This is a genomic window from Sphingobacterium sp. UBA7038 (assembly GCF_002494055.1).
Lineage (GTDB): Bacteria > Bacteroidota > Bacteroidia > Sphingobacteriales > Sphingobacteriaceae > Sphingobacterium > Sphingobacterium multivorum.
Genome location: NZ_DLAV01000019.1, coordinates 1 through 115,343, shown reverse-complemented (window position 1 = coordinate 115,343; position 115,343 = coordinate 1). Strand labels below are relative to the sequence as shown.

General features: G+C 39.9%; 106 protein-coding genes (1 of these 106 running past the window's edge). 84 read left to right on the top strand and 22 right to left on the bottom strand.

All coding sequences use genetic code 11. From position 1 onward, the window contains the following. The 27 genes from B3H30_RS13115 to B3H30_RS12985 all read left to right on the top strand — a co-directional run. Nucleotides 1-6 carry the 3' end of a replication-associated recombination protein A gene (locus B3H30_RS13115; RefSeq protein WP_286709926.1) on the top strand. It extends 1,275 nt beyond the left edge of the window, so only the last 6 of its 1,281 coding nucleotides appear in the window; the start codon falls outside the window, past its left edge; it ends in the stop codon at nt 4-6. A gap of 191 nt (nt 7-197) precedes the next feature. After that, nucleotides 198-1,706 (top strand): S41 family peptidase, encoded by a 1,509-nt coding sequence (locus tag B3H30_RS13110; RefSeq protein ID WP_286834330.1) that lies wholly within the window; start codon nt 198-200, stop codon nt 1,704-1,706. Between the two features lie 85 nt (nt 1,707-1,791). Next, nucleotides 1,792-2,310 (top strand): 3'-5' exonuclease, encoded by a 519-nt coding sequence (locus B3H30_RS13105; protein ID WP_286834328.1) that lies wholly within the window; start codon nt 1,792-1,794, stop codon nt 2,308-2,310. A 73-nt stretch (nt 2,311-2,383) separates the two neighbouring features. After that, nucleotides 2,384-2,824, top strand: coding sequence for an adenylyltransferase/cytidyltransferase family protein (locus tag B3H30_RS13100; RefSeq protein ID WP_204990895.1), 441 nt, complete (start codon nt 2,384-2,386; stop codon nt 2,822-2,824). An 87-nt stretch (nt 2,825-2,911) separates the two neighbouring features. Further along, nucleotides 2,912-3,340 carry an adenylyltransferase/cytidyltransferase family protein gene (locus tag B3H30_RS13095; RefSeq protein ID WP_112375284.1) on the top strand — a complete coding sequence of 143 codons (429 nt, stop codon included), beginning with the start codon at nt 2,912-2,914 and terminating at the stop codon, nt 3,338-3,340. After that, entirely contained in the window at nt 3,337-4,335 is a 999-nt protein-coding gene (locus tag B3H30_RS13090) for a mannose-1-phosphate guanylyltransferase (RefSeq protein WP_286834325.1), read from the top strand. Before B3H30_RS13095 ends, B3H30_RS13090 begins: the two co-directional genes overlap by 4 nt. A 147-nt stretch (nt 4,336-4,482) precedes the next feature. Then, entirely contained in the window at nt 4,483-7,632 is a 3,150-nt protein-coding gene (locus B3H30_RS13085; protein WP_286834323.1) for a SusC/RagA family TonB-linked outer membrane protein, read from the top strand. A gap of 32 nt (nt 7,633-7,664) precedes the next feature. Beyond that, nucleotides 7,665-9,086, top strand: a complete 1,422-nt coding sequence (locus B3H30_RS13080) for a RagB/SusD family nutrient uptake outer membrane protein (protein WP_070565880.1) — start codon at nt 7,665-7,667, stop codon at nt 9,084-9,086. Between the two features lie 8 nt (nt 9,087-9,094). After that, nucleotides 9,095-10,150, top strand: coding sequence for a cyanophycinase (locus B3H30_RS13075; protein ID WP_286834321.1), 1,056 nt, complete (start codon nt 9,095-9,097; stop codon nt 10,148-10,150). Nucleotides 10,151-10,164: 14 nt separating this feature from the next. Continuing rightward, nucleotides 10,165-11,214 (top strand): isoaspartyl peptidase/L-asparaginase family protein, encoded by a 1,050-nt coding sequence (locus B3H30_RS13070; RefSeq protein WP_286834319.1) that lies wholly within the window; start codon nt 10,165-10,167, stop codon nt 11,212-11,214. 10 nt (nt 11,215-11,224) lie between these two features. Next, the gene (locus B3H30_RS13065; RefSeq protein WP_286834317.1) at nt 11,225-12,058 is read left to right on the top strand and encodes a cyanophycinase; all 834 of its coding nucleotides are present in this window, start codon (nt 11,225-11,227) and stop codon (nt 12,056-12,058) included. A 30-nt stretch (nt 12,059-12,088) separates the two neighbouring features. Then, complete coding sequence (locus tag B3H30_RS13060; RefSeq protein WP_286834314.1) at nt 12,089-13,216, top strand: DUF5050 domain-containing protein; 1,128 nt, start codon at nt 12,089-12,091, stop codon at nt 13,214-13,216. A gap of 75 nt (nt 13,217-13,291) precedes the next feature. Beyond that, nucleotides 13,292-13,810 carry an ArsR family transcriptional regulator gene (locus tag B3H30_RS13055; protein WP_286834311.1) on the top strand — a complete coding sequence of 173 codons (519 nt, stop codon included), beginning with the start codon at nt 13,292-13,294 and terminating at the stop codon, nt 13,808-13,810. 15 nt (nt 13,811-13,825) lie between these two features. After that, the gene (gene rfbB, locus B3H30_RS13050; RefSeq protein WP_286834308.1) at nt 13,826-14,875 is read left to right on the top strand and encodes a dTDP-glucose 4,6-dehydratase; all 1,050 of its coding nucleotides are present in this window, start codon (nt 13,826-13,828) and stop codon (nt 14,873-14,875) included. 8 nt (nt 14,876-14,883) lie between these two features. Then, nucleotides 14,884-15,432 (top strand): dTDP-4-dehydrorhamnose 3,5-epimerase, encoded by a 549-nt coding sequence (gene rfbC, locus B3H30_RS13045; RefSeq protein ID WP_286834306.1) that lies wholly within the window; start codon nt 14,884-14,886, stop codon nt 15,430-15,432. Continuing rightward, nucleotides 15,429-16,277 carry a dTDP-4-dehydrorhamnose reductase gene (gene rfbD / locus B3H30_RS13040; protein WP_286834304.1) on the top strand — a complete coding sequence of 283 codons (849 nt, stop codon included), beginning with the start codon at nt 15,429-15,431 and terminating at the stop codon, nt 16,275-16,277. Before rfbC ends, rfbD begins: the two co-directional genes overlap by 4 nt. Before the next feature lie 13 nt (nt 16,278-16,290). Then, nucleotides 16,291-17,151: a glucose-1-phosphate thymidylyltransferase RfbA gene (rfbA, locus tag B3H30_RS13035; RefSeq protein WP_286834303.1), complete on the top strand. Its 861-nt coding sequence runs from the start codon at nt 16,291-16,293 to the stop codon at nt 17,149-17,151. 13 nt (nt 17,152-17,164) lie between these two features. Then, the gene (locus tag B3H30_RS13030) at nt 17,165-18,724 is read left to right on the top strand and encodes a lipopolysaccharide biosynthesis protein (protein ID WP_286834301.1); all 1,560 of its coding nucleotides are present in this window, start codon (nt 17,165-17,167) and stop codon (nt 18,722-18,724) included. A 1-nt stretch (nt 18,725) separates the two neighbouring features. Further along, nucleotides 18,726-19,940 (top strand): EpsG family protein, encoded by a 1,215-nt coding sequence (locus B3H30_RS13025; RefSeq protein WP_286834299.1) that lies wholly within the window; start codon nt 18,726-18,728, stop codon nt 19,938-19,940. A gap of 3 nt (nt 19,941-19,943) precedes the next feature. Further along, a complete protein-coding gene (locus B3H30_RS13020; RefSeq protein WP_286834297.1) occupies nt 19,944-20,822 on the top strand; it encodes a glycosyltransferase family 2 protein in 879 nt (292 codons plus the stop codon). Continuing rightward, a complete protein-coding gene (locus B3H30_RS13015; RefSeq protein ID WP_286834294.1) occupies nt 20,810-21,859 on the top strand; it encodes a glycosyltransferase family 4 protein in 1,050 nt (349 codons plus the stop codon). Before B3H30_RS13020 ends, B3H30_RS13015 begins: the two co-directional genes overlap by 13 nt. Before the next feature lie 2 nt (nt 21,860-21,861). Then, nucleotides 21,862-22,932 carry a glycosyltransferase gene (locus B3H30_RS13010; protein ID WP_286834291.1) on the top strand — a complete coding sequence of 357 codons (1,071 nt, stop codon included), beginning with the start codon at nt 21,862-21,864 and terminating at the stop codon, nt 22,930-22,932. Nucleotides 22,933-22,944: 12 nt separating this feature from the next. After that, nucleotides 22,945-23,733 (top strand): glycosyltransferase family 2 protein, encoded by a 789-nt coding sequence (locus tag B3H30_RS13005; protein WP_286834288.1) that lies wholly within the window; start codon nt 22,945-22,947, stop codon nt 23,731-23,733. After that, nucleotides 23,734-24,327, top strand: coding sequence for an acetyltransferase (locus B3H30_RS13000; protein ID WP_286834285.1), 594 nt, complete (start codon nt 23,734-23,736; stop codon nt 24,325-24,327). It abuts the gene before it with no gap. Between the two features lie 25 nt (nt 24,328-24,352). Further along, entirely contained in the window at nt 24,353-25,486 is a 1,134-nt protein-coding gene (locus tag B3H30_RS12995) for an NAD-dependent epimerase/dehydratase family protein (RefSeq protein WP_286834282.1), read from the top strand. Between the two features lie 98 nt (nt 25,487-25,584). Next, nucleotides 25,585-26,526 (top strand): hypothetical protein, encoded by a 942-nt coding sequence (locus tag B3H30_RS12990; RefSeq protein ID WP_286834279.1) that lies wholly within the window; start codon nt 25,585-25,587, stop codon nt 26,524-26,526. Between the two features lies 1 nt (nt 26,527). Beyond that, the gene (locus B3H30_RS12985) at nt 26,528-27,421 is read left to right on the top strand and encodes an NAD-dependent epimerase/dehydratase family protein (protein WP_286834277.1); all 894 of its coding nucleotides are present in this window, start codon (nt 26,528-26,530) and stop codon (nt 27,419-27,421) included. A gap of 21 nt (nt 27,422-27,442) precedes the next feature. Here B3H30_RS12985 and B3H30_RS12980 read toward each other — a convergent pair whose 3' ends face one another. Then, nucleotides 27,443-29,257: a DUF4838 domain-containing protein gene (locus B3H30_RS12980; protein WP_286834274.1), complete on the bottom strand. Its 1,815-nt coding sequence runs from the start codon at nt 29,255-29,257 to the stop codon at nt 27,443-27,445. 70 nt (nt 29,258-29,327) lie between these two features. Here B3H30_RS12980 and B3H30_RS12975 point away from each other — a divergent pair, with 70 nt between their 5' ends. After that, a complete protein-coding gene (locus B3H30_RS12975; protein WP_286882768.1) occupies nt 29,328-30,305 on the top strand; it encodes an MraY family glycosyltransferase in 978 nt (325 codons plus the stop codon). A gap of 342 nt (nt 30,306-30,647) precedes the next feature. On the opposite strand, the gene B3H30_RS12970 is transcribed toward B3H30_RS12975, so the two are convergent. Together B3H30_RS12970 and B3H30_RS24870 are read right to left on the bottom strand one after the other, a co-directional pair. Then, on the bottom strand, nt 30,648-31,124 hold the full coding sequence (locus tag B3H30_RS12970) for a transposase (protein ID WP_286834271.1): 477 nt from the start codon (nt 31,122-31,124) through the stop codon (nt 30,648-30,650). Nucleotides 31,125-31,347: 223 nt separating this feature from the next. Continuing rightward, on the bottom strand, nt 31,348-31,530 hold the full coding sequence (locus B3H30_RS24870; RefSeq protein WP_414712761.1) for a DUF4372 domain-containing protein: 183 nt from the start codon (nt 31,528-31,530) through the stop codon (nt 31,348-31,350). Between the two features lie 387 nt (nt 31,531-31,917). Here B3H30_RS24870 and B3H30_RS12965 point away from each other — a divergent pair, with 387 nt between their 5' ends. After that, entirely contained in the window at nt 31,918-33,831 is a 1,914-nt protein-coding gene (locus B3H30_RS12965; protein ID WP_286834268.1) for a polysaccharide biosynthesis protein, read from the top strand. A 5-nt stretch (nt 33,832-33,836) separates the two neighbouring features. Then, on the top strand, nt 33,837-34,262 hold the full coding sequence (locus tag B3H30_RS12960) for a WxcM-like domain-containing protein (RefSeq protein ID WP_286834267.1): 426 nt from the start codon (nt 33,837-33,839) through the stop codon (nt 34,260-34,262). A gap of 278 nt (nt 34,263-34,540) precedes the next feature. On the opposite strand, the gene B3H30_RS12955 is transcribed toward B3H30_RS12960, so the two are convergent. After that, a complete protein-coding gene (locus B3H30_RS12955; protein ID WP_286834266.1) occupies nt 34,541-35,242 on the bottom strand; it encodes a PRC-barrel domain-containing protein in 702 nt (233 codons plus the stop codon). Nucleotides 35,243-35,276: 34 nt separating this feature from the next. After that, on the bottom strand, nt 35,277-35,837 hold the full coding sequence (locus B3H30_RS12950) for an OmpA family protein (RefSeq protein ID WP_286834264.1): 561 nt from the start codon (nt 35,835-35,837) through the stop codon (nt 35,277-35,279). A 218-nt stretch (nt 35,838-36,055) separates the two neighbouring features. On the opposite strand from B3H30_RS12950, the gene B3H30_RS12945 reads away from it, so the two are divergent. The 10 genes from B3H30_RS12945 to B3H30_RS12900 all read left to right on the top strand — a co-directional run bounded on the left by B3H30_RS12945 (nt 36,056) and on the right by B3H30_RS12900 (nt 48,719). Continuing rightward, nucleotides 36,056-36,916, top strand: coding sequence for an ROK family protein (locus tag B3H30_RS12945; RefSeq protein ID WP_286834262.1), 861 nt, complete (start codon nt 36,056-36,058; stop codon nt 36,914-36,916). Next, nucleotides 36,913-38,190, top strand: coding sequence for a sugar porter family MFS transporter (locus B3H30_RS12940; RefSeq protein ID WP_286834259.1), 1,278 nt, complete (start codon nt 36,913-36,915; stop codon nt 38,188-38,190). The genes B3H30_RS12945 and B3H30_RS12940 overlap by 4 nt, the downstream gene beginning before the upstream one ends. A 158-nt stretch (nt 38,191-38,348) precedes the next feature. Then, nucleotides 38,349-39,521 (top strand): glycoside hydrolase family 130 protein, encoded by a 1,173-nt coding sequence (locus B3H30_RS12935; protein ID WP_286834258.1) that lies wholly within the window; start codon nt 38,349-38,351, stop codon nt 39,519-39,521. An 80-nt stretch (nt 39,522-39,601) separates the two neighbouring features. After that, entirely contained in the window at nt 39,602-42,748 is a 3,147-nt protein-coding gene (locus tag B3H30_RS12930; RefSeq protein WP_286834255.1) for a SusC/RagA family TonB-linked outer membrane protein, read from the top strand. Nucleotides 42,749-42,759: 11 nt separating this feature from the next. Further along, on the top strand, nt 42,760-44,658 hold the full coding sequence (locus B3H30_RS12925; RefSeq protein ID WP_286834253.1) for a RagB/SusD family nutrient uptake outer membrane protein: 1,899 nt from the start codon (nt 42,760-42,762) through the stop codon (nt 44,656-44,658). Between the two features lie 27 nt (nt 44,659-44,685). After that, nucleotides 44,686-45,390 (top strand): DUF3823 domain-containing protein, encoded by a 705-nt coding sequence (locus B3H30_RS12920; RefSeq protein WP_201649439.1) that lies wholly within the window; start codon nt 44,686-44,688, stop codon nt 45,388-45,390. 40 nt (nt 45,391-45,430) lie between these two features. Further along, on the top strand, nt 45,431-46,234 hold the full coding sequence (locus B3H30_RS12915) for an endonuclease/exonuclease/phosphatase family protein (RefSeq protein WP_070565931.1): 804 nt from the start codon (nt 45,431-45,433) through the stop codon (nt 46,232-46,234). A 95-nt stretch (nt 46,235-46,329) separates the two neighbouring features. Next, nucleotides 46,330-47,589, top strand: coding sequence for an IPT/TIG domain-containing protein (locus B3H30_RS12910; protein WP_286834250.1), 1,260 nt, complete (start codon nt 46,330-46,332; stop codon nt 47,587-47,589). Between the two features lie 47 nt (nt 47,590-47,636). Next, a complete protein-coding gene (locus B3H30_RS12905; protein WP_286834247.1) occupies nt 47,637-48,461 on the top strand; it encodes an endonuclease/exonuclease/phosphatase family protein in 825 nt (274 codons plus the stop codon). A 42-nt stretch (nt 48,462-48,503) separates the two neighbouring features. Continuing rightward, the gene (locus B3H30_RS12900; protein WP_286834246.1) at nt 48,504-48,719 is read left to right on the top strand and encodes a hypothetical protein; all 216 of its coding nucleotides are present in this window, start codon (nt 48,504-48,506) and stop codon (nt 48,717-48,719) included. A gap of 35 nt (nt 48,720-48,754) precedes the next feature. Here the strand turns inward: B3H30_RS12900 and B3H30_RS12895 are convergent, their stop codons facing one another. Together B3H30_RS12895 and B3H30_RS12890 are read right to left on the bottom strand one after the other, a co-directional pair. After that, nucleotides 48,755-49,804 carry a LacI family DNA-binding transcriptional regulator gene (locus B3H30_RS12895; RefSeq protein ID WP_145328120.1) on the bottom strand — a complete coding sequence of 350 codons (1,050 nt, stop codon included), beginning with the start codon at nt 49,802-49,804 and terminating at the stop codon, nt 48,755-48,757. Between the two features lie 61 nt (nt 49,805-49,865). Next, complete coding sequence (locus tag B3H30_RS12890) at nt 49,866-50,024, bottom strand: hypothetical protein (RefSeq protein WP_158638866.1); 159 nt, start codon at nt 50,022-50,024, stop codon at nt 49,866-49,868. 88 nt (nt 50,025-50,112) lie between these two features. Here B3H30_RS12890 and B3H30_RS12885 point away from each other — a divergent pair, with 88 nt between their 5' ends. After that, the gene (locus B3H30_RS12885) at nt 50,113-51,216 is read left to right on the top strand and encodes a PAS domain-containing sensor histidine kinase (protein WP_145328121.1); all 1,104 of its coding nucleotides are present in this window, start codon (nt 50,113-50,115) and stop codon (nt 51,214-51,216) included. Between the two features lie 200 nt (nt 51,217-51,416). Here the strand turns inward: B3H30_RS12885 and B3H30_RS12880 are convergent, their stop codons facing one another. The 7 genes from B3H30_RS12880 to B3H30_RS12850 all read right to left on the bottom strand — a co-directional run bounded on the left by B3H30_RS12880 (nt 51,417) and on the right by B3H30_RS12850 (nt 61,446). Further along, nucleotides 51,417-52,409: a phosphodiester glycosidase family protein gene (locus B3H30_RS12880; RefSeq protein ID WP_286775341.1), complete on the bottom strand. Its 993-nt coding sequence runs from the start codon at nt 52,407-52,409 to the stop codon at nt 51,417-51,419. A gap of 2 nt (nt 52,410-52,411) precedes the next feature. After that, on the bottom strand, nt 52,412-53,224 hold the full coding sequence (locus B3H30_RS12875; protein WP_286831829.1) for a DUF4397 domain-containing protein: 813 nt from the start codon (nt 53,222-53,224) through the stop codon (nt 52,412-52,414). A gap of 18 nt (nt 53,225-53,242) precedes the next feature. Then, nucleotides 53,243-54,808, bottom strand: coding sequence for a SusD/RagB family nutrient-binding outer membrane lipoprotein (locus B3H30_RS12870; protein ID WP_286834240.1), 1,566 nt, complete (start codon nt 54,806-54,808; stop codon nt 53,243-53,245). A gap of 12 nt (nt 54,809-54,820) precedes the next feature. Then, complete coding sequence (locus B3H30_RS12865; RefSeq protein WP_112375357.1) at nt 54,821-57,904, bottom strand: SusC/RagA family TonB-linked outer membrane protein; 3,084 nt, start codon at nt 57,902-57,904, stop codon at nt 54,821-54,823. 421 nt (nt 57,905-58,325) lie between these two features. Then, on the bottom strand, nt 58,326-58,697 hold the full coding sequence (locus B3H30_RS12860; protein WP_112375358.1) for a response regulator: 372 nt from the start codon (nt 58,695-58,697) through the stop codon (nt 58,326-58,328). A gap of 1 nt (nt 58,698) precedes the next feature. After that, complete coding sequence (locus tag B3H30_RS12855; RefSeq protein ID WP_286834236.1) at nt 58,699-60,939, bottom strand: PAS domain S-box protein; 2,241 nt, start codon at nt 60,937-60,939, stop codon at nt 58,699-58,701. Between the two features lie 87 nt (nt 60,940-61,026). After that, the gene (locus B3H30_RS12850; RefSeq protein ID WP_286834234.1) at nt 61,027-61,446 is read right to left on the bottom strand and encodes a hypothetical protein; all 420 of its coding nucleotides are present in this window, start codon (nt 61,444-61,446) and stop codon (nt 61,027-61,029) included. A gap of 161 nt (nt 61,447-61,607) precedes the next feature. On the opposite strand from B3H30_RS12850, the gene B3H30_RS12845 reads away from it, so the two are divergent. Beyond that, nucleotides 61,608-61,880, top strand: a complete 273-nt coding sequence (locus B3H30_RS12845; RefSeq protein ID WP_239468780.1) for a hypothetical protein — start codon at nt 61,608-61,610, stop codon at nt 61,878-61,880. A 434-nt stretch (nt 61,881-62,314) separates the two neighbouring features. Here the strand turns inward: B3H30_RS12845 and B3H30_RS12840 are convergent, their stop codons facing one another. After that, nucleotides 62,315-62,464: a hypothetical protein gene (locus tag B3H30_RS12840; RefSeq protein ID WP_172462433.1), complete on the bottom strand. Its 150-nt coding sequence runs from the start codon at nt 62,462-62,464 to the stop codon at nt 62,315-62,317. A 393-nt stretch (nt 62,465-62,857) separates the two neighbouring features. On the opposite strand from B3H30_RS12840, the gene B3H30_RS12835 reads away from it, so the two are divergent. Then, nucleotides 62,858-63,790 (top strand): hypothetical protein, encoded by a 933-nt coding sequence (locus B3H30_RS12835; protein ID WP_286834230.1) that lies wholly within the window; start codon nt 62,858-62,860, stop codon nt 63,788-63,790. 611 nt (nt 63,791-64,401) lie between these two features. Here the strand turns inward: B3H30_RS12835 and B3H30_RS12830 are convergent. Continuing rightward, complete coding sequence (locus B3H30_RS12830) at nt 64,402-64,776, bottom strand: hypothetical protein (protein WP_088159892.1); 375 nt, start codon at nt 64,774-64,776, stop codon at nt 64,402-64,404. Nucleotides 64,777-65,650: 874 nt separating this feature from the next. Between B3H30_RS12830 and B3H30_RS12825 the strand changes: the two genes are divergently transcribed. The 4 genes from B3H30_RS12825 to B3H30_RS12810 are packed head-to-tail and all read left to right on the top strand — an operon-like array spanning nt 65,651 to nt 71,227. Further along, nucleotides 65,651-66,028, top strand: a complete 378-nt coding sequence (locus tag B3H30_RS12825; RefSeq protein ID WP_286834228.1) for a hypothetical protein — start codon at nt 65,651-65,653, stop codon at nt 66,026-66,028. A 1-nt stretch (nt 66,029) separates the two neighbouring features. Beyond that, a complete protein-coding gene (locus tag B3H30_RS12820; protein ID WP_286834225.1) occupies nt 66,030-66,656 on the top strand; it encodes a TlpA family protein disulfide reductase in 627 nt (208 codons plus the stop codon). 43 nt (nt 66,657-66,699) lie between these two features. Then, nucleotides 66,700-69,855: a SusC/RagA family TonB-linked outer membrane protein gene (locus tag B3H30_RS12815; protein ID WP_286834223.1), complete on the top strand. Its 3,156-nt coding sequence runs from the start codon at nt 66,700-66,702 to the stop codon at nt 69,853-69,855. A gap of 28 nt (nt 69,856-69,883) precedes the next feature. Beyond that, nucleotides 69,884-71,227 (top strand): RagB/SusD family nutrient uptake outer membrane protein, encoded by a 1,344-nt coding sequence (locus B3H30_RS12810; protein WP_286834220.1) that lies wholly within the window; start codon nt 69,884-69,886, stop codon nt 71,225-71,227. 43 nt (nt 71,228-71,270) lie between these two features. Here B3H30_RS12810 and B3H30_RS12805 read toward each other — a convergent pair whose 3' ends face one another. Beyond that, a complete protein-coding gene (locus B3H30_RS12805) occupies nt 71,271-71,660 on the bottom strand; it encodes a hypothetical protein (RefSeq protein WP_112375368.1) in 390 nt (129 codons plus the stop codon). Between the two features lie 108 nt (nt 71,661-71,768). Further along, nucleotides 71,769-72,392 carry a hypothetical protein gene (locus tag B3H30_RS12800; protein ID WP_146753102.1) on the bottom strand — a complete coding sequence of 208 codons (624 nt, stop codon included), beginning with the start codon at nt 72,390-72,392 and terminating at the stop codon, nt 71,769-71,771. A 191-nt stretch (nt 72,393-72,583) separates the two neighbouring features. Here B3H30_RS12800 and B3H30_RS12795 point away from each other — a divergent pair, with 191 nt between their 5' ends. The 11 genes from B3H30_RS12795 (at nt 72,584) to B3H30_RS12745 (ending at nt 79,650) form a co-directional block, all read left to right on the top strand. Further along, nucleotides 72,584-72,826 (top strand): hypothetical protein, encoded by a 243-nt coding sequence (locus B3H30_RS12795; RefSeq protein WP_112375370.1) that lies wholly within the window; start codon nt 72,584-72,586, stop codon nt 72,824-72,826. A gap of 82 nt (nt 72,827-72,908) precedes the next feature. After that, a complete protein-coding gene (locus tag B3H30_RS12790; RefSeq protein WP_112375371.1) occupies nt 72,909-73,832 on the top strand; it encodes a hypothetical protein in 924 nt (307 codons plus the stop codon). 71 nt (nt 73,833-73,903) lie between these two features. Then, nucleotides 73,904-74,962, top strand: a complete 1,059-nt coding sequence (locus tag B3H30_RS12785) for a histidine kinase (RefSeq protein WP_112375372.1) — start codon at nt 73,904-73,906, stop codon at nt 74,960-74,962. A gap of 27 nt (nt 74,963-74,989) precedes the next feature. Next, nucleotides 74,990-75,742, top strand: coding sequence for a LytR/AlgR family response regulator transcription factor (locus tag B3H30_RS12780; protein ID WP_172462436.1), 753 nt, complete (start codon nt 74,990-74,992; stop codon nt 75,740-75,742). 30 nt (nt 75,743-75,772) lie between these two features. Then, entirely contained in the window at nt 75,773-76,078 is a 306-nt protein-coding gene (locus B3H30_RS12775; protein WP_112375374.1) for a hypothetical protein, read from the top strand. A gap of 427 nt (nt 76,079-76,505) precedes the next feature. Then, complete coding sequence (locus tag B3H30_RS12770; RefSeq protein ID WP_088159904.1) at nt 76,506-77,150, top strand: DUF6266 family protein; 645 nt, start codon at nt 76,506-76,508, stop codon at nt 77,148-77,150. Between the two features lie 59 nt (nt 77,151-77,209). Then, the gene (locus B3H30_RS12765; protein WP_112375375.1) at nt 77,210-77,776 is read left to right on the top strand and encodes a DUF6266 family protein; all 567 of its coding nucleotides are present in this window, start codon (nt 77,210-77,212) and stop codon (nt 77,774-77,776) included. Between the two features lie 28 nt (nt 77,777-77,804). Continuing rightward, a complete protein-coding gene (locus B3H30_RS12760) occupies nt 77,805-78,191 on the top strand; it encodes a hypothetical protein (RefSeq protein WP_204990910.1) in 387 nt (128 codons plus the stop codon). After that, nucleotides 78,110-78,670 (top strand): CHAP domain-containing protein, encoded by a 561-nt coding sequence (locus B3H30_RS12755; protein WP_088159906.1) that lies wholly within the window; start codon nt 78,110-78,112, stop codon nt 78,668-78,670. The genes B3H30_RS12760 and B3H30_RS12755 overlap by 82 nt, the downstream gene beginning before the upstream one ends. A gap of 64 nt (nt 78,671-78,734) precedes the next feature. Further along, nucleotides 78,735-79,142, top strand: coding sequence for a hypothetical protein (locus B3H30_RS12750; RefSeq protein ID WP_286834212.1), 408 nt, complete (start codon nt 78,735-78,737; stop codon nt 79,140-79,142). Between the two features lie 139 nt (nt 79,143-79,281). Beyond that, complete coding sequence (locus B3H30_RS12745; protein ID WP_286834210.1) at nt 79,282-79,650, top strand: Fic/DOC family N-terminal domain-containing protein; 369 nt, start codon at nt 79,282-79,284, stop codon at nt 79,648-79,650. Between the two features lie 175 nt (nt 79,651-79,825). Here the strand turns inward: B3H30_RS12745 and gldL are convergent, their stop codons facing one another. Beyond that, the gene (gene gldL, locus B3H30_RS12740) at nt 79,826-80,416 is read right to left on the bottom strand and encodes a gliding motility protein GldL (protein ID WP_376745400.1); all 591 of its coding nucleotides are present in this window, start codon (nt 80,414-80,416) and stop codon (nt 79,826-79,828) included. 621 nt (nt 80,417-81,037) lie between these two features. On the opposite strand from gldL, the gene B3H30_RS12735 reads away from it, so the two are divergent. Continuing rightward, nucleotides 81,038-82,123: a mechanosensitive ion channel family protein gene (locus tag B3H30_RS12735; RefSeq protein ID WP_286777017.1), complete on the top strand. Its 1,086-nt coding sequence runs from the start codon at nt 81,038-81,040 to the stop codon at nt 82,121-82,123. Between the two features lie 124 nt (nt 82,124-82,247). On the opposite strand, the gene B3H30_RS12730 is transcribed toward B3H30_RS12735, so the two are convergent. After that, nucleotides 82,248-82,589: a HipA N-terminal domain-containing protein gene (locus B3H30_RS12730; RefSeq protein ID WP_112375380.1), complete on the bottom strand. Its 342-nt coding sequence runs from the start codon at nt 82,587-82,589 to the stop codon at nt 82,248-82,250. Between the two features lie 6 nt (nt 82,590-82,595). Next, complete coding sequence (locus tag B3H30_RS12725) at nt 82,596-82,886, bottom strand: helix-turn-helix domain-containing protein (protein ID WP_070570037.1); 291 nt, start codon at nt 82,884-82,886, stop codon at nt 82,596-82,598. A gap of 280 nt (nt 82,887-83,166) precedes the next feature. Here B3H30_RS12725 and B3H30_RS12720 point away from each other — a divergent pair, with 280 nt between their 5' ends. The 8 genes from B3H30_RS12720 (at nt 83,167) to B3H30_RS12685 (ending at nt 92,175) form a co-directional block, all read left to right on the top strand. Beyond that, complete coding sequence (locus B3H30_RS12720; protein ID WP_070570039.1) at nt 83,167-84,237, top strand: endonuclease/exonuclease/phosphatase family protein; 1,071 nt, start codon at nt 83,167-83,169, stop codon at nt 84,235-84,237. 154 nt (nt 84,238-84,391) lie between these two features. Continuing rightward, nucleotides 84,392-84,628, top strand: coding sequence for a hypothetical protein (locus tag B3H30_RS12715; protein WP_088159913.1), 237 nt, complete (start codon nt 84,392-84,394; stop codon nt 84,626-84,628). 333 nt (nt 84,629-84,961) lie between these two features. Next, entirely contained in the window at nt 84,962-85,792 is an 831-nt protein-coding gene (locus B3H30_RS12710; RefSeq protein WP_286775330.1) for a helix-turn-helix domain-containing protein, read from the top strand. Nucleotides 85,793-86,035: 243 nt separating this feature from the next. Next, nucleotides 86,036-86,563: a hypothetical protein gene (locus B3H30_RS12705; RefSeq protein WP_201639818.1), complete on the top strand. Its 528-nt coding sequence runs from the start codon at nt 86,036-86,038 to the stop codon at nt 86,561-86,563. A 220-nt stretch (nt 86,564-86,783) separates the two neighbouring features. Further along, nucleotides 86,784-87,371 carry a hypothetical protein gene (locus B3H30_RS12700; protein ID WP_070570047.1) on the top strand — a complete coding sequence of 196 codons (588 nt, stop codon included), beginning with the start codon at nt 86,784-86,786 and terminating at the stop codon, nt 87,369-87,371. 90 nt (nt 87,372-87,461) lie between these two features. Continuing rightward, entirely contained in the window at nt 87,462-88,277 is an 816-nt protein-coding gene (locus B3H30_RS12695) for a fimbrial biogenesis chaperone (protein ID WP_070570062.1), read from the top strand. After that, the gene (locus B3H30_RS12690) at nt 88,261-89,337 is read left to right on the top strand and encodes a hypothetical protein (RefSeq protein ID WP_159332692.1); all 1,077 of its coding nucleotides are present in this window, start codon (nt 88,261-88,263) and stop codon (nt 89,335-89,337) included. Before B3H30_RS12695 ends, B3H30_RS12690 begins: the two co-directional genes overlap by 17 nt. Before the next feature lie 15 nt (nt 89,338-89,352). Beyond that, nucleotides 89,353-92,175, top strand: a complete 2,823-nt coding sequence (locus tag B3H30_RS12685; RefSeq protein ID WP_286834201.1) for an MSCRAMM family protein — start codon at nt 89,353-89,355, stop codon at nt 92,173-92,175. Nucleotides 92,176-92,692: 517 nt separating this feature from the next. Here the strand turns inward: B3H30_RS12685 and B3H30_RS12680 are convergent. After that, the gene (locus B3H30_RS12680; protein ID WP_112375388.1) at nt 92,693-93,103 is read right to left on the bottom strand and encodes a hypothetical protein; all 411 of its coding nucleotides are present in this window, start codon (nt 93,101-93,103) and stop codon (nt 92,693-92,695) included. Between the two features lie 716 nt (nt 93,104-93,819). On the opposite strand from B3H30_RS12680, the gene B3H30_RS12675 reads away from it, so the two are divergent. The 17 genes from B3H30_RS12675 to B3H30_RS12595 all read left to right on the top strand — a co-directional run bounded on the left by B3H30_RS12675 (nt 93,820) and on the right by B3H30_RS12595 (nt 115,228). Then, on the top strand, nt 93,820-94,563 hold the full coding sequence (locus tag B3H30_RS12675; RefSeq protein WP_286710117.1) for a tyrosine-protein phosphatase: 744 nt from the start codon (nt 93,820-93,822) through the stop codon (nt 94,561-94,563). A 52-nt stretch (nt 94,564-94,615) separates the two neighbouring features. Then, entirely contained in the window at nt 94,616-95,425 is an 810-nt protein-coding gene (locus B3H30_RS12670; RefSeq protein WP_286710116.1) for a polysaccharide biosynthesis/export family protein, read from the top strand. 75 nt (nt 95,426-95,500) lie between these two features. Next, complete coding sequence (locus B3H30_RS12665; RefSeq protein ID WP_286710115.1) at nt 95,501-97,873, top strand: polysaccharide biosynthesis tyrosine autokinase; 2,373 nt, start codon at nt 95,501-95,503, stop codon at nt 97,871-97,873. A gap of 46 nt (nt 97,874-97,919) precedes the next feature. Continuing rightward, the gene (locus B3H30_RS12660; RefSeq protein WP_286710114.1) at nt 97,920-98,870 is read left to right on the top strand and encodes a GDP-L-fucose synthase family protein; all 951 of its coding nucleotides are present in this window, start codon (nt 97,920-97,922) and stop codon (nt 98,868-98,870) included. Nucleotides 98,871-98,926: 56 nt separating this feature from the next. After that, nucleotides 98,927-100,039, top strand: a complete 1,113-nt coding sequence (gene gmd / locus B3H30_RS12655) for a GDP-mannose 4,6-dehydratase (protein WP_286710113.1) — start codon at nt 98,927-98,929, stop codon at nt 100,037-100,039. A 96-nt stretch (nt 100,040-100,135) separates the two neighbouring features. Then, nucleotides 100,136-101,410, top strand: coding sequence for a lipopolysaccharide biosynthesis protein (locus B3H30_RS12650; RefSeq protein ID WP_286710112.1), 1,275 nt, complete (start codon nt 100,136-100,138; stop codon nt 101,408-101,410). A 299-nt stretch (nt 101,411-101,709) separates the two neighbouring features. Next, complete coding sequence (locus tag B3H30_RS12645; RefSeq protein WP_286710111.1) at nt 101,710-102,747, top strand: hypothetical protein; 1,038 nt, start codon at nt 101,710-101,712, stop codon at nt 102,745-102,747. Beyond that, a complete protein-coding gene (locus B3H30_RS12640) occupies nt 102,731-103,768 on the top strand; it encodes a glycosyltransferase family 92 protein (protein ID WP_286710110.1) in 1,038 nt (345 codons plus the stop codon). Before B3H30_RS12645 ends, B3H30_RS12640 begins: the two co-directional genes overlap by 17 nt. Then, the gene (locus B3H30_RS12635; protein WP_286710109.1) at nt 103,761-104,528 is read left to right on the top strand and encodes a glycosyltransferase family 2 protein; all 768 of its coding nucleotides are present in this window, start codon (nt 103,761-103,763) and stop codon (nt 104,526-104,528) included. Before B3H30_RS12640 ends, B3H30_RS12635 begins: the two co-directional genes overlap by 8 nt. A gap of 8 nt (nt 104,529-104,536) precedes the next feature. Continuing rightward, entirely contained in the window at nt 104,537-105,469 is a 933-nt protein-coding gene (locus tag B3H30_RS12630; RefSeq protein WP_286775322.1) for a glycosyltransferase family 2 protein, read from the top strand. Between the two features lie 9 nt (nt 105,470-105,478). Then, nucleotides 105,479-106,600, top strand: coding sequence for a DUF1972 domain-containing protein (locus B3H30_RS12625; protein WP_286710107.1), 1,122 nt, complete (start codon nt 105,479-105,481; stop codon nt 106,598-106,600). A 6-nt stretch (nt 106,601-106,606) separates the two neighbouring features. Beyond that, a complete protein-coding gene (locus B3H30_RS12620; protein ID WP_286710106.1) occupies nt 106,607-107,668 on the top strand; it encodes a glycoside hydrolase family 99-like domain-containing protein in 1,062 nt (353 codons plus the stop codon). Nucleotides 107,669-107,690: 22 nt separating this feature from the next. Further along, entirely contained in the window at nt 107,691-109,241 is a 1,551-nt protein-coding gene (locus B3H30_RS12615) for a capsule assembly Wzi family protein (RefSeq protein WP_286710105.1), read from the top strand. A gap of 516 nt (nt 109,242-109,757) precedes the next feature. Further along, nucleotides 109,758-111,188, top strand: coding sequence for an exopolysaccharide biosynthesis polyprenyl glycosylphosphotransferase (locus tag B3H30_RS12610; RefSeq protein ID WP_286710104.1), 1,431 nt, complete (start codon nt 109,758-109,760; stop codon nt 111,186-111,188). Between the two features lie 71 nt (nt 111,189-111,259). Beyond that, nucleotides 111,260-112,015, top strand: a complete 756-nt coding sequence (locus tag B3H30_RS12605) for a hypothetical protein (RefSeq protein ID WP_286710103.1) — start codon at nt 111,260-111,262, stop codon at nt 112,013-112,015. A 28-nt stretch (nt 112,016-112,043) separates the two neighbouring features. After that, nucleotides 112,044-113,654, top strand: a complete 1,611-nt coding sequence (locus B3H30_RS12600; protein WP_286710102.1) for a hypothetical protein — start codon at nt 112,044-112,046, stop codon at nt 113,652-113,654. A gap of 191 nt (nt 113,655-113,845) precedes the next feature. After that, complete coding sequence (locus tag B3H30_RS12595; protein WP_286710101.1) at nt 113,846-115,228, top strand: nucleotide sugar dehydrogenase; 1,383 nt, start codon at nt 113,846-113,848, stop codon at nt 115,226-115,228. The last annotated feature ends 115 nt before the right edge of the window (nt 115,229-115,343 follow it).

Below are 115,343 nucleotides of genomic sequence, written 5' to 3'. Positions count from 1 at the left end.
TATTAAATCAATATGTTTGAAAAAAAACAGCCTTAGCAGGTATTTTTTAATTTTTTTTAAAACTATCTCGTACCTTTGCTTGTTATCATAACGTTTTTCAATAGGTAGTAAACACGCTGGCACTCCCCATGGTCAGCGTGTTTTTTTATTGCGGATCAACTTAAATTATTTATGTTTGTTTTACAAATGTTTCAACTATGAACTTAGCGCCTTTAAAACAAACAGGACGTCTGGCTATCCTAGCACTGACTGGACTTTTTGTCTTTTCTTGCAAAAAGGATACCCCTAAACCTGAGCCTGAGCCTGAACCCGAACCAGTGAAGCGTACCGAAGCGCAGCTGATCAAGGATGATATCTATAAGTATTATAAGTTATATTCACTTTGGGACAAATCCATTCCTGATTATACCAGTGATCCTTCTCAATTCACCGATAAATATGGCTCAGCAGATTTGGTGCTTGACGCATTGAAGAAGATGACTCCAGCACATGCTTCTTATTCAGGCGGTGTATTGGACCGGTTTTCCTATATGTTGGGGCTAGATGGTTATAATACCGGAACAACGGCTTCGGGCAGGCTTAAAATGGATACGAACGACGGGTATGGCATCTATGTGCAATTGGGAACTGAAGATGGGAAGACAGCACAGCCTATCATCTATTTTGTCGAGGGCGGATCGCCTGCCCAAAAAGCGGGTTTCAGACGGTCTGATTTTATTACAGCTGTCAACGGCGATTCCGACTATTCCATTGCTGTTACCTGTACAGCTACTGGCTGCAGCATTGATGATGCCAGTGCTCGGGACAAGATGATGAACAAACTGAATGCAGCCTTGGACGCGGGTACACTTAAACTGCAGGTTAAACATCAGGACGGGACAACGATGAGCGAAGATCTTACTTACGCCAATGGTTATACGATCAATCCAATTTATAAAGATGAGGTCTACACCTACAATGGCAGTAGTGTTGGTTATTTGGCCCTGTCTTCGTTTGAAGAGATTGGCAGCAGTGCGACCAACAAAAAGAATATGGACGATGCCTTTACGAAGTTTCAAACTGCCGGTATCAAGAGCCTGATTGTTGATCTGCGTTACAATGGAGGAGGTTACGTCGAATCCTCCGTGTATGTTGCCGATAAAATCGCTGGAACCATCGGTGCGGATAAGCGATTGATGTTGACCTATGATGTAAACGATTACATCAAAAATGATGCACAGCTCAGCAAGGAATTTGCAAATACCTATTTCAGTGGGAGCAGTAGTCTCAATCTGACTAAAGTTTACTTTCTTGTGAGCGAAGGTACTGCCTCAGCGGCAGAGATGTTGATCAATGTGCTCAAACCACATCTGACCGTCGAGGTGATCGCTTCGGGTAGCCGAACCTACGGTAAGCCTGTAGGATTTTTTGAAGAAGTGATTCGTAATAAAGTCTCCTTTTGGCCAGTATCCTTTATGCTCCGCAATTCAAAAGGTGTATCTGAGTATTGGGACGGACTTAGTCCCGATAAAAGTAATGTTGATGATTATGTTTTTGTCGACTTTGGTGATAAAAAGGAGACGATGCTGGCTACGGCATTGAATGATGCTTTGCCCGGTATCACAACTAAGGCTGCATTGAATACTGTGAGCAGCAAAAGCCGCAGAAGCATTAGCCAAGGGCTGGTCAATCCCCGTCCCGAGCGCGGCATGTTCAAGAAACGTTAAAACTTTCCTTCTTTGATGTATATAAAGGGTTATAATATTGGATTGTCATTTTTTCTTACCTTTGTTTGATTGAAAGAAGATTGAAATGGAAGTTGATTTAAGTTTTACAGCGATTGATTTTGAGACTGCCACTGCAAATCAAAACTCAGCTTGTGCAATAGGTTTGGTCGTGGTTGAAAAGGGGATTATTGTCGAGGAGTTTTATTCGCTGATCCAGCCACCACAAAACCAATATATGTGGCAAACCACCCGCGTTCATGGGATTAAACCTCGTGATACCGCTCAAGCGCCAACATTTAAGGAGCTTTTTAAAGATATAAAGCCCCTAATTTCCAATCGTATTATGGTTGCTCATAATGAACTTTTTGATCGAAATGTACTTCGTAAGACGATGGGATACTATAACTTGTCTTACGAGAGCTTAGGTTTGTCTAATCTGTGGGAATGTACATTTAAAATTTATCAAAGCAAGGGTTTTAAGCCAGCTCGTCTCAATGCGTGTTGTGACGTGATGGGAATAGCGCTTAATCATCACGAGGCACTTTCTGATGCCAGAGCATGTGCACAGCTTTTTTTGAGACATCGGTTGGAACAAGATAAATAAGTCATTATATTTGATTGCTAGGTTGTTTAGGCATACACTTTGCTGTTTAGCTAACAAACATTATTAATCATACATGATAAATACACCTTTAAAAGAGATTCGGGTCGGCATTACATTCAGTGCATTCGATCTATTACATGCTGGTCATATCAAAATGCTTGAAGATGCCAAGCGCCAATGCGATTATTTGATTTGTGGGTTGCAGACGGACCCTACCTTAGATCGTCCAGAAAAAAATAAACCTGTACAGACCGTCGTGGAACGCTATATCCAACTCAAGGGCTGCAAGTATGTGGACCAGATTGTACCTTATGCAACGGAGCAAGATTTGGAAGATGTTTTGCGTTCTTTTAAGATCGATGTGCGTATTGTTGGGGATGAATATCGGGAGAAAGAATTTACTGGACGTCAATACTGTGAAGAGCAAGGTATCCAACTTTATTTTAATAGTCGGGATCATCGTTTTTCTAGTTCGGGCCTGCGTCGTATTGTTGCAGAAAAGTCTGAACAATAATCAATTTTCAACATTTTATATTGAGGCAAACAGCCGGTTCTTTTAAGAAACCCTGCTGATTTTAACTGACAAATAAGTTTATTTTTAATGAAAATAGGTATTACATTTGGTGTATTTGACTTGTTGCATGCAGGCCATATTATGATGCTCGAAGAAGCAAAGCGGCATTGCGATTATTTGATTGTTGGATTGAATACAGATCCTTCTGATTTTTTTCCTGATAAAGCCAAACCTACGCAGACTATCGTAGAACGCTATATTCAATTGGAAGGCTGTCGTTATGTAGACGAAATTATACCTTATGAAACTGAGCAGGATCTGATTGATATGATCAAAGCCTTGCCAATCAATCTCCGGATTATTGGCGAAGAATATCGTGATAAGGATTTTTCAGGCAAAAAGTACTGTATAGAGGAAGGAATAGATATTTATTATAATAAGCGTACACATCGCTTTTCCAGCGCGCAGCTGCGTAAGGTAGTATTCGAAAAAGAAGCACAAAAAAACATAAAATGAGTAATATTATCCACGTCATTCTAACCGGAGGAGTCGGGAGCCGTCTGTGGCCACTCTCTCGTAAAAGTTATCCTAAGCAGTACTTATCCCTTTTTAAAGACGGTTCTCTTTTTGAAATGACTGTCAAACGAAATCAATCCCTATGCGGGCAGGTTATTGTTGTTGGCAATCGTGACAATCATGACTTAAGTAAGGAAGTGATGCAAACTCAAGGTATTGACTATACGGATATTGTTGAAGCTACTCCACGAAATACGGCTGCCGCTATTGCTTTTGCTGCTTTCGCAGCTCAGCCAGATGATATTTTGATCGTAACGCCTTCAGACCATGTTATAGTCGGTGATAAGGCTTATCAGGACGCTATCGGTGAAGGAATAGAAAAAGCAAATAAAGGCTATATTGTTACTTTTGGTATCAAACCAATACGGCCAGAGACAGGTTATGGCTATATCGAGTACAAAGATGATAAAGTATTGTCGTTTCGCGAAAAGCCCAATCAAGATACTGCTGAGGATTTTATCGAACGCGGAAACTTTTTATGGAACTCTGGGATGTTTTGCTTTCGGGCAGATACGTTCCTTTCCGAATTACAGACTTTTGAGCCAAAGGTTTATGCTACCGCCCTGGCGGCATGGCAGCATCGCCAGGAAGGTGAACTAGATTTAGATCTTTCCAAAGAAATTCCATCCATCTCCGTTGATTACGCCGTTATGGAACGCTCAAAGAAAATTCGAGTAGTGGCGACGGCTTTTGAGTGGTCTGATTTAGGATCCTTTGAATCCATGTATGATTATCTTCAGACTACAGGGCACCCTGTTGATGAAAATGGTAATATGGTCATTGGTACCGATATTTACACTGCATTTGTAGGTCTTAAAAATGCGATTTTAGTCTATACTAAGGACGCTGTTTTGGTGCTCCAGAAGGAAAAATCACAAGATGTTAAAAAAATCTACAATACCTTGGAAAGACACCAATCTAAACTGATTGATTAGTATAATATTCTCTTTTCCCCATCCGAATTAAATTTGGATGAATAATATTATGCTAGAAGCGATTAAAAAGGCTCAAAACTCATCCGAGTTTTGAGCCTTTTTTGATATAAAATACCTATATTTGGTTCTATTATATACTAACCAAATATGTCTTTAAGTTTTTATTGGAAAGAGAGCTGCATAAAACGGCCACCTATTAGAGGTATTATGGAGATTGGCATGACCGCGATACTCCTTTTGAAGATAGCCGATTCGGCAAACGCTACGCAATTAAATCACCATGTTAAACCTAATATCCTATCCATTTCGAGTAAAGCAACTTTTTCAAAAATTTCAGGAACAGTTGTCGATGGTTCGGGTCGTCCGGTTATAGGCGCTTCAGTACGTGTAAAAGGTAGCAATCGGACTGTATCGACCAATGAAGAGGGATTCTTCTCGATTGAAGGGAATAATGGGGAAGAATTAGAGGTATCTCATGTTGCTTTTTTAACGAAAGTGGTTCGTGTGGGATCGGGAATTCAAATGACCATCGTATTGGATGCAAATAGCAATACGATTGGGGAAGTAGTCGTCACTGGATATACGGATTATAAAAAAGGCAAGAGCCCAAGTGCCACAACGCAAGTTAATGCCAAAGATATTAATAACGTTCCGATGAGTACGCTCGATCAAGTGCTGCAAGGTAAGGTGGCAGGAATGAGCGTTATATCGAGTTCGGGACAGCCAGGACAATCGGCCTCGGTGGTCATAAGAGGAGTCGGATCAATCAATGGAACCACTACTCCTTTGTACATTTTGGACGGAGTTCCAATAGAGGCTGGGTATTTTCAGACGATCAATCCCCAAGATATTGAACATGTCAATGTGCTGAAAGACGCTTCTGCCAAATCGCTCTACGGATCCCGAGGTTCTAACGGCGTTATTCTAATTACGACAAAAAAAGGCAAGAAAGGACTTTTAAGTATAAATTATGGCGCCCAATACGGGGTGTCTACTCTTACACAGCCCTCTTTCGAAATGATGGATAGTAGGGAACGTCTTCGTTTCGAAGAAGAGGTAGGCTTGGAGACAGGTAGAAACATTGGTGCAGGCTGGAGTCTTTCGCCTAAAAATCCGGCTTATGGTCTTAAACCGGCATCATGGCAAAAAGATGCCGACCATGCACTAGACAGTCTATCTCATGTAAATACTAATTGGCGCGATATTTTTTTCCAGGATGCCAATTTTATGGAGCAGCAATTAAGCCTCAGCGGAGGAAATGAAAATATCCAGACCTACAATTCCTTGAGTTACTGGACCGAAGATGGTATTGTAAAACAGACAGGCCTGAAGAGATATACGTTACGAAGCAATACAAGCTTTAATTATGGCCGATTTACTGCTGGGGTAAATCTAAGTTTAGGTTATTCTAACTCTCGTTTCACCTATAACGAAGGTGGTACTAGTGTAGGTACGCCGATGGCCTCCGTTTATTATGCATTGCCTTATGAGTATCCCTATACAGCGGATGGGGTTTTTCATGTTGACGAATCCTATCAAACGTTTTATGATACGAGAGAAGGTAGCCGCGGCGTTGATGTGCTTTTCGGTACGTCAGACAAAACTAACCAATTTAAATCGATTTTTGGGTTAAATATGGCCTATGAAATCCTTGATGGTTTGAAGATTAGCACACGGGCAGGAGTAGATTTCAGAAATTCTGAAGATCAGGTTTTTATCAATCCACTATCTTATATTGGTAAAAATCAATCTGGAAAAAAAGGATCTTTTGGCGAAGGTTACCGAAGAAATTATAATCTTGTATCGACCTCGGGGATCACCTATCAAAAAACGATTGGTCCGCATGAGTTTGAAGTATCGGGTTTTTTCGAATACATACAGAATAACGCGCGCTCCTTCAGTTACCGAGGGTATGGTTTGGACGACCGTCTTCCTGAGTCGCCGGCATCCATTACTGTAAGTAGCTCTTTCATACCGCGTTTATCGGGTAGTCGTTACGCAAGTGCCCTCTTGTCTTATATGGGGACAGGCCGTTACAGCTATGATAATAAATATACACTAACAGGTAGTTATCGGTATGATGGTGCTTCATTAGCTTCTGTTCCGCTCAAAAATCGCTGGCATGGCTTTTATTCTTTGGGCGCTGCATGGGATTTGAAGCAAGAGGCCTTTTTACATGATAATGATTTTATCCCTGTATTACGTTTTAGAGCCAGTTACGGCCAGACGGCCAGTCCACTTGGCTCAACCTTCAATCATATGTCGCTCTATGATGTTACTGAAACCTACGGTGGACTTCAAGCCATAAAGCCTTCCAATCTTTCCAATCCAGATTTTGATTGGGAATATGTGGATGAGTTTAACGCTGGGGCAGACTTGACTCTTTTTCGGGGCAAAAGGCTTAATATTACCTTGGATATCTACGATAAGGTGACAAAAAATATGTTTATCAACCAACCTCCTTCAGCTACAGCTGGCGCAGGATCAGGAGAAACAATTCCTTTGAGTACAGGAAAAATGGGTAATAAAGGGATAGAGTTTGCACTGAACGGCGATGTTATAAAAAGTAGAAATTTTACTTGGAATATAGGTTTGAACGGGGCATATAATCAAAATAGAATTTTGCGTGTCAACGATGTACTAGATGAGTTAGCTGAAGGCGATACGCGAATTATCAAGGTGGGACTTCCATACGGTACTTATTATGCGACGCGATGGGCAGGTGTAGATCCTGCTAGTGGGGAAGCGCAGTATTATAATCGGGATGGATCGATCAGCAATGTCTATAATGCAGAAGGACAAGCTGTACCTTTATCCGCTAATTTGTTTCCTAAATTTACGGGCGGTATCACAAGTTCGCTCCGCTGGAAGGATTTTACACTTAGTACACTATTCTCATTTGTAAGCGGTGTAGATAGGTGGAATAATATTGATTTTTACAATGAAAATCAGGCCTATATGACCAGTAATCAGAGTAAACGTATGCTGTACGAACGCTGGAAGAAGCCTGGTGATATCGCCGAATTGCAACGCATTGATATCCCGCGTAATTTTACCTCGAAGGATGTTCAAGATGCATCATTTTTGCGCTTAAGGAATTTGCAGCTAAATTATAATGTGCCGCTTTCCATATTTGGTAAGACTGTCTTTAAGTCGGCTACACTTTTCGTTCAGGGACAAAACCTGCTCACATGGACGACATGGCGTGGTCTTGATCCTGAGAATAATCGACAATATGGTCGATTCGAATATCCTAATGCACGTAAATATACTGCTGGAATCAATGTTAATTTTTAGCAAAGCAGCCTACTTATAAAATTTTGACACTTATGTACATCAAGAATATAATTACTTTAATTGTCATTGCCGGATGTTTTATGCAATCCTGTAATAAGTTGGATTTACCTCCGACAGACAATATCGACGCCAGCAAGGCTTTTCGTAATCTAGAAGATATCAATATGGGGGTATTAGGGGCTTACGCGCCCCTCAATTCATCCCTTATTGAGGCGGTAGCTGTCGTTTCTGACGAGGCCATGTTACCCACTGAAAATACCGTTTCAAATACAGCTTCGCATCGGTGGATCTATGATTCGTCATCTGGTTCAGTTACCACATCATTTTATGATTTTTACATGCCTATTGCCCGTGCCAATCGCGTGTTAGAAGCATTACCCAATATCTCCGTTGTCGCATCAGATCAAAATCTTCGCGATCAATATGCGGGCGAGCTTTATGCGTTGCGGGCTTATTGCCATTTCGAACTTCTTCGTGCCTATGCTTCCTCCTATGATCCCGAAGGGTTGGGGATTCCTTATATGAAAAGATACGAAGTAATATCTCCGGCACGACCAACTGTAAAGAGCAATTTTGAAGATATATTTGCAGATCTTGAACGAGCTAAGGAACTTGTTCCGGCAAGTTTTTCAGACAATAGTCGGATCAGCAAAGTTGCCATCTCTGCCATTCAGGCTCGCGTATCTTTGTATGCTAAGCGCTGGAATGACGCTTTTAATTTTGCATCAGAGGCTATTGCAGGAGAGCCGTTGGCTTCAAAAGCTGATTTTGCCAAAATCTGGAAAGATGAAAGTCAAGCTGAAGTGATTTGGAAATTACCTCGCATCATAGGTGATTCCCGCATAGGAGCAGCATTCTATCGTGAAACAGGCGATATAGTACTGTATGCGCCCTCCTTTAAATTGATTGATCAGTTTGGTACATCGATACAGCGTGCAGAAGACGTTCGCTTTGTTAATTATATTCGTTTCGATGCATCGCGTCCGACAGGTAAATCGCAATATGCTGTGCAAAAATATGAAGGCAATAAATCAGGTAATCGGGGCCTGGCAGATATAAAATTGCTGCGTACAGGTGAAATGTATCTCATACGGGCTGAGGCATCTCTCGAAGTAAGTAATGATGCGGTGGCCTTGTCCGCCGCATCAAAAGATCTTAACGATCTCAGGGCTGCCCGGATTAGTAACTATATTTCCCAGGTTTATACCGACAAGGCGACCTTATTGCAAGCGATTTATAATGAAAGATTTAAAGAATTAGCTTATGAAGGACATCGTTTCTTTGATCTTAAGCGTAGAAATCTTCCTGTTGAGCGTACGAATCAAGATGCTGTCAATACCTCAGGTGCGCTAAAGTTATTGCCTACAGCAGCACAATATTGCTTTCCAATTCCGCTGGACGAAATGAAAGTGAACAAGAATATGAAACAAAATCCAAATTACGGAGATAAATAGAAGACAAGATGAAGAAGACAGGTTATTTGTTGTTCGCAGTGCTACTTTACATTTCTTGTAGCAAAGATAATACGCCGAACCCATTCGATCCGAATGCGCCTAAACCAAAACCGGTAGCCTCGCGTGCGGCTTCTATAGGTATAATTGGCGATACAACAGATGTGAAGACCACAACCAAGAGTGGTATTGTGATTATGGGGGGCGGCACCGACGTGGATGCCGCATTGAAGTGGATGATCGAGCGCTCCGGGGGCGGTAATGTTGTGGTATTGCGATCTACGGGAACGGATGCTTATAACGCTTATATAAAGGCGCTAGGCGCTGTGCAGTCCGTAGAAACCCTAAAAATTGATTCCCGTAAATTGGCGGATGATCCTGCTGTAGCCCATGTAATCCGCAATGCCGAATTGTTATTTATTGCCGGAGGAGATCAAGCCGATTATGTGGGGTATTGGAAAGGAACCAAGGTGATGGCGGCGATCAACTATTTGCTGAACGAGAAGAAAATTCCTGTGGGCGGAACTAGTGCCGGTGCCGCTATTTTAGGTAATTATTATTTTGGTGCCGAGTATGGCGCGTTGGAATCTTCCGAGGCACTTGCCAATCCTTATTCGCCGAAAGTAAATTTAGGTAAAGATGATTTCCTCAAAGTGCCTTTTTTACAGACTTGCATTACCGACCAACATTTTACCCAACGAAACAGAGAAGGACGTAGCACAGTATTTTTGGCGCGTATTATGAAAGATTGGGGAATTGCAGCAAGAGGCATTGCTGTAGATGAGCGTACGGCAGTTTGTGTTGATGAAAATGGTGTAGCAGAAATATTAGGGACTAATAAAGCCTTCTTTTTTAAGGCAGATGCATCCAAAAAACCTGAAATATTAGCATCGAACCAAGCTGTGACGTGGAATCAATCTGGTAAAGCTCTTCAAGTATGGTCTATTTCGGCTGGTACCAGTAGTTCAAAATTCAATATGCTCACTTTTGAACCCCAGGTTACTGCCGGAGCAGAGCCCTTTTGGTGGTCGATTGTAAATGGCGTTTGGAGTCAACGTGCTCGTTAATAAAAGTAATAAAAATGAAAAAATTATTTAAAATTATCATTTTATCGGTGAATGTCCTGTTGCTTTCGTCGTGCAACAGTCATAAGGATGTACAGGATTCGACCAAATATATGCTGGTCATTCATGGCGGAGCCGGTACGATAGAGAAGAAATTTATGACACCCGAGAAAGAGGAGGCTTATACGTTAGCACTCACAGCGGCTTTGCAAAAGGGATATGAGCAGATAAAGGCAGGTAAAACATCTTTGGATGCCGTCGAGGCAGCAATCAATGTATTGGAAGATTGTCCTTTATTCAACGCGGGGAGAGGTGCTGTTTTTACACATGATGGCAAAAATGAGTTGGATGCATCCATTATGGATGGAAAAACCTTGAAAGCAGGTGCTGTGGCGGGTGTGACGACGATCAAAAATCCGATCAATGCGGCCCGTGCGGTAATGGAAAAGTCAGCACACGTGATGATGATAGGCCGTGGCGCTGAATTATTCGCCATGGAAAACGGGTGTGACACCGCATCAGCAGCCTATTTTTTTACGCAGGAGCGCTGGGATCAGCTACAGCGAACCAAACGTGAAGAGGAAACCGGGCGTGCGGCCTATACCGAGTCCGAGATCCGAGCGAACCGTATCGCCGGTATCTCCGAGCTGGATAAAAAATTTGGAACTGTCGGCGCGGTTGCTTTGGACAAAATGGGTAATCTCGCTGCGGGGACTTCAACTGGAGGGATGACCAATAAACGTTATGGACGAGTGGGTGATTCGCCTATTATCGGCGGGGGTACGTATTGCAACAATCAGACTGCGGGAATCTCCTGCACGGGTTGGGGAGAATTTTATATCCGGGAAGTCGCGGCCCACCGGGTGTCATCTTTGATTGAGTTAAAAAAGATGTCAGTAGAGCAGGCCGTGAAGCAGGTCATTGATGAAATCGGAAAAATGGGTGGTGATGGCGGTATCATCAGTTTAGATAAATTAGGGAATGTAGCGATGGAGTTCAATACCTCAGGAATGTATCGAGGTACGGTGGACGAGCATGGGAAAATTTCCGTTCATATATATAAATAACAAGCGCAGGATGATGAAAAAATATATTTTATTGACCACTTTGGTCCTGGCAACAATGATGGCTTTCTGTCAATCTGCCGGTAAACTCTTTATCATAGGTGGTGGAGACCGTTCGGAGGCACTTATGAACGAATTGGTTCAAGCGTCAAATTTGCAACCAACAGATTACATTGTTGTATTACCAATGGCGACCAGTGTGCCCGAAGAGTCCTTTGCCTTCGTGCGAAAGCAACTTTCGCAGCACTGTAGCAATCCTGTTGTCAGTTTCGATTTTACCAAAGAGCAGGCCAATCAGCATCAATCCTGGATAGACTCTGTTAAGTTTGCGAAGTTGATTTATATCACCGGAGGTGACCAGAATAAATTTATGGATATTGTCAGAGGCTCAAGATTATATGAGGCGATGCATCAAGCCTATTCCGGAGGAGCCACGATTTCAGGTACAAGCGCCGGTGCGGCGGTGATGTCGGCGGTAATGATTACAGGTGAGCAGCGGGGAGAAAGAGAGGGAAGTAATTTGAAATCGGTAAAAAGGAATACAGTCGTTACGGCTGAAGGGATGGGATTTTTAAGAAATTCGATTATTGATCAGCATTTTATTATTCGCAGTCGATACAATAGGCTGTTGAGTGTATTGAGCGATCATCCTAAGAAAATGTTAATTGGAATCGACGAATCGACAGCGCTGGTGATTCATAATAATATCGCTCGTGTAGTAGGTGATAGTCAGGTTGTTGTGGTTTCGGATCCCCAAAAGATAAAGGTTTTTTCCAGCGAAAAAGTCGAATTTAAGAAGGCTAAAATAGCATTACTTGGTCCAGGTCAGACATTTAATATAAGATAGTTGTAAACTAAACGACCCTAGAAATAAAAAATGAATTTATTAAAACGAACATTACCGATTCTATTGATCCTGTTGCTGGCAATGATCGGTTGTAAAAGCGATAAGTACAATTTCGATGAACTTTCACCTACTGTAAGAAGCTATTTTACCCTCAATGGGACAGCATTAAATATTAATGAAGCCATTACATTTAGCAACAAATCTGAGCATGCAGAAGTCTACAATTGGGATTTTGGAGATGGTACAAGTTCGACGGAGCAGCGTCCTTCAAAGATCTACACACAACCGGGTGTATACACGATCAAATTGAAGGCAATCGGACCTGGCGGAACAGGTAATTATGCGGTTGATGTTACTATTATCGATCCCAATGCCATTATCGATACCGACAAAGAACTATTTTTTATAGAATATGGAAGCAAATTGCTCCGCAGGCTATCCTTGGTTCCGGGCTCTGCCGCAGAGACTGTCGTAAGTTTGGATGGGAAGCAAGGGCATGGTATGGCATATGATGCTGTCAACGAAAAGATATATTATTGTGACTTTCAGACCAGCAATTCTGGGAAGATCTATCGCATGAACACCGACGGAACAAAGTCCGAATTGTTGTTGACCGGTTTGGGCTCACCTTATGGAGTTGCCCTCAATCTGGCGGACAATAAAATGTATATCGCTGATGGGAATAATATCTCGAGGGCGAATTTGGATGGTAGCAATTACGAAAAGGAATTTATTAAAGTTACGAGTGGAGCAATGCGTGCAGTGGGATTCAATACCAAGACCAAGCTCATTTACTATTACGATGTCAATGCTGAAAATATGCATGTAGCGAAAGCCGACGGCACTGGCTCGGCTATATTTATTCCTGGAGCCTATGGTTATGGCATGTATATCGATGAAGAAAACGAGAAGATCTATTATGACGACCGAAACTCGGGTGGGCTCATGCGTGCTAATTTGGATGGGTCAGGCAAATTTAAGGTGGCTGCATTCTCGGGTAACAGAGGAGGATCTGGTGTAGCTGTTGATACACATGCTAAAAAAGTCTATTGGTCTGAAACAAACAATGGTCTTATTAAACGGGCGAATTTGGATGGTACAGAAATTGAAATGGTACTTTCGGGTGTTAATAATCCCCGTGGTATGTTTATTAAATAAATAATAATAATTTAACATCAGGATTTGTTAATCCCTATCTATATGAGTACTTTTGTTGCTCAATAAAGCTATCCAATGTTAGAAACGCTTATTACTTCTAAGACACGATTGAAGTTGCTGATCAAATTTTTTGTGTCGGCAACAAACAGCGCACATCTACGAGGTTTAGCGGAAGAGTTTCAGGAATCGACCAATGCCATTCGAAAGGAGCTTAATCAACTTTCAGAAGCAGGTTATCTTGAACGTAAAACTGAGAAGAATAAGATCATTTATAGTGCCAATACAGCGCATTCGCTGTTCAAGCCGCTTCAGCATCTTATTCATACGTTTTTAGGGATTGATCAATTGGTTGAACAAGTATTGGATCAGGCAGGTCATATCCGAGAGGTAAGTCTACTAGGCGACTATGCCAAAGGCATTGACAGTGGAACTATTGAGGTACTTATTTTAGGTGATCATATAAATGAGGCATACTTATTGCTGTTAGCGGAGAGAATTGAAAAACATCTCAGTAAAAAGGTGTGTATCTATTTTAATAAAACTTACGACGAACAAAAGATTAAACTTTATTTGAATAACGATTTAATAAATTAAAAGATTTTAAGCTGTATGAATAAAACAATTATCATTACCGGCGGAGCCGGATTTATAGGTTCCCATGTGGTACGTGAGTTTGTTAACAAGTATCCTGAATATCATATCATCAATCTGGACGCCTTGACCTATGCCGGGAATTTAGAAAATTTAACGGATATCGAAGCTAAACCCAATTATCAGTTTATAAAAGCCGATATTACCGATGCCAGTCTGATTTTTGATATTTTCCGTCAGTACCAGCCTGATGGCATTATTCATTTGGCTGCAGAATCTCATGTCGATCGTTCGATTTCCGATCCGACCGCCTTTGTGATGACGAATGTGATTGGCACGGTTAATTTATTAAATGCAGTGAAAGAGATCTGGAAGGATAATTATGAAGGGAAACGTTTTCATCATGTTTCTACCGATGAAGTCTTCGGCGCACTAGGTGCAACAGGATTATTTACGGAAGAGACCAAATACGATCCACATTCGCCTTATTCTGCTTCGAAAGCTTCTTCCGACCATTTTGTACGTGCCTATCACGATACCTATGGTCTACCAATCGTGTTAACCAATTGTTCGAATAACTATGGACCAAATCATTTTCCAGAGAAATTGATCCCCTTGTGTATTCATAATATTTTAAACAATAAACCTTTGCCTATTTATGGTGATGGGAAATATACGCGTGATTGGCTGTTTGTTATTGATCATGCCAAAGCGATCGATTTGGTCTACCATAATGGTCAAAACGGCGGCTCCTATAATGTAGGTGGATTTAACGAATGGCAAAATATAGATTTGGTCAGGGAACTATGTAAGCAAGTTGATGAAAAATTGGGGCGCCCAGTCGGGACTGCTGCTGAGCTTATTACCTTTGTGAAAGATCGACCAGGCCACGATTTACGCTATGCCATTGATGCCAGCAAGATTAACCAGGAATTGGGTTATCAGCCCTCAGTAACCTTTGAGCAGGGGCTTTCCATCACCATCGATTGGTTTTTAAATAATCAGGAATGGCTAGATCGCGTTACTTCAGGCGACTACCAAAATTATTACGCAAATCAATATAATTAATCTATCCGATGAAAGTAACAGAAACAAAATTAAAAGGCTGTTTTATTTTGGAACCGGCCAAATATGGCGATTCAAGAGGGTATTTTATGGAAAGTTTTAATGAGAAAACTTTCAATGAGCTGACGGGTACAAATACCCATTTTGTGCAGGATAATCAGTCCTATTCAACACGTGGTGTTTTGCGAGGGCTACATGCACAGGCAGGTGAACATGCTCAGGCGAAATTGGTACGAGTGCTGCAAGGAGAAGTGATTGATGTTGCGGTGGATGTAAGATCTAATTCGGATACTTTTGGTCAATATGTGGCCGTTAACTTATCGTCGGACAATAACTTACAGTTATTTGTTCCACGTGGATTTTTGCATGGTTTTGTGGTGTTAAGCGAGACGGCGACGTTCTTTTATAAATGTGACAATTTTTATCATAAAGAGTCCGAGTGCGGAGTACATCCTTTGGATACGGATTTGGCTGTAGATTGGCAGATTTCAGTTGGTGAAATGATTCTATCAGAGAAAGATCAATCAGCCCCCACTTTTAAAGAGGTTTTTAGTCTATGAGAATCGTTGTTACAGGGGCCAATGGTCAGCTTGGATCAGAACTGCGAGATCTTCTAGCCGGACAGACGAGTAGAGACTGTTTTTTCTTGGATCGTAAGCAACTGCCTTTAGAGCAAACGCTTATTATACAGGATATCTTGGCACAATATCAACCCGATATTATTATTCATGCCGCAGCCTATACAGCTGTCGATAAGGCTGAATCAGAGCCTGAGTTGGCCGATCGGATTAATCATCTGGCTAGTGAGGAGATCGCACAATATTGTCGTATTCATGGCTCAAAATTGATAGCTATTTCGACAGACTATGTTTTTGATGGGAACTCAGCTGTCGCACTGGCTGAAGATGCGCCAGTTGATCCAGTTAATGTTTATGGGCTCACCAAGCTAAAGGGAGAGCAAGCTATTCAAAAATGGCTTCCAGAGGGTATTATTATTCGCACATCTTGGGTATATTCGACCTATGGCAATAATTTTGTGAAAACCATGTTGCGTTTAATGGGCGAGCGCGAAGAGATTTCTGTTATCAATGATCAGATTGGGTCGCCTACTTATGCAAAAGATTTAGCCGATGCTATCTTGGCTATTATTGACTCAGGTGTATGGGAAGGTGGTATCTATCATTTTAGCAACGAAGGAGAGATTTCATGGTATGACTTTGCTGTTGCAATTCGGGACTTGGAAAGTTTATCTTGTAAAATCAACCCAATTCCGACGACACAATATCCTACACCTGCGCGAAGACCTCATTATTCCTTATTGGATAAATCAAAAATTAAAAATACGTTCAGCATTTCTGTTCCTTCTTGGAAAGACAGTTTGAAAATAATGTTGCAAAAATTATAATAGTTAGTACATTATGAAAGGAATTATATTAGCCGGAGGATCCGGTACACGTTTACATCCATTGACTTTAGCCGTGTCTAAACAGTTGATGCCCGTGTACGACAAACCCATGATCTATTATCCATTGTCGACATTAATGTTGGCAGGAATCAACGAGATCTTAATTATTTCCACGCCACAGGATTTGCCGAATTTTCAAAAATTGTTGGGTGATGGATCGCAAATAGGCTGTAAGTTTTCGTATAAAGAGCAACCCAGTCCAGATGGTTTGGCACAAGCTTTTATTTTGGGTGAAGAGTTTATCGGAGATGACAAAGTAGCCCTTATTTTAGGAGACAATATCTTTTATTCTTCGGGGATGTCTAAGTTATTGCAAGACTCATCAGATCCCGATGGCGGCGTTGTTTTTGCCTATCAGGTTTCCGATCCTGAACGGTATGGTGTGGTTGAGTTTGATCAGGATAATAAAGTTGTTTCTATAGAAGAAAAACCGAAAGAGCCTAAATCCAATTATGCGGTGCCAGGATTGTACTTCTATGACAATGATGTTGTGGAAATTGCAAAAAATATCAAACCTTCTTTACGCGGCGAGTTGGAAATAACAGATATCAATGAAGAGTATTTAAAAAGAGGAAAGTTAAAAGTTGGTGTTTTTAATCGAGGGACAGCTTGGCTGGATACGGGTACAATCAATTCGTTGATGCAGGCAGGGCAGTTTGTGCATGTCATTGAGGAGCGTCAAGGCATGAAAATTGGGGCGATTGAAGAGGTGGCTTATCGCATGGGATATATTGATCAGCAGCAATTGCAGAAGATTGCGGAACCTTTGCGCAAGAGTGGGTATGGAGAGTATTTATTGAAAATTAAAAAATAATTCTAGGCAGTTTATGAAAGGCGAAGCTTCTAGAACATCTAAGAGTCTGAAAAATGCAAGATATGCGATCTTGTTTTATTTTCTTTATCTTTTCTTGCAGTTTTTTTCCAGAAAGGTTTTTTTAGATAAATTAGGGGCAGAATTACTTGGTCTAAATACGACAATAGCAAATATTTTAAGTTTTTTAAATTTAGCGGAATTGGGGGTTGCAGCAGCGGTTTCTTTTAGCTTATATAAACCGTTGCTGGATCGTAATGAAAATGAAATAAACAATATCATGTCCATACAGGGCTGGCTTTATCGAAAAGTAGCCCGAGTTGTTCTTGTTGTAGCATTGTTTTTGCTCCTAGCTATTCCCTTTATATTCCGTAATACGTCTGTTTCGTTGGGAATTATTTATGCAACTTTTCTGATCTCTTTGGCAGGAGTTATTTTCAGTTATCTAGTAAATTATACGCAAATTCTTTTGGTTGCTGACCAGCGGGAATACAAAGTTAATAGTATCACCCAAGGTGCAAGAATTCTCAAGATTATACTACAGATTATAGCGGTTTACTATTTTCAGAATGGTTATATATTATGGCTGACATTGGAATTGATTTTTTCTGTTCTAACAGCCTATTTTTTACATAGGATTGTCTTTAAGACCTATCCTTGGTTAAAGATCCAAGTTGCAGAGGGGAGTTCCTTGAGAGAAAAGTACCCACATATTATCGCTAAGACAAAGCAATTGATCTTCCATCAACTTTCACAGTTCATTTTAAATCAGACCACGCCGATTATTATTTTTAGTATTTTGTCTTTGACTACAGTTGCTATTTATGGTAATTATATGTTAATTGTAAATGGTATTTTGTTGTTTATCAATGCTATGTTTTCGGGAGCACAGGCTGGAATCGGAAATTTGGTAGCTGAAAATAATAAAGGTAAAATTTTAGCTTTTTTTGGAGAATTTGCGGTTTTAAAATATTGGATAGTTTCAGTGATCTGTTTTGTCATGATATTTCAGACGCAAGGTTTTATAGCGTTATGGGTGGGGGAAAAATATGTGTTGCCAATGATAGACTTATATTTATTAGTTGCCTATTTGTTCATTTTAGTAGTCCGGGTGACAGATGGATTTATTTATGCCTATGGTCTGTTTCAGGATGTTTGGGCCCAAATACTGGAAATGTTCTTAAATCTTGGATTATCAACATTTTTGGGTTTTAAATTTGGTCTTACGGGGATTTTGGCTGGAATATTGATAAGTCAATTTTTATTAATGATGTGTTGGAAGCCATATTTTCTTTTTAAATTTGGAATAAGAGAAAGTTTTGCAATTTATTTGAAAAAGATCTTTATATATGTTTTTTGCATTGTGCTATCTTTTTGTTTTAGCCGCTTGTTATATTTCTTTCTACCTTATTTTGACAATGTTAACTATTTTCAATGGGTCAAAAATGCACTATTATTATCGATTGCTTATCTCTTAGTCAGTATATTTGTATTTGCCAGTATCAGCAGTGATTTTCGTAAAGTAATAGTTAGAGTCAAAAATATAGTTTTATCAATAATGCAAAAAAACACGTGATATGTTGAAAAAAAATAGTTTGAAAGCTGCAAACGTTTTGTTGCTATTTATTTTTCTAACAAGTTTATTTGGATCTTTTTTTGGAGGGATACTTTTATTTATCTGCGCTAGTCTTTTATTTAAACGAGTCCCCATATCGTATTTCCTTTTCGTTGTTTTTGTGTTTTCTGTTGTTGCATTCACGCAGTTTACGACGACAACACAGGGCAATTACGATATCTTGCGATATTATATGTACTATAACTTGTTTGCCAATACTACTTTGAATGAATCTTGGTTGTTTATTCTTGATGCCGGGGATCCTTTCTTTCATATTTTGCAGTATGGTATCGCTCGGGTTTTTCCGACTGATCCACGGATGTTCAGTTTTATTTTATCATTTCTAAATGGTGGGCTCATTCTCTATGCGGCTTTAAATTTTAGGATTTATTCGATGAATACAGGAAGTAGAGAACTGGGGCTTGGAAATTTTTCCTTGTTATTTTGGTTTCTAGGTTTCTTTTTATTGATCAGTTTCCCAAATTATACAAATGTGTTGCGTCAGTATTTGGCGATGGTGCTGTTTTTTGTTGCGATTTCCAGAAAAGCAATAAATAAAAGTTCATGGCAATTTTTTGTACTTGCAGCACTAAGTCATTGGAGTATTCTCTTTTATATTCTTGTTTTTTTTCTCTTCATTTGGCTTAAAAACAAAGATCGTATGATTCTTACTATTTCTCCTTTTTTTGGTGTGATTTTACTCGTATTGTTGCCCGTGCTTCCTCTGACATTGAAGATGAAAGAATATCTTCTTGGAGAAGAGATATTAGGAATTGATAAGACCATGTTGTTGATCTGTTTGGTAGTACAAATTTTTTTAGTCTATATTTTAAGGCAAGTAAAGAGTGCAGATAAATATTTGTATATCTTGAGTTTAATGTCGCTCTCTTATGCCTTTCTCTTTTTATTTAATTCAACGATATCTACTCGACATTTCTATTTTTTAGGGATACTTTTGGTAATACTGTTTTTCGTAATCCAGAATAATCAAACGATATTGCTAAAAAATAAGGTAAATAGCTTTCTTTTGATGATGATATTCCTGTTATTCTCCTTTTATAACGTTAAAACGTTACTTTCCGGAAATTTTGAGTATCGGATTTTTAAAGACAGTCAATATATGAATTCGGTGATAGGTATTTTTGATACGGATTTCCCAGCAGAAATGATAAGATAGCTTATGATAACAGTAATTATTCCCTCTTATAACAGAGCACATTTATTGAAACGCACCATTCCAACATATTTACAAGAAGGTGTAAGTAAGGTAATATTGGTAGATGATTGTTCTACTGATGATACAGCTTCGGTAGTTAAGGATATGATGACTCAAATACCTGAATTAGAGTATGTTCGGTTGAGTGAAAATTCCAAGCAGGCCTTTGCAAAAAATGTTGGGATCAAAATGGTTGATACGCCTTGGATATATTTTGGCGATGACGATAGTATTTTATACGATAATTGTATACCAATCCTTTATCAGACTTGTTTAAAGAATCGGGCTGATATCTGTGGTGCTAAAGCTTTGTATATGGATCAAGAGGATGAAAATCTGGAATTCCGTGATGTGGTCAAAAAATATGATAATAATCTACCAAGGGGTAAAAAACTATGCGATTTAGAGCGATTGGAGGCAAATTTTATATATTCAGTAGAAAATCCGCAGGAGGTTCCTTTTGTGCATGCTTCGGCTTTGGTAAACACATCATTAGCAAGAAGTGTCATGTTTGATCCTAGATATTTAGGTAACGGTTATAGAGAGGAAACAGACTTTTTTGTACGTTGCTCTTTTTTGGATGCGAAAATTATGTTCAACTCTGACGCCGTACAAATTAATTTACCTCGAAATGTTTCCTCCGGAGGCTCACATGCTTCAGGTAGATTAGCTTGGTATAAATCGACAATTAAAAACAACCATAGGTTTTTAACGAAGAATTGGAAGCAGATTCAGAATAAATACCAGATCAGAAAACCGAAGCTTATTGTGGAGCTGCAATTTGTCTTTTTTTTGATTGTGGGTGCAATAAACAATATTTCAAAATCATTATGGAAAAGATAAACGGAAAAAAATGTTTTTTGGTATCCTACAATGGGTTGTCCAACTCAGGGGGCGTTGAGAAAGTTTGTTTTTATCTTAATAAGATAATGACAGACAAGGGTTACGACGTTATTGTTGTTGACAAAAATTTGATTGAAAAAACCAAATATGCAAAAATATTTATGGGTATTTTTGGAAAGCTTCACGTCATAGCATTTACTTTTTTTGCATCATTATTTATAAGGAATAATAGAAATAAAGGGGATGTGAAAATTGCTCATGGCTTTAATGCTCCTTTTTTCAAAAACGACTATCTCTTTATTCATGGTACATTGAAAGGATACTGTTTAAAAACTAAGACTAGAATAAGCTGGTCTCATCGCATTCTTTTTCAATTGGAGCGTATCGCTGTAAAAAATGCAGACAAGATACTTGCGGTATCCCAGAATGCTATCGACGAAGTGAAGCAATACTATACAAAGGCCGAAAGGCAATTTTTTGTTGTACATAATGGAGTAGATGACACCACTTTTTTACCTCTAAACGAAAAAAAAGGGAATACTTATATCAATGTGTTATATTGTGGAAGACTTGACGAAGGAAAGGGGCTTCAAAAACTTTTGGAATTGGCGAGGTTGGTTGAGAAAACTGAAAACTTTAAGTTTTCAATAGCTTGTAATAATTCAAATAATGCAGACTTGTTCGACGGCTTACAGAAAACCTTGATTTGTGTCGGTTTAAATCATGAAAATATTAATACCTTTTATAATTCTGGAGATATATTCTTTTTCCCTTCCCATTATGAAGGGTTTGAGATGGTAACATTAGAAGCACTGTCAGCAGGAATCCCGGTATTAGGCAATAATGTTGGAGCTGTTGGTGAACTTAAGAATAATAATGATCCTGGAGTAGACATAATTGATTTTGAAAATATCTTGCAACAAATAAAAACTATGATTGAGACTTACAAAGATAGAAGTACTTTTCTTCACGATTATTATAAAAATAGCTATGGTTTGGATTGTTATATAAATAAATTGAACAAAATAATAGTATAAATATGCCAAAGTTGCTTTATGTGGGTGAAGATATTGCAAGAATTGATTGTGGATCAGATTCAGTAAACAAGCGGAATATCGATATCTTGAAGAATATTTTTGGAGACCAATTTATTCTTACGCCATTAAAAAGGGGGAATTCAGTCAGTGATAAATTGAAGTTCTATATAGGCGGACTTGATTCAACGATTGAACGGCAGGTATTAAAACTATTGGTCAGTGATACTTCAATCCAGTTTGTTTTTATTAGCCAGTCGTTGGTGGGGCGGCTTGCGAAGGCAATAAAGCGGAAGGTCAAAAGGGATATTGTTATTATTTGTTTTTATCATAATATAGAAAAACATTATGCTAAAGAATTTTTAAAAACTTCAGGTTTGAGGCATTATCCCTTCTATATATGGGCTTCTTTTAATGAAAGTAGAGCTGTAAGATATTCCGATATTAACATTGTTTTAAATGAAAGAGATGGCCATGTTTTAGAATCTATTTATCAAAAAAGATACGATTTAATATTACCAGCTGGATACCGTGATCAATTTGAGCAATCTAGGGCATTGACCCATGCATTGGAACAGCCCATTTATCTTTTTGTGGGAACGGCATTTTTTGGTAATTTGGACGGTATAGAGTGGTTTATAGAAAATATATTACCCAATGTTGAAGGCAAATTAATTATAATTGGAAAGGGGATGGACGCTTATAAAGAGAAATATCATCATGAGCGGCTAGAAATATATGGTTTTATGGAAGACTTGTCTACATATTACTATAATGCTTCGTTGGTGATCGCACCGATATTTTCAGGTGGAGGAATGAAAACTAAAACGGCAGAGGCTTTGATGTATGGCAAGACTATTGTTGGTACAAAGGAGGCTTTTGAGGGATATGTGAGGGACGATCGTGCAATGATCGAATGTAATAAGGATAACTTTCTGAAAACGTTGCAACGGCTAGAGAAGAGTAGGATTTTTCCATTAAATGATTATTCTAGGGGTATCTTCGTTAATTATTACAGTAATGAAGCAATTGAATCTGCTTTAAAAGATAAGTTTAAAAATATAGATATAAAGTAATATTTTCAATCGATGTCAATAGATGTTTCAGTAGTCATTCCGATGTATAACTCGGAGGATACAATAGTGCGGGCTTTACAATCTGTTGTACAGCAAACATATCAAGGAAATGTAGAAATAATTGTAGTTAATGATGGGTCTCAAGACAATTCGGAGAATGAAGTAATAGCTTTTAAGCAAGCATATCCTCAGGTGGATTTAAAGTTGATCTCCCAGCCAAATGGAGGAGTATCTAAAGCTAGGAATACTGGATTAAGAAATATTTCAGGTGATTATATAGCTTTATTAGATTCGGATGATGCATGGCTTGAAGATAAACTTATAAAACAAATTAATATAATTAATTCTGATCATTCGATTGATTTTTTAGGAGGCTCATTTCATGGGTTTGGTTTCAAAAATAAGAAAGTGGGTGAGTTGGTTAAAATCAAATTCAAAGATCTATTGTTTAAGAATTATTTCCAACCTTCCACTATTATATTTAAAAAAGAGGTGTTAGATAGGATTGGTTTCTTTGATGAAACGCAAAGATACGCAGAGGAAGGTAATTATTTCATGAGAGTTGCCAATGCATTTAATTGTTTTTTTTTAAATGAAAATGTTATTATTTTCGGAGATGGAAAAGCTGGATTTGGTGAAAGTGGATTAAGTGCCAATTTAAAGGAAATGGAAAAAGGGGAATTAAAAAATCTTAAATTTGCATATAAGCAGGGCTGGATTAATCCTATTCTTTATATTTTTACAATTTGTTTTTCACTTTTAAAATACTTACGAAGAATTTTAATCGTTAAAATGAGATAAATGGATTTTCTAAAAAGGTACTCTGTTTTACAATTGCTTTCTCTAATTTATTGCAAAATAAGAACATTTTTTGTTTTTAAACATGCTCGGATCATTCGTTTCCCAATTGATGTGCGGGGGCGTAAATTTATTACTGTTGAAAGAGGCTTTACCACTGGTGTTGGATGTCGAATTGAAGCTTATCCTGAGACCGATAGTAAATCTTTATTTTTCGGTGAAAATTTTCAAATGAATGACTATGTTCATATAACTGCAATGAATACTGTGAAAATAGGTAAAAATGTTTTAGTGGCTAGCAAGGTTTATATTTCTGACTGTTCACATGGTAGTTATTCAGGAGATGAATTTGATTCATCTCCACAGTCAATACCTCATGAGAGAAAGCTTTTTGCTAAATCAGTAGTTATTGAGGATAATGTTTGGTTAGGTGAATTTGTTTCGGTATTACCGGGTGTCACGATTGGACAAGGTACTATTGTTGGCGCTAATTCTGTGGTTTCAAGGAGTTTGCCTTCAAATGTGATAGCTGTAGGGAGCCCTGCAAAACCAATTAAGAAATATAATTTTGATACTCAGAGGTGGGAAAGAATTTAAATAAATTTAATATTACTAATTACATATGAAAAATATACTTATCACAGGTGGCGCTGGTTTTATCGGTTCTAACCTAGCATTAAAACTCATTGATAAAGGTTATAACATCACAGTTTTAGATAATCTGTCACCTCAGATACATGGAGATAATCCTACTGAAACCTCACCTCTTTATTTGAGTATCAAAGATAAGGTGAAATTTATTCATGGCTCTGTTACTAATCAAGACGACTGGAAGCTGGCTCTGGAGGGACAAGATGCTATTGTCCATTATGCTGCTGAAACTGGTACCGGGCAGTCAATGTATGAAGTGAAAAAATATATTGACGTTAATATTGGTGGAACTGCAATAATGCTTGATTTATTGGTGAATTCAGATCACAATATTAAAAAAGTTGTTGTCGCATCCTCACGGTCTATATATGGGGAGGGAAAGTATATAAGCCCAGAGTTTGGAGATGTATATCCGACACCACGTACCACCGAAGACATGGACAAAGGCGACTTTGAAGTGAAGTACCCTGGCTCTTCAGCATTGGCGTTAGTGGGAACGGACGAAAATTCAAAAATACACCCATCTTCGGTATATGGTATTTCCAAGCAAAATCAGGAGCAGATGGTTCTCACCGTTTGCCCAACTATTGGTATTGCGGCAGTGGCATTTCGCTATCAAAATGTTTATGGCCCCGGCCAATCTTTAAAAAATCCATATACTGGTATTCTTTCTATTTTTTCTACTCAAATAAAAAACGGAAATGGAATTAATATATTTGAGGATGGCAAGGAAACACGTGATTTTGTGTTTATTGATGATGTTGTCGATGCCACAATATTGGGTTTGGAAAAAGAAGCTGCGAATAATCAAGTGTTCAATGTGGGTACAGGAGTGCCTACTGATGTACTTACCGTTGCGAATGAATTAAAACAGAACTATGGTGTTGAAGTGCCAGTAACAGTTTCAGGAAATTACAGGTTGGGAGATATTCGACATAATTTTGCCGATCTCATTAAGATTAAAAGCATGCTGGAATTTGAACCAAAAGTGTCTTTTAAACAAGGCCTCAAACAGTTTACATCATGGGTGAATACGCAACAGGTCCAGGAAGACCAGTATCAGCGTTCGATCGATGAAATGAAAGTCAAGGGATTGTATAAGTAAAAGCTATGGCAGAGTGTGTTCTTGTCAATAAAAGAGTATTGCTGGTCTCGGTAAAGTTTTTTAATTACGAATGTCTGATTAAGAAACAACTTGAGGAAATGGGGGGCATTGTTGATTTATTTGATGAACGCCCATCAAATTCCTTTTTTAGCAAAGCCATTATTCGTATAAAAAAGGAGGTTTATGCCCAAAAGATCAATTCCTATTTTAAAGGAGTAATCGAAAAAATAAAGTCTAATCGATATCATTATTTTTTGCTGATTAAAGGTGAAGCGACACCGCAGTTTTTTATTGATTTTTTGAGAAAAAATAATCCTGATATAAAACTTATATTTTATACATACGATTCTTTCAAAAATAATTCGAATGGACTTGCAATATTGCCAAACTTTGATTATAAATATACTTTTGACAGTGAAGACTCCAAAAAGTATAATATTGGTTTCAGACCGTTATTTTACGCAGAAGACTACAGTGCGCTCTACAAACAAAAAGATGCGATTTTGTATGATCTTGCCTTTATTGGTACAGCGCATTCTGATCGTTATTTAATTGCTGAGACAGCACGATCCTGGTGTCAGAATAATTTTCTTAAAATGTTTACTTTCTATTATTCGCCTAGTAAAACCTTATTTAAGTTTAAAAAGTTGGTAGATAAGAACTTTAGGAATTTTGACTTTAATAAGATTTCGTTTCAAAGTCTCTCGCATAATCAAATTATTGACATTTATAGATCTTCGAAAGTGATATTGGATATTAATCATCCAGGTCAAAATGGGTTGACTATGAGGACTTTCGAAACCCTTGGTAGCGGCAGAAAGCTTATTACAACCAATCCCGATATAAAAAAATATCCATTTTTCGATCCGCAAAATATTTATATCATTGATCGAGATCATGTTGATTTTCAACTAGATTTTTTTAGAAGTGAGTTTAAAGCTATTGACCCGGAGTTATTAAAGAGCATGTCATTGCAGGGGTGGGTGGAAGAAGTCTTTGGTATAAGAAATGTAAACTATTGGAATGATATATTAACGTAGTATGAAAGATATTGCCATACTTGGCAGCTCTGGTTTTATTGGCCAGAACCTGTTGGAAAATATTGAGGGATCCTTTGGCGTTTCATTAAGAAATGATGATTTGCAAGAAAGATTGGGAAGTGCAGAGGTTATTGTCAATCTGGTTGGGAAAGCTCATGATCATAAAGGTGACGCTACAGAGGAAGATTATTTTTATGTAAATTTTGAGTTGACAAAGCAAATTTTTACAGCATTTAATAATTCAAAAGCAAGTGTGTTGATTCACGTGAGCTCAATTGCTGCGGTAGAAGAGTATGAATCAGTTTCTCCGTTGGTGGAGACTGATTCTTGTAATCCATTATCTTGGTATGGAAAATCTAAGTTGATTGCTGAGCAATGGTTATTGGAGCAAGAGCTAAATGAGGGAAAGAAAATCATTATCGTTCGTCCGCCTATGGTTCATGGTGTTGGAGATAAAGGAAGTTTGAGATTGTTATATCGTTTGATATCTAGAGGAATTCCTTATCCACTATCTTCATTTAACAATAGCAGGTCATTTATAGGTATTGATAACTTTATTTTCTTTATAAAAGCGTTTATTGAGCGTAGACATTCAATCGATTCCGGGGTTTATCATATCGCTGATGATGAGTATGTCTCCACTTCGGAAATTATCGCTATCATGAAAGAAGTAACTGGTAAGAGAATTCTGAATTTATCAATACCTCGCTTTTTGGTGAGATTTATTGCAGGTCTGGGTGATCGAATACCAATTCCGCTAAATACAAAAAGATTAAAGAAAATGACGGGTACTTTATTGTTATCGAATGTAAAAGCTAAGTCAGTCTTAGGAATCAGAAAATTACCAACAACCGCGAAAGAAGGTTTATATAAAACAATCAGATCATTTGGGTAGATGATCTGATTGTTCAAAAGATCAGATCAGTCCTTCTTTTACATCCCTAATATAGTCTTTTACAGTTCGTCCCCATTCACTGACGACGTCAATTTCAAGCTCCTTACATAGTGCCTGGAATTCGTTAAGGATGTCCAGTATGTTTTTTTTGTTTCTCTTGAAGTAGCCTACAAACTGCTCAGAATAAACTGAGTTTTTCTTGTTAGCGTACTTTGTTGCCGTTTCAATTTCAACAAATTTTAAACATAATAGTTCCCGCTTGATCCGAAAATAATATTTCGTTCTTCTTGTTTTTGATAATGCAGCGTGGATCAATTTATAATAAGCTTCGAGGTGTTTTATACTAAAAACTTTCGAATTCTCCATATTGGATTGGGGATTCGCATGTTCGATCATTGATCCTGTCGAAGACATTACTTCCCATTTGTGGTCATCAGCTTTCATAGCATTTTCATGTAGTAAATCGATATATTGTTTCATTTCCATCGCACCAGCGCCATAAAAATCCGCGCAAAACCTTGAGATTAATTTATCCAGATCCTGATTGTGATCCCAGAATAATGAAGAATAAACAAACGTTTTTAACTCTTTCATGGAGCACCACTCAACTGCCGTTAATTCCATGAACATTGAGGCTGTACCTTTGCTTTTGAAATATGCTAGATTATCTTTAGCGACATGAAGGGTAGGGAAAGGAAACAATATATACGAATAATTGACACCATAATCCCATATAAATAACCTTTTCGTTGATTTGGTCCAAAGATCTAATTCCCTTCTTAATAAGATAGAACTTTCATCGTTTGCCGTTCTAACTGCTCTGATTTTGTTGTTATTCGTCAATGTGTACATCACCTCAACATTGGATACACACCTTCCTCCTGGAATCTCTTGCGAAGATGAAATAATTGTTTTTGCTGTATGCGGCTTGGAGGTAATATTATAAGCTAGCGTACGTATAATCTTATCTGGAAATTTTAAGGCAATCTTATTTACAAAAGGGAATAGGGTTTCCGATAGGCCGTTACCTCTGTCATGTTTCGGCTTACATAGATTACAGGAGCAATAACCTGAAGAATCTAGAATTCCATCTGGTTGGCTGACATCCCAAATTTTAAAGTTCGGCTCATCTGCAATTCTTTTTCTTAAGTTTGCCACAATAATGTCAAAGACATTATTATTGGATAAACAGGGCATAATATTTTCCCCATATTTTCTTTTTCCGGCGATAAGTGCATAAAATTCAGAATTGCTTTTAAAATATTTGTCGTGTCCCAAAAGCGGTAATATACTGTGTGATGGGTTTCCTGTGTCTTCAAATGTTTTATAGTTTGTTTGTGAGTCATTCCCAAATAGGCTTGCAAGGTTATGGTTGCTATAATCTCTTGAGAAAGATAAACTAGAGTAGACTAGTCTGTATTCAAAATCAGGTTTTTGTAACTCGTTTTTAATGTTGTTGATTAAAAGTATATTTTGTGTAATATACGATATGTCATTCTCCACAGTCATAATTACACCTAAATATTTTTGAATAAAATAAGCTACCCCTAAAACATTCGCCCGGGATTTGCCGGCAATAAAGATTTTCTCATTTTCCCGAAAGATGACAAACGAGTCTTTTGCTACTACCTCATTTTCGAAATTTCTGATTGTTTTTGATCCAATAATCAATTCATGATTTTTCGATTTTTCATTATTGCTAACAATGGGGATAAAAGCGCCAGTAATTCTAAATAAAGAAGTTTTCAATAGTTCTGCTGCTTCCAACTCATATTTGTTTTTTTGATCACTGATTACAATTTGGTAATCAGACCATCCAAATTTTGCGATATCCATTTTAGCAAATTTTTATTTGAAATATACAGATTATCTTTGAATAAAAGTATTACATAAGTGCTATATTTGTATGGTAGATTTTTTTATGATGTATTTTACTGTTGCTATTTTACTATTTGTTCTTGAATTGCTATATTTTCGATTGGCGGATCGATTTAATATCATAGACAAACCAAATGAGAGATCTTCTCATTCAAATGTTACCCTAAGGGGTGGTGGGATCATATTTTATTTTGGGTCAGTGACCTATTTTATATGGTCAGGATTTCAGTATCCATGGTTCTTTTTAGGGTTATCTTTAATGGTTGCGATTTCTTTCTTGGACGATGTATTTACGTTGTCCAACAAAATAAGATTGTTATTTCATTTTTGTTCAGTATTATTAATGGCTTACCAGTTGAATATCTTTTCAATGCCCTGGTATTTTTTACTTGCCGCCTTTATTGTTGTTGTTGGCGTTATTAATGCATACAATTTTATGGATGGGATAAATGGAATAACAGCTTGTTATAGTATCGCAGTGGGCGGATTGTTGCTATTAATTAACAAAAAAGTGCATTTTGTAGAAGATGAATTTCTAATATTCCCTATGTTGGGTGTTGTAGTATTCGCCTTTTTTAACTTTAGGATAACTGCAAAATGTTTCGCCGGTGACGTTGGCTCCGTCGCAATCGCTTATATTCTTTTATTTGCTTTAGGTGCGTTAATAATAAAGACTGGTAGTTTGATGTATATGCTGTTTTTAGTGGTCTATGGAATTGATGCAGTTTGGACCATTGTTCGACGTTTATTGCGGGGAGAAAATATTTTTGCCGCGCATCGTTCGCACCTCTATCAGTATTTGGTCAATGAAGCTGGTTTCAATAAATTATGGGTGTCGTTTTTGTATGCGATTATTCAAATTGTTATTGGCTATGGAGTGATCTGGTGTTCAGAAAAAGCAATCAATATACAGGTCACATTCGCTATAATTTTGTTGACCAGCTTAAGCGGAATTTATTTTATATTGATCGGCTATCTATTAAGGAATTATGCATTACATAAATAATGTACGTATCATATGTGTCCTAAATAAATTTTAGGAGTCGTTTTCTGTGATTACAACGATAGTTTTTTGCTCATTTGAATTTTGAGCCCTACTTTTCATTCCGTGAAGATGTTCAGCTAACCATTTTTTTCTTTGACCGAAGGCCTGACAAATGGATCATCTATCCATTTCCAGATGTTTATTTTCACGAAGATATTCATTCTGATGAATGCCACAAGATTGGAAAGATTCCAATCATATCTGGCCTTCTTTTGGATCTACTTTAACCCAGATTACGCAGTAGATCTTTTCATTTGAAGATCTATAGGGCAATCCCAAAGTCCTCGGAATCATTTTCTAGGTTTATTTGGTTAGTGCAATTTTGAGTTTGAGTGTATCACCTACCTTTTCAAAGTAAGCTCCAATAGCAAAAGTTCTGTAACGTAGTGTTGATAGTGTTTTTTGCGTTTTTTCCTGCAAGACGAATATTCTGAATAGCGACATTAGATCATAGGCTATCATGGAGAATATTAAGGCAGCTTCTGTTGTATAAAATCCGTTCAGGTTAAAGCTCTCTGCTCCAAAATCAGCCTTCAATTCTTTGATTCTGTTTTCTGCATCCCTACGTTGGCTATACATCCGCCATACATCAGTTGCAGCAAATTCATTATTGGTAAAGTATGCAGAATAGCGATAATTTCTGTGGATTTCATCCTCAGGAAATAAACTTAAATTCCTGCCAGGTGCATTGGGTCTATTGGCTATCTTCTGTCGGACGCTTACCAGTCTAGGTTGCTTGTCCCAGGTGATAGCGCTTGTCGCAGATATCAATTCCCTCATCCACCATCAACCAGGGATCTTGCTAGTCGATTAAATGTTGTTCAGGGTGGGTAAACTTTGCAGCAACAATATATTTTAGCGATTTTTGTTCCAAATGTTCAAAAATATCTTTTTGACAAAAGCCACTGTCTAATTGGACTGATGATAAGTTCTATCAGGAAATTAAAAATGTATCATAATTATATCTTAGTTTAGTAAAAAGTTGTCCAGCAAATAGCGAGTATCATATACTGATATCCCGAACTGAATCTGCCGAGGAAAAATGGCAGAATATCATGCTCTCAAGATGCGTCCAACTATTGATCCCTTTACTATGTTTATCACTATTATGTTTAGCCACCAAATCCTTGAATAATTCGCGGTCGATAAACGATAAAATCTGAATAAAAACGTTTAAATTTACCATGGCGGTGTAAGAAAATTTAGCGATTTAAATATAGCAACTTTGCTATATCAAAACATCGCCGCTTTTTTAACGTTTAGAACGCAAGTGATTTCAATTTTAAAATACTCCGATGGAAATGCAGTATGGTCGATAAGTGTGAGAAACGAAATTTTAAAAGGTCGGTTTACGCAAGGTGTTGATCAATTAGTAAGTTGAAAATTTCAGTCCATTAGTATATAGTGTACACATTACAGGCGGACAAGATTACGGTGGGAGGGTATTGAATTAGAATTTTTGTTATATAACGGAAAAACTTTTCGTTTTATTCAGTATTTTTGAAACCGGTCTACGAAATGGATTCATATTGTGTTTTGTAAGAGAAGACCATAATATTTTATAATAGTCTACATGGGTAATGTATGGAAAAAGGGCTTGTCGATTAACAAGCCACGTTGGATCATTTTAGTGTTGGATATGCTCATAGTCGCTATTGCCTTCTTTGCGAGCTATGTGCTGATTTTTAAGCATAGAGGTGGTATTAATATCAATGCAACGCAACAGCAATGTATGTTGGTGTCTGCAATATACCTAATTTGGTTCTGTACGTTGGACACATTTAGGGGCGTGGTTCATAAAACAGGTATACGTGAGCTGCAGCGCATTGTGATGGCTATTGTACTGTCTTATTTTTCTACGGTATTCGTCTCTAAAATATTAGAATGGTCGCAGCCTGACTTTTTAAAAACAATCTTTCCTTTTTCAGATACACAATTGCTTTTTCATGCCTTGATTGCTGGTTTCAGTATGACCTTTAGCCGCGTGCTTTACCGTGCGCTATATCACGAACTGATGTGGGGTAATGAAGACAACCGTATTCCCGTTATCTTGTTTGGTGCAGGAAATATGGGTAATACAGCCTTTCATTTTATCCATACAACATCACGCAACAAATATCGGATCGTAGCTATCATGGATGATAATCCACATCGTATTGGTAACCGTATCCAAGGTTTCAAGATCCACGATATCAGTGAATTGAATGAAGCATTTGTTCAACGGCACGGAAATGCAGCTGAACTTATCGTAGCTATAGATAATAGGGCTCCCGAGCGCCTGAATATGATATTTAAACTGGCAGAACCAATTCCACTTATTGTAAAGATAATTCCTGACACGGCTAAATTACTTGCTGGAGAAGTCGCCACGAGGCAGATACGAAGTCTCCGAATCGAAGATTTGCTTGGGCGTAAAGCGATTGATCTCGATAATCCGACAATTGCATCGGAAATGAAAGACCAAATTGTATTGGTAACTGGTGGCGCGGGTTCTATAGGCAGCGAACTTGTTCGGCAATTGGCACATACCGATCTGTTGAAACTTATTGTTGTAGACCAGGCAGAATCTGCACTTTACGAAATTCAGCAGGAACTTAGCTCCAATGTGAATTTCGCCCGTTTTAGCTTTATTGTTGGGGATATCCGGAATCAGCCTTTTATGGAAACTGTTTTTCAAACATTTTTGCGTACTTATGTTTTTCATGCAGCAGCTTATAAGCATGTGCCGCTCATGGAGGCCAATCCGTATGAATCCATATTGACCAATGTGTGCGGATCGTATGCTTTAGCCAAATTGGCAGATAAGTATGAAGTTTCTAAATTCGTAATGGTTTCCACCGATAAGGCTGTCAACCCAACGAATGTAATGGGAGCCACAAAACGTGTGGCAGAGATAGCCGTATCAACAGTTAATAAATATTCTAAAACTAATTTTATCGTCACACGGTTTGGAAATGTTTTAGGTTCAAATGGATCAGTTATCCCACTTTTTGAAAGACAGATGCTCCATGGAGGTCCGTTGACCATTACAGACCCCAATATTACGCGGTATTTTATGACCATCCCCGAAGCCTGCCAATTGGTGCAGGAAGCAGCAGTGATGGGTAAAGGAGGGGAGATATTTGTATTTGATATGGGCGAACCTGTTAAAATTATGGAACTTGCCAAGCAGATGATCCGCCTAAAAGGATATAATTATCCAGAGGATATTGATATTAAGGTGGTGGGGTTACGACCTGGAGAAAAAATATTTGAGGAACTTTTGGCAAATGGAGAAAATACCGAGAAGACGTATCATGAAAAGATTATGATTGCCAAAGTAAATACCGCTGACTTAGATATGCAGAAAAGTAGAGTTGAATTTCTATGTCAATATGTAGAAGATGCAAATCCTAGTGCAGATAAAATGGAACTTGTAAGATTGATAAAGCTAATTGTGCCCGAATATCGATCGCAGAATTCTGTATTTCAGACATTAGATAAATGAAAAATATGATGAATATAATACAAGGGGGAGTCGCCAAAGACCATAGAGGACAAATAAGATTTGTCAATGATTTTGACATGAGTCTTGTTAAGCGCTTTTATATCATCAAGAATCTAGATACAGAGTTGGTAAGAGGTTGGCGCGCTCATAAGATCGAACAACGCTGGTTTTATGTACTCTCTGGATCATTTTCCGTAGATTTGGTGAAAATTGACAATTGGGAAGTAGCCTCACCAGATCTTCCTGTCGATAATATGATTTTGCCTGCTAGCAATTTGCGTGTGTTACACGTCCCTACAGGCTACGGTACTGCTTTCAAAGCAATGGAACCTGATAGTGAATTGCTCGTATATTCCGACTATGGAATTGAACATGCGGCAAACGATGATCACACGTATCCCTTGGATTACTTTAAAAATAGAAAGCAATAAATGGATATTTAATCTTCTTTCTTTGACTGGAAAGTAATTCCTAAATCTTTCCATATTTGTTGCTGAAGTTTGTTGTATGCACTACAATAATTCAGTTAAGCATAAGTACTTTTTTACTTTCCTATTGTGTTATTTTTTCTTTTTATGCACTACTCATGCACAACAAGATCGCCAATTGCCAACGTAATTAAACACCTATATCTATCGGAAAAAAAAGGTTTTCAAACTGTAAAGAATGAAAACCTTTGGAATGGTAAGATCTTAACCTGATAAATTCTTTAGATTAAATCATTGGGATCACCATCTAAATTTCTATCGTATCTCGCACGTATACGTCGGGCACGCTCGCGCTCCGCAGCAAATTCATCTGCCTTTGATCCCGGGCTATAAAATGTATCTTCATTAAAATGTGGATGTTGATAAAAATCCTGGTCATATACACCAGATCCTACCGTAAATCCGACATCACCTGTCCCCTCATAAATATGGCGAATGGATAATTCAGTATCCGGGTCCAGGTAATTTTCACGGTATGCCGGTAGTCTGGTCAGACGGTCGGCAGTGACCGGTACCACCACGACTTCACCATCATCGGCCGGATTATAGCGATAGTCTGTAGCTGGTTCCACGGGATCGATTTCATCTACCGTTAGTATGCCGCTGCGGTCGATGGGCTCCACGGTACCCGGCTCATCATTACTCGCCTGTATACGCTTCCCGTCATAAAGTGCAGCTACGCCAATGGGCACCAATATCTTTTTGTCGTCTTCAATAGGTAAATCTGCATCTTTCAGGTCAACAATAATATAGCGCACTTGTTGGCTTCGAGGGTCAAAAAGGAGGTCATCTACCTCACCTAGCGATTGTCCGGCCTGATTTTTTACTTTCCAGCCTCTAATATCTGGTTCACCATCAACGATTTCATAATCGCTTCCTCCTAATTCGATCAAATGGTTGTATTTTTTTTCTTCTAATGCCATGTCTTTAAATTTTTGAGTTCAAAACTTTAGGTTTCTATTTATTGCGAAAAACCACGATCTCTACATTTCGGTTTTGATTTTTTCCGCTTGCGCTTGCATTGTCAGCCACAGGAGCATTTTCTCCACGTGAATGTACGCTTATTTTGCTTTGGTCAATTCCACCTTGACTAACCAACCAGTCCTTCACGGCAGTAGCACGTTCCATGCCCAGCTGCTTGTTGTGGGATGCCGTGCCTGTAGAATCAGTATTCCCAAATACGCCTACGTAGGCACCTTGAAAATCTTTATTCAAAGCCGATGAAATTTGTTTAAGTTTCGCTTCGGAACTGCTTTGTATTGCGCTTTGGTCAGTGGCAAATAATATATTTTCGCCAAGCGAGTAAATGGTATAGCCATCACTGGAGCGTACGCGAATATCTTTGTCCGTGATGTTCGGGTCCGAAGATTCAGCACTATTGAAATCTACTGAATTCCAGCTTGGTTCCGTTGTTGCAAGGGTATCCCCGCCCATATCGCCCTGATCCGTTACCATGCCGGTGCTGTCCTTGGTATCAGCGACATCGGATGCACTGTTATTACGATTTACAAAAAACAAGATTATTGCCAATGCAATAAGTGCGAGTAGAAGCCAAAAGTTTTTTATGGCACATACAAAATAGGAGGCTACCGCTAAATTTAAGGGAGGATGTAAGACGGATGGAAGATAAAAATTTAGATTAAAAATTTGATTTTCAAATATAAGTGTTATCTTCGCATTATCTAAGCAAAACCGGTTTTGCTTATTATCATTAATAACCAATTTTAAAAACAAAAATGCCTCATACCGAAAATATAATTTTATGTGTCGATTTAGGTGGTACGCATTGCTCATCAGGCCTTGTGCACGGGAGCCCTGCAGTTGTCATGGACGGATCGTACTTTCGCGGGAATGTAAATAGTAACGCAGAAAGAGTACAGATTTTGTCGGCCATAAAACAAACCATCGATAAGACCCTAAGTTCAACTACGCATTTACCATCCGAAATTTTCATATCTTGCCCTGGCCCATTCGATTACGAAAACGGAATATCCTTAATGGACGGAATGAATAAGTATCAGTCGCTACTAGGCTTTAATCTAAAAACATTTTTTGCGAATATCACAGGAATTGATTTAAGTTCGATCTACTTTTATAACGACGCTGCAGCCTTTTTATTGGGCGAAGTTGTCAATAAAAAAATGGAAAATAGGCGCGTTATAGGCCTGACTTTAGGAACCGGATTGGGTTCTTCGCTTTACGAAAATGGAACAATCGTAGATCTCAATTTAGGATCAGCAGTTTTCAGCAACGGCATTGTAGAAGACTTCATTTCAACCCGAGGGGTCTTAGCTCATTTGACAGAAAAATTTGGGTATATTCCCGTTGATAACATAAAAGACATAGCTGAACGCCCAGATCTGGAAATTTTTAGAAAAGAGGCTTTTGATTTCCTAAGCAACCAACTGATTACTTTCATTAAAGAATATATTTATCCGTTAACGCCAGACACAATTATAATCGGAGGCAGTATTGCCAAGGCCCACAATTATTTTTTTGATAAGCTCCTTTGTACCCTTGATACGGAGCTATCCCTTGCATCATTTGATGAACGCAACTTATTTCTCGGATTAACCCTCAAGACATTTAGTATATGAAACCCATTTGGAAATTTACATTAATCGCATCGTTGGGAGGTTTTTTGTTTGGTTTTGAAACAGCAGTAATATCGGGTGCTGAACAAATCATACAAAAACTCTGGGACTTGGATGCTGTCCGTCATGGACTTACCGTATCGATCTCGCTGATCGGAACCATTATAGGAGCCGTTATCGCCGGACGTATGGCCGATCGTTATGGGCGTAAACCCGTGCTTTATTTCGTTGCAGCTTTATATTTACTCTCAGCATTGGGCTGTGCAGTAGCGTCCATCTGGGAGCTTTTCCTGTTGTTCAGATTATTGGGTGGACTTGCTGTGGGGATCAGCTCTGTTGTTGGACCCGTATATACCTCCGAAATTGCTCCCGCAAAAGATCGCGGTAAACTTACAGGCACTTTTCAGATTATGATCGTGCTGGGAATCTTTACGGCCTATCTGACAAATTTTCTCTTTATGAGCGTAAATTCAGGCGGATGGCGATACATGCTCGGTATCATGGCTGTGCCTGCCCTATTATTTGTACTTCTATTGAATCTCATTCCCGAAAGTCCAAGATGGCTATTGCAGCAGGGACACATTGAAAAAGCGCGTGCAAGTTATCTTCGGCTTGCAACTCCATTTGAAGTGCAGGTCAATCAGCCCCAAACATCTGGTAAGCATGTTAACCTATTCCAAAAACGGTATGCCAAACCTATACTTTTTGCGGTGTTGTTAGCATTCTTCAACCAAATGACCGGAATTAATGCTATTCTATATTACGCACCACGGATCTTCGAAATGGCGGGCTTTAGTGCAGCATTAGCCTACCTTCAGCCTATTTTTATCGGTGGTACCAACTTGCTCTTTACCCTGGTTGGCATGAGCATCATAGATCGTTTTGGGCGAAAAAAACTGCTTTTGACAGGCGCTATTGGTATGTTCTTATTTCTATTATTGGCAGCCTTTGGCCTAAAAGGAGTAAACGCACAATTTTTACTTTTCTATATCATGGGATTTATAGCATCTTTTGCCTTATCACAAGGTGCCGTGATTTGGGTGTTTTTGGCGGAAATTTTCCCGAACGAGGTTCGCGCCCAAGGCTCTTCCTTGGGGAGCACCACCCATTGGCTATTTGCTGCAATAATATCCTGGGTATTTCCAATTATTGTAGAAGGTAGCGTACTCGGAGGATATTATGTGTTTTTATTCTATGCCCTGATGGTTATCGCGTCCTTCGTGTTTATTCTATGTATGCCCGAAACGAAGGGCAAAGTATTGGAAGAAATAACCTAAAGTTCCTATATTAAATAATTATTAAATCCTCATCATAAAGCTATATTGATCTATAAACTTCTTAATTTCGTTTTGCAAAACCGGTTTTCTAAGATAATTATGCGGTTTTGATACTAAAGAAACATTTTCGTAATACCATATATTAAAATAATTGACATATGAAACAAATGATAACGCTATTTAAGCCTCTTTCCATAATTGCGATTGCGGTGACTTTTTGGGGCTGTAGCGCGCAAAGACAGCCGCGCCATCTCGCCCCAGACTGGGTAATGGGCGGTTTCGTTCGTCCAGCAGGGGTAAACCCTGTAATCGAACCGGATAGTACCACCACATTTATGAATCCCATGAATGGGCAACTTGTGCATTGGGAGAATAATGACACCTTCAACCCGGCAGCGGTGGTAAAAGGAGATAGTATCTACGTGCTTTATCGTGCCGAAGATAAGACGGGGATAAAAATTGGTCATCGTACTTCACGTCTAGGGCTTGCTGCGAGTGCTGATGGAACACATTTCAACCGACAAAAAACGCCTGTTTTTTATCCCGGGGCTGATAGCCAGCGTGAGTTTGAATGGCCCGGTGGAACGGAGGATCCGCGTATAGCGGAATCCGAAGATGGCACCTATGTGATGTTCTATACGCAATGGAACCGAAAAGTACCTCGCCTGGGGGTAGCTACCTCAAAGGATCTTAAAAATTGGACAAAATATGGGCCTATTTTTAAAAAATCGAACATCCTGCCTGAGCTCGTCAATAAATCGCATAAATCAGCATCGATTGTCACTAAACTGGAAAATGGTAAGCAGCTAATTACTAAAGTAAATGGTAAGTATTGGATGTACTGGGGCGAGCATGGTGTATATGGCGCAACGTCGGATAATCTGCTTGACTGGGAACCGGTTGTAGATGAGAAAGGTCAACTCAAAGCGTTCATCTCACCTCGAGAGGGATATTTTGATAGCTCTTTAACAGAATGTGGCCCACCGGCCATCCTGACAGATAAAGGAATTCTACTATTATATAATGGTAAAAACCACCCTGAAAAAGGAGATAAGCGATTTAATAAAGGTACTTATTCAGCAGGGCAAGTTCTTTTCGACAGTAAAGATCCGGGTAAAGTATTAGCAAGGATGGACGTGCCTTTCCTAAGACCAATGGAAGCTTTTGAAAAAAGTGGTCAATATGTTGACGGCACAGTGTTTATTGAAGGCCTGGTTTATTTTAAACAGAAATGGTTTCTATACTACGGCTGTGCGGATTCAAAGGTTGGTGTTGCCATTTTTGATCCGCAACATCCTGCTGCACTGGATCCCATCCCTAATGAAAAATAAGGTATAGATGTATAAAGCCAAAGTGATTCGTGTAAGCGTTTTAATAAAGAATTACTAACCAAAAATAAATTTTATAAAAAATGATACAGCGTGATTTAAATGCAGCCTATAAGAGCGCCTTAAAGGCAAGTTTGATAGGGATCGCACTAATGACATCCGCGGCTTATGGTCATGAGCGTTGGGACAGTGATCTTGTCCTCATGGCTATGGCCAAAGCACCCGTCCGGATAACCGGACAAGTAACGGATGCTGCCAATAATCCGATCGCCGGGGTCACTGTGCAAATAAAGCGCACACCGTCCATCGGAACCAGTACGGACGGAACCGGAAAATTTTCCATTACAACAGATCCGAACGAAACACTGCTGCTATCCGCCGCCGGCTATAAGAGCCAAGAAATCCTGCTAGGGGGACGAACAAACTTATCCATTATTCTGCAAGATAGTGTAGCGATGATGGACGAGGTTGTGGTGGTGGGATACGGCGTGCAGAAACGAGCTTCGGTAACAGGTTCAGTTGCATCCATACAGGCTGAAGAGCTGATTAAGGTAAAGACGCCAAACGTAACAAATATGCTTGCTGGTCGATTGCCGGGGATTCGTGCGGTACAGCGCAGCGGTGCCCCCGGAGATGACGGAGCGTCGGTGGATATCCGCGGGTACGGTAGCATGCTCGTTATCGTGGATGGCGTACAGCGAGATTTTGCACAGGTCGATCCGAATGATATCGAATCTATATCAATATTAAAAGATGCTGCTGCCGCGGTATACGGATTTAAAGGTTCCAACGGGGTGCTATTGGTGACCACAAAAAAAGGAAGCAATTCAAAAACTAAAGTGGAGTACAATGGATATTATGGAATCCAGCAGGTGACGCGATATCCACGTATGATGAATGCCTATGAATATGCGTCGCTGTATAATGAAGCGATCTATAACTCTAATCCATACACTGGGGTACCAGCATACAGTCAAGAACAACTCGATAGTTACAAAAATGGAGCGCAGGGGACTGACTGGTGGGACTCCCTCGTGCGTAACAATGCTCCACAGAGCTCACACAATGTCAGCATCTATGGGGGGAATGATAAAGTTAAATATTATAATTCGGTGGGATATGTTGACCAGGGTGGTATTTTGAGGTCAGATGACTGGAACTTCAAAAGGTATAATCTACGCTCCAATATTGATCTGAATGTTACGCCAAATTTTACCGTCGGATTTAAATTGACTGGTCGTTTACAAGATCGTGAAAAACCGTATGGAGGTGACGATCTGTTTACACAGGCACAGATGGCCATCCCTATTTATTCCATTTATGCCAACAATAATCCCAGTTATTGGCAGGCCATTGGAAACATGGCCAACCCTATACATAGCTCTTATATCGAGCATAGTGGATACGAATCGCGCCTGAGAAGAGAGTTTAACGGTTCATTGGATCTAAATTGGAAGCTACCGTGGATAGCTGGACTGTCGTTACGTGCTATGGTCGCTTATGACTATAAGAACAGTGAGTGGAAAACATGGCAAAAGGCATTGAGCGATTACCAGTACAATCAGACGAATGAACACTATACCGAGGTCGCTCTAAGAAAAAAAGCAAGCCTGGAGTCCAAGATGGAAAATCTGTATATGCCAACGCAGCAGTATTCGATCAATTACAACCGTGTATTTGGACAAAAGCATGATGTCAGTGGCTTATTGTTATGGGAGGCCTACCACGACCGTTTGACCGATATATTGGGTTTTAGGGAATCTTCAATCGGGATCATTGACGACATCAGTAAAGGAGACACCGAAAACCAAAATACGAGTGGCAAAAGTGTGGAAACGGCGCATGCAGGTCTGGTAGGAAGGTTTAATTATGCCTATGACCGAAGATATCTACTTGAATTGAATTTCCGTTATGATGGATCTTATAAATTTCAGCGGGACCGCAGGTGGGGATTCTTCCCGGGAGTTTCAGCGGGTTGGCGGATTTCGGAAGAGAAATTTTTCAAAGAAAATTTTGCTCATTTTGATAACGTAAAAATCCGGGGCTCATATGCCAAAGTCGGTGATGAGGGTGATTTTTCGGCATTCCAATACCTCGATGGATATGTCTATGGAGGGAGTTATGTGCTGGGAACTGGAGGCTTGTCTTCTGGGCTGAGAAGCAGTGGGATGGCCAATCCTTGGTTGACATGGTACGAGTCTAATATCATGAATCTAGGGTTTGAGGCTTCCTTTAAAAACGGATTGATCAATACGGAATTCGACTGGTTTAGACGCGAACGCTCTGGCCTTCCTGCGACAAGACAAGGCACTTTCCCGACAACATTCGGCGAATCTATGCCACAGGAAAATTTAAATTCAGATATCAATACCGGTTTTGAATGGACTGTAGGCCATAAAAATAAAATTGGTGATTTTGCCTATAATATATCCGGCAATTTTTCTGTAACACGCATCCGCTATGGCTACGTCGAACGTGCAGCTTCAACCAATATGTATGATAACTGGCGGAACAACAATAATGATAGAAATAAGGATATCCGGTGGGGGAAGACGGTCTTGGGTCAATTTTCCTCGTATGAAGATATTTTAAATTCACCGGTGCAGGATAATAATGGAAATCGATCCCTGCTTCCCGGAGATTTGAAATTCAAAGATGTGAATGGCGACGGCATTATAGATGGGAACGATGTGGAACCAATCGGTCATGGTGCAACACCAAGAATGTATTATGGATTAAATCTCGGCGCGAATTATAAAGGATTTGATATGACCTTATTTTTTCAGGGAGCAGCAGGCCATGATATTTATATAAGTGGCGATATACTTGATCCATTTATCCAACAGGGCCTAGGTAACGGATTTGCATTTATGACCGACCGATGGCACCGGGCAGATCCTGCTGATCCCAATAGTGAATGGATTGCCGGCACAATGCCCGCAGCCCGGGTAACAGGTCAGGTGGACAACCGATCTGATAACTCATGGTCCTTACATAAAGCAGATTATCTACGGTTAAAAACAATGGAAGTAGGGTATTCTCTACCAAAAAAATGGGCCGAGTCCCTAAAGATTGAACGGTGTAGAATCTACTTTAATGCCAATAACCTGTTGACGTTCACGGGGAGTGATGCGTTATTGAAAAATATAGACCCTGAAAGCAATCAAAGTCGATTGCGCTATTATCCACAATTGAAAACATTCAATTTTGGTGTTAATATAGTTTTATAAAATCCTATACTATGAAAATGAAATATTTCAGTCCTCTTCTTCTGAGTTGTGCATTTACACTGAGTTTATATAGTTGTAACGATTACCTAGACCGGGAGCTTACCAGTGTAATTATCACCTCTGATCTCATCTGGGAAAGTCCGCAAGCGATACAGTCCGTGTTAGTCACGATGTATGATGAGGGATTACGATTAGATGAGTTTGACGATTGGTTTACAGGAAAATCAAATCTGCTCAATTTGACCTCCTTGTCTGATGAAGCGACAGGAGCGTATCAGAAAGACTATGCATTTAGTAATGCCAATTCGGTATATACGTATAGTGATTACGTCTTTGAAGACCCTTTTGCGACGCGATACGTCCAAATAAGACGTACAAACGACTTCTTGAAGAAACTGAGCGAAACTACAGTCTTGAGCGACGAGGAGAAGCGCCTAGTCGATGCTGAGGCGAGGTGGATACGCGCGATGCAATATTTTGGTTTGGTGAAGCGCTATGGTGGTGTCCCCTTGCTAACGACACCACAAGAATACGTTCCTGGCGATTTTTCGGCATTACAGGTTCCAAGAAATAAGGAATCGGAAGTTTACGATTTTATTATCAGTGAATGTAAGGCGATTAGCGACCTACTTCCGGTATCGCGATCTGCCGAAAGTAAATATAGAGCCTCCAAAGGTGCAGCCCTTGCCTTATGGTCCCGTGCTTCGCTGTATGCTGGCTCGATCGCTAAATATGGTTCAAATGCAAATTTAAGTGGAGAGGCTGTAACGCGAGGTTATGTTGGTATAGCAGCCAATGAGGCAACGAGGTATTTTACCGAATCGTATAATGCTTCAAAAGCATTGCTGGAGGCAGGCACTTATACCCTTTATAACAAAAATGCCGACAAAGCAGCGAATTTCTATGAGCTGTTTTCAAAAAGTGTAAATGGCGATAATGGGGAATACATCTTTCAGAAAACCTTTAATGTTTCAGCCGGGAAAGGTCACATGTGGGATAAGATGAATGCTCCTTTTTCCTATCGTGGTGATGGCTGGGGCTGCGGAGTGACCCCAACGCTCGAAATGGTCGAAGCATTTGAATACAGCGATGGTAGCCCGGGTAAATTGTCTTTAAAAAATACAGATGGGACCCCGCGTAGTTTTGATAGTCCCTACGATCTTTTCGTTGGGAAAGACCCGCGGTTGTTTGCTTCCATCTATGTTCCCGGCGCTCCATTAAAGGGCAGCAAGGTCGAATGGATACGAGGAGTGATCAATGGGCAGAATGGCTCGGGGCAAAAATACCAGGCACAGAATCAGCCCGACAAGGATAATGTGGCTACGATAGACGGTGTGAGGTACAATACATCGGGTAAAGATGGCGGTGCAGACGTCGGAGATGCTTCAAAAACGGGGTTTTATATGCGTAAGTTTTTTGATGAAACGCTTACAGACATGACAAATATTGACGCGAAGCGTTCGGAGACACCTTGGGTAGTATTTCGCCTTGGTGAAATATACCTTAATTTTGCCGAGGCCTGTGTCGAGCTCGGAGGCAAAGACACCGAAGCTTTGCAGGCGGTAAATGCCATTCGCACACGTGCCGGAATTCAGTCACTTGCAACGATATCCATTGCCAAAGTTCGGCAGGAACGCAAGGTAGAGCTTGCTTTTGAAAAGCTACGCTTTTGGGATCTCAAGCGATGGCGAGTAGCCCACATGGATGAATCGCAGGGCGGACTAACCAACTATAGAGGTACAGCGTTATATCCTTGGTTCAATGTTAAAAGCAATAAGTATACTTTCGAAACCGGAGTACCTCCGAAGCAAAAAAGATTATTTCTGGAAAGAAACTACTATATCCGCATTAGTCCTACGGATTTGAGTACGAATCCGCAGCTGGTTCAAAATCCGGGTTACGGCAATTAATTAATATGTATTACAATTATGATCAAAATGAAGAATATTTTTTATGTGTTTGGTTTTATTTTAATCGCTGTCATGAACAGTTGCGAAAATGAGATCGACAATCTACAGGCTCCTCATGGGGGGCTTCACGGCACCATATATGACATGGAAACAAACAAGCCTATTCCATTGCCGGTGGAGGGCTCGGGAGGTGTATTGGTTTCTTTATTTGAAATAGGAACCGGGGCGACTGCCTCTGTCGATTTCAGGGCAAATGCAGATGGATCTTATACCAACAATACGGTGTTTAATGGGAAGTATAGAGTGGTTGTCAACGGCCCTTTTATTGGCGTGTGCGAAGGGTATACGACCGTCCAAGGTCAAACGGAATTTGATTTGAAAGCAACCCCTTTTTCCCGTATTACGGCATCGGCCACCATTTCCGACAGAAACCAAGTCGAGGTAGCATTTAAGGTTAATAAATCGGACGAATCCTTTACGTTTACCAATGTATCTGTGATGTGGAACTATACGCCCCGAGTAGATGAAAATAATGCGAATTATGTCACAAAGATTGCTAAGGGCAAAATAGATGAAGGTACACATGTCTTTGAACTAGCCAATGATAAACAATTTGTCGAGAACTTTTACAAGATCAAGGCAAACGGCAACAAAATCTATGTCCGGGTAAGTGCGACGGTAAACGGGGTCGTCAATTATAGCGATACCATAGAATTGATAGCAAATGACTGATCAACTAACACGCAAAGCAAAAACTACAAAGGAGTCACTCATGAAAAGAATTATAACATTCAGTATAATCGGTTTTTTATTGGTATCATGCAGTAAAAATGAAACCAAGGTGGAAGAGCCATCCGTAACCGGCACATCTGTCAAAACCATGTCGTATAACATCTATTCGGCACAAAAAAAAGGCATAGAGGCAATCGCCGACGTGATTAAGAAAAATGATCCCGACCTTGTGGGGCTGCAGGAAGTGGAGAAGAACTCCATCAATCTGAATTTTGACACCGGAAAACGCCTTTCCGAGCTTACCGGTATGCCCTATTATTATTTTGTCAAAGCCCGCGACCTAGCTCAGGGGGAATATGGTAATCTCATTCTTTCAAAATTACCCCTTAAAGAACAGGCAACTTACCTGTTGGATGTGGTCACTTCAGAATCAAACGCTTATATAAGAGCGCTTGGCACGGTGAGGGTAACCAAGGATAATCAGGATTTTTATTTTGCAGTGACGCATTTAGATCATCTGTCAGATAACGCCAATAGGCTCCATCAAATTGACCTAATCCACCAATATACCAAAGATATTACGCTACCTATCATTCTGTCTGCAGACATTAATGCCAAGCCTACAGAAGAAGGCTATAAAGTGTTGACGAAATGGTTTACATCAGGATGCCTAAATGGCTACTGTGGCTTTACAGCCGGAACACCTAAACCTGATGGAACCATAGATTACCTGATGTATGCACCGGCAGACGGGGTCTTGACGGAGACATATGATGTAGACTATAGTTCCTATTCGCAATCCGATCATTTTCCTGTTGTTGCGAATTTTTTAATCAAAAACTAATACAAATTTTACGTAGCAAAACCATGATAACTATTTGTTTTTCTAAAATATCAGGAATAAGAAATCTTCACATCGGGATATTTTTTTGTTTCGCAATGGGTCTACTCAGTTGCACCAAAGAGATTGGTGGCGACATGACGTATCCCGATAAGGCTAATGAACCTCAAATTACTCAATATACACCCATTTCTGGAGGCTCATCTACCGAAATATCCCTATATGGGAGTAATTTTGGAACGGATCTCGAAAAAATCAAAGTGACAATAAATGAGAAGGAAGCGAGTGTATTAAGTTCCAATGGACGGGTCATTACCGCACGTATTCCACAGAATGCGGGATCCGGTAAAGTCAAACTAGCTATTAACGGCGTAGAATATACCTATAAGCAAAATTTTGAGTACGGATATCAGACCGTCGTGTATACCTATTTAGGATCGACTAAGGATGATGTTGACGGGGATTATGTGCAGGCTAAATTATCCGGGCCACGCTATTTGAAATGGAGTAAGGATAATATGCTCTATTTTGTCGAAGAGGGGGCGAGTAGCCGAGATAATTTTGCGGCACTCCGTGTTGCTGCAAATAATCAAGTAAGTACCTTACTTAATGCTTCTGAGAACCCTTTGTTCGAGCGGCTCCGGGCTTTTGACTTTTCAATAGACCAAAATACATTGTACCTTAGCAATGATAACAACGCAAATGGATCCATGGGCTTTGGCAAGATGATAAAATCTTCTGGTAAATATAGCAATTTAACAGCCCTATCTGCAACGGCAGGATTGACGGCTGTAACAACGAACCCCGTGACAGATGAAGTGTTTGTTGGTATATACTCAGGCGGAAAGATCTGTCGTTTAAAATCCGATGGTACGCTGGAGCAGCTATTTGCAGTCAATTCAAAAAATGTCAATATTATGGACATTATTTTCTCTCCAGATGGGCAAACTATGTTTATATCAGGAGCCTACAATGCACACAGTGTTTATCGTGTACCCTATGACCTTGCGGCCAAGAGATTCGGTGCTGTACAAGTACTAGCTGGACCAAATGCCAATACGACGGGGAATGCAATAGGAAATGGAGAGTCTGCGCGATTCAATACACCTGCACAAATGGATCTGGATCAGGATGGAAACTTATATGTTGCCGATCGTAAAAACCATTGTGTTCGTAAAATCACGACCAATGGTACGGTAACTACTTATGCAGGAATTGCCGGCACCAGTGGTCTCCAGAATGGGAATGCCTTAACAGCAAAATTTTACGAACCCGAAGGTCTACAGTTCGGTCCTGACGGAGCATTGTATGTAGCTGATACCTGGAATCACGTTATTCGAAAGATCGTTATAGAGTAACTACCATATAATTTAACTAATTCTTACTTACATTAAAGAATAGGATCATGATGATAACTTTGTCTAAAGCAAGACATTTAAACTTGCGCCCCCTGCTGTTTGTTTTAATAACCGCTCTGCTGTTGTCAGTTAACGCCAATGGAGTTTCCGCCCAAAAATTGAATCGTAAAGTTGAGATCAAAACAATGACCTACAACATCTATAGTGCTCGAAAAATGGGCATTGAAGCGATTGCTTCGGTGATCAAAAAAGTTGATCCCGATGTTGTTTCTTTGCAAGAAGTGGAACGCAATACAGCTATTAATCCAATGGATTTTCCGAAGGAAATCGCTGCATTGACAGGGATGAAATACTATTATTTTGCACATGCATTAACGTTGAAGAAAGGTGATTATGGTAATGTTATCCTTTCCAAATATCCGCTACTGGAGACAAAGTCTATCCATCTGGGGGTTGCTAATGATGGGGATGACATCCGATCCTTTGGCTATGCATTGTTGGAAAAGGAAGGCAAACAATTTTATTTTGCGACGACCCACCTGGGCTACAAAAAGGATGATGCCACCCGTTTAAAACAGATCGCTGAGATCTTGGCGGAAATCAAAAATTTAAAGAAGCCGATCATTTTGGGTGCTGATCTGAATTCACGGCCCAACTCACAGACTATGCCGGCTTTGCAAAAATGGTTTTCCCTGCCCTGTCAAACCTCGAATTGTGAATGGACTGTACCTACACCAAAACCGACATATACTTGTGATTGGTTGATATATGCTCCGCAGCAGGCTTTTGAAGTAAAGGACTATGCGGTTCAATTTTGGGCAGACAAGGAATCCGACCATTTTCCAGTTGTAGGAACATTTAATATTAAATAGTCTGAATAATTCAATACTAATTATGGTGGAAAGGGAGTTTTCTTGCCGAAAGGAAGCTATAATCTGGCAGATCTGAATGCCAGAGGTATCGAAAACGATTGGGCATCCTCCGCGAGAGTTCCAAACGGAGTTACCTTGACGCTGTACGAACACCAAAATTTCTCGGGGATCAACTGGGTGCTGACGACGGATACGCCACTCTTTTCTCAATTGACACCGACAGCCAATGATAAGGCCTCGTCCATGAAAGTGGAATAAATGATGACACTCTTTTTTCGGTAATCTTCTGCCGATCAGTTGTTGCGACCGATTGGCAGAAGATTATTGCTTTTTCTTTCAGATGACTTTCTTGCCTTTATCACAGAGGGTAACACGACATGACTAGCATTATCTTTTGTTGGTTTTTCTATCTGCTTTAGCAATAATTTTATAATGTTGTTACTTAGTTCCTCCAAGGGCTGACGTATGGCGGTGATCGTTGGGGAGATCAGGTTAAACGCTTCATGATCGTCAAAGGACACTATGCCGAAATCCATTTTCTTTTTAGCCGTTAGCTTATTTATTGCAGCCAACCCTGCAAGACAAAGATAATTGGTTGCAAAGATGATAGCGTCCAATTCCAGATTTTTTTCAAGAAAATCTTTAATAAGCTGCTGTTTGACTGTTTTTTTTGATTCAAAGGGTACAAAGGCTACTTTAGGGTCAACAGCTAATTTTTCCATCGTCTCTTGGTAACCTAATAATCGTTCATGCATTTGGCTTTGTGTAGATTCGAGTGTAACGAATCCAATCTGACGAAACCCCTTATCATATAGATGCATACAAGCTTCAATCATTGCTTCCTTGTTGTTGGTTCCGACAAAATCCACACCTTCGACCGGATCCCGGTCAAATAGAACAATTGGGATATGTTCATCCACCATTTCTTTAACGACATCTTCTATTCCTTTGGTTGGTGCAATAATATAGCCATCCAGTTGGCTCCGTCTGAAAAAATTGATAATCTCAATGGCTGTATTGGTATCACCGAGGGTACTGCTGTACATTATCCTATACCCTTTCGTTTTGGCTAGATTTTCGATCATGAGCGCTATTGGTCCAAAAAATGAGTCAGAAATATCTTCAACAATAAGTCCGATACTGCTACTTCGGCCTGTGGCTAGGCTTTGCGCTAAGTGATGCGGGTAAAAACGAACCTCTCTGACATAATCCAGTACTTTAGCCTGTAATTCTTTGCTAATCCGTCTTTCGTCAGCTTTTCCGTTAATGATCAACGATACGGTTGACTTTGCTATTTTTAAGTGTTTCGCAATGTCATTTATTGAAATCTTTTTATTTTCCATACATTCTAAAACTTAAAAATATAGATTTTTATTCACTTGTATCCATTATCGTTCAAAGCCTTTAGAATTTACCGGCATTGTTGTTGAAAAAGAGGTCGTTTAATGCAGCAAAGAAAAAAAGTGTCCAGAAGAAATCGGCAAGATCGTAAAGAGATTCAATGTACTTCATAATCTTTTCTTGGGCCATCATGGGGTTGAAGCCTTCTCTGTCAAGATGCATCAGGTCAACTTCGTGATTAGCTTTTTGTTTTTCGGATTTTCCCTTATTGATTTATCTGTTGTAAAATATTATGATTAAATTAGCGTAGATGAAAACTACAGCTAATCTTCTGGTGTCTATTTTGGAGCAGTCCCATAGTGCGATCGCAATTTATGATAGCATAGACCTAAATATTGCTTTTGTTAGCCAAGGTATGCTGGATATATTATGTGTGGATCGGTCCATCCTAGGGCGTAGTTTTTGTGCATGCTTTCCTCATTTTAAAGAAGAAGGTTTTTCATCTATTTTGAAAAACGTTTGGAAAACAGGAATTGTCTATCAGGCTGAGCGTACACCCGCAAATATTGTTCATGAAGAGACGAAAACACTGCGGTATTTTAATTTTGAATATAGGCCATTGCTTGACGAGGAGGGGAAAACCTATGCTATTTTGCATACGGCAAGTGATGTGACTGAGCAACATCTTGCTTACAAAAATGTGGAAGAAAAGCAAGAGCAGCTTATGTTTAGCCGCGAATTGGACGTGCTCGCCGGCACTTTGGCACATGATCTAAAAAATCCATTGTCTGTTTTGAAAATTGGGAATAGTTTTCTGAGCAAAAATGTGGGTGTTTCGGTTAAGGTAAGTGAAAGGTGGTTTGAAACCTTTGCGGCATCTATTCAAAATATAGAAAGTATTATAAATCAGACATTGCAGCTTGGCAAGATACGCAGTGCCGAGAAAGAAGTCGCGTGTGTGGCAATGGATAAAAAAATAAGGAATTGTATTGATGAAATTAAACTGGTATATCCCGACAAACAAATGGAAATCAAATTAGGAGATCTATTTCCTTTGTATACGGATGGCGGAATCGTTTATCAGGTTTTTATAAATCTAATTGGTAATGCCGTTAAATATGCAAAAAAATCAGGTGAGGCTTTTTTGCATATTTATAGTGAAAAAGCTGATAAAGGAGTAGTATATTATCTCGAAGATAATGGCATCGGGATTCCGGAAGACGAGTTGCAGAAGGTTTTTCTTACAAATGAACGGGCGAGTAATACTGCCAAGATTGCTGGATCGGGAATCGGGCTGGCATTGGTTAAACATCTCATGGAACGTATCGGTGGGACGATTCATTTATCGAGCGAACTTAACAAAGGGACCGTCGTTCGCTTATTTTTTCCAGTTTCATCGCGAACGTTAGCCTAAACAACTTTTGACCTAATACTAACTTCGGCTGGAAGTTTTATTTCGGGCATGAGGAAAATAAAATTCTTGTGATTGAATTTTCTTGGGCGAAATAATCGTATTTTGCGTAGCTGCAAGCAAGATGAAATAACAGCGTAAACAAATTTAAATTTAAAAAATCAGCTACTCAAAATCCGTTGTTGAGTAGCTGATTTTCTAATTTATCGCTTCACAAATGCGATACCGCTGATGCTTGCAGATCCGCCTGCCGTTAATGGCTTGGATACGGTGTTCCAGACCACGGGATTAAATTGGTTTCCTGTATTGGTCTTTTGGACCATCACGCTGGTGGAACCGCCGTTCAATACAAATGCATCGTAACTACTTAAGGCTCCCATCAAAACGGCAACATCATTTAAACTGATGCCTACTGAAAAATTGGTGTCACCGCCATCAACAACCAAGGCATACATCGTTTTATTATCTGCGGATAGGCCAATGGCTGTTATCGCTTGAACAATTGCTGCTGTAGTCAAAACGTTATAACCTCGGTAACGGACCCAATTGGTCCCGGATACCAGTCCGCTAAATTGATTCAAATCATAAGGCTCAAAAGCAAACTTGGTGGTATCGGCACAATTGCCAATATAAGGCGAGCCATCTTTGCGTATTGCAAAGAAAGGTCTGGTCTTCTCTTTGGTCTTTATATTGCTCGTGGATACATTGATCTGCCGCCCGTTTTTAATGTAGGAATAAGTGGACGATAACGCCGCATTTATTGCTGCGAGGATCTCGCCGCCTGCGCGTGGTTCGCTATACTTTGCCATATCACCTATCGGCTGGCTCACATATAGGTAATCATCAAATGCACTCATGATTGAAGGAAAAACCGCTTTTGATGAAAGATCTACAGTGAGCAGTTGAAGGCTCACGCGTTGATCGAGCTTGTTCTGGTAGCGAATATGGGTTCGTACAAGTCCTTTGGTTAGGGTAACAGATGAATCGACCAGAAATGTTTTGATGAGGTCGGTCTGCGCCATGAGCTTCTTGGTGACGGGCTCTATTTCCTTGTCTTCTGGAATAATATCGGTGGGCGGAGTTACTATCTCTTTATCGTCAAAGCTGGGATAATCATCCCTTTGCTTGCAGGAATATAGCATGCTGATGCACGTGATGTACAAAAGGACATTTCTTAATATTGTTTTTCTTTTCATATCTATCGAACTAAGAAAAATGAAACATAAGGCTTCATGATGGTGCTGGTAAATCCATCATAGCCCAAAGCATAAATGACATATGACCTGCGGTCCAGGATGGCTCCTGCATTGCTGTAGGACGCGATTACAGTGCCATTTGTTACCGGAGATCCCGCTTTGCGGATCTTCCAGGTACGGGTGGCAATGCGGTTGAGCTGGAAATATGGACTTGTTTCCAGGTATTTAATGTCCTTGGCGACAAGTGAGTCTTGCACGGCGATGGCATCTGCGCTCCCAGTGGCCGCAGCACCATAGTACAGGTCTATTGATGGTACATTGGGCATCAGATTGGTAAAGTGATACCTTGCTTGTGTACTGTCGGGCCGTGTGAGGTCTTCTTCATTGAGGATCATTTTTGTGTTCTGCGCCGTATCGGTAATATGAATGGTATAGCGCTTGCCTGCGCTCAGGTTAACGGATGATTCGGCCAAGATAATGGAGTCGCGTCCATCGTCGGTTTTATGTGGAAGGGCAACTTGTACTTTTACGTTGCCGGCTTTCCATTTTAAAAAATCAGGCCGTGAATCTCCACGGGTATTATACCCGCCGCCGGGAAAGGGCTCGCGTCCCCGGATGCGTGAAGTAACGCGCTGATCGTCAAATTTGACATACATATAGCGGTCATCGGGATATATCGATGCCATATTGATTTTCACGATGACATCATCGGCGCCAAGTAAATCTACTTTTCCAAAGTCCTGAATGGATTTCTCGCATGAATATAGGCCAAAGACACCTAAAGCTAGAAATGCTAAGTTTTTGAATATCTTCATAATGTTTCCTTTAATACGTTAATAAGTTGTTGTAACAAACCAGGTTGGCTTAATCACGTACTCCGGCTCTAATCCGCCCCATCGTTCAAGCTCTGAAGCATTCCATACGTACTCCGAATTATAACGAGGCCGGACGCGGTAACAATAATCATTGTAAGTCAGCTGGCTGCCGGCCAATGGAATAAACTGCTTGAATATTTCCGTGTTATAATGATATTTCCTTAAATCACACCATTGTTCAAGACCTCCCCAGCCCCATTGCACAATATACTTTTGTCCCATAATGTCGGGAAGGGTTAGATCAGCAGCTGATAGCGGTATTTCTCCTCCCTTGATGTAATTATCTATTTCAACAGCAGTAATGGATTTTTCATTGGTTGTATTGATGTACTTATTGACGAAGTTCATGTGGGCATAGATACCTTTGATATAGGCCTCATAGGCCTTTGCTGCGTCGCCTTTGATAAAGAGGGCCTCGGCTTTGACCAGTTGCAGCTGCGCATAGGTCATCAATGGAAAATCTGCGGCGTCTCTAAAGATGAATTTGCCTACACCGCTACTGACGTCGCCTAGGATATTTGGAACGGTGGTATTGGATACATTGGGCTCACCACCGACGAAAATACTGTCAACAGGATTATTGATCATCAACATACGCGATAGGCGAGGGTCTGTCGATATTTTTGGATTTTCAATAGGTTCGCCCCGCAATCCCCCGGTTAGGTAGCGCACAATAGGCTTACCGGCTCTGTTGTAATAGGATGTGGTATAAAGGCCGAATTTTGAGCTCACCACATTGGCTGTTTCGGATTTGTCGCCGTCAAATTTAACGCCTGCATCATCGGATGGTGAATCAAAGGAGCGGTCCACAAAATAGGCAATCGAGTCTGCATACTTTTCCTTAAAATCGGGTTTATTAACCAAGTGAATGTACTGAAGTGCTTTTAGGCCATAGACAAATTTGCGCCAACGGTCCATATTGCCCCGAAAGAGATTATCGCCCTTTTTTGAATTGAGGTTGGCGCTGTAATCGACGGGGCTTTTTTGATCCAGATAATATAATGCAGAATCACACCATACGCGTACTTTAGCATACACTTCTGGTTGGTCATTGTATCTGAAAGATAACTGTTGCGTACGCAAGGCCTCATCGAGAATAATGGGGCCGTGATAGTCGGTCAGCATCTGATAGCCCCAGGCTTTTACGGCATAGCCGATTGCGGCATATTCATATTTCTGATTGGCTATGGCGTCATTGATCATCAACTGCAGGTTGAGTCCATGATCAAAATAGACCATACGCCACATCACACCGCCAACATCACTTTGCTGCGGGAAACCATGACGTTCCCAGATCCGGGAGGATTCGTCTGTGCTCGCGCCCAAGATGGTTTGATTGAATTTGTTCATCTGCCGCTGGTCATTGGCATAACCATTGGCCATCTGATAGATGATCGGAGCTAGAAGCAATTCGGCTTTGACTAGCTGCGGGTTGGACGGATTTTCATTGATGTCCAGGTATTTTTTACAACTGCTCAATCCGGCAAGGACTGAAAAGATGAGTATATAAAGTTTTGTTTTCATGATATATTCCTCCTAAAATCTCAAGTTAAGACCAAAATTGAAACCTCTTGGCTTAGCCATGTTTCCGTAATCTATACCATATCCGCCGATGCCGCCAAGGCCTGCCGTATTACTATTGCTTTCCGGGTCAAGTCCTGTATAATTCGTAAAAAGAAAAAGATCGGTAGCGGTAAAAAATACACTTAATGCAGCTTGTGGCGAAATACGCTGTGTGAGATGCTTGGGAAGTGCATAGCGGAGTGTAACATCGCGCAGTCTAAATGCATAGATGTTTTTCTCGATAAACATCTGCGGTTCTATATTGGTCATATAGTAGGCTGAAGCTGAATAAGGGGTTACCGCAATACGGTTCGTTGTTGGATTGGCTGTATTTTCGAGTCCGTCCTCGAGTACCCCCTCAATCACCCGAGGGTTTTCCCGATTTAACGTCTTAACAGACTGCCCATAGGTATAGAGCCTATAATCCAGTCCATTGAGCACATCGCCACCTTTGCGGAGGTCCCATAAAAAGGTGAGGTAAAAATCTTTGTAGTTGAACTTATTGACAATGCCCAGCGTGAAGTCAGGAATACGATCTCCAATAGGATAATATTTGTCGGTGCCGGCGATGGGTAGACCGGTTTGAGGGTTTATCAAAATGTCTCCGCGACCGTTTCGCTTAAATTGTGTTCCAGTTAAGGTACCGATACTATAGCCCGGCATGACCGAAGACCTTACGCCGCTCAGTACCCAGGTGTCAGAATCATACAGTTCGGGCAATTCTTCCGCTAATGAAAGTACTTTTCCTTTGTACTGGGTAAAATTAAAGGTCATGTCCCAACTGAAATCGGTTTTTTTGATCGGGTTGACGTTGACTTGCAATTCGGTACCGTAAGTCTTGACTTCACCGCCGTTCATCATCCGTAAAACGAAGCCTGAGCCATAACTCAGTCGCGGTAGAATGATCTGCCCGGTGCTTAAACGGTTAAAATAGCTGAAATCAAATGTAAGGCGGCGCTTAAAAAAGCCAAATTCGAGTCCTGTTTCAAAATCGCGGGTTTTTTCGGCTTTCAGATCGGGATTTCCGCCATTCACACCATAGGCAAATCCACCACCTGTGGATAGCTTGGGCTCGAGATTAGATAACGTGTAATAGCTTTTAAAGGGCGCTTTTCCCGTTGTTCCCACAGAGATGCGGTATTTTCCGTCGCTGAGCCATTGCACTTTATTTTTGAAGAAAGATAAGTCTGAAAAATTGAAGGCCAACGAAGCCGATGGATAGCCAAAATAGGGATTATTGGGCATCATTCGGGAGGCTGCATCCAGTCGTCCGGTTAAATTTAGATACAGCAGGTTGTCAAGATATCCAAATCCAGCCTGTGCCAAAAATCCAACTGTCCGAAAGTTATTGGCAACAGATCGCGCCAGGCGCGTGCTCGGAAAGGTGTTGTTGATGCTGTAAAAGTTGGGATCGTAAAAGTCCTCGCCATATTGGGAGTTAGTAAGGGTATTGTAGTCTTTAAATTCTGTTCCCAAGTTTGCCCTAAAACTAATGTCGCGCCCGATTTTTGTATTGGCCGTCGCCATAAATGATCCCGAGAGCACGCGTGCATTGACTTGATACTCATTCATGGAGCCATTGCGTACATTGGTCGAAGACCCTGATCCGGAGTAGGATTGAGGATGGTAAACGCTTTGCCCCCGTGTGTTGGCAAAGTCGATGCCGATGATCCCGTTGAGGCTTAGCCAGTTCGTAGCGCGATAGGTCATGTTGGAAGTGGCAAGGAGGCGGTTTACATCATCATTGGCGGTGTTGCGGTATACATCCCAAAAGGGATTATCCAGCTCATTGTAAATATCGGTGCTGTGGAGTACACGATTCCCTTTTTCATCGATCCAGTCGCGAACATCGTACAGCGGGTTGAAGCGCATCAGGGTAATCAGGTAGCCTGTATTGCCTTTACGGACTTTATCGTTTTGTGAATTGATATAGTTGAAAGAGGTGTTAAATTCGAGTTTGTCGTTAAATTTTGCTGTTCCATTGAGGCGGGTCGAAAACCGCTTATAGCTGGTATTGGGGACGATACCAGTATTGTTGCTGTATTCATTGGACCAGCGGTAAGTCACTTTTTCTGATCCGCCTTCGAAAGAAAGATTATGCTTTTGATTATATCCGGTGCGGAAGAAGTTGTTGACATTGTCTTTGTAGAGCGTGACTCCTTCTGCATATTTTGGTCCCATTGAATAGACCGAATTAGCGGCGTATACACCATTGGTTCCCTGTGCATAAACATATTGCCGCTCGGGGTATTTATTGACCGTTTCAACACGTCCTGAGAGCGAATAGTTGACGGTAAATTTACCGGCTTTTCCTTTCTTGGTTGTTATGAGAATGGCTCCGCCTGCACCTTGGCTGCCGAATTGGGCTGTCGCCTCTGGGCCTTTCAGGATGGTATAGGTTTCGATATCGTCTGGATTGATATCCATTGCCCGATTGGAGTAATCGAGATCTCGATTTGCTCCATTGCTAGCCAGGTCATTTTCATTCAGTGTGGAGTTGTTGATGGGTACGCCATCGACAACGATAAGGGTATTGTTGTCGCCAGAGATGGAGGCAAAGCCGCGCAGTACGATTTGTGCCGATGCACCTGGCATACCGCTTGTACTATTGATTGAAAGGCCCGGTACACGGCCTTGGAGACCTTGGAAAAACGATTCGCGTTGGGTTTCGGATACATCTGATCCGGCAACGATAGGTGTGGAGTATCCGAGGGTTTTTCGATCACGTTTGACTCCGAAAGCGGTGACTACCACTTCGTCGAGGGACGAACTGTTTTCGGATAGGCTGATGTTGATTACCGACTGCCCCATGAGCGCTTTTTCGATTTGGTTATAACCGACATGTCTAAAAATTAAGGTGGCGTTTTCTTGTACGGTGATCTTGTACATTCCACTGTTGGTGGTGATGGACTGGGTGTTTTTGCCTTTTTCGAGAACTGTTACACCGCCTAATGCCGACCCATCTGTCGTAGTGACTTTACCGGTAACGATTTTTTGGGCCAGGGCGACACCATACGTACTCAGTAAACTCACTAGTATGAGCATACTTCTTTTCATAATAAAATTGTGTTTGATTAGTTTCGTTTAACTTAGGTTTTGCCAATACACCTGGTGCTTGGGCAACATAAATATTGTGCTATTTCATAAAAATTTATAGCGGTTAGAAATCGGTTTGTATATGTTTTATATCAAATATAGCATAAAAATGCATTTTTTCAAATTATTATACAATTTTTGGATTGAAATATTGTATTTAAACGAATAAAAATGCAAAAATACGCTTTTTTAAAACGAAGGGTTTAGCGTAAAATTGAAGAGCCCAGCCTGTTTACTAAATCAGACTGGGCTCTATTCGTTTAAATCGGTTTTTTACGTCCTTTAGCAACCTGGATTTTGTGTCAAACTATTGTTGCCGACGCAATGAAGGTGGTATTGCCTAAAGTGCGTAATAGTTGATGGACTACTTACCTAATGCCAGCTACTGTTGAACGGGTATCGATCGTAAAACATCTTTTGTTAAGGGTTTTGAAAGATAAGAAAGCACCATGTTGTTGTCTGCTGCGCGACTCTGGTCTCTTAAATCTACGGAAGAGGTTAACATATGTATGCGCAAGTTGTCCTTATTGGGAAAATCTTGCATCGCTTCCAGAAATTGCCAGCCATCCATAATCGGCATATTGATATCCAAGAAGACGAGATAGGGATTTTGTTGATTTTGCTGTATGTATTCCACCGCTTTCTTTCCATTTTCTAAAATGACCACAGTCGCATCGGGATAGACACTAGCAATGATTTTAGTATGTACAAAATTGATGACAGCGTCGTCATCTATAAGTAGTATCTGTTCCATTTTAATGATGAATAAGGTTTGTTTTAACGGTGATTTGCGCAATCACCGCATCTAATTCTTTTGCGGAATCCATAATCAGATCCATAATTTCAGCAGTAGATTTTCCGCCGCCATCTAATTCCTTTGAAAGGTAAATTAGGCTCATGATCCGTGTTAGTGGAGCGCGGATACTGTGAGACTGCAGCCAGGCGATTTCACAGAGGGTCTCGTTCTGTTTCTTTATTTGATCCATAGCCTGATGGGAAGCTGTAATATCTTGTATTGTGCCTTCAATTTTAATCGTATTACCCGTTTCATCAGTGACTAATCGCACTTCTTGATGCACCCATTTCAACTTTCCCGATAAGGTGATGATTTCATGCTCAAAGCTTTTGATAATTCCAGGCTCTACGTGAAATAAAGGATCATCCTCGAGCATATGCTGGTCTTTGGGCTGCAAAGTTTGCTTGATATTTTCTAAGCTGGGGATAAAGGTGCTAGGCGAACACTCATAAATTTTGTACATCTCCTCACTCCATTCCGTGACATCCGAATCTATAGTTCTAAACCAGTACCCGAGCTTAGCAATTTTTTGGGCTGTCTTTAATTGTTCATAAGCTGTTTGTAACGCGTGCTCGGCAAGCTTTTGTTTGGTGATATCCTTCCCGACAGCAACAAGCGTTTTGGATTCTGCTGCTACAGTAGCCGACCATTGCAACCATTTCATATCACCGGAGGATGTTAAAAACCGACCCGAAAAACGCTCGGTGTTATGGCCGCTCATCAATAACGAAAACCCTTCTTCTAAACGCTCTCGATCTTCGGGATGGATGAGTTCAAACATGGGGGTAGCATATAGATATGTTGTAGGATAACCCAGCACTTGGCTGAAAGCTTTATTGCATTTTTTGATATAACCATCGAAACCAATTATGCACAGCGGATCTGAAGAAATATTGAAAATAGAACGATACTCTTCTTCTGTCACTTTTTGTTTGACGAGTGGGCCAAGCTTTTCGCTGACATTGGTCAGTAAATTTATCATTTCGACAAGATTCTCTGGCGCAGACGTCGAAAAACATACGATGCAGCCCAGAAATTCATCGCCATACATAACCGGTCGTCCGATTCCCGTGGAAAGACCCACCGTCCTGGCCGCTTCTGCGCGTAGAAAATCTTTATTTTCGCCGAGATCGTCCCAAATAACCACCTTTTTTTCTTTCCATACTTTACCTGCGAGCCCGTCCTCTTCTGTAAAGGAAGTCAATTCCTGCGTCTGTTGGTGAAATAGCGCGAACTTACTTTGCTGCGACGATTTTGACACAAGGTGTAACTCGCTGTGGTCTGGAGCGACCAACCAGATCTCGCTGACACGTATCTTGGGAAGCAACACCAATCGTTGAAGGGCTTGATCTAGTGAGGATATCAGGGAAATAGACTTTGCAAAGGTTAAGGTCAGCTCGGTAAAAAGATCGTTGACGATCTTCTCTTTGATTTCGGCGGTGACCTCCTGCGTATTAGCAATGATGCCCTCAATAAGGGGCGTGTTTAGGTGGTTGGATAATTCGGTTTTAAACCAGCGCAGATCGCCGTTTGCATCGGGAAACCGATATGCGCCAATGGAAGCCGACTTCGATACCTTCATTTTGTCGAGCTGCGCCTTGACCTGGCGAGCATCATCTTCATAGATGAATTCAAAGGCACTTTTGCCCACAAAGGCTTCAGGATCCATCCCCAGAACGGTAGTGGATGTAGGGGCTACATACTTGTATTTGCCGTCGAGGTCGATAATGGCCACAAGATCCCGACCATTTTCGATTAATGATCGAAACCTTTTCTCACTGAATGAAAGCTCCTTGTAGGCCTTGTCTAAGTTGCGTTCTTTCTCATAGAGCTCGGTCAGTTCGGTGGCGGTAACGATTTCGGCTTGAATGCCGTTGAAATTGATGGTGTTGCCTTTAATCTGTACATACATAATACTGCCATCACGTTTCTGATGCCGAAAAATACTTTTCTTAAATTTTTTTAGCCGGCTTTTGGTTCTTTCTACAGCTTCCTCCAATTTCGGTATATCCTCTTGCGGGCGAATATCTCTGATTGTCATTTGCTTAAACTCTTCCTCGCTATATCCGTAGTGATGGATGGCTTCTTTATTTACAGCAAGAAAACGTAATGTATCTAGGTCATAGATCCACATGGGTAGCGGGACTAGGTCGAATATGGCCCGGTCAAAATCGGATCTTTCGGTAGTTACACTAAGCATATAGATTCATGGGTATACTTATACACAGTAAAAAGTTGTGTATCTAAAAATAGCAAAAAAATAGATAGATTATATCAACCGCGGAAATTAATGGCAGGCTACGGGCTCTGGGTAATCGGCTTTCGCCATTCCTTTGACCAGCTCACCACACTTGCGCATCGACGCTGCATACGGATTTTCTATCGTCTTGTCGTAACTTAGCCAATAGCCTTTTTCCATAGGGCAATACTGCAGGTACATCGCCTCATCGGTACATTTCATCGTCTCCATAATGGTAAATAGGGATTGTGTGACTGCAGAAAACGACGCTTTCATAGCCGTTAGATCTTGTGCGGCTTTCAGGCCGGCTGCATCGGCCTTCATGGTTTGGCTTACCTTCTTTAGACGCATCATATCGTCGAGCTGCAATCCTTTCAGCCGAAAGTTCTGCACTTCTTTTTCCAGCTGAACGGCATGTGCTTTGCCGCTGGCAAAGTTGTCTGGATTAAATCCGTAACCAGCTGTCAAATTTACAACTTTTCGGCTGAATACTTCCTATTGGGGGCAATAGTTTTCAGCCGACAGTATGTATGCTGCGCTGTAAGTTTTGATAATGAGTGCAAATGAGGAAGTTTTGAGTATGTTTCCTCAATATATTAGTCCTTAATGGCAGAGGAGAGATCGATAAATTGCTTTTTGTAGGCAATTTATCTAAGTTTGAAGAAGAAATTAAAACAAAAATAGGAAGGAGCGATACTATGGGCACTCAAGAATATTTATTAGATAAAGCTGAAAAAAAAGGAATTCAGAAAGGTAAGATTGAAGGTAAGATTGAAGGTAAAATTGAAGGTAAGCGCGAGGAAGCTATTGCCATTGCATTGGAGTTTAAGAAAATGGGTTTACCTATTGCTGATATTGCTAAAGGTACCGGGCTTTCTATCGAAGAAATCGAAAAACTGTAATCAAATACTTTTAAAGTTTATAGATATTTATTGTGAGCCATTTCCGAAAGGGAATGGCTTTTTCATTTTCAAGATGGAGTAGCTCTAATAAAAAACTCCCCCTTCATCGCTGATAAAAGAGGAGAAACTTTATAAATCTAAATTATGAAAAAATCTTATCGTTAATAATAAAGCGTCCTAATAGATTAAGCCGCTTCGCTAGATTTTGGTATATTTCAACCGGCTAATCTAATATAGGAATAATTCTTCTCTGAAATTCAAAAATTAAAAATATCTTTTTGCAGTTTGTTTTTCCTGGTTTTTGCAATTGTCTTAGCTAAGTCTAATCATTGAGCGCTTACTGTGCCGTTAATGTAGTCGAAAAAGTTGGCTAGGGGGCGCTTGCTAATCTATTTCACTTAAATAGCATAGAGAATGTTGTGTCACGAAATCAATTAAGCATTTTTCTTCTTCACAATTGTATTACTCTTGTCTTTCAATTCCTTGGCTTGGCGTCGCATTTTCTTTAAGGAAATGCTGGACTTGGTTGAGTTTGCTTGAACTGCCAATAGGTCCATCTCTAAGAATGATATTTTGTAGTTCATCTTTAAGGTCCTTCATTTATATCTAGTTCAAAGACACTTATCTATATGCAGACTAGGGTGTGTTGCTATATGCCCTTTTCTAACCCAATTATTGGACGCTAGGCATCACCTTAGCAGCAGTCGAAGAGTTTGCAGTATTATTCGTCTCGCTCTTTTCGTTGTTTAGAGATAGTATAGAATTCGTAAATAGTTATTTGTATAATTGTTCAGATACATCTATCAGTTTCATATTTTGAGATTTCGCAATCGAAAAAACTTCATGAGCATAAAAATCATCTGCAGTTTGATTTAGTACTTTCGTGAATCTTGTATTTTCTAATTTTTACTAATTAAATTAGTTTTTTTATATTGTTATTTCGTATCTTTGTACTGTTAACCAGTTGATAAATAATTATGAGTCCAAAATCAAGGCGTGTAGACGACCCTTTGTGGAAATCTATCTTAGAACAAACGTTCTCGCATTTTTTACGATTTATCTTTCCGGATGCGGATGCCGTTTTTGATCTGAGCAAACCCTTTGATTATCTCGATAAAGAGTTTGAGAGTTTATTTCCTCCGGAAAGCAACGGCAGGGGAGTCCGTTATGTAGACAAGCTTGTGAAGGTATTTTTAAAGGATGGCAGCGAACAGTTCGTACTCTGCCATGTAGAGATTCAGAGCAATAAAGGCAGGGGAGATTTGGCCGAGCGCATGTTTCGCTATTTTTATAGAATATGGGATCGTTACAAAGTTCCAATTACAGCTATTGCAATTTTGGCAGATGAAAACAAAGGCTATCGACCAGTGGTATATAGCCAGGAGTTTATGGGAACTTCATTACGCTACGATTTTAATAGCTATAAGATCCTCGATCAGGAAGAATCGGAATTGCGAGCAAATGAGAATCCATTTTCAGTGATTGTCCTTACTGCACTTTTGGCTGTAGTAAACAAGAAAGTGACCGATGATGGACTGAAAGAAATAAAACATGATCTGTATGATGAGATGATGAAAAGGAAGATGGATAAGGATACCCGACAGGGGCTATATGATTTCCTTACTTACTACGTAAGTTTTGATAATGAGGAAGTTTTAAGTATATTTGAACAAGAAATTAAATCAAAAATAGGAAGGAGCGATACAATGGGCACTCAAGAATATTTATTAGATAAAGCTGAAAAAAAAGGAATTCAGAAAGGCATTGAAAAAGGTCTTAAGACTGGTATTGAAAAAGGTAAGCGTGAAGAAGCTATTGCCATTGCACTAGAGTTTAAGAAAATGGGTTTACCTATTGCTGATATTGCTAAAGGAACCGGTCTTTCTATCGAAGAAATCGAAAAGCTGTAATCAAATACTTTTAAAGTTTATAGATATTTATTTTGAGCCATTTCCGGAAGGGAGTGGCTTTTCATTTTAAGGATGCTATATGGTCAAAAAAAACTCCCCTTTCATTGCTGATAAAAGAGGAGTGCCTTTTTAAACTAAATATATGAAAAAACCTTATCGTTAATAATAAAGCGTCCTAATAGATTAAGCCGCTTCGCTAGATGTTGATATATTTCAACAGGCTAATCTAATATAGGAATAATTTTTTGGAATTGGAAAAATAAAAATATTTTTTTATGTCTGCTTCTCCATTTTTTTTGGCTGGCTTAGCTTAACCCAATTATTGGTCGCTCGTCATCGCCGTGGAAGTAGTCAAAAAGTTGACTTGGTTTTATTTGTAATATTTTTGCTAAAGCATACACTTGATAGGGGTAAAAACCGGTATCATCATTTTCATGTAGGATTTTTCTTATTGGGTACACTTGAGGTCCAATTTTCGGTGTCATATCTTTATGTTTACGGCTGGCAACGAAAATTACCTTAGCGAATTTACTTAAGCTTTCATTGGTTTGTGAATTTTTCCGTACCCGTCATTGGCTAAGCCTACACGTTCAATACCAAGTGATGTGTTTCTATTTTTTATCAGATAGGGCCTCTATCAATAACTTTTGTGTAGAAATTAAATCCTTTTGAGTCTGTATTGTTTCTTCCTGCCTAGATATCAGTCGATTAGCCTGGTCTAACTGCTCGTTCAGAGAATTGATTTTTTCATTCCATTGTTTATACTCTTCCTCTCGATAAGTTTTAAATGGCTCATCGTTATAGTAATATTGTATGAAATTATGGTCTAATGCCTTTGAATAGGTTAATAGTTTATCAATGGAAAGAGAAGATCTTTTATAATCATTTCCAACATTTTGCTGGTTTTCATTTATCAGATCACCAACCAATTTCTGCGACAAGTTTTTTCTATCCGCGATTTCCTTAATCTTTTCTCCGATATTCATTAATTTTATTTGTTGTTTTTACAAAATATTTTTTTGATAATTTTTATTTAATTATATTTGTATCATAATCAGGTAATCTGATTTAGTCTCGGATATCGAAACGGCAAATTTCAAATGACACGAGATGTAGGGTTTGCGAACCCCCCAGCTTTTTGTATCTTTACAACAAGGAGGGGCGAGCACTCTCTATTGGAAACTGTGTCAAGGCTCTTTGCCGTGCCCGATGTTCGGTGGAAGATAGTGAGGCTCGCCCCTTTTATATTTAGCCATGCCTTTCATATCTTCCCCCCTTGAGACTCTTTTTGTTAACCATATTGTAATATTATGAGATCAAAAGAGCTAAGAACATTTACAGAACGACGGCAGATCAAGGATCAGCTTCGTCGGCTTGCAGTATCACTGCTCATCAAGAACAAATACTGCCCGCCAGAATAGCTTCTCAAAAGCTTAAAATCAGCAATGGCCCTTTACCTCGGATGAGGAATGTGCATACAAAAGCCAACAAAGGCCTGTGGATAGCACCGCCACTGTTGATTTTGCCGACCGGTACTTTTTTAAGATCTATGCCCCAAAAATGCACGGCTCCCTTCTCTTTTATCTTCGCACTTTAAAAGTAAGGGTTTCCGAAATCAAAAGCAAAGATTAAAGAAAAATACGATTGTAGATTATCTATATATAAGGTCGGTTTTATATTTTACCAACGGACGCGGTATCGTCTCTATCAAATTACGTGTAACTGTCCTGCACCGCGCCCGATAACCTATTTCTTATTTTTTCACCGCTGTGACCTGAGTTCATTCAGGTTCCCGCAAAAAACTGATTTCGGTCGGACAGGGAGAGCTATGTGCTATGGTCACAGCTAAAAACTAAACACATGAAAGCCATTTATGAAGATCTCCTGCATCTTGATAGGCCATTTTACGAGATCCATGAAGACAGTTACGATCCATTGAAATGTATCGAAAACTTTTGGGATAATTATCCGCTAGTCTCAATACGCGAATACCTATATGCTTTGGATTTCAAATGCAAAAACCTCGAAACAGCTGCCGAATGCAAATTGGAGGCTGTACAGCAAACGCTATTTTTGGCCGATATCCTGCGTGCTCTGATGGCGTATTTCCTGACGCATAGCCGCCATTTAGATACAACCCAAATAAAGCTGTCAACACTGGACCTCAATAGGAAGGAACTCCAGCTGACCAAAAAAATCAATGATTTTTTTCAATCCATTAACCCACCAAAACCTTAAGATGATGAAATCAATACTATATAATTTGTACAAGGCTTTTAAGAGCAAACGAGCACGAGCGATACTGCTGTGTTTGGTTTCTATGTTTAGTTTATCGGCCCAGACCCCCCGCAAGGACAGCGGGGCGGATGGGCTTTCTGCAGTTGCACCGATCAATGTAGGCGATCGGGTGCCCGAAGATTTTTATACCCGACAGTATAAAGTTTACACGAATGGTAAGGCTATCACTACAGATCTAAAACATCTGAAAGGTAAGCTGATCATCTTGGACTTCTGGGCCTCATGGTGCGGAATGTGTCTCACTCAGATGCCAAAAGGGGAGAAGCTGAGCCAACAGTATGCAGATACGCTAGCCATGGTACTTGTCAATACCAAACATCGCCGGGATGATCTCCAAAAAATCAAAAAGACCTATAGCGAAACCTTAGCTCGGATAGGAGGGAGCGCGCTACCTACTGTTTATAATGATGAATATCTAATAAGCTTGTTTCCGCATGCTTCAATTCCGAGATATGTATGGATCTCGCCACGCGGTACCGTGCTGGCAATTACAGGTCATACATTCGTAAATAAAGAACAGATTGATAATGTAATCGACTTGTTGAGGGGGCAAGGTAATTATGAATAGATGGTTAACTTACGCGCTGTTCATTACATTATGCTTCTTGCAGATGGAATTAAAAGCGCAGCACAACTATACTGGAACAGTAGTAGATGAGTCCGCCCACCCAATTGCTGGCGCAAGCATTACGCTGTTGAAAACAAAGACGCAAACGAGGACGGATCGCGAAGGAAAGTTTCAAGTATCGGCGACTGATCTTAGTGAACGGCTATCTGTCAGCTACATGGGGTATGAAACGCGTGTACTGGCGCTTGCTGAATCCAAAAATAGGAACTTTTGGATCGTTCTTAACAAGAAAACAAATCAGCTTGAGGAGGTGATGGTCGAGACAGGCTATCAGCGCATTCCCAAAGACCGTGCTACCGGGGCTTTTGCACAGGTAGATGAAAAGGTCATAACGCAGAGACTATCATCGGGCAATATTCTTGACCGCTTAGAAGGGAATTTTTCGGCTCTGCAGATGGATCGGCGCGATGGTACCAATCAGATCAATATTCGCGGTATCAATACGCTTTCCAGTGCGCTCATGGGACCGCTAATTATTGTCAATGATCTGCCTTTTGAGGGTGATATCAACGCGATTAATCCGAATGATGTGGAGACCGTTACGCTGCTTAAGGATGCTGCAGCAACATCGGTCTGGGGGGCACGGGCCGGAAATGGTGTTATCGTAATCAAACTAAAAAATCACAATAAACAGGAGGGAACAGCGGTGGATTTTTCGTCTAATCTAACCATTACCGCCAAACCTGACCTGATGTATTTACCTAAAATGTCTTCGGCAGAGTTTATAGATGTGGAAAAAATGCTTTTTGATAAAGGATTTTACAATACCATATTGAACGGTACTAATTCGAATAGGGGTATTGTATCTCCAGTTGTTGATGGCCTGTATGATCTTTCCAAAGGATTGATCACGCAAGGGGAAATGGATGCGCGTATCGAACAATATATGACTCAGGATTATCGAAAAGACCTGCTGCGCTACGTCTATCGCAATGGTATCTTAAGCCAAAATAATATTGCGCTGTCTGGTCATGATGAGCAGAGTGGTTACCGAGTAGGGATCGGCTACAATAGAAATATGCTCAGCAAAAGGGAAAGTAGTAATCAGCGGCTGGTGATCAATGGAAGTTATCAGCTGAATTTCTGGAAACGCTTTAAGCTGGAGAGCAACCTGCTTTATTCCAATATGAAGAATAGCTATAATCCGGACCTCATTGATTATCCAATTGGTGTGGGCGGAGGTAGGACAAATCTATATCCTTACGCACAGTTGATGGATGATGCCGGTAATCCCCTAACGATTCCATCACAATATAATTTTAGGTATATGGAGACTGTAGCTACGCGCAATGAGGGACTGCTGGACTGGTTTTATCGACCGTTGGACGAATTTGGTACATCCAGATCCGATAATAATACCAATTATTGGAATGCAGGGCTTAAACTGTCGGTCAAGCTGTGGAATAGTCTAGATATTACAGGCCAATACGGCTTTGAAGGTCAATTGGGTGCGAATCGAACCTTACGCGGGCAGGAATCCTTCTTCACACGTGATCTGATCAACCGTTTTACGCAGATCAATAATGGGGCGGTAAAACGGATTGTGCCGCTGGGAGGGATACTGACCAATGGTAACAATGATTTCACCAGCCATAAAGGAAGAGTACAGCTCAATTTTGCACACAAATGGAGTGACCTACATGAACTGAATTTTTTTGGGGGCGCTGAAGTGTCGGCACGCAGGGAAGAAAGCAACCTGTTTACAACCTATGGTTTTGACGAAAATCTGTACAATAGCCAACTGATAGATCCAATAACTGCCTATCCGATCTATGATGGTCTGAGTGGATTGAGCCGTATTCCCTATACAAACGGGTTTGATAAACGAATGCGTCGATATGTATCGCTATTTGGGAATGCTTCCTACACTTATCGGGGGCGTTATATCTTTTCGGTAAGTGGCCGAAAAGATGCCTCTAACTTGTTTGGGGTAAATGCCAACAACAAATGGAATCCATTGTGGTCGGCTGGATTGGCGTGGAAGCTGTCAGATGAAGCCTTTTTTCCGAAGAATAAAATGGTTAATAGTTTGAAGCTGCGGTCTACATTGGGGCATAGTGGTAATTCGGGTGGTATGACAACTAGTTTGCCTATTATCAGTTATATGTCGGGACTAAATACGGATGTCAGCACTTTTCCACGTGCCATCGTCTCGTTGCTGCCCAATCCATCGCTCCGTTGGGAAGATGTCCGCATGTTCAATGTCGCGTTGGACGCTTCCTTGATCAATAATCGGATTGTACTTTCCGCGGATGCTTATTTTAAAAAGTCGACGGATCTTTTTGCATCGGATCCCATCGACCCTACTTTTGGTTTTAGTACGCTGCGACGGAATGTGGCTATTACTTCGGGAAGGGGTATTGATATTGATCTCAATGCAAAAATATTGGATGGTAACTTTAAATGGAATGCGACGGTACTGTTTACCATAAATAAGGACAAAGTGAACAAATATTATGGCGGTACCTGGCGTGCTTTGACTTTTACCTCTTATGCAGGGCAAAGTATTTCTCCAGTCGAAGGTAAGGCACTCTATCCTGTATTCTCTTACCGCTTTATGGGACTTGATCCTGAAAATGGCGATCCGCAAGGATCGCTGCAGGGGGCTATCTCTAAGGATTATACCAAAATCCTGGCAGACTCTATCCAAAATTTGGTGTACCACGGTTCGGGAATCCCTCCCTATTACGGATCGCTCAACCAGACTTTCAGCTGGAAATCGTGGCTCTTGAGTGTCAATATCGCCTACAAGTTTGGTCATTTCTTCCAAAAGGAAACAATCCGGTACCTGGATCTTTTTAATGGTTGGCGCACCCATGGAGATTATGCAGAACGTTGGCAGAATCCAGGAGATGAATCTCAAACAACCGTTCCATCGATGACTTATCCAGCCAATTCAAACCGTGATGATTTCTATGCTTACTCGGAAGCCAATATTGGTAAAGGGGATATTATACGCTTGCAGGATATTCGTTTGCAATATCAATGGCTGCTCATGCGTAAGTTTCCCGTACAGGCTTATGCTTCGGCCAACAATGTAGCGCTGTTATGGAAAGCCAACAAATGGGGCATAGACCCCGATTTTAACAATATGCCTCCTGCTCGAAATTATAGCTTGGGGTTATCTATTCATTTTTAATAGAAAGGAAGAAATTATAATGAAAAATATGATGTGGATAGGCATCTTCCTATGGAGCCTTTGCTGCCAGTCTTGTACTAAATTTTTGGATGAAAAGCCGCAGTTGTCTGCGACTACTCCCGACAAGGAAGAGGACTTAAGGGCGCTATTGGATTTTGAGTCTCAGATTAATCTATATTATCCGGGACTAATTGAACTGGGGACAGATGATTATTATCTGAACCATGATAACTACAATAATATGCTCGCCAGCTTTCAGGAGGCTTATCGATGGGATAAAGAAATGATTACAACGGATGTTGCTTATTGGAGAGCCTGTTATAATACCATTATGATCGCCAATATTGTGCTGGAAGGTGCTGAGCGTCTGAAACCGATTAAAAATAAAGATATTGAGGGCGAAGCCCTATTTGTCCGTGGGCTGGCGCACTTCTATGCGGCCCAGTTGTATTGTCCGCTTTATAATAAGACTGCGGATAGCCCTTTCGGACTGCCGATACGGCTGACTTCTGATTTTAATGTTCCTGTTACACGTGCTACGGTACATGAAACATACAAACAGATCATTGATGATATCAAAGGGGCAATTCCTAATTTGAGGGACCAGGCCGCTGAGATCAATCGACCGGGCAAACGAGCGGCTTATGCGGCATTGGCAAGAATATATCTGAGTATTGCAGACTATGAGCAAGCACGGTATTATGCCAATGAATGCCTGAAAATAAATGCAGATTTGATGGATTTTAATACCATTGACGCTAAACTTAATTACCCCATTACACCAAAAAATGTAGAAATGATCTACTATGGATCGACTATTTCCGGGAGTGCTGCACTGAACAGTAGCCGGGCCAGAATACCTATGGAAGTATATAACCTATTTGATGCTAATGATCTCCGCAAGGTCATTTATTTTAAATCAGTGAATGCAACAGAATATGCTTTCAAAGGTTATTACTCTGGACGTTCGGCTACTTATTTTGCGGGTTTTGCCAACGATGAGCTTTTTCTGATCCGGGCAGAATGCAATGCCCGTTTAGGAGCTACTGAGACGGCCTTGGGCGATATCAATAAACTGTTGGAAAATCGGATTCGAAAGGGCTCATTTGCCGCATTGAAATTATCTGATCCGGAAGATTTATTGCGCTTGATCCTAAATGAGCGACGTAAGGAAATGTTATTTCGGGGTGTAAGGTGGTCGGATCTGAAGCGATTAAACCTCGAACCCAAGCATGCCGTAAATCTGGTACGGGAGGTCATAACTAATGGAGAGACGAAACGATATGAGCTACCGGCTAACGATGCCCGTTATCTATATCCCATCCCCGCCGAAGTGATTAGTCAAAGTAATATTGAACAAAATCCGAGGTAAGAAACGGAAGCAGGCTTCCGATGAGGGAAGCCTGCTTTTTTGTCTACTGGTTGGAGCGAAATGCTTGCACAGTAGTGTTGGTGTTAGAACTGGATACTGCATCTTCAATCTGATCTTCAACTGTCACGCCGGGTGTTACTTGATGCGACATATCGGGCTGACCCGAACCGTTATCTGGTGCTTTGATGGAACAGATCTCCTGGTCATCATCACCACACTCAAATTTTGGTGTCAACGCATAATTCGCTGGATTGGTTGGATCTGAATTGACCAGCTCATTATTGTACCAAGTCGGATCGTCAAGTGATCTTGATACTGTTTTCTCAATTTTCACTTCTTTCTTTTCGGTGAAACTTTGGGTACCGTATGCAAGGCCCAATCCTAATACGGCTAATGTGCCGGCACGTAGCCAGCTGTTTCTTTTTGTAAGCATAAGCTTAAAGTTTAGTTTATAAAATGTTTATTAAAGCCAGCACTTTCGCTAGCTCCTTATACAAAGTTGCATGCAAAATAAGTCTGATATAGGCCTGTACCATAGGAGCTATTTTTGAGCATATTTGCCCGTGAGCAGAAAATACTGAGCCTGCTGCACCGTGTGGCGGGAGATGCCCAGTAGATCAGCCTGCTCAACCTGTGTGGTAGCAGCTTTAATTTCGGGCAACAGCCGGGTAAAGTTAAGGTAACGCTCAAAAGGAGAATAGCCCAAGGTGGCCTGTCTAAGCAATACCAGCTGCCTTTTCTTTTTATTGCCCAATACGTCAATCAACGTATCGATGGATTTTTCCTGTTCCTGAAATTGCCGAAGTACCGAATGTGGGATCGCAATAATAATTCCCGAACGGAGCGCCACAATATGCCCGCTGTGTAGATGATGCGTATATAGGTGATTGGTCGTCATTAAAGCCATGTTCGGAATAGCAAGGCTCATAATCCTGCGTTTGCCGGTTTCAGTGTTCTCTTCAACCCGAGCCAGGAGGCCTTTCGCGACAAAATAGGTCATCTCCGAATGACGGTCAGCTGGACTGAGTTGCTCGCCTCGTTTGACGATCTTGACTTTGAGGTTGTCTTTTGCCCACTGATAGTGAAAATGATCTATTGTGTGATATTTCCCCCAAAAATCAAATAATAGTTTGAATCCCGCCTTGGCGTTATGCTTAATTGACATAATAAAGTTTTTTTGTTTACATGGCTTACTGTCAGTAATATATGTTACACTAACAAAATTACGACGATTGAAAATCATTGACGAAACTACCCCTATAAAGCCTTTTGCCTCTAGAAAAACCTCTTTTGCCACCCAAATTATCTACAAAATGGAAAGTTTAGGGACCAAATGGTAGATGAAGGCGATGTCCTTTGGCTATCCAATTATTAGTTGAAATTTTACTCCCGATCGATCCACAGTCTTCAGTGCCTGAAGCCGTAATGCTGTTGCGAGAACAGCCTATGGTTTTATCTTTTACGAGAAACAACGTGGAAATAACAACACTTTTGGCCCAATTTGGTCTATACAATCCACATCCTCTGACCATCACTGACTTGATGTTAGGTATTGATGAAGAGGAAGATGGAGGGAAATGCAATATCGTTTTCCCTTAAAAGCATAATATAATAACTGAGTATGCTGTGCCTTATCCTTGGGCATAGCATATTCCCAATATTAACCCTAACGTATTTTTATATGCAATTTACTTGGAGAGCCGCTATGCAGGCTTATACCGAAAAGGACTGGCGGAACTTTGTTTTTTTCTCGGCCAATGTGCAGCATCTTTTGGGTATCCATCAGCTCGATATCCAGCAAAATCTACACCGTGAGGTGATCAATTTCTCAAGGCGGCAGGCGCAAACGGACGCCACTAAATTTCTGTTCGCGGACAACATCTTTTGGCTCTCGCCGCCAGAGCGACCACAAGTTATCCTGAGCTTTCATTTTGGTTACTATCGGGCTGTTCCTGCCTTTCTGCTTCAGCGTGGCTATAAACTTTGTATACCTGTGGCTAAAGAGGTTATATTGCAGCAGTCACAGCATTACGCAGCTTTGCTCGGTGATCGTTGGCAAAAACAAGTTGTATTTCTAGACGCCGAGGATCCTTATCTTTTCTTTAAGTTACGGCAGCAGATGGATCTTGGCTATCATATATTCTGCTACCTCGATGGAGGGGCAAGTGCTGCAAAAGATTTCCAGGCGCAAAAATTAAGCGAAATCCCTTTTCTAAATGGCAGCATTAAGATAAAGCATGGGATTCTGCATATGGCTTTTTTGCTTCAAAAAAATATAACAGTTCTAATTGCCAAAATAGCGGCAGAAAATGAGCCCATTGTTATTTGCACATTGAGTCATTGGTTTAAAAACTGGTTTCCGAGCGCCAGGCAGTTTACGGACTATTTTAGCCGCATCATTTATGGGGATTTCGAAGAGATCCTATTGGAATATCCGGAGGCCTGGGAAGCTTGGTTTTACCTACACAAAAGCATGTCTCCAAGCTCAGATGAAGCAACCTGGTCGGCAACTAATCGTATAATTTCATTTAGCATGAAAGAGAAACAGCTGCTGCTCGACAAGTTTACTTACCTGAGTTATCCTCTTCCTGTAACGATTTTATAAGAAATCGATTGGAATACTTGTATAAACATAATGTTGTAATTATCTTTAGGTTATCAATATAAACCAATAATATGAATAGGTTCTTTAAAAGAAAGTGGCTGTCGCACTGCTGTTTCTGGATAGGATATAGTTTTTATTTTTTTGTTGTAAATGCACTAGGCAATTCCAGACTGAATCTGGGAGCTTCCTTCATCACCGTGTTTTACTGCGCGATCATCTTCTATGCGATATATCTGATTTTGAAGTATGTTTACGATCGGGGTCATATACTGGGAACTACCGTGTTGATGATAGGCTTTTATTTACTCTCCGGAATATTCGTGTACTACGAATTGTATGGAAAATTTGGACTGGAGATTATAAATAACAAGTACGTTGTCGTTCATCATGCCTTTAGTTGGACGAAGTATTCTCAGACCTTTCTCGTCATGCATAGTAATTATACGGTGATGGCGGTGGGCTATTATTACTATAAGAGTAAGCTTCGCGAATCAACTGATAAACTTGAGGCAGTGAAAGCACGCCTGAATGCAGAATCTAGCATGAAATCTTTTCAGTATACAACCTTATCTGCACAGGTGCATCCGCATATGATGGCGAATATTTTTAGCCATTTAAAAAATAAGGTGGATCCCTATGATCGTAAATTGGGCATGCAGCTTGAGGAAATTTATCGCTTAATGAAATTCTACATGGAGGCCCATCAGGTGGAAGGGGCAACCCATATATTATTAGCAGATGAAGTGAAAGCACTGGAGCAGTACTTGTCCATCCAGGAGGAAGTCGAACCGAATCCTTTTTATATAAATGTTTGCTGCTCGGGTAACCTGATGCGATTTAGTACTGCACCTACACTATTGCAGACGCTCGCTGGTAACTTATTCAAGCATGCGGACCTTTGGGATAAAGATCACCCGGCCAAAATCGACATTCTTGTCGGTAATACCGGTTATCGGATTATGGTTCAAAATAAAAAACGAAGCGGCCCTCAGATGATGCCAAGTCACGATGTGGGGCTTCGAAATGTACGAACACGCATGGAATACCTCTTTGGAACGGACTTTTCGATGGAAGAAAAGCAGGACGCTGAGCATTATGAACTCACGTTATGTGTGCAGCGCTACAAATAATTTAAGGAACAAAAAATGACGGAAAATATGAATAGAATATGGATAGGAATCATCATCGATGACCAAAAGCCGCATATAGACCATCTGCTTGAAATGGTCGAAGAGATCGGCTATGTGCAGATTGCCAAAACGTTTAGTGATCCGCAGGAAGCCCGGATTTTTCTGCGTGCCAACAAAGTGGATTTTATGATCCTTGATGTCGAACTAGGAAAGACCAACGCTTTTGATTTTTTAAGAACTCTGCCCAGCTCAAATCTAAAAACAATTCTTTATACAGCACACCGCCAATACGAAGACCCGGGATATGATTTTGGTGTCGTTGATGTGCTACTCAAAGAGGTGTCTAAGAGTCGTTTCTATGCCGCATTGCGCCGGGTAGACGAAGTGCTCGCTAAATTGATCCCCCTCGCTGATCACGATTCACTGGAAAATTATACCTATTATTTTATGATCAAAGGGCCGGTTCGTTATCAACGTACGGAGGTTCGTATGAAAGAACTTGTTTATGTGGAAAGTACCAATGGCCAGGTTAAATTTCACATGATCGGAGGTAAAACACTGAGCTGCAGCAGTTCCATGCGTGAAGTATTGGGCCGACTGCCGGTGAAGTGGTTTAAACAATGCCATCAGAGCATTATTATTAATATCAATTTTTTTTACAGTTATGGCGTTGGCGGGGTACTGATGACTGAAGGAACGAAAAAAACGCTCCCCGTAGGTGACAAAAAACTGTATCCGGAATTCTTTAGCTTTATTAATTCCAATACACTTGGTGGATAATCCCATTTGCCATTATAGACAACTAAAAATATGAGAAAAAATTCGTACAACAACCCAAGTCCAAAGACAGATGCGCATCTCTTGCAGGCCTTACATATCCTTTTTACAGAAATACAAAAGTTGAAAACTGCAGTGCTGGATAGCATTCAGGCTGATGACGACAAGGTGGAACTTCGTGACACGGTATTTGTCAAAGATACGGTAGGCGTATCGGACCGTACGTTGTTGCGGTATCAAAACTTAGGCCTTATTCAGGTGTATCAGCGCGATAAAGGGGGCAAAAAGTATTTTAAGCTTGACGACGTGCTCCGACTCAAACGTTATTTAAATAGCTGATGTTAAATTGCAGCGAAGTTCTTGGCCATCGGGCCGGGCTTCGCTGCTGTTTAAGCGCTCGTTCGCATCTGCCATAGGCTTGGTTCATCCCTTTCATGCCCTTTTCTCGCCAATTTTCCTAGCTAACTCCTAGTTGAGACCTTGTGTTTACCTATCGAACTAGGTCTTAAATAGGTTCATCATCGGTATTTGATAAGTCAATCCCAACTGGAGGCCATAACCAATCCGGTAGCAGATCATTGTAGGGTTTTCTACTTATCGATTGGCTGCATTCGGACAATTGATAGGCAACCTTCGGACAAGCATCGGACAATCTGTTTTGTGTTGTATTTTTCTGTTAATGAATGTTTTATGTTTGTTCTGTCAAGCAAAAATACCGGTATAAAAATCTTGGCGATTTATTTTTTAACCCTTAAAATTTTTAAAAATGGGAACAATTGTAAACGGAGCAAATGGGGGCTTTAGTGGTAAGGCCGGCTCAGTGATCGGTGCCAGCTGGAAGAGCATCAACTATATCAGAGGGCTCGCTAAAAAGAGCAATAAGCCGTATACGGAAGCACAGCTCATCGTGCAGGCAAGATTTAAGACGCTGATGCGTTTTCTGCTGCCGATTAATAACTTTCTAAAAATCGGTTTTGGCCAGAAAAAGGCAGACCGCCTCACGCCGCTCAACTATGCTTTTCAGCTAAATCAGGATCTGGCTATTCAGGGTGTTTATCCTGATCTGAGCTTGGACTATAGCAAGATCAGAATTGCCGATGGGATCTACGGCGGGGGCGGAACAGTAGAAGCTGGTTTTGATGCAGATCAGATTACAGTGGCTTGGTCGACGGGCAATAACGATGTCTACGAGACAAAAGGAGACGATCTCTTTTATGTGATCTGTTACCATCCGGCAAAGGATGAATTCATGACTTCGCCAACTTTGCCGAAAAGGCAAGATGGGGTGATCACATTTGGAGTACCTGAGCATCTGCTGGGGGATGCTGTACATATCTGGTATTTTATGTCCGACCGGACAAAGACCAAAATCAGCAGAAGCAGTTATCTCGGTGAAATAATGCTCGCCTAAGAAGCAGAAAATTGCCAAGGGCATACCTGCCCTTGGTATATTTCGGTATCGTGAAAAGGATGTTATTCATTAATACATTTCAGATGAAAAAAAGAAAACAAAAGAAGACAATAGGTATGCTGATGACGCAGCAAAAATTTTATCTGGCCAGCCAATATCTCTTGCCATTGGCATCGATTATTAGGGAGGGATTTGCACAGTACGTACGTCGGGAAAAAGCAAAACATCTTTCTGCCCGAAATCTGGCAATGGCGCATGCGGTCAAATATGCGGTCAAAGGTGAATACCCGGATCAATATATTGATCCTGCTCTCATTCTGCTCTCCGATGGTTCTGTGCAAGGGATAAGCGTAGAGAGTATGGCGCTGGATGATAATGGATTGTGGTTAGACTTTGACGGTGGTGAGATCACGGCCATGAACCACGATGACGAGCTGCTGTTGGTGGCTTATGATCCGATAGCCGGAGTCGCTATCCGTAACGAGCCCCTGGTTACGCGCTCGAGTTCAGGCTTAAGACTCGAACTGCCTGATTATATGCAAAATGTCCGGCTTGATGTCTTTATCTTGCTGCGCGATCGGAATCGAAACCGCTATTCGCGGAGTCAATATGCTGGCAACGTATAACTATTTTTTACTATTAAATTATATCACTATGAACAGTGTAGAAATGAAAGGACCATGGTATGGTCTAACACAAAAACTGCCGATCGAGCCCAAGTACCTGCTCGGTATGGCAAGCATATTATTGGTCATTATTTTCCTATATGTTGGGAGTATCTTACAATTTTTCGACCCGGCATCAGCTGCGCTTGATCTGGGGGTACTGTCCCTGCTTTATTTTGGGCTAATGGCCGGATTGGTCTTTATGTGTTGCTGCACCTGGTTGCTGGAATATCTCTGGAGACCCTTCAAATATTATAGACAAGATATTTATTATCACTTTAATCAATTAAACTCATGGCAACAATCCATTCTTTATTTCTCGGTTTTCTTTCTATTGCTCTTTGCATTTCTGCTGCTACTGGAAATGCTGTTTTAGACGGAAGGTGTAACAATGATTATGCTCGTGTACGTAACACTGATCTGCTTAGGCGGCAGATTGATGAAATTGCAGCGAATGAAATTGGCGTAAGGGAGACAGGGGGTGAAAATAAGGGACCGGAGATTTCCAAATACCTGGCCTATGTAGGCCTCGATGAAGGTTATGAATGGTGTGCAGCATTTGCCAGCTGGTGTTATGGTCAAGCTGGTCTTTCCATACCGCGCAGTGCATGGAGCCCCGCGCTCTTTCCAAAAGCGCGCTGCTATACTAAAGTGCAGTTCTTGAAAGGAGATGTGCGGCAAGCCGATTTATTTGCGATCTATAGCAGCCAATTAAAACGGATCCATCATGTAGGCCTAGTTAAAGTTATAAAGGGATCCCTGTTGATTTCGGTAGAAGGCAATAGCCATGACCGGGTAGAATCGCGGCGGCGTCCACTTGCTACTATTTATGCTATCGCTAACTGGATCGATTGAGGAGGGCATGGTCATGAATAAATACAAAATTTCGGTAGCTCGAAGCCTAGTTTTTTTCCTCTTCATGATAAGCACTGCTGTAATCATCAGTTGCAGCGTTTTCCAAGGGAAAAAGCAATTGGAAGAGAAATCCACGCAGCGTTATAATCAATATGAACATTGGGATCTAACCTATCATCAGAAGCAGCAGGATAGTTTATCTTCCTATTGGTATTTTAGTACGGATAGTCCATTTTTGTTTCATCCGGATAGCGGATTATGGGCTAAGGGCGGAAGACTTTTCGCAGAGCAGTCGAACATAAAACAAACTGAAGAGAATTTGCAGCTTCAGCGTGTAAACAGCGAGGCGGCAGCGGCTTCTGATTTATATGTGAAGCGGAAAAATAAAGTCGTATCAACTCAAATCTTTGCGATAGGGGCAGTTTTACTAGCTGTGCTAGGGTATTGGATCTGGTGGAGGGGGAGAAAGTAGGCTCAAATTATTGTTCACCTTAAAAGATGAGTGTTTTTAAGGTGAACAATAGTTATAAAATTATATTTGAGTGAGGCTCAAATTAGTGTTCACCTTAAAATGTATTGGTTTTTAAGGTTCATTTTTTGTATATTCGTATATGACATATAGGATTAACCCTGATAGAGCAGCGCCATGGAATGGGCTTCCTGAATTGCCGATAGCTCCCGAATACTATCAGACTGTCCAAATATATGAGCAACTGGGAAATGCTAAAGCGGCAATAGGCCGTCTACAGGGGCGAAGTATTGTCATACCAAACCAGGGTATTTTAATCAATTCCATTAGTTTGCAAGAGGCTAAGGCGTCGAGTGCGATAGAAAATATCTTTACGACAGACGATGAATTGTATCAAGCATTCAGTGAGTCTCAGCAGCAACAGGCACAGGGAGCTGCTAAAGACATTTTAAATTATCGCGAAGCACTGTGGGATTGGTATCATTATCTATCCAATGGGGGAAATCATTGAGCGCGATTATTTTATCCGCATGTATCGCATCGTTAGCCAGTTTTCCGCACAGTAGCCATCGAACCGCCTGTTTTACCAGCAAACTTGGCAATAGGGTCTGGAATACGATCATCCTTTGTCTTGGAGTTTCTCTTCTTAATGCCATTGTTTTTGATTTAAGTGATACAAGAATTAATTACACACGCGGCTGATTCATCGCGCTCAACATGTTGCCATAAATGGCATTCAAGGCATTGAGGTTTTTCGCAAGCTTGCCCACTTCATCTTTAAATGCTTTGGAATCATCCAGCGATTCGTTGAAGTTTTGCATAGTAAAGCGTAGGTTCTCATAAAACTTGTTCATCGATTGTAAATGTGAGGCCGAATCGCGTAGTTCACGCTCGTACATTGCATTCAATTGACTTAGGTTGGTTGTTAGACTTTTTACCTGTTCGTGGTAATTGGACGTATCGCCAGAGGTATTCGACATGGCGACTAGGTTTTGCGAAGCTTTTTCAAACGCTAGGCTCAGGTTATCAAACTTAGACGTTGCTGTTCGGAGCCTATTGGTGAATTCTCCTGTCGCAAGTGAAACATCTGAAAGCTTATTCATAACAGATACTTTTTCGCTGAAATCACGCAGCCCAGTGAAATTATCGTCCAATTTAGGATAGACACATGTCCAGTCTGGTTCTGCAGGAGGGGGATTAAATCCCATTAGAAAGAATAGGAAGGCTTCTACAGCCAAACCGATTCCGATCATATAATTGGCTGTGGTGCCACCGATATGTAGAATCTTTAAGTTAAGGGGATCAAATTCTTGGACATATTTGTGGTGATTTGCTAGATATTGATTGGATTTTGCTGTAAAGAATGTTCAAAGAACATATTTTTTGATGGTTAAATATAAAATAAAAAAAAGGTTTTCAATCGGGGAGATGAAAACCTTTAAATAACCAATTATAAACCTATTAAGGTGTTGTAAATATAGGGTATATTATTGTTTTTGCAAAATTTAATCTGTTTTTATTTGATTTTTTTTGGTAAAATTTATTTTTATTTGATTTTTAACCTCTTTTTACCTCTATTTCTTTTGTTTTAGCATATAATTTCTGTTTTTTTCATTTTATTTTTCCGTTTATGCTTATTAATATTGGTTTTTTTGTTTTATCACTTTATATTATTGTGTACTACTGTTTTTTTTAATTTTTATTTTGAAGAATTCTTGATTTTTGGTATTGTGAATGCCTTTTTATTATGGCGCATCAACACTCATGTGCTTAGCAAAGTGCATGGCCGTATTCTTTGCTGTTTATTTAGCCAATCTTTTTCAAAATAAAACAAACGTTAACCCTGCTGAGCAGTTATACTTTAATAAAGACAAGTGTTAACACAAAGAAAGAATAGTATGATGAACGAAACATTAATTCAACTTTCACAGAAATGGCCCGCATGGCTCTGGAATATTGCATTAATTCTATTTTCATTTTTGATTGGTATTTTGATTAAGCTGATATTTATTCCTTTATTGCGCAGGCAGGCCATTGAACAGGAATCGTATTCCCTTTTCCGTTCATTTATCCGTCGCTTTAACCGTGTGCTGAGTGTATTTATCCCATTAATTGTTTTTAACAGTTTGTTGCCTTTCGCACAATTTAACGAAAGGACCCTCCGCGTCGTGACCAAAACCAATGAACTTTTATTGGTCGGTTTCTTTGCTGTTGTGCTGATACAGGGGATTAAGGTTTTTGAAGATTATCTCTATCATCGTTTTGATATCAATAAGGAGAATAACCTGCGCGAACGAAAGATTAGAACGCAAATCGTCTTTATCCGGAAAGTGGTCGTCACCCTGATCATCGTGATCTCCCTTGCGATAATCCTATTAAGCTTTGATAGCATGCAGAAAATCGGTGCTGGCTTGCTTACTGGCGTGGGGGTTGGCGGTATTATCATCGGTTTTGCTGCACAGAAGTCCTTGGGGAATTTACTTGCTGGCTTTCAGATTGCTTTTACACAGCCTATCCGAATGGATGACGTCTTGGTTGTTGAAGGGGAATGGGGCCGCGTGGAGGAAATAAACCTGACCTATGTGGTCGTCAATATTTGGGACAAACGCCGTTTGGTATTGCCCATCACCTATTTTATCGAAAAACCATTTCAAAATTGGACACGCACGACTTCGGAGATATTAGGAACCGTATTTATCTATACCGATTTTACCGTACCTGTAGGGCTACTGCGTGAGAAATTGACAGCCTTACTTACCGGGCATCCGCTTTGGGACGGGAAAGTTAATGTGCTTCAGGTGACAGATTTTAAAGAACGTACCATGGAGATCCGATGTCTGGTGAGTTGCCGCAATTCAGGCCAGGCTTTTGACCTACGCTGTTATATACGCGAACAGATGATTGCCTATATCCACACGAATTTCCCGAATGCATTAGCCAGAACACGGGTAGATTATCAGGAGAGCGAGCAATTGGGTATTTAATAGCTGAGGAGCGCTTGATAAATGATGGTCTCTTGAAAATAGTAGGGGTAGGTGATGGATGATCTAGAAATGTGTTTTAAATGCTCTACTCATTAATTCTTTTTCTGCTCTTGATATGCCAATCTTATCTGCAAATCAATATCATACAAGAAGGGGGCTTTTCGTTCCGCCCCTTTGCCAACTGAGCATCGCGTCTTTTCATGAGTGTTCGCCCCCAAGTGTCGGGCATACTGTCTAGAAATATACCGAAGTTTCCTTTTTCGCTAGCATATTGTGTTCCTGAAAAAAACTGTATTTCAGGGTCTAAGATTTGAAGTTGCTCCGATTTCAACCATATTTTATCGTATTCAAAACTGAATGCCTTTTTACCTTTAGCAAAATGTGCTGAGAGGGTCCCTATAAGTTTAGGCTCCGCCATCCCTTTCCAGTGCGCATATACGTATATATCAAACTTGTTGTGTGCCATTGATTGCTACTTTAATAATTCGAGATCTTGTAGTTTTCTTCCTAAATCATCGTCTGCTGCTAATTGCAAGACATCATTTTGTAGCCCCAATACCCGGAGCACATTTAAATATGCGCCAAATGCGACGCTTGTATCTCCTTTTTCAATAAGGTATAAGGTTGAACGCGCAATTCCAGCTCGCTCTGCAACTTGAATAGTTGTTAATTTACGACGCTTTCTTGCTAACTTAATATTTTCGCCTACTTGTTCCATAAGTTTGGCTAACTTAGGGAAAATGATTTGTTTCTTAGAGCTCATATATTATTTTTGTTCGCTATTATAAACAAAAGTAGTTAAAATGATTGAAATAGCAATCATTTTTTATTTTTAGCTTTGTTTTATCTAAGCTGTTATATTCGGGAACAAATGATTGCGTATATCCACACGAACTTCCCGAATGCATTAGCCATGACACGCGTGGATTATATGAAGGGCGAGCAATTGGGTATTTAATAGCTGAGGAGCGCTTGATAAATGATGGTCTGTTGGAAATAACCGTAATTTGTTTAAGTTTGTTTAAAATGTTTGCTCGAACGATATGCTGATTTTCTATACTGTTTTCTCAGGGTTATTAATTTTACTGAGTATATTACCCTTTGCCCAAAGCCAGCATTGGATCTTTCGGGTAGCTGAATTTGTGAAGCTGCAGCTGCTGGTATTTCAGGTGCCCACATTGGCTTTGGGCTTTTATCTTGTGACTGAAGACCCCTGGCTATGGTGGTTGCAAGGTGTACAGTTGGCGTTGATTGTATACCATGCCTATCTATTGATACGTTACACCAAATTTTGGCGTCGCGAAAAATATGAAAAGGGCAAGGATGCTTCTGATAGTATCAAAGTGATCTCCTGTAATGTACTGCAATTCAATACGGCTTATGATCGCTTTATTGACCTTATAAGGGAAGAAAAGCCAAATATCTTTTTGACCATGGAAAGTGGTGCCGCATGGGAAAAAGCCTTACGTGTACTGGAAAAGCCTTATCCCAATTTTGAGAAGGTTACGCTGGACAATACCTACGGAATGCATTTTTATACCAATCTTAAGATCAACAAATGTCAGGTGCATTATTTTGTAGCAGATGATATTCCCAGTATTGAAGCTGAACTGGAAACTGCCGATGGACATCGTTTTGTCTTTTTTGCTGTGCATCCACCGCCGCCGAGTCCGACAGAAGAGGAAACTTCCAAAGAAAGGGATGGCGATCTGCTCAGTGTGGCTAAACGGGTGCGCGATTACAAAATGCCCGTAGTTGTCACGGGAGATTTTAATAATGTGGCCTGGGCCAAATCTTCGCTTTTGTTCAAGAAAACCAGCAGATTGATCGATGCACGCATCGGACGTGGCGTTCTTTCCACCTTTCATGCCAATTATTGGTTTTTCAGAGTGCCTCTGGATCTATTGTTTCATAGTCCGACCGTATTTATCGACAAGTTGTTTATTTATCCATCTGTGGGGTCTGATCATTTTCCGATGGGCTGTACATTCTTTATCGATCGCTACTCCGAAGAGCAGGCGGAAGATATCGAACATTTGGAAGCCGGCGACATGGCGGAAGTCAATGAGATGATTGCTGATGGCAAAGAGGAAGTAAGTGATAATCGGTGTTAACGGTTAATCGTGCCAACATTTTGCGCTGCATTATTGTATGTTTGGTCGGGCTTATGATCAATATATCTTAAGGAATTATACCTTGCTATTTCTTTACTGAAGCAGGAAAAGAACATTCCCAAGTCTTTCCATATTTCACATCGAGGTTTGTGATATGGAAAACAATAAACTTACATCTCGGTGCTTGCGCGCATGTTTATTTATATGTGCCCTCGTCACTTCAGTTGCTGGCCTTGCCCAAGAAAATAAATCCCTGCCCGATAAAGTACATCATGCCGAACCTTTATATAATGATCTTGTACGGGATCTTGGCGCGCGGAAGGGGGAGAAGGACAGACAGACCATTTTATCGGTATTGAGGTCAATCAGGAAATTTCTTCCGATGAGATAAGAACAATTTTGCATCCCCAGATTAAGTTAGGACTTAACAACAAATTGGCTATCGGTATGGCTGTGGGATTGCCTCTTAGTGGCCAAGAAAAAACACTTAGTGGCTTTTGGAGGCTGATCTATCAATTATAATTTGTGAAAAATAATGTATGAAATGTGCTTCTGATGACGTGAATACCTGCTTCCTTACCGTAAGGTTGCCTTGAAAATGAAGACAGATAAAACTGTGATACAATATGAGGCGAGTTTTTGTGTTCGGGATTTATTTACTAAATTGCTTCACGCCTAAGCACGTAAAATGTTTTTCAGGCATTACATGCGGTAAATAATTATTATGGAATTTGGAGTTCATCGGGTTATTGGTGTAGAACGGGAGTCTTCGGAGATTAAGGATGCAACAGCAAAAGAGAACTATGTCGTTCTTTTTGTGTCAAGTGGCGGCTGTAGCATGCAGATCAATAAACAGATCACTGAGATTGAGGAATATAGTCTAGTTTTGATTCCGCGCGGGATACAAATCGAAGCCAATACAAATGAACAGCGCCCATTTTTGATTATCTATTTTTCGGAAAGTTTTTTTGTACGTACCGAGGTTGATACGGCCTTCCTTCGAAACTTCAAGTCATTTAACAAAAGTGAATATACCTATCGAACACTTAGCGTGCCCAAAGAATACGCGACCTACTACGAATTTGTAGGCATGCAGCTGAAACTGTCCAAGCAGAATTATAATAAGGCAATTTATCGGGATTTGGCACATAATATCGTGAAGCAGATTGTGCTGCTGGCGGCTATATATGCAGAAGATCGTCAATCGGGCGAACTGCTGGGGCAGCGGACGGAAGTATCATTGGTGCGACGTTTTCAGGAGCTTGTTGAAAAACATGTAAAAAAGGAAAAACAGGTTGCTTTCTACGCGGATCAATTAAATATAGGAAGTAAAAAATTGACCAATTTCACCAAGGAGACGCTGGGTACCACACCCAAAGAACTTATCACCAAAGAATTGCTCCGTGTCAGTAAGAAGCTTCTTGTGGAATCTTCACTCAGTATCAAACAAGTAGCTTGGGAATTAGGGTATAAAGACGTGAATAACTTTAGTACCTTTTTTCTGAAAGAAACATCCCTCACACCAACAGAATACCGTAAGCGCTGGCAGCAATAACTTTTCTGTATTAAAAATATTACATGTTTTCCTATTAAAAAGAATTGTTCTTATTCTTTCGTTTTTTTTATAAAAGGTATATTTATAGTAAAGCAACGAAAGCGTATGAAATATTTACGCGGTGAAATTCACGTTCTTTTGGCGTCAAAATTTGATAAAGATTCAATAAGAAATGAGGCTGTAGGACAGAATATCATAATATCATGGATGGTTTATACGATTGTAAGGATAAGATAGTAGGCTATGAAAAAGGGAATATTGTTTTTGGGATTGGTTCTTTTAGGAGGTACAGCCTTCGCACAGACTGGCGTGAGATTGAATATTGAGCTCCACGATGTGCAGCATCTTGTTATTAATCCAGATCAATCGATCGTTACCTTGGCCTACCATACCTTAGCCGATTATCAAAATGGCGTTGAGTCTATCCAAAAAGCACATCTTTCGGTATTTAGCACGTCGGGCTATGAAGTGAAGGTCAAAATGGCCAATCAAGATTTTATAAAGCTCGGTCAGGCACAGACAGAAAAAATTCCCGCACCATTGATTCGCGTTAGAGCTACTGCCACTTATATAGGGCAAGCCGTAAATACAGCTAGTAGCGTCCTTTCTACCAATAAGGAAACGATCATTTCTTCAGATTCACCCGCCCTCAACGGACTGTTCGATGTTACCTACACTGGTCCCGGAGCTGACGACTTAATGCAATACGTAGAAAAAAATAACACGGTTACTTTTACAAACGATGTTATGTATAGCATCGAAACAAGATAATATTCCCCTTAATTCAATTCTTTTGCCGTAGACACCCCGCGCTGTAGTGATCACGCTACAAGCTTTTGTAGCTGTACAGCTACAACATTTCACGCGCTCCCTTTTTTATACTTTTTGGACTCAAATTCATACTTTTTGCCTCATTTCCTGCTGTACTTTTGTCCTGTCAAAAAAGGATAGATAATAACGAATAAGTCAATAAAATTATAAAAACTTCAAAATGAAAAAAATTACTTTCTTCGCAGTAGCAATCGTTGGTTCAGTAACTGCAGCAAACGCTCAATCTCAATCACAAGCAAAGGTAAAAGTGAATGTTGAATTGAATCCTTTTCAATCTATCGAAATTGGTAGCGGTGCAGGACAAGATGGTCCAGTTACATCGGGTTATGATGACGAAGTAACCTTGAAATACGAAAAGGCAGCTGACTATACCAACGGGGTAAGTAAATCGATTGCAAAACAATTGAAAGTGTCTTCGGTAGGTTCTGGTTACAAAGTAAAAGCAACTTTATTGACTAATGGACAATTCAATAAAGTAGCTGGAAATGGTGCTAATACGTACGATGCTAAAAAATTAATCGAAATTCAGGTAGATGGTAAAACTGCTTCAACAGATGTCAACATGGAATTCGGTCCTTTTGGAAGTACAAGTACAGCAGAAGCTTCGGTATTGAACAAAGAGTTGGATGTAAAATATATCGGTAAACCACTTAATGAAGCAACAGTAAAGGAATTGTTGGGTAATGGTGGTAAAGATACAAAAGCAAAATATACCATCGATGTGGTGTACACTATTGCAGCAAACTAGTAGATCCTATACTACGCTATGAAAATCATATAGATGCAGGTATCGGAAGATACCTGCTTTTTTATGTATTTTTATCCCAAATATATTTTTATGAAGAACCTGATTGCCTCATTTTTTTTGCTTTTTATCGCTACAGTAGCCTTTTCTCAAACAGGATTGACCGTTGGGCCGCCGCGCTTGTATTTTGTGGGTGATGCCGGCCAGGCACAAACGCAATATGTTGATGTGACCAATCCTAGTAAAGATTATACGCTCGAACTGGGTGTTTCTTTTGAGGACTGGTCTTATTCCGAGTATGGTGATAATGTATTGAGTCCAAAGGGAACCTTGCCGACGAGCTGTGCAAATTGGCTGTCGGTATCTGAGTCTTATTTCTCGCTGAAACCCGGTGAATCAAAACGATTGCAACTGAATATGCAGGTGCCCAAGGATGCAAAATTCACGGCCGAAGTACCCGTTCATACGGCAATGCTCTTTGTAACGCAGTTGAACCCTAGGGCAAGAGAAAAACAGGAAGGAGCTAATATCCGTTTGGCCGTTCGTTCGGGAGTAAAAGTTTATCATCGTTTCAATGGGAGGGAAACGCCGGATCTTGAAATTACAAATCTGGTTTATAAAGATGTGGATTCTGTTGGACAGTTTCTGGAGGTCAGTTACGATGTGACCGGCAATATCTGGTTGGAAGGAAGATTGCGTGCCGAGTTTTTAAATCAGGAAACAGGTGAAAAAGAAGTGGTGGACAATCTTAATTTTTACTGCTTGCCCGGCGATAAGCGTAAACAGTATATTGCAATTCCCAAATCGTTGAAATCTGGGAATTACCTCGTTTCAGTATTGGCATTTTATGGCGATCAGGATGTGGTGAAGATCGCGGAATTGGAATTTAAACATGTGGCAAAGAACTAAAATAGCAGTACTCTTGATTTGGGGCTTGTTTTCAGCCTTACCTCTTGTTGCGCAATTGCGTTTTTCAGTCTGGTCGGACAACTATTTCGAAGTGACATCCTACTTGGGCAAAACAACGCCGGATCGATTCAATGTTTTTCAATTTGATTTGAATGGTCTCAATGTAAACGAGAAAAATTGGTCGCTCGCCGTGCGCCTGCTAGCTCCAATACGGACCATTGCCGGTGGGAAGAATCGCAGTGGCAATACATTTCCCGTCGACAAGATCAGTCTGCGCTGGACCGGAGACAACAATGAAGCGAATTTTCGTCTCGATGGTATCGGCGCAAGCCGTACGCCGATTATTTTGCAAAACAGTAACGATGTGCTGCTGATTAATCGGGCGAAACAACCCATTAGCTCCAATGGAAACTATTACCAGCAATACCAACTTTATAGTGCGCTGACTGTTGCGCAAGGTAAATACCTGGACGACTATCTAAGTCCTGATCAATATACGTACCTGAAGTACCGCATTCCTCTGTTGTTTACCCTGTATAGTGAAAGCGGAAAAGTGCTGGGGACGCAGGAGATTAATTATGAAATGCAATTGCCGCCGCGTCTGACTGACGGTGGGATGGTCGATATGGAGCCTGATTATAGCTTGGAGATTGCCGCGGATGCCGCTAATGCCACCTTGCAGTTTTCGACACAAAAAGACTACATGCAGGGAGTAAGTTCGTTGGTTGCAAATGCAATCCGCGTGAACTCTATAACGGACTACGAGCTCCGTGTTAAGTCGGTCGATAGTGAGCTTGTTCGCAATGGTGGCGGAACACTACCATTGTCGACACTGTCACTTCAATTAACTGCGGGAACGGGAATAAACAGGATAAGATCCAACCCCAAAGTATTTTTAACGACACAGGAACAAGTTGCTGTATCGGCGGCTTCGGTGGATAAAAAGCAGGCGCAGACCTTTAATGCGGAGTATAAAGCGAATCTGACGGCTGATCAGGTGTCGGCTTCTAAATCTGGAAGCTATAGCGTGTCTCTCCTTTATTTATTGATTCCACAATAGTTTGATCCCCATCGCGTGTTTAAATGCTCTTCTCATAAGATTAGATTTACAGTCTTCGCGCTGTTATTGCTGCTGGTCAAGTTCGTTTGGGCACAGCAGGAAAAGTCGGTGCAGCTCGTTTTACCGGAGCAGCTTCGTTTGGAAGCTGGTCTCAATAGTATCGATCTGCAGCTGGTCAACAACAGCAAGCAGGATTTTACAGGCGAGCTCAAGTTATTGTTGCCGCAGGGTTTGCGTGCCCTTGGGTCGGATCGTTTAACATTTACAGTACCTGCGGGTAAAAAACGATTTATTACCCAGCGTCTACAAGTCCAGGCGCCCGCTCAGCTTAGGGGACAAACTGTTGGTATTCAGCTTCGGGATTCACAGGGTCATCTGGTCGACAACAAGACAATGGCTATCGATGTGCCTCCAAAAAAAGCAGTGATCCTGCAGGATGTTTCGGAACCGCAGTATCTGAAGCATGTGGGTGACTCCATCTTTATCCGGACACGGGTGATAAATAATGGTACAACGGACGAACAGATCAAAATCTTGTTTTCCTCCCCGGATCGAATCGGCAATACCAAATTTAAGGAACAGAACCTTTTCCTTCCAGCCGGGTGTGACACGCTTTTCATACTCCGTTTTGCTGTGGAGAAATACATGTTAAACCGAGCACAGTACACGCTCAATGTCACCGGTTTATACGAGAATGGCGATGTGTTTGGAAATCTATCGGTGCTCTTATCCAATATTGCGGCCGATCGAAATTACCAGCAATTATTTGACAACCGGGGTAATTTGGCCGCATACTCGCGTAATTTTTTTGATCTGCAGCTCGATAACCTGCTCGGTGAACAAAAATCCTTTTATTTAAGGTCGGAGGGAGAATATCGCCTGGCCAATGGGCAGATTCGATACAGTGCTTATCTGACTAAAACGGGTGGAATGGACCGGCCTGCTTTAAGCAATACTTTTGCAGCCTTTCAGAAAGGAAATAATACCTACACGATCGGAAATTTGCAGGAAAGTATGGAGGCTTCGGCCTTTGGAAGAGGCGTCAAATTTGACCATATCGATACGGCAAGGGCCGCCAATTTTACAGTAGGCCTGTTGCAACGTGCTGTGGATCTGCTGGATTACAGCTCTTCCAGCGACCCCGGTTATACAGCTTTTGGAAAGGTGGTGTTGGGGGAAAATAAGCCTGAGCACCGGCGTTATGAAGGTCAGCTTTTTTACGATCGCAATGGTTTGGATAGTACAACGAGCCTGCTATGGGCAAATTCTTTTGACTTTCTGAAACAAAAATATGCAGGCAACACCGTGCTTCGCGGTTTTGTCGCCGCTGGACTTCAAAGCCAAAATGGCCAACAAGTAGGACGGGACTCATCCATGCCTTCATGGGCATTGGGTATGCGAATGGATCAGCGTTTTGCCAAATGGAGTTTTAGCTCCGATAATTTTTATAGCTCCCCTTATTATACAGGCAATCGTCGTGGTTCTTTGCAGTTTGTCGAACGTGTAAATCGAAATTGGGGTAAGTTATCAGCGGCACTAAGTTATACCTTTTACCGCTATAACCCAAGCTACCTGAATACACGTTTTCTCAATTACGCAAGCCAATCTTCGCGCTGGGATTTAAGTATGTATATGCCCTTGAGTTCATTTGTGACGCTTTCCGTATTGCCAAACTATAATCGTGAGATTGGAACCTATATGTTTGCCGCAGGCACTCGTGAATTGAAGTCAACCTCATGGCGCCTATTGTCAACGGTGAATGTGCGGTCGCGTAACCTGCAGCACAACCTGAATGTAACCACTGAGACAGGGCTTGTGTCAATGACCGATCAAGCTACTGGACTTTTTGCGGTACGGACAGATGTTAATTACAATTATAAAAATCTGGGACTTTCTGCTTCTTACCAGCAAGGTGCTTTTCAGATTTCGGATCTGGTGAGTGCACTCTTAATAGGACGTTCGTTTGGAAAGCGTTTTTCTTTAGGACCCCGTGTAAGCGGATCCCTTTTGCAGGAAAGACTGCAGTGGACGGCCAACGCCCGGGCGAATCTGAGTAGCAGTTATGGAAATAGTTTCGGGGGGAACGCGAGCCTGAATTACCGTGTGCTGAAAAATACCTTACTTACGGGTATTTTTCAATACAATTATAGTGTCATGAAAACAGGATATGACTACGATTTTAATAATTTACGGATTGGTGTTCGGCAGAACTTAAAAGGATCAAATCTTGATCGCCCGGCAATCAAGACCGGGAATTTGCGTGTCTTCTGTTTTCAGGATAGAAATTTTAATGGAATATTTGATCAAGGGGATATTCCGATGGCTGACCATAGCTTTACGGTAAAAGGGATTTTGTTTGTAACGGATAAAGCAGGATATGCTTCCTTTAAAAAATTACCATATGGATCATACTTGTTTTTTTCGCCAAAGCAGGGGCAGTATATGGCGGTTTCGAAGGTGATCGCGATACAGCAGTCAAATCTAGAAATCCAAATTCCGCTCCAGCGCGGTGGAATGGTACAGGGAGCTGTTCGTGTCGAGTATACCCAAGGACTTAGCTTGGAGACTGATCTGAATTTAGATATTTACAAAGTGTTAGCAAAAGACAGGAACGGAAGGGTCGTCGAAATGCATACCGATAAGGATGGACATTTTGAGTTTGGCCTGCCAGAGGGCACCTATAGTTTCTATTTGGATAATGCGAGCTTCCCGGCAAATGTATTTACCGATCAAGAGGCGCAATCGGGAACGGTAAAACTTGATGCCGACTTGGTCCTTGAGCCTTTTGTTTTAAAAGTGAAGTCAAAAAAGGTCAATGTCAAGCGCTTTGGACAATAAGTTTCCTATCCGGCGATATGCTGAGACTTGACATCGCTGATATGATCTAACAGTGAATGGTTTAAAATGGGGGATGTTTTTAACATTTCTCGTATAGGATATTTTTCAGCAATATCTGTAAGGGTTTTAAGATGTTTTTCATGGTGAAGGTCAGTGCCCACAAAATCATACATACCTGATTTCAATAAAGTCATCGCGATAGCTTTGACGTCGACACCATAATAACGGCATCTGCGTTATGCGATTGATGCCGGGAAGATCAATCAGGAGTCGCTAGGTCGGTATAATAGGTGCTCCATTCAAGTTTATCTGTCTTGAGATAGAGGTAGCTCAATAAAATGTAGGTATTGAAAAGATCAACATCCTATTTCTTCTCTCCATTTAATGCGTTTTGGGCATATCTATATTCCCAATATTGGTCGATATATTGGCTCGATTCCTCGTTTCGAGCAGTTCCTTTGCAAGGTCTAGTGCGCGTTGATAATATTTTAAGGCCTGATCGGGGTCGTAGCTCTTATTAAACACATTTCCTATATTCAGAAAAGAAAGCATCATGCCTTTTTTGTCGTTGCGTTCTTCTCGTTTTTTGAGTACGTTGAAATGGGGTTTTTATACTTTCATCAAATTGGTTTAGTTTTAGTAGTATGACGCCTTTTAGATTAAGGAGGTCAACTTCCATTTCACTCATGTGATGAAGTTGAGCTAGCGAAATCCCTTTTTCTACGATATTTTGGGCCTCCTTTGGGTCACTGCGATATATTTCTTTTGCTTTGTTATAGTACTCTTTCACCTGTGAGGAATCAATTTCGATAGGAATATGCTGTTGCTGATGGATAAATCTGCAGTATGCTCTAGCCTGCAATTTTTGTGGATAGCTCAAGACAAGCTGTAAAAATAGGGGAAATAACAAAAAGATTAATCTATTCATGTTGTATTATGATTATAACCTTGAATAATAATATAAGATCCTAGTATGCGATCGGGGCCGAAAAATATTATTCTACTCTTAGTGTATCGAATTATTAACAATGGAGAGGGATTTACGTAATATAATTAAAGAATTGAAATATTTTTTGCAATTTAACAAAAAACAATGTAAAATAAATGTTGAAATGTGAAATATATGATTATATTTGCGATATGTAAAAATATAAATTTCATTTTTGAATAAAGCTAATATAGTTTTTTCAAAATCGGAATGCTTATGATTTACAGTTTGAAAAGCCTAGCTTTATGCTATTAACTTATAATAATCGAAGATTGAATTTTTAAAATAGCCTTTCAGTTTATTGGAAAAGGAAGGTGAACAGATTATCTCATTTTAAAAATAGCTTTTATTAGAATATATATTATCTAAATTGAAATTTGAGGTTGTTCTGGTGTATTGTTTGGAATCTAAAAAGATAGAACATGTGTTAAATTTTGATTTATTACTGTTGATAGTTTTTGCGGATGATTTATTCTCAGGTAGGATATTCGATTCAAAATGTCGCCAAATCTTTTATCTGAAATATTACAAAGGCCTCAAGTGTTAAGCTTGTGATTGTAGATGAAATGCTCCGGTTGGTTGGACCGGCCGGAGATTTCAGAAAGATGAGTAAAAATATTTAATTTGATATAAATTAACAATTAATATAAATCCTCATGTGGTCTATTTTTAACAGAAAGAGTCAACCTTATGACCTCAGTTGGATGGAGGTTGATATGCATTCCCATATTTTGCCTGGATTGGATGACGGTTGTGCCGATACAGCGGAAAGTATGAAGATATTGCGCCATCTAGCTGATTTAAATCTGAAGCAGCTATATTTTACACCCCATGTGTTTAAGGAAATGTATCCCAATACCGTTTCACATATAGAACGAGCATTTGCTCAGTTATCTATCGGAGAATTCGCCGGTTTTCTTGGGGGATATGCCGCGGAATACATGGTTGATAGTCACTTTGAGCAGCTTTTAAAAGCTGATGAGAAATTGTTAACATTGCCCACTAATTTGATTTTGATCGAAATGTCCTATGCGCAGGAATATAATCAAATTGAACGAATGATTTTTGATTTGTTGATCGAGGGATATAATCCCATTTTGGCACATCCTGAACGCTATAAATTTTACCATGGCAATGTGAATCAAATCAGGCGGTTACGTGAAATTGGTTGTTTATTGCAGGTTAATCTTTTATCTGTTACGGGCTACTATGGGATGCACGAAAAGCGTATGGCAAAATATCTGGCCAGTGAGGGGTTAGTGGATCTTGTGGGTACGGACATTCATCATGAAAGACATGTTATGGCGTTGGAGCATAGCTTACGACGAGAAGATCTTTATCGTTATTTTAAAAAATGTCATTTAATCAATCAAGAAATATTTCATAAATTGAACCAATAAAAAAGAAGCTTCAACAAGAATCTAACTACAATCTACAAGCATAATACTAACAATGAGAAATATCCCGACTAAAAAGAGGCTTAATGCCTGGAGGCTATTGCCTATTTTTTTTACTTTTTTTGTGCTGAGCAGCTGTTCCGTAAAGAAAATCGTTTATTTTAACGATTTACAGTCTGATTCCTTGCGTATTTTCAAGGAGGCCGCTGCTTTTACTGAACCTACAATTCAATCAGATGACATTTTAAGTGTCACTATACAGACACTTGATCCGACGACAAGTTCTGTGGTCAATCAAGCTGAAATTATTCAGGCTATTGGTGCAAGCTCGGCTGCAACTTTGGGTAATCAGGTTATTAACGGTTTTTTGGTCGATAAAGAAGGTTATATTCAGATGACATTATTGGGTAAAGTGCAAGTTAAGGGACTTACAACTTTTCAGGCGCGTGAGCGCATTACGGAGATGGCAACTAAGTACTATAAAAACCCTACTGTTCAGGTGCGTTTTGCCAATTTTAAGATTACGGTTCTTGGAGAAGTAGCCCGACCGGCAACCTATACTGTTCCTAACGAAAAAGTTACAGTACTGGATGCGTTAGGTCTTGCTGGTGATTTGACGATTTATGGTAAACGGGAGAACGTACTTCTTGTTCGTGATCAGCTTGGACAAAAGGAATTGGTAAGACTCAATTTAAATGACAGCCAAGTGTTTCAATCCCCTTATTTTTACATGCGTCAGAATGATGTGCTATATGTTGAGCCGGGTAAAGGGAAAGCGGCTGCAAACAATGCGGCAAGGACGCAGACTTTTGCAATTATAGGATCTTTGTTGTCAGTTTTGATCGTGGCATTTTCTCGTTTATAAACTTTTATCTATTATTGTACTATCTAAATAGACCGACTATTGCCTAGGCTTTTTAGCCATCGTAAATTAACTAAAATGAGTAATAAACATATAGATTGGGACGAGGAGTTTGATTTCGAAACCAAGCCGTCTGAAAATAAGAACATGTTGCGCTTTGTTCAACAGCTTTTGTCAAATTGGTATTGGTTTGTAATTTGTGGGCTAGTAGGCCTATCAATAGCTTATATGTACCTTCGTTATAGTATACCTCAATATAAGATTCATGCCAAGCTATTAGTCTCTGATGATAAAAAAGGAGGCGGAATGCTATCTTCGTCGGCGTTAGGAGATCTATCCAGTTTAATGGGTGCAAAGAATTCTGTTGATAACGAAGTGGAAGTTCTCAAAACCGGTGATTTAATGCGCCAGATGGTATTACAGGAAAAGGCTTATATTCAGTATTATAAAATTGGACGTATACACAATGTGCCTGTGGTTGAGAGCCCATTTACAGCTGTGCTACTGAATGAAGTAGATTCTGTAGTGGAGCCTGTTTCTTTTGATATACAGGTTTTGCAACCAAATATAGTACAATTGAGCAATAACGATACAACATTTCAGGTACGTCTGGGGCAGGCCTTTTCGTTTTCGCCTACAAATCGCTTACAGATCATTGCCAACGGCATGTATCCAAATACCAAAAGCAATGAGTTTGGTTTTGTATTGAGGCCTATCCGTGATGCGGTTGAGGATTATGGCAAAGCCTTGACGGTGGACGTTACAAATAAAAATGTGTCTACCATTGACCTGACGCTGGAACACACGCTACCCAAAGTTGGTGAACAGGAATTGACTACTTTGATCAATAAGTACGTCGAACTCAATTTACACGACAAGAACGTCATTGCTGACTCCACGTTGTCCTTTATTAATACGCGATTAAAGAAGATTACTGAAGAGTTGTCTGGAGTGGAAGACCGTATTTCTGGTTACAAGAAGAGAAACCAATTGGCCGATATTTCCGAGCAGGGGAAAGTGCTGATTGAAAGCTCAGCGGACTATACGAAAAAGCTGGCAGAGGTGGAGATGCAGTTGGCAGCTGTCGATGCTGTCGCTTCCTATTTGAAAGATGCAAGGCATCCGCGCGTAGTACCTTCATCGGTATTTCCGCAGGATATAGGATTCAATGCTTTGGTTCAGCGTTATAATGAGCTTGTACTTCAGCGCGAGCGGCTTCTATTGGCCAATACCGAAGATAATCCTCTGGTGCAGAATATTAACACCCAGATTGCCGGAGTGCGGCAGGACATGATTTCTAATGTTAACTCTATGCGTAGGCAGTTGGAGCTTGCTAAGCAGGGACAGCAAAGCTTGTCAAATAGTGTCAATTCGCAGATTAATCAGGTGCCGACTATTGAGCGTGGTTATATTGATCTCTCCCGCCTACAGCAGATTAAGCAGGCCCAATATATCTTTTTGCAGGAAAAATGGGAGGAGACTGCTATCGGTCGTACAGCAAATGTATCCAACTCTAAGGTTATTGACTCTCCGAAGGCAGAGAAAAAGCCATTTTCTCCAAAGAATAAAATGGTTTATATCCTTGGTCTTTTGTTAGGACTTGCTTTGCCACTAATCCTATTGTACCTGCGTAATTTATTTAATGTGAGGATCCAGGGAATTGATGATATTGAATCATTGAGCAGATTGCCAATACTCGGTATGATAGCGCACTCGGACGACAAACAACAGGTAGTCGTCACGAAAACTTCACGCTCGCCCATTGCCGAGCAGTTTCGTGCGATGCGTACGAATCTGGAGTTCGCTCTAAAAGGGGGGAAGCGGATTTTATTTACTTCTTCGATGTCGGGAGAAGGCAAATCTTTTGTGGCACTCAATCTAGCTGTTACGCTTGCGTTATTAGATAAAAAGGTACTATTGATGGAACTTGACCTGCGTAAGCCCTCTGTTACTTCCAAATTAGGCCTCGTAGCCGGAAAAGGCTTTTCCCATTACATCGTTCGGCCCGATATGCGGATTGATGATATTGTTATGGCATCGGGTAGCCATGAAAATGTACATTTGATCCAGGCTGGTGCCATTCCGCCTAATCCAGCGGAGTTATTGATTCATCCTCGTGCGCAGCAGTTGATGGATGAGCTTTCACAGCGCTACGATTATATTTTAATGGACTCTCCTCCGGTAGGTGTCGTGACCGATGCACAACTGTTGTCCCGTTATGCTGACTGCTGTTTGTATTTGGTACGTCAAGGATTTACCTATAAAGAACAGCTGAGAATTCCGAATGAACTGGTTTCAACGAGCAAAATCGAGCAGGTACAATTAATTGTCAATGACATAAAAGCGACGGGAGGATATTATAACTACGGATACGGATACGGATACGGTTATGGGGATTATGGGCAAGAGGGGAAAAAACGTGTCTGGTGGAAGTTTTGGAAAAGGAAGTAGTCCTTGTTGATTGGGATATATTATTTTATATAGATGAGTAACAAAAATGGACAAAACGAGTAAACTATATATAGCCGGCCATGGTGGTATGGTAGGTAAAGCTATCATGCGCGCGTTGGAAAAATGGGGCTATGACAATTTGTGCTATGCCAAATCTGGCGAACTTGATCTTCGTGACCAAGAGGGCGTGCGGGATTTTTTTGATCGAGAGAAACCTGATATCGTTATTGATGCGGCAGCTCGGGTAGGTGGTATTTTGGCTAATGCACGTTATCCTTATCAATTTTTGATGGAAAATATGCAGATTCAAAATAACCTGATCGATAACTCATTAAAGCATGATGTGAAGAAGTTTATTTTTTTGGGTTCATCTTGCATTTATCCTAAATTCTCTCCACAGCCATTAAAGGAAGATTTCTTACTTACTGATAGTTTGGAGCCCACGAATCAGTGGTATGCTTTGGCTAAGATTACAGGTGTTAAAGCTTGTGAAGCTATTCGTGACCAATTCGGTAAAGAATATGTTAGTCTGATGCCGACCAACCTATATGGTCCGTACGACAATTTTGATCTGGAGACGTCCCATGTTTTACCGGCGATGATCCGAAAATTTCACGAAGCCAAGGTTTCTGGGCATCTTCCAGTGATACTTTGGGGATCAGGCAAGCCCATGCGGGAGTTTCTGTTTGTTGACGATTTAGCTGAGGCGGTTATCTTTGCGTTAGAAAATAAGCTTCCGGATTCACTTTATAATGTGGGGACTGGGATTGATCTTCCGATTGAGGAGCTCGCGAAAATGATACAGCAGGTTGTGGGACATCATGGTGAAATTCATTGGGATAGCAGTAAGCCTGATGGAACTCCACGGAAGGTAATGGATATTTCTAAGTTACACGGTTTAGGTTGGAAACATCGCGTTTATTTACAGGATGGTGTTCAAAAGACCTACGCCTGGTTTTTGGAGCATCAGAATAATTATAAGGAAGTTAAATTATAAGAGCCTATTACCTAGTCCTGAGGGGATTTATGGTTTGGAAAGTATAAAGAAATTTTATGAAAACAGCACTAATAACGGGAATTACTGGGCAGGACGGTTCATACTTGGCCGAATTGCTATTGGAGAAAGGGTATATGGTTCATGGAATCAAACGTAGAGCCTCGTCGTTCAATACGCAACGAATTGATCACTTGTATATTGATCAACACGAGCAACATGTTCGATTTAAATTGCATTATGGCGATCTGACTGACTCTACCAATCTGATCCGAATAATCCAGGAGGTCCAGCCTGATGAGATTTACAATTTAGGTGCCATGTCGCATGTGAAAGTATCGTTCGACTCACCTGAATATGTGGCTAATGTGGATGGTATCGGAACTTTGCGTATACTGGAAGCTGTGCGTATTTTGGGATTGGAGCATAAGACTCGTATTTATCAGGCTTCTACGTCTGAACTTTATGGCGGTCTTGAGGAAAACAAGAATGCACGGGGTTTTTATGATGAAAATTCGCCCTTCTATCCACGATCACCTTATGGTGTTGCTAAGATCTATGGATTTTGGATTACCAAGAACTATCGTGAAGCTTATAATATGTATGCATGTAACGGCATCTTATTTAACCACGAGTCACCACGACGGGGGGAGACTTTTGTGACGCGTAAGATCACGATGGCCACTGCTGCTATTGCTTTAGGCAAACAGGATTGCCTTTATCTGGGGAATCTAAATGCATTACGCGACTGGGGGCATGCGAAAGATTATGTTGAGGCGATGTGGCGTATTTTGCAACAGGACAGTGCAGAGGATTATGTGATTGCGACGGGGGTTACTACGTCTGTACGTGATTTTGTACGTCTTTCTTTCGCAGAGGTTGGTGTTGAGCTCGCATTTGAAGGTAGTGAAGAAAATGAGGTAGCCAAGGTTGTTGCGTGCCATGATCCAGCTTATCAATTGGAGATTGGGAAAACTGTAGTTAAGATTGATCCCGCTTATTACCGTCCTACAGAAGTCGATTTGCTGATTGGTGATCCAACCAAATCAAAGACAAAATTAGGCTGGGAACCAAAGTACGATTTAGCAGCTTTGGTTAAGGAAATGGTACTTTGTGATATTGAAACTGTCAAGAGAAACTATAATGCCCAGTGGGAGCATATTGTTGGTTAATTTTGAAAACGTGGTAAATATTTGCTCATTATACTCGCTATTTTTTAAAATAGAGTGTTTGGCCTTAAGATTATGTTTTTGAAAAAAAATAGTTTATTGAAAAGTACAGCAATTTATGCAGGTACAGAAGCAATAAATAAGGGTATTAATTTTTTACTACTTCCATGGTTATCTTATTATTTAATTCCCAGTGAGCTTGGAATAGTGACTAATTATAATATTTGTTTTACGATTTTGAACTTGCTTTCGAGTACAGTTTTTGTAAGTTTTATTAATTATTTTTTTTATGAAAACACAAGGAAAGCTACAAAGAGCTTAATTACATCGATTGTTTTTTTAGCGTTCATAGTCACGATTTTCTTTTTTGTCTTTGTTTTATTTTTCAATAAGATGGTTTATGAACAGTTAGGGATAGGGCTTAATTTTCAGCTGCTTCTGCTTGTTCATATTTTTATGACTACATTTAATTCCATTTTAAGTGCTATCTATAGACTTAAAAACAGGCCTCTTAAATTTGCAGTTTTTCAGATTATTCAGATTTCAGTTAATATATCATTATTAATATTATTAGTGATTGTTTACAAGTTTGCATCCCAAGGCAGGATTGCAGGTATGGCGATGACATCAATTGTAATGGGATTTATTAGCTTCATAATCTTGTTAAAGTCAAATTACTTTGGTCCATTAAATCGCAGTATTCTTAAAAAGGTATTGCATTTTTCTTTACCACTGACCCCATACTCTGTTTCATATTGGTTTAAAAATGGTTCTGATAAAATTATCATTACTATGTTCTGCGGTTTAAGTGTTAATGGTACATATTCAATGGCTCTAAGTATATGCAGTGTTTTTACTACATTGATTAATTCATTTAACAATGCTTTTACACCTACACTACAGAAGAGGTTGAGTAAAATGGACAATATGCCCTACTCGCAAACCATACCAGAGAGAAGAGACATCGTTAAACAAATCTATAAGTATGCTTTAGGATTTGTGCTTTTATTTTTTTTATGTTACTTGGGTACTGAGTTGTGCTTTAAAATTGTTATCAGTAAAAAATATGTTGAATCTCAGGTCTTTTTACCTTGGTTATTATTGGGCTTACTTTTTGACGCTTTTTATTCGTTAACAATTCAATATATCTACAAAGCTAAAAGAACTGTTGGTTTAGGAATTATAACATTTTCTTGTAGTACGATACAGGTTCTTGTTACCTATTTTTTAGTAAAATGGACGGGAGCTATAGGAGCGGCATATTCATCCGTTATCATGAGTTTGATCACTTTTTTAAGCATCACATATTATTCTGTTAAAGTTTATCCGATGCCTTGGAATTTATTTTACAAAAATAATAATCAAATGGTATGATTGTAAAAATGAGCATCAAGTCTAGTTATGAATCCATATATTTTCTAATAATGATTTTATATATGGCCATGGCTACTCCCTATACACAAGTCTTGAATTTTCCCCCTTATAAGGCCGTATGGAGTTTTTTTATTCCTGTTATCTTAACAGTAATACTTGTTGCTCGTAAATATTACTTATTTAGAATTACTCGAACTAACGTATTTTGCTTTTTGATCATTTTTGTTTGGATTATATTTCACTATTTTAAATATGGTCAGGTCTACCCGATGACCTTGTTTCTAATTTATAATGTGATCATGGCTTATATTTTTGTAACAGTATTCGGGTATAAAATATTTGTCCTTTATGAGCAATATGTCTCGTTATTAGCTTTAATCAGCATAATTTTATGGAGTCTTTATCAGGTTACCCCTATTATATGGGATAATATTTATTCGATTTTTAGTGTCATTGATGGTAGTGATACTTCTCGATCCAATATTTTAATCTTTGGAGTAGCTAATTCGTCAGATATTCTTGGGACAAGAAATTTAGGTTTTGCTCAAGAACCGGGCTTTTTCGGTGTTTTCTTAATTATTGCCATTTACTTTAATTTAGTTTTGAATCGATTTTCTTTGAGCGGTAATAACAATTTTTATGTTCTCGTCCTCGCTCTCGTGACTACACAGAGTACTACAGGCTACTTATCTTTACTACCTATCATATTTTTGTATTTTTTTCAAAAGTCTGTATTCACCAAAACTTTCATTATATTTTTAATGCTATGTGCTGTTCCTCTTATAATTTCTTTACCATTTATAGGTGAAAAAATTTCAACCTATATGTATTCCGAAGATTCTATTGAGACGGCGACTATGAGCTCAGATTATCAGAGTACAATTAATTCAGTTTACGTTCCCCAGCGTATAGATGGATTTGTCTTTGAATGGTTCAATTTCATGAATGATCCAGTCCTGGGGTACGGAACCGAATTTAGTAGAAACAGTTTTGTAGGTAATTTTATTGGTGATGCTATAGTGGTATCAAATGGTAATGTAAAAATTTTCTCAAAATTTGGATTCATAATAGGTATACTCTTCTTTTTAGGGGTGTATAAGACTGGAAAGTTACTTCATCCATTTTATCCTGTTCTCGGTGGAATTTGTTTTTTGTTCACATTTCTAGTGATAGGTTTTTCCTATGATATTATACATATCCCATTATTACTCAGTATTTGGATTTTTTCTTTTTTAAAACCCCAAAAAGTAGTTTCCAAAAGAAATTATATTAAATGCGTTACCGATATTTTAACTAAACCTTCTGCGAAAAAAATGACTTATGAAATTGGAAAATAAAACCATTGGAAACTTTGAGGACGATATATTTATTCATGATCGATATGTAATCAAACCTTTACGATTATTGATCTTATTGATGATGTATTTATTGGATTTTTGGTATTTATTTCTTTTAATTATTGCACGGATAAAGAAGAAAAAACAAGATAAGAAGTATTACTTCTCGATTTGCGCAATTTTTAAAAATGAGGAGCTCTCCTTAAAAGAATGGATAGAACACCATAAAATAATAGGGGTTGACCATATTTATCTGTATAACAATTTTTCCTCCGATAGTTATTTAGAGATCTTGGAACCTTATGTATACTCGAACTATGTCACATTAATAGACTGGCCTGTAGAGCGACCTGCACAGTCAAAGGCCTATAATGATTTTTGTAAGAATTATTGGCATGAGACGAAATGGGTTGCTTTTATAGATCTAGATGAATTTTTTTGCCCTAAAAAAGTTGAAGATATAAAGGCTTGGTTTAAGTCCTATGAAAATTACCCTTCTATGGTGGTTTATTGGAGACAGTTTGGTTCTTCAGGAATTGTGCAGCATGATCGTGAGAAGTTAATAACAGAACAATATTTTTTGGCATGGGAAAAGTATTATGATATCGGTAAACCGATTTTTAATACAGATTTCGCGTTATATGGCATTACGGATAAATATATCCACATGATATTTGCTAAGGTGGGTATATTTAATATCAGTTTCAAAATCCCCCCGGTCAACGAATTTAAAATATTTATAAATTATCGCTGTAATAGGGTCGGTTTTTTAAATAAGAAGAGGGATTTTACTATGCAGATCAATCATTACGTTACGAAATCATTTAGCGAGTTTTTTGAAAATAAGGTTAAAAGGGGGACCGCTACGAGCGTTAATGAAGCTGCAGCACATATTAGGTCAAGATATGCCTACGATTTTGTTCAATCGTATGCTACAGTGCCTGATTATTCAATATATCGATTCTTAATTAAATTGAAATTAGCCATGGTGAAAGAAGGGAAAAAGGAAAAAAATGATTAAAATATCTATAATAATTGCCACTTACAATGCAGGGAAATTTCTGCAGCGATCTTTAGATAGCATAGTTCCTCAGCTTAATGATTTTGTTGAGTTATTGATTATAGACGGAGGCTCTAAAGATGATACATTGAGTATTATTGAACATAATAGGAAATCAATTTTTTACACAGTTTCAGGGCAGGATAAAGGTATTTACGATGCCTGGAACAAGGGGATTAGCCAGAGTCGTGGGGACTGGATTATGTTTATCGGTGCAGATGATATTTTATTGCCTAACGCCATTAAAAACTATTTAGATGCGATTGGAAATAATCCGACTATTGATTCTATAGATTATATCTGTGCACAAAATGAGTATATCGACAATATTGGAAATATACTTAAAGTTATGGGTAAAGATCCCAACTGGTCACTCATGAGAAGAACAATGGGGGCAGCACACGTTGCTTCATTGCATTCGAAAAGGAACTTATTTGATACAGTGGGGCTATATGACTTTCAAAATTTTAGAATTTGTTCTGATTATGAGTTGTTGCTGAGAAAAGGAGCAAATTTAAAGGCCTTGTTCATTCCAAAGCATATTGCGCGTATGCAAGTTGGTGGCATGAGCTTTACAGACAAAGCAATAATTGAAACCTATAAAATAAGGGCCAAACATAGAACAGTTCCTATTTTCTTCAATCAAATGTTATTTTTAAGAGACTGGATAGCTTTTAAGCTTTTTATCTTCAGAAAGAAGATTTTCGGTGCAAAGTTTTAATACGTGAAATGATGAAAAATTCGACCTATCTGTCCATATGTATACCTGCTTTTGGTCGCTTGGAATATATTATTAATACGTTAGCTAGTATATACAAAGACGCCGAAGATCAAACTATTCCTTTGGCGGATTTTGAGGTGATTGTTTCTGATAACGATCCCGATAAAGAGTTAGAAAAGCTTAAAGAGTTATTCCCTTATCAAAATTTTAAGTATTTCAATACAGATTGTGAAGGTTTTATGAACTCTTTTTATGCGTTGACTTATGCCGAAGGTAGTTTTTTGAAGTTACATAATAGCCAAGAGATCTTTAAGAAAGGATCTTTAAGAGTTTTGTTATCACTTGTAAAAGAGTATATGAAGGACAAAAATGTACTTTTTTTTTCTGGTGGACTACTAAAAAAAGGAAAGACATTTACTGCTGGATCTTTCGATGAGTTTATACAAAAAACGTCATACTTATCATCCTGGAGCAATGCCTTTGGTATTTGGAAAGAAGACTTTGATGCGGTCAAGGAAAGGATTGATTTAAATAAATTGTTTCCCCATACATCATTGCTTTTTACTCAGAATAATAAGAGAAAATATATAGTCAACGATAGCTCGCTATTTTCTACCCAATTTGTCTCAAAGAGAGGAGGACATAATAAATTTCAAGCTTTTACGATAGAATTTCCTTCAATTCTGGATATGGCGGTTATTGACGGGGATATAACTGCTCTTACAAAGCGCAATGTGATTCGTCAATTAATGAATGAATTTTTACCTTCTTTGTTTTTTAATGTAAAAATAGCTAAACGAGAAACTTACGATGATGAGGGGTTTAAAGAGAATCTCAAGCGACATTTCCCAAAGGGAGCTTATTATAAGATTGTGTTGCTTAGCTTATTCGCGCCGGCAAATATCATTTGGCGAAAAATCAGAATTAAATTTTTAAAATAAATTTTTAGCATGAAAATAGCAATCTTAGGAACAAGGGGTATACCTAATAACTATGGCGGATTTGAGCAATTTGCTGAGTATATTTCTGTTGGGCTTGCTGCTCGAGGGCATGACGTCACGGTCTATTCGCCATCTTTTCACCCTTATAAAGAATCAACCTATAAAGGTGTTAAAATAAAGCATATATATAGTCCGGAAGAATGGATGGGCGGATCAGTAGGGAGTATTTTTTATGATTTTTGGTGTTTGAGAGATGCTCTTAAAAGACAAAATTTTGATATTCTTTATGAGGCGGGTTACACGAGTGTTATTCCTGCATATATTTGGTTTGACATCAAAAATTTGAAGCGCTCAATAGTTGTTACTAATATGGACGGTCTGGAATATAAACGGACGAAGTTCAATCGTTGGGTGCAAAAGTATCTTTTTTGGGAAGAAAAAATGGCGGTAAAACATAGTCATTTCCTTATTTCAGACAATTTAGGAATTCAGGATTACTATAAGGAACGCTATGGAAAAGATAGCAAGTTTCTTGCTTATGGAGCGGATATTATTACAGCGTACAATGTAGATATTCTTAACGAATTTAATCTTCGGCGGGATGAGTACTACTTAGTTATCGCGCGATTGGAACCCGAGAATAATATTGAAATGGTTATTCAGGGCTATTTGGCTCTACAGGGCAGTACTAAGCCGCTCATTATAGTTGGAAAGACAAATACACCACATGCGAAAGAATTGTTGAAAAAGTATGGTATGCACGAGAGTATCAGGTTTCAAGGTGGCATTTATGATTTCCATAAACTAAATTCTATACGTTGCTTTTCTTCTTTATACTTTCATGGGCACAGTGTCGGGGGAACTAATCCATCTCTGCTTGAAGCAATGGCTTCAAAAGCGTTTATTGCTGCTAATAATAATGTTTTTAATAGATCTGTACTTGGTGAAAATGCACTTTATTTTGATGAAGCGAAAGATGTCACCAGCATCCTACTGCACTATCATCAAGATGAGGAACAAAAGAGGAGATTTATTGATAACAATTTAAGTGTGATAGCGGAAGATTACGCTTGGGATAACTTGATAGATGCTCATGAGGAATATTTCAGACAACTATTATTAGCTAAATAAAAAAATATGAGCCTTACATTGAAATATAGGTTATTAGTGGTTCTATTTTTTCTACTGAGCCAAGTAAGTGGGCAGGCACAATATGGAGCCTATTATTTTGATGGTTGGAGCAGAAATAGTGATCATATTACTCCCTTGCTAAAATCTGAATTTTCAGAAAGAGAACCGATTTGGGGATGGGAGACAAGCTCGCAAGGGATAGTTGATAGACAGATAGCCTGTGCTGCCAATGCAGGTCTTCGCTTTTTTAGTTTTTGCTGGTATGCCGGAAATCCCTTATACCTGCAAAGCAAGGACAACGCATTAGCATATTACCTCTCTTCTCCTGAAAAAAGTAAGCTTGCGTTTTGTCTGCTGATTGCAAATCATGAAGGCCATCTCATCACACCAGAAAATTGGGAAAAATGTACAGCGGTATGGCTCAAGTTGTTTCAGGATCCTTCTTATCTTAAGGCCGACGGAAAACCGCTGTTAATTTTTTTTAGTGTTGGATCGATTTTAAGGACGTTTGGCTCAGTGCAGAGTGTAAAGGCACATTTTGATAAAATGCGTATGGAAGCGAGGTCTATGGGATTGGAAGGGGTTACTATTGCGCTGTGTGCCTCTCCTGATAAAAGGGCTATAGATTTGGCTGAACGTGTTGGCTTTGATGTTATTACTCAATATAATAACCATTTCATCTCTTTGGATGAAGGAAGTGAGCAAAAGGTAAATATCAATAAGCTTGTGGAAGCTGAACCTAAATTCTGGACAGCCATAAAAAATCAAACAAAATTGCCGGTAATTCCGACAATTACGTTGAATTGGGATCCTCGACCTTGGGCAAATAGTTTTAATAAGTATGATTCTAAGCCCTATTATGAGGGTTTTAATAGTCGTTCAGTGTATCGTTCGGTCTTGAATTGTAATAGATGGTTAATTAATAACAAGAACAACACGCTGAAAGAAAATATTGCGCTTATCTATGCCTGGAATGAAAATGGAGAAGGGGCATACTTGACACCTACTAAAAAAGAGGGAGATAAGAAGCTCAAAGCATTAAAAAGGGCCATAGCCCGAATGAAATAGAAAATTTTGTCAATAATATTGTATGAAAAATATAATTTCTTTTACCTTGTCAATATGGCTTATATGCATAGCGATTTGTACGAATAGCCAAGCTCGTGCGCAGACAGATACAGTGCAAAGTTATGTTCAGGCTACGCTAATAGCTGGTTATACAAATAACGATGCTGTTCCGTTTTGGATGCGTTCCAATCAATTTGGTTCTGTACCACTGAGTGGAAGCTCTGGAGCAATGTTATTTCGCGCTGCACGCAATTATGCGAGGCATGGGGAATGGACAGATATTAAAACAAGAGCGAAATCCTGGGATTGGGGCTATGGTTTTGAGACACGTGCAAACGTAGGCTATAAGGCGCAGTTACAACTTATAGATGCACATGCGAAGATTCGGTTCAAAATGTTTGAAGCGAAGTTGGGGCGTACTAAAGATGTGATGGGACTAAATGGGGACACACTTTTAAGTTCCGGTAATTTTTCTGTTTCGGGCAATGCACTCGGAGTGCCAGTTCTAGATCTTCGACTGTCGGAGTATTATCGATTGCCTTGGTTTGGAGGACTATTTTCATTTAAAGGGAATTTTTCCAATGGATATATGGGTAAAATGTTAATTGATAAAGGTCAATTTAGAGCTAAACCAAGGGAAGATACTAATTTGCCGACTCTTCTCCATCAAAAATCACTTTATGGCCGCTTGGGTAAAAAGAATTGGCGTGTTAATTTCTATGGAGGGATAAATCACCAAGTGCAATGGGGAGCAGAAAAAAAAGTTTATGACAGTCGTTATACATTGAATGATTTTGAGACGCTGTTTTATGTTGTCCTCGGAAAATCTTACCGCGCCTCTGGTGTTCCAAATTCTAAATTAGGAAATCAACAGGGATCTGTCGATGTGGGCTTATCTTATGACTGGGATCACATTCGGTTAATGGCCTATCGACAAAACTTTTACGATGTAGGGGCCATTTCAAAATTAGCAAATATTGCGGATGGCCTCAATGGAATTACATTCACAAATAAACGATTTCGTCCCGAAAACCAACGTGTGATAGACTGGCAGACACTCTTAGTTGAATTTTTCTATTCCAAAAATCAAGCAGGCTACCCTTGGTCTAAAAGAACAAAATCTGGGGATGAAGATTATTACAACAACTATTATTACCTAGAGGGATGGTCATACAAGCAGGTTGGTCTCGGTTCACCGCTTATCGTAACGGCAAAAAGTGTTCGCGAAGGACAAGCCAATGACCCGGTAGATTTTTTTATCAGTAACCGTGTCTTCGCGGGGCATTTAGGAGCAAGAGGTAAGGTATACAAATGGAATCTTTTTACTAAGCTGACTTATGCCAAGCATTATGGAACATTTTCAACCAGTGTTTATGGAAAGTCTACTGGTAATATATGGTCTCCTCCTTACAAGGAACAGTTCGTACCTGTTTCTCAGTTTTCAGCTATTCTATCCGGGGATCGAGAGTTGCATAATAAAATTTATATTGGATTTAATGTAGCTGTTGACAAAGGTAAATTGTTGAACAATAGTTTCGGAGCGCAATTGTCTTTGAAAAAAGTTTGGAATTAATATTTGGCATAGATGCTATCAATCTTTTAAACTGTCATTTCATTTTATCTGTGTGTCTTCAGGAATTATGCGCAAAACCTCTTTTTTCACACACTTTACCAATTTGTCCCCCTTTTGTCCCCTTATAAAACTATGGTTATAGGATAATTTGATATAATTTGGTTCTTTCTTAGTATGTTAATAGTTTCATCATATTTAAATAATGCACAGTCTTTATCAGCAGGATATTTTAAAATGTACCTTTGTCTCAATTGATAGAATTCAAAATAAATGCTCATAATGCTTTGGTTTTTGTGATAAAACATTCTAATTTTTGAAAAATAAAAAAAATAATGAATCATCAACAAACAATTTTACTACATTTGCTATTATATTACTTGTGAAAACCTAATCGATATCAAGAAATAGATAAATTTTAGATAAAGCCGATTGTCTTAATTTGAAAATGCCGTAAAATAGTGAATATTAACTGCTAAGATCCGTAAATTTTATATAAGTATTATTATTTGTAGCGATATGCATAGATATGTACAGAATAGAGTATTCTTTTGTTTAAGAATTACTCTTTTTATAACCGACTGGTTAGCTGTTAATCTTATTTTTTTATTAAGTAAAGCTTTTTTTCTTAGTTCATACGAGGATAAGCTTTTGGTAGGATATAACAGTATAAATTGGAATGGGATATGGATGGTATATAATTTATCATGGCTTACAGCTGTTGCAATTGTTAAACTATATGGTCACGAAGTTTGTGAGCGTTTAGAGCGAATTTATCGGGCAACTTGGAGAGGCGCTTTCCTTCAGCTCGTCTTTTTTTGTTCCTATCTTCTTTTAGAAAACCGTTTGGGCATACGCGGTGGATCTTTTTTCTTAGTTAGTACATTATTTCTTTTTTGCATTTCATACACCATTTCACGAATGGTATTAACATATGGCTATGCAAAACTTCCGGGTAAGCTGAAAGGTGTGAAACGGGTAGCTCTGATTGGTCACAATAATTATTTGCAACCGGTTATCGATATTTTTAGCGAAAGCCAGGCTTTCTACACGATTGATACGTTTGAGTACGATGGCGATGAATCAAAAATGAGCCGTGAAGATAATATAAAGCGTTTTAAAAATTACTTCGAGCAGGTGTCGAGTATAGGTATTCATGATGTTTTTATTATCGCTTCTCCAGCCGTTCATGAGTTTACAGAAGAATTGGTGATTGCGGCGGATCAAAAATGCGTACAGGTTAATTTTGTGTCTCCCCTCACAGCATCTGTTGCCTATTTGGAACGAAAAGACGGTGAACATCTGCGCATGGAACTCCCCATTATAAAATCTCATGGCGAGCCAGGTTATACCATAGAAAACCGCCTTAAAAGACGTGTATTTGATCTATTGTTAAGTGGTTTTGTATTGCTGTTTATTCTTAGTTGGCTTATTCCAATCATAGGTATTATTATAAAAATCCAAAGCCCGGGGCCAATCTTCTTCAAACAGCTTCGTTCCGGCCGCAACAACAAGCCGTTTTACTGTTATAAATTTCGAAGCATGGTGGTCAACAAAGATTCGGATGCTAAGCAAGCAACAAAAAATGATAAACGAATTACTGCAATTGGTAAATTTTTAAGAAAAACCAACTTAGATGAATTTCCACAGTTTATCAACGTATTTTTAGGAAACATGAGTGTCGTAGGACCACGTCCGCATATGCTATCGCATACCGAACATTATAGTAAACTTATTCAGCATTATATGGTTCGTCATTTTGTGAAACCCGGTATTACGGGATGGGCTCAGGTGAATGGATATCGAGGTGAGACCATCGACCCTAACCTGATGGCGAAGCGTGTGCAGCATGATATTGAGTACATGCGCAATTGGACGGTTATGCTCGATGTGAAAATAGTGTTTTTAACGGTGTTCAATATGCTGCGCGGAGAGAAAAATGCTTATTAATGTGATTTATCTAGATTTTGATGTTTATTTTTTTACTAAATTGCTATTGTTAACTTATTATATAAATTTTTATGAAATTTAAATTACTTTTCCTACTCGCGTGTCTGTCCTTTGTTGGACAATGGGCTCATGCACTGGAACATCAGTTTGCAGGAGATTATAATGAACAGGATTCGACGAGCAATGGTGATTCTGTAGATCCTGACTTTAATGGTTTTCCACTTGCTTTTGGCGTTAATATGGGAACAACGGGTTTTGGTTTGCATTTTTCTATGCCCATTAGCTCACAGTTTGGATGGCGTGCTTCCTGGGATTACATGCCTTTTTCGACATCTATAAAGGGTACCTATAGCAATAGGGCAACCAATACAGATGTAAAAGCGAAAGCAAACAGCTTGTCGCTTCTATTGGGTTATACTCCTTTTGTTAAATCGACAGGCTTTTTTAAATCATTTGGCATTAACATAGGTGCTGCCTATTTTCTGAAATTGAAGGGTGATATGGTCACACGTCTACGAGATCCATATAAATTTGGCGATATCGATGTTAGTCCAGACTTAGTCGGTTTAATTAATACTGACGTCAAATGGAAAGAAAGTTTTGCTCCCTATGCAGGCTTGGCCCTCAATAATATTGTAATTGATAGCAAATTTTCAGCCTTTGTGGATTTGGGCTGTTATTATCTATCAAAACCTACAGTCCAGATGTCGGGTACAGGCCTATTGGAAGAGAATTCGGCCAATGCGGCAACAGTACAGGAGAATATTAAAAATTATCGCTATCTACCCCGTGTAACAGCTGGTTTTGCATATCGATGGAAAAATTAATAAGCCAATACATAAAAAGACGAATACGATGAAATTGAAATTTTATAAACCATATATATTCGCCCTTGCTTTATTGGCCTTGGGTGGTTCGTGTCAAAGTCCGTTGAAGGACTTTAATTTAGTTGTAAGCTCAAATGTGATCAAGGATCGCGCAACGATAAAGGTGCTGGATGCAGCGGGGGCTTCAATCCCGAATGTTTCTATTAAACTTCTTGCGGGCGATACGGAGGATGTGTATAATGAACAGGGGTACAAGTCATTTCCTTTGGTAGGTGATCTCGTTGTATTTGGTCTCGATCCAAAACGGACACCTACGACAACGGTTCCTGTTGAATTTACGATTGAGATCTCTGCTGCTGGATATTACAAGCAGATTGTACCATTGAGTATCACGGGAGAACAAATGGGTATCCATGAGATTCGCCTGGTGAAGGAACTGAGCAATGTCGAAGGCGTTGTTGTGGCTACGCAGACCGCTGCACTTGTTGGTGGGGTAACCAATAAAGAAATAGCGGTTAATCTAGATGGTGGTGATAGTTATATTGACATGAAGCTGAACATACCGGCTGGAACATCATTTCAGGATGCCAATGGAAAAATCATCAGCGGAGGCTTGGTTAATATTGCTGTACAAGCTTTGGATACGGATCAGCCTGGTAGCCTAGCTCTTTTTCCTGGCCAGAGTTTGACTGCAAATGCAATTGTTATGCCTGACGGTTCCCAAAGATCTGGTGTGTTTAATCCGGCAGCATCTGCAGTAATCAACATGTCTATCAATGGGGTTAAGGTCCGAAAGTTTAGCAATCCAATCCAAATATCTTTCGGATTGAATCCTGATTTTAGATATTCTGGTACCAACCAGGGCTTAGCTTCTGGGCAGCAAATGCCGGTATATAGTTTTACTGATGAAGATGGTTTCTGGGCGTATCAATCTACACCAACTGTCCAGCTGGTAGATGGGCAATTTAGGCTTGTCTTCGGTACAGATCACTTGTCTACCTTCGTAGCCACTCAAGATCCTGCAGCTACCTGTATTAGCAGTGTAATCGAATTTCAAGCAGATTGGATCAATCAAGGCTTGACGTATCCGATTGTAGTAGAAGCTTGGGCAAACGGTATTTTGTTAACGACTAGAACATTCTCTATTGATCAGGATACAAAAACTGTGGCGTTAGGCTATTTGCCATCTCAGGGACTTACCTACCGTATTAAAAACTCTGCTGGTACAATCTTGAAGGAAGTATCTGCCGCGGCCTGTGGTACGAGTACCTTGGTTCAGCTGGGTAATCCTACGCCGCCTCTGGATAAAGTTACCTTGCAATTGTATGTACGTTGTCCGGGGAAAGGCATTATTACCGTACTTCCATCTTTCCAATTGTATTACCGGCTAACGGGCAGTAACACGTGGTTATATTTGGGACAAGTAGATAAAGGCTTGATCAGTACGGCTATGCTTAAGTCAGATGGTACAAAATACGACTTTAGAGCCATCTATAACGGTAAGACGAAAGTCGTGAATGGTAAGACCGTACAGAAAGATAATAGTGGTACTATAGGTATCAATCCGGGCGATATCATTGGCGAGAAGGCTGGGGCAACTAACTTGGCTATTTTGGTTGAAGAATGTAATAAATTGTAGTGAACCTAATCATGTAATTTAAAGGGCGAATATCTTGGCGTTAAAGAAGTCAGGATATTCGCCCTTTAAATTTCTAGAAAAGCAAGAGCCAGTTTTTTAATATTATCCCGAGCGTTTGTAAAATACCAAGAAGAGTGTTAAATGAGCTGTAATTATTTTTATTTGTGAAAGCAGCTGTGATATTATAATAAATGAAAAGAATAAAAAAGATTGCATGTATTGGAGCAGGCTATGTTGGGGGGCCAACAATGTCGGTTATTGCTCAGAAAAATCCAGCTATTAAAGTGACAGTCGTTGATATCAACGAAAAGCGCATATCGGCATGGAACGATTCTGATTTAAGCAAAATTCCTGTTTATGAGCCAGGCTTGGATCTTGTTTTGGCTGAATCAAGGGGCAGAAACCTTTTTTTTAGCACAGATGTGGATGCTGCTATAGAGGAGGCAGATATGATCTTCATATCGGTAAATACGCCGACAAAAAATTATGGAAAGGGTAAAGGTGAGGCGGCCGATTTAAAGTATATTGAGTTGTGTGCTCGGCAGATTGCACGAGTAGCGTCATCTGATAAGATTGTTGTAGAAAAATCTACTTTGCCTGTTCGTACAGCGCAAGCATTAAAAAGTATTTTACATAATACAGGTAATGGCGTAAGTTTTCAGGTTCTTTCCAATCCCGAATTTTTGGCTGAAGGAACAGCGATAGCCGACTTACACCATCCTGACCGCGTATTGATAGGAGGAGAAGATCAGGAAGCTATTGATGCACTTGCTCATATATATGAAGCTTGGGTACCTAAAAAACAGATTATAACGACGAACTTATGGTCCTCTGAATTATCTAAACTTGTCGCAAATGCTTTTCTCGCCCAACGCGTATCTAGTATTAATTCGATATCTGAGCTTTGTGAAGTAACAGGAGCTAACATTGATGAAGTGGCTTATGCAGTAGGTCAGGACAATCGTATCGGTTCAAAATTCTTAAAAGCATCTGTTGGTTTCGGTGGATCCTGTTTTAAAAAAGACATTTTGAATTTAGTCTATATTGCGAGATCGTATAATCTTTTTAAAGTTGCAGACTATTGGGAGCAAGTTGTGACCATAAACGATCATCAGCGCCAACGTTTTGCAGAACGGATCATTAAGACAATGTATAATACGGTGAATGGGAAGAAAATTGTGTTTTTGGGTTGGGCCTTCAAAAAGGATACAAATGATACTCGTGAAGCTTCTGCTATCTATGTGGCAGATCACCTACTTGAAGAGCAAGCCAATATTGTTGTTTATGACCCAAAAGTTAAAGAAGATCAGATATATAACGATATTGATGGGCTGAATAGTAGGTCGCCTGAACAAAATAGAGATCTTCTTAAAATATCCAACGATCCTTACTCCGCTATTCAGGATGCATATGCTATAGCAATAATGACTGAATGGGACGAATTTAAAGTGTATGACTGGGAATTGATAAAAACTCTGATGAAGCGTCCAGCTTTTGTCTTTGATGGACGTAGAATATTGGATTCGGAAAAAATGGGTAAGATGGGATTCGAATATTATACTATTGGGGAGTAATTGTTTTTGTATTTAAATTATAAGAAATTATTGTTATCTTTAGAGGTAAATGATCGTCTAATATTTCATTTTAACTTTCGGTAACCTGTTTATTACACTTGCGTCCTAAACGTTT

Coding starts and splice junctions, on each gene's coding strand:
- B3H30_RS13110 (WP_286834330.1), top strand. CDS start 198: ATGAACTTAGCGCCTTTAAAACAAACAGGACGTCTGGCTATCCTAGCA.
- B3H30_RS13105 (WP_286834328.1), top strand. CDS start 1,792: ATGGAAGTTGATTTAAGTTTTACAGCGATTGATTTTGAGACTGCCACT.
- B3H30_RS13100 (WP_204990895.1), top strand. CDS start 2,384: ATGATAAATACACCTTTAAAAGAGATTCGGGTCGGCATTACATTCAGT.
- B3H30_RS13095 (WP_112375284.1), top strand. CDS start 2,912: ATGAAAATAGGTATTACATTTGGTGTATTTGACTTGTTGCATGCAGGC.
- B3H30_RS13090 (WP_286834325.1), top strand. CDS start 3,337: ATGAGTAATATTATCCACGTCATTCTAACCGGAGGAGTCGGGAGCCGT.
- B3H30_RS13085 (WP_286834323.1), top strand. CDS start 4,483: ATGTCTTTAAGTTTTTATTGGAAAGAGAGCTGCATAAAACGGCCACCT.
- B3H30_RS13080 (WP_070565880.1), top strand. CDS start 7,665: ATGTACATCAAGAATATAATTACTTTAATTGTCATTGCCGGATGTTTT.
- B3H30_RS13075 (WP_286834321.1), top strand. CDS start 9,095: ATGAAGAAGACAGGTTATTTGTTGTTCGCAGTGCTACTTTACATTTCT.
- B3H30_RS13070 (WP_286834319.1), top strand. CDS start 10,165: ATGAAAAAATTATTTAAAATTATCATTTTATCGGTGAATGTCCTGTTG.
- B3H30_RS13065 (WP_286834317.1), top strand. CDS start 11,225: ATGATGAAAAAATATATTTTATTGACCACTTTGGTCCTGGCAACAATG.
- B3H30_RS13060 (WP_286834314.1), top strand. CDS start 12,089: ATGAATTTATTAAAACGAACATTACCGATTCTATTGATCCTGTTGCTG.
- B3H30_RS13055 (WP_286834311.1), top strand. CDS start 13,292: ATGTTAGAAACGCTTATTACTTCTAAGACACGATTGAAGTTGCTGATC.
- rfbB (WP_286834308.1), top strand. CDS start 13,826: ATGAATAAAACAATTATCATTACCGGCGGAGCCGGATTTATAGGTTCC.
- rfbC (WP_286834306.1), top strand. CDS start 14,884: ATGAAAGTAACAGAAACAAAATTAAAAGGCTGTTTTATTTTGGAACCG.
- rfbD (WP_286834304.1), top strand. CDS start 15,429: ATGAGAATCGTTGTTACAGGGGCCAATGGTCAGCTTGGATCAGAACTG.
- rfbA (WP_286834303.1), top strand. CDS start 16,291: ATGAAAGGAATTATATTAGCCGGAGGATCCGGTACACGTTTACATCCA.
- B3H30_RS13030 (WP_286834301.1), top strand. CDS start 17,165: ATGAAAGGCGAAGCTTCTAGAACATCTAAGAGTCTGAAAAATGCAAGA.
- B3H30_RS13025 (WP_286834299.1), top strand. CDS start 18,726: ATGTTGAAAAAAAATAGTTTGAAAGCTGCAAACGTTTTGTTGCTATTT.
- B3H30_RS13020 (WP_286834297.1), top strand. CDS start 19,944: ATGATAACAGTAATTATTCCCTCTTATAACAGAGCACATTTATTGAAA.
- B3H30_RS13015 (WP_286834294.1), top strand. CDS start 20,810: ATGGAAAAGATAAACGGAAAAAAATGTTTTTTGGTATCCTACAATGGG.
- B3H30_RS13010 (WP_286834291.1), top strand. CDS start 21,862: ATGCCAAAGTTGCTTTATGTGGGTGAAGATATTGCAAGAATTGATTGT.
- B3H30_RS13005 (WP_286834288.1), top strand. CDS start 22,945: ATGTCAATAGATGTTTCAGTAGTCATTCCGATGTATAACTCGGAGGAT.
- B3H30_RS13000 (WP_286834285.1), top strand. CDS start 23,734: ATGGATTTTCTAAAAAGGTACTCTGTTTTACAATTGCTTTCTCTAATT.
- B3H30_RS12995 (WP_286834282.1), top strand. CDS start 24,353: ATGAAAAATATACTTATCACAGGTGGCGCTGGTTTTATCGGTTCTAAC.
- B3H30_RS12990 (WP_286834279.1), top strand. CDS start 25,585: ATGGGGGGCATTGTTGATTTATTTGATGAACGCCCATCAAATTCCTTT.
- B3H30_RS12985 (WP_286834277.1), top strand. CDS start 26,528: ATGAAAGATATTGCCATACTTGGCAGCTCTGGTTTTATTGGCCAGAAC.
- B3H30_RS12980 (WP_286834274.1), bottom strand. CDS start 29,257: ATGGATATCGCAAAATTTGGATGGTCTGATTACCAAATTGTAATCAGT.
- B3H30_RS12975 (WP_286882768.1), top strand. CDS start 29,328: ATGGTAGATTTTTTTATGATGTATTTTACTGTTGCTATTTTACTATTT.
- B3H30_RS12970 (WP_286834271.1), bottom strand. CDS start 31,124: ATGAGGGAATTGATATCTGCGACAAGCGCTATCACCTGGGACAAGCAA.
- B3H30_RS24870 (WP_414712761.1), bottom strand. CDS start 31,530: ATGGTAAATTTAAACGTTTTTATTCAGATTTTATCGTTTATCGACCGC.
- B3H30_RS12965 (WP_286834268.1), top strand. CDS start 31,918: ATGGGTAATGTATGGAAAAAGGGCTTGTCGATTAACAAGCCACGTTGG.
- B3H30_RS12960 (WP_286834267.1), top strand. CDS start 33,837: ATGATGAATATAATACAAGGGGGAGTCGCCAAAGACCATAGAGGACAA.
- B3H30_RS12955 (WP_286834266.1), bottom strand. CDS start 35,242: ATGGCATTAGAAGAAAAAAAATACAACCATTTGATCGAATTAGGAGGA.
- B3H30_RS12945 (WP_286834262.1), top strand. CDS start 36,056: ATGCCTCATACCGAAAATATAATTTTATGTGTCGATTTAGGTGGTACG.
- B3H30_RS12940 (WP_286834259.1), top strand. CDS start 36,913: ATGAAACCCATTTGGAAATTTACATTAATCGCATCGTTGGGAGGTTTT.
- B3H30_RS12935 (WP_286834258.1), top strand. CDS start 38,349: ATGAAACAAATGATAACGCTATTTAAGCCTCTTTCCATAATTGCGATT.
- B3H30_RS12930 (WP_286834255.1), top strand. CDS start 39,602: ATGATACAGCGTGATTTAAATGCAGCCTATAAGAGCGCCTTAAAGGCA.
- B3H30_RS12925 (WP_286834253.1), top strand. CDS start 42,760: ATGAAAATGAAATATTTCAGTCCTCTTCTTCTGAGTTGTGCATTTACA.
- B3H30_RS12920 (WP_201649439.1), top strand. CDS start 44,686: ATGAAGAATATTTTTTATGTGTTTGGTTTTATTTTAATCGCTGTCATG.
- B3H30_RS12915 (WP_070565931.1), top strand. CDS start 45,431: ATGAAAAGAATTATAACATTCAGTATAATCGGTTTTTTATTGGTATCA.
- B3H30_RS12910 (WP_286834250.1), top strand. CDS start 46,330: ATGGGTCTACTCAGTTGCACCAAAGAGATTGGTGGCGACATGACGTAT.
- B3H30_RS12905 (WP_286834247.1), top strand. CDS start 47,637: ATGATGATAACTTTGTCTAAAGCAAGACATTTAAACTTGCGCCCCCTG.
- B3H30_RS12895 (WP_145328120.1), bottom strand. CDS start 49,804: ATGGAAAATAAAAAGATTTCAATAAATGACATTGCGAAACACTTAAAA.
- B3H30_RS12890 (WP_158638866.1), bottom strand. CDS start 50,024: ATGCATCTTGACAGAGAAGGCTTCAACCCCATGATGGCCCAAGAAAAG.
- B3H30_RS12885 (WP_145328121.1), top strand. CDS start 50,113: ATGAAAACTACAGCTAATCTTCTGGTGTCTATTTTGGAGCAGTCCCAT.
- B3H30_RS12880 (WP_286775341.1), bottom strand. CDS start 52,409: ATGAAAAGAAAAACAATATTAAGAAATGTCCTTTTGTACATCACGTGC.
- B3H30_RS12875 (WP_286831829.1), bottom strand. CDS start 53,224: ATGAAGATATTCAAAAACTTAGCATTTCTAGCTTTAGGTGTCTTTGGC.
- B3H30_RS12870 (WP_286834240.1), bottom strand. CDS start 54,808: ATGAAAACAAAACTTTATATACTCATCTTTTCAGTCCTTGCCGGATTG.
- B3H30_RS12865 (WP_112375357.1), bottom strand. CDS start 57,904: ATGAAAAGAAGTATGCTCATACTAGTGAGTTTACTGAGTACGTATGGT.
- B3H30_RS12860 (WP_112375358.1), bottom strand. CDS start 58,697: ATGGAACAGATACTACTTATAGATGACGACGCTGTCATCAATTTTGTA.
- B3H30_RS12855 (WP_286834236.1), bottom strand. CDS start 60,939: ATGCTTAGTGTAACTACCGAAAGATCCGATTTTGACCGGGCCATATTC.
- B3H30_RS12840 (WP_172462433.1), bottom strand. CDS start 62,464: ATGAACTACAAAATATCATTCTTAGAGATGGACCTATTGGCAGTTCAA.
- B3H30_RS12835 (WP_286834230.1), top strand. CDS start 62,858: ATGAGTCCAAAATCAAGGCGTGTAGACGACCCTTTGTGGAAATCTATC.
- B3H30_RS12830 (WP_088159892.1), bottom strand. CDS start 64,776: ATGAATATCGGAGAAAAGATTAAGGAAATCGCGGATAGAAAAAACTTG.
- B3H30_RS12825 (WP_286834228.1), top strand. CDS start 65,651: ATGAAAGCCATTTATGAAGATCTCCTGCATCTTGATAGGCCATTTTAC.
- B3H30_RS12820 (WP_286834225.1), top strand. CDS start 66,030: ATGATGAAATCAATACTATATAATTTGTACAAGGCTTTTAAGAGCAAA.
- B3H30_RS12815 (WP_286834223.1), top strand. CDS start 66,700: ATGGAATTAAAAGCGCAGCACAACTATACTGGAACAGTAGTAGATGAG.
- B3H30_RS12810 (WP_286834220.1), top strand. CDS start 69,884: ATGATGTGGATAGGCATCTTCCTATGGAGCCTTTGCTGCCAGTCTTGT.
- B3H30_RS12805 (WP_112375368.1), bottom strand. CDS start 71,660: ATGCTTACAAAAAGAAACAGCTGGCTACGTGCCGGCACATTAGCCGTA.
- B3H30_RS12800 (WP_146753102.1), bottom strand. CDS start 72,392: ATGTCAATTAAGCATAACGCCAAGGCGGGATTCAAACTATTATTTGAT.
- B3H30_RS12790 (WP_112375371.1), top strand. CDS start 72,909: ATGCAATTTACTTGGAGAGCCGCTATGCAGGCTTATACCGAAAAGGAC.
- B3H30_RS12785 (WP_112375372.1), top strand. CDS start 73,904: ATGAATAGGTTCTTTAAAAGAAAGTGGCTGTCGCACTGCTGTTTCTGG.
- B3H30_RS12780 (WP_172462436.1), top strand. CDS start 74,990: ATGAATAGAATATGGATAGGAATCATCATCGATGACCAAAAGCCGCAT.
- B3H30_RS12775 (WP_112375374.1), top strand. CDS start 75,773: ATGAGAAAAAATTCGTACAACAACCCAAGTCCAAAGACAGATGCGCAT.
- B3H30_RS12770 (WP_088159904.1), top strand. CDS start 76,506: ATGGGAACAATTGTAAACGGAGCAAATGGGGGCTTTAGTGGTAAGGCC.
- B3H30_RS12765 (WP_112375375.1), top strand. CDS start 77,210: ATGTTATTCATTAATACATTTCAGATGAAAAAAAGAAAACAAAAGAAG.
- B3H30_RS12760 (WP_204990910.1), top strand. CDS start 77,805: ATGAACAGTGTAGAAATGAAAGGACCATGGTATGGTCTAACACAAAAA.
- B3H30_RS12755 (WP_088159906.1), top strand. CDS start 78,110: ATGGCAACAATCCATTCTTTATTTCTCGGTTTTCTTTCTATTGCTCTT.
- B3H30_RS12750 (WP_286834212.1), top strand. CDS start 78,735: ATGATAAGCACTGCTGTAATCATCAGTTGCAGCGTTTTCCAAGGGAAA.
- B3H30_RS12745 (WP_286834210.1), top strand. CDS start 79,282: ATGACATATAGGATTAACCCTGATAGAGCAGCGCCATGGAATGGGCTT.
- B3H30_RS12735 (WP_286777017.1), top strand. CDS start 81,038: ATGATGAACGAAACATTAATTCAACTTTCACAGAAATGGCCCGCATGG.
- B3H30_RS12730 (WP_112375380.1), bottom strand. CDS start 82,589: ATGGCACACAACAAGTTTGATATATACGTATATGCGCACTGGAAAGGG.
- B3H30_RS12725 (WP_070570037.1), bottom strand. CDS start 82,886: ATGAGCTCTAAGAAACAAATCATTTTCCCTAAGTTAGCCAAACTTATG.
- B3H30_RS12720 (WP_070570039.1), top strand. CDS start 83,167: ATGCTGATTTTCTATACTGTTTTCTCAGGGTTATTAATTTTACTGAGT.
- B3H30_RS12715 (WP_088159913.1), top strand. CDS start 84,392: ATGGAAAACAATAAACTTACATCTCGGTGCTTGCGCGCATGTTTATTT.
- B3H30_RS12710 (WP_286775330.1), top strand. CDS start 84,962: ATGGAATTTGGAGTTCATCGGGTTATTGGTGTAGAACGGGAGTCTTCG.
- B3H30_RS12705 (WP_201639818.1), top strand. CDS start 86,036: ATGAAAAAGGGAATATTGTTTTTGGGATTGGTTCTTTTAGGAGGTACA.
- B3H30_RS12700 (WP_070570047.1), top strand. CDS start 86,784: ATGAAAAAAATTACTTTCTTCGCAGTAGCAATCGTTGGTTCAGTAACT.
- B3H30_RS12695 (WP_070570062.1), top strand. CDS start 87,462: ATGAAGAACCTGATTGCCTCATTTTTTTTGCTTTTTATCGCTACAGTA.
- B3H30_RS12690 (WP_159332692.1), top strand. CDS start 88,261: ATGTGGCAAAGAACTAAAATAGCAGTACTCTTGATTTGGGGCTTGTTT.
- B3H30_RS12680 (WP_112375388.1), bottom strand. CDS start 93,103: ATGAATAGATTAATCTTTTTGTTATTTCCCCTATTTTTACAGCTTGTC.
- B3H30_RS12675 (WP_286710117.1), top strand. CDS start 93,820: ATGTGGTCTATTTTTAACAGAAAGAGTCAACCTTATGACCTCAGTTGG.
- B3H30_RS12670 (WP_286710116.1), top strand. CDS start 94,616: ATGAGAAATATCCCGACTAAAAAGAGGCTTAATGCCTGGAGGCTATTG.
- B3H30_RS12665 (WP_286710115.1), top strand. CDS start 95,501: ATGAGTAATAAACATATAGATTGGGACGAGGAGTTTGATTTCGAAACC.
- B3H30_RS12660 (WP_286710114.1), top strand. CDS start 97,920: ATGGACAAAACGAGTAAACTATATATAGCCGGCCATGGTGGTATGGTA.
- gmd (WP_286710113.1), top strand. CDS start 98,927: ATGAAAACAGCACTAATAACGGGAATTACTGGGCAGGACGGTTCATAC.
- B3H30_RS12645 (WP_286710111.1), top strand. CDS start 101,710: ATGGCTTATATTTTTGTAACAGTATTCGGGTATAAAATATTTGTCCTT.
- B3H30_RS12640 (WP_286710110.1), top strand. CDS start 102,731: ATGAAATTGGAAAATAAAACCATTGGAAACTTTGAGGACGATATATTT.
- B3H30_RS12635 (WP_286710109.1), top strand. CDS start 103,761: ATGATTAAAATATCTATAATAATTGCCACTTACAATGCAGGGAAATTT.
- B3H30_RS12630 (WP_286775322.1), top strand. CDS start 104,537: ATGATGAAAAATTCGACCTATCTGTCCATATGTATACCTGCTTTTGGT.
- B3H30_RS12625 (WP_286710107.1), top strand. CDS start 105,479: ATGAAAATAGCAATCTTAGGAACAAGGGGTATACCTAATAACTATGGC.
- B3H30_RS12620 (WP_286710106.1), top strand. CDS start 106,607: ATGAGCCTTACATTGAAATATAGGTTATTAGTGGTTCTATTTTTTCTA.
- B3H30_RS12615 (WP_286710105.1), top strand. CDS start 107,691: ATGAAAAATATAATTTCTTTTACCTTGTCAATATGGCTTATATGCATA.
- B3H30_RS12610 (WP_286710104.1), top strand. CDS start 109,758: ATGCATAGATATGTACAGAATAGAGTATTCTTTTGTTTAAGAATTACT.
- B3H30_RS12605 (WP_286710103.1), top strand. CDS start 111,260: ATGAAATTTAAATTACTTTTCCTACTCGCGTGTCTGTCCTTTGTTGGA.
- B3H30_RS12600 (WP_286710102.1), top strand. CDS start 112,044: ATGAAATTGAAATTTTATAAACCATATATATTCGCCCTTGCTTTATTG.
- B3H30_RS12595 (WP_286710101.1), top strand. CDS start 113,846: ATGAAAAGAATAAAAAAGATTGCATGTATTGGAGCAGGCTATGTTGGG.